The 111,593-nt window shown below is 63.8% G+C and carries 107 protein-coding genes, 2 tRNA genes, 1 other RNA gene and 1 pseudogene (2 of these 111 only partly in view); 45 read left to right on the top strand and 66 right to left on the bottom strand.

Going from position 1 to position 111,593, the window contains the following annotated elements; all coding sequences use genetic code 11:
• The 6 genes from AB2B41_RS01920 to AB2B41_RS01895 form a co-directional block, all read right to left on the bottom strand.
• Positions 1–592, bottom strand: partial view of a benzoate-CoA ligase family protein gene (locus AB2B41_RS01920; protein WP_367876046.1) — the 5' portion only. It extends 947 nt beyond the left edge of the window; only the first 592 of its 1,539 coding nucleotides appear in the window; its start codon is at positions 590–592; its stop codon lies off the left edge, out of view.
• 75 nt (positions 593–667) lie between these two features.
• A complete protein-coding gene (locus AB2B41_RS01915; protein ID WP_367876045.1) occupies positions 668–2,482 on the bottom strand; it encodes a feruloyl-CoA synthase in 1,815 nt (604 codons plus the stop codon).
• A gap of 10 nt (positions 2,483–2,492) precedes the next feature.
• A complete protein-coding gene (locus AB2B41_RS01910) occupies positions 2,493–3,812 on the bottom strand; it encodes a TRAP transporter large permease (protein WP_367876044.1) in 1,320 nt (439 codons plus the stop codon).
• Between the two features lies 1 nt (position 3,813).
• Positions 3,814–4,395, bottom strand: a complete 582-nt coding sequence (locus AB2B41_RS01905; protein ID WP_367876043.1) for a TRAP transporter small permease — start codon at positions 4,393–4,395, stop codon at positions 3,814–3,816.
• 74 nt (positions 4,396–4,469) lie between these two features.
• Complete coding sequence (locus tag AB2B41_RS01900; RefSeq protein WP_367876042.1) at positions 4,470–5,504, bottom strand: TRAP transporter substrate-binding protein; 1,035 nt, start codon at positions 5,502–5,504, stop codon at positions 4,470–4,472.
• 347 nt (positions 5,505–5,851) lie between these two features.
• A tRNA-Met gene (locus AB2B41_RS01895) sits at positions 5,852–5,928 on the bottom strand.
• A 607-nt stretch (positions 5,929–6,535) separates the two neighbouring features.
• Between AB2B41_RS01895 and AB2B41_RS01890 the strand changes: the two genes are divergently transcribed.
• Positions 6,536–6,775: a hypothetical protein gene (locus AB2B41_RS01890; RefSeq protein ID WP_367876041.1), complete on the top strand. Its 240-nt coding sequence runs from the start codon at positions 6,536–6,538 to the stop codon at positions 6,773–6,775.
• Between the two features lie 3 nt (positions 6,776–6,778).
• Here AB2B41_RS01890 and AB2B41_RS01885 read toward each other — a convergent pair whose 3' ends face one another.
• The 3 genes from AB2B41_RS01885 to clpS are packed head-to-tail and all read right to left on the bottom strand — an operon-like array spanning position 6,779 to position 8,950.
• Positions 6,779–7,579, bottom strand: coding sequence for an SDR family NAD(P)-dependent oxidoreductase (locus AB2B41_RS01885; protein ID WP_367876040.1), 801 nt, complete (start codon positions 7,577–7,579; stop codon positions 6,779–6,781).
• Positions 7,580–7,612: 33 nt separating this feature from the next.
• Complete coding sequence (locus tag AB2B41_RS01880; RefSeq protein ID WP_367876039.1) at positions 7,613–8,605, bottom strand: class I SAM-dependent methyltransferase; 993 nt, start codon at positions 8,603–8,605, stop codon at positions 7,613–7,615.
• Between the two features lie 3 nt (positions 8,606–8,608).
• Positions 8,609–8,950: an ATP-dependent Clp protease adapter ClpS gene (gene clpS / locus AB2B41_RS01875; RefSeq protein ID WP_367876038.1), complete on the bottom strand. Its 342-nt coding sequence runs from the start codon at positions 8,948–8,950 to the stop codon at positions 8,609–8,611.
• A gap of 89 nt (positions 8,951–9,039) precedes the next feature.
• On the opposite strand from clpS, the gene AB2B41_RS01870 reads away from it, so the two are divergent.
• Positions 9,040–9,756, top strand: a complete 717-nt coding sequence (locus AB2B41_RS01870) for an HAD family hydrolase (RefSeq protein ID WP_367876037.1) — start codon at positions 9,040–9,042, stop codon at positions 9,754–9,756.
• A 224-nt stretch (positions 9,757–9,980) separates the two neighbouring features.
• Positions 9,981–11,435 carry a serine hydrolase gene (locus AB2B41_RS01865; protein WP_367876036.1) on the top strand — a complete coding sequence of 485 codons (1,455 nt, stop codon included), beginning with the start codon at positions 9,981–9,983 and terminating at the stop codon, positions 11,433–11,435.
• On the opposite strand, the gene AB2B41_RS01860 is transcribed toward AB2B41_RS01865, so the two are convergent.
• Positions 11,416–12,333, bottom strand: a complete 918-nt coding sequence (locus tag AB2B41_RS01860) for a LysR family transcriptional regulator (RefSeq protein WP_367876035.1) — start codon at positions 12,331–12,333, stop codon at positions 11,416–11,418. The genes AB2B41_RS01865 and AB2B41_RS01860 overlap by 20 nt on opposite strands.
• A 99-nt stretch (positions 12,334–12,432) precedes the next feature.
• Here AB2B41_RS01860 and AB2B41_RS01855 point away from each other — a divergent pair, with 99 nt between their 5' ends.
• Positions 12,433–12,582, top strand: a complete 150-nt coding sequence (locus tag AB2B41_RS01855) for a hypothetical protein (RefSeq protein ID WP_367876034.1) — start codon at positions 12,433–12,435, stop codon at positions 12,580–12,582.
• 12 nt (positions 12,583–12,594) lie between these two features.
• Complete coding sequence (locus AB2B41_RS01850) at positions 12,595–12,852, top strand: DUF6552 family protein (RefSeq protein WP_367876033.1); 258 nt, start codon at positions 12,595–12,597, stop codon at positions 12,850–12,852.
• On the opposite strand, the gene AB2B41_RS01845 is transcribed toward AB2B41_RS01850, so the two are convergent.
• From AB2B41_RS01845 to AB2B41_RS01820, 6 genes are all read right to left on the bottom strand, one after another.
• Entirely contained in the window at positions 12,849–13,622 is a 774-nt protein-coding gene (locus tag AB2B41_RS01845; RefSeq protein WP_367876032.1) for a DUF2189 domain-containing protein, read from the bottom strand. The genes AB2B41_RS01850 and AB2B41_RS01845 overlap by 4 nt on opposite strands.
• Before the next feature lie 55 nt (positions 13,623–13,677).
• Positions 13,678–15,258: an ABC transporter ATP-binding protein gene (locus tag AB2B41_RS01840; RefSeq protein WP_367876031.1), complete on the bottom strand. Its 1,581-nt coding sequence runs from the start codon at positions 15,256–15,258 to the stop codon at positions 13,678–13,680.
• 76 nt (positions 15,259–15,334) lie between these two features.
• Positions 15,335–16,480, bottom strand: a complete 1,146-nt coding sequence (locus AB2B41_RS01835; protein WP_367876169.1) for an ABC transporter permease — start codon at positions 16,478–16,480, stop codon at positions 15,335–15,337.
• Positions 16,481–16,524: 44 nt separating this feature from the next.
• On the bottom strand, positions 16,525–17,616 hold the full coding sequence (locus AB2B41_RS01830) for a microcin C ABC transporter permease YejB (protein ID WP_367876030.1): 1,092 nt from the start codon (positions 17,614–17,616) through the stop codon (positions 16,525–16,527).
• Positions 17,617–17,625: 9 nt separating this feature from the next.
• The gene (locus AB2B41_RS01825) at positions 17,626–19,461 is read right to left on the bottom strand and encodes an extracellular solute-binding protein (protein WP_367876168.1); all 1,836 of its coding nucleotides are present in this window, start codon (positions 19,459–19,461) and stop codon (positions 17,626–17,628) included.
• Between the two features lie 248 nt (positions 19,462–19,709).
• Positions 19,710–20,207 carry a c-type cytochrome gene (locus AB2B41_RS01820; protein WP_367876029.1) on the bottom strand — a complete coding sequence of 166 codons (498 nt, stop codon included), beginning with the start codon at positions 20,205–20,207 and terminating at the stop codon, positions 19,710–19,712.
• Between the two features lie 128 nt (positions 20,208–20,335).
• On the opposite strand from AB2B41_RS01820, the gene AB2B41_RS01815 reads away from it, so the two are divergent.
• Positions 20,336–21,178: a prephenate dehydratase gene (locus AB2B41_RS01815; protein ID WP_367876028.1), complete on the top strand. Its 843-nt coding sequence runs from the start codon at positions 20,336–20,338 to the stop codon at positions 21,176–21,178.
• Positions 21,179–21,187: 9 nt separating this feature from the next.
• Here AB2B41_RS01815 and AB2B41_RS01810 read toward each other — a convergent pair whose 3' ends face one another.
• Both AB2B41_RS01810 and nudC read right to left on the bottom strand, forming a co-directional pair.
• On the bottom strand, positions 21,188–21,688 hold the full coding sequence (locus AB2B41_RS01810) for an SRPBCC family protein (protein WP_367876027.1): 501 nt from the start codon (positions 21,686–21,688) through the stop codon (positions 21,188–21,190).
• A gap of 62 nt (positions 21,689–21,750) precedes the next feature.
• Entirely contained in the window at positions 21,751–22,719 is a 969-nt protein-coding gene (gene nudC, locus AB2B41_RS01805; protein WP_367876026.1) for an NAD(+) diphosphatase, read from the bottom strand.
• Positions 22,720–22,937: 218 nt separating this feature from the next.
• Here nudC and AB2B41_RS01800 point away from each other — a divergent pair, with 218 nt between their 5' ends.
• Both AB2B41_RS01800 and ffs read left to right on the top strand, forming a co-directional pair.
• Positions 22,938–24,728, top strand: a complete 1,791-nt coding sequence (locus AB2B41_RS01800) for a 5'-nucleotidase C-terminal domain-containing protein (protein ID WP_367876025.1) — start codon at positions 22,938–22,940, stop codon at positions 24,726–24,728.
• Positions 24,729–24,765: 37 nt separating this feature from the next.
• Positions 24,766–24,863: signal recognition particle sRNA small type (gene ffs, locus AB2B41_RS01795), an RNA gene on the top strand.
• On the opposite strand, the gene AB2B41_RS01790 is transcribed toward ffs, so the two are convergent.
• A complete protein-coding gene (locus AB2B41_RS01790) occupies positions 24,850–25,743 on the bottom strand; it encodes an alpha/beta hydrolase family protein (protein WP_367876024.1) in 894 nt (297 codons plus the stop codon). The two genes, ffs and AB2B41_RS01790, sit on opposite strands and share 14 nt — an antisense overlap.
• A gap of 91 nt (positions 25,744–25,834) precedes the next feature.
• Here AB2B41_RS01790 and AB2B41_RS01785 point away from each other — a divergent pair, with 91 nt between their 5' ends.
• The gene (locus AB2B41_RS01785) at positions 25,835–26,404 is read left to right on the top strand and encodes a TetR/AcrR family transcriptional regulator (RefSeq protein WP_367876023.1); all 570 of its coding nucleotides are present in this window, start codon (positions 25,835–25,837) and stop codon (positions 26,402–26,404) included.
• On the opposite strand, the gene ypfJ is transcribed toward AB2B41_RS01785, so the two are convergent.
• Complete coding sequence (gene ypfJ / locus AB2B41_RS01780) at positions 26,391–27,224, bottom strand: KPN_02809 family neutral zinc metallopeptidase (protein ID WP_367876022.1); 834 nt, start codon at positions 27,222–27,224, stop codon at positions 26,391–26,393. The genes AB2B41_RS01785 and ypfJ overlap by 14 nt on opposite strands.
• A gap of 61 nt (positions 27,225–27,285) precedes the next feature.
• Here ypfJ and AB2B41_RS01775 point away from each other — a divergent pair, with 61 nt between their 5' ends.
• The 5 genes from AB2B41_RS01775 to recR all read left to right on the top strand — a co-directional run bounded on the left by AB2B41_RS01775 (position 27,286) and on the right by recR (position 30,907).
• Positions 27,286–27,648, top strand: coding sequence for a DUF202 domain-containing protein (locus tag AB2B41_RS01775; protein WP_367876021.1), 363 nt, complete (start codon positions 27,286–27,288; stop codon positions 27,646–27,648).
• 70 nt (positions 27,649–27,718) lie between these two features.
• Complete coding sequence (locus tag AB2B41_RS01770; RefSeq protein ID WP_367876020.1) at positions 27,719–29,464, top strand: DNA polymerase III subunit gamma/tau; 1,746 nt, start codon at positions 27,719–27,721, stop codon at positions 29,462–29,464.
• Positions 29,440–29,847: a hypothetical protein gene (locus tag AB2B41_RS01765; protein ID WP_367876019.1), complete on the top strand. Its 408-nt coding sequence runs from the start codon at positions 29,440–29,442 to the stop codon at positions 29,845–29,847. The genes AB2B41_RS01770 and AB2B41_RS01765 overlap by 25 nt, the downstream gene beginning before the upstream one ends.
• Positions 29,848–29,856: 9 nt before the next feature.
• Complete coding sequence (locus AB2B41_RS01760; RefSeq protein ID WP_367876018.1) at positions 29,857–30,201, top strand: YbaB/EbfC family nucleoid-associated protein; 345 nt, start codon at positions 29,857–29,859, stop codon at positions 30,199–30,201.
• A gap of 112 nt (positions 30,202–30,313) precedes the next feature.
• A complete protein-coding gene (recR, locus tag AB2B41_RS01755) occupies positions 30,314–30,907 on the top strand; it encodes a recombination mediator RecR (RefSeq protein WP_367876017.1) in 594 nt (197 codons plus the stop codon).
• Between the two features lie 331 nt (positions 30,908–31,238).
• On the opposite strand, the gene AB2B41_RS01750 is transcribed toward recR, so the two are convergent.
• Together AB2B41_RS01750 and AB2B41_RS01745 are read right to left on the bottom strand one after the other, a co-directional pair.
• Positions 31,239–32,342: an endonuclease/exonuclease/phosphatase family protein gene (locus tag AB2B41_RS01750; RefSeq protein ID WP_367876016.1), complete on the bottom strand. Its 1,104-nt coding sequence runs from the start codon at positions 32,340–32,342 to the stop codon at positions 31,239–31,241.
• A 127-nt stretch (positions 32,343–32,469) separates the two neighbouring features.
• Positions 32,470–33,234, bottom strand: coding sequence for a DUF1013 domain-containing protein (locus tag AB2B41_RS01745; RefSeq protein ID WP_367876015.1), 765 nt, complete (start codon positions 33,232–33,234; stop codon positions 32,470–32,472).
• Between the two features lie 127 nt (positions 33,235–33,361).
• On the opposite strand from AB2B41_RS01745, the gene AB2B41_RS01740 reads away from it, so the two are divergent.
• Positions 33,362–34,000, top strand: a complete 639-nt coding sequence (locus AB2B41_RS01740; protein WP_367876014.1) for a ribonuclease T2 family protein — start codon at positions 33,362–33,364, stop codon at positions 33,998–34,000.
• A gap of 302 nt (positions 34,001–34,302) precedes the next feature.
• On the opposite strand, the gene AB2B41_RS01735 is transcribed toward AB2B41_RS01740, so the two are convergent.
• From AB2B41_RS01735 to AB2B41_RS01720, 4 genes are all read right to left on the bottom strand, one after another.
• Complete coding sequence (locus AB2B41_RS01735) at positions 34,303–35,289, bottom strand: NAD(P)H-quinone oxidoreductase (RefSeq protein WP_367876013.1); 987 nt, start codon at positions 35,287–35,289, stop codon at positions 34,303–34,305.
• An 89-nt stretch (positions 35,290–35,378) separates the two neighbouring features.
• Positions 35,379–35,924 carry a biotin transporter BioY gene (locus AB2B41_RS01730; RefSeq protein ID WP_367876012.1) on the bottom strand — a complete coding sequence of 182 codons (546 nt, stop codon included), beginning with the start codon at positions 35,922–35,924 and terminating at the stop codon, positions 35,379–35,381.
• Positions 35,925–36,025: 101 nt separating this feature from the next.
• Positions 36,026–36,622, bottom strand: a complete 597-nt coding sequence (locus AB2B41_RS01725) for an energy-coupling factor transporter transmembrane component T family protein (RefSeq protein WP_367876011.1) — start codon at positions 36,620–36,622, stop codon at positions 36,026–36,028.
• A complete protein-coding gene (locus tag AB2B41_RS01720) occupies positions 36,597–37,331 on the bottom strand; it encodes an energy-coupling factor ABC transporter ATP-binding protein (RefSeq protein ID WP_367876010.1) in 735 nt (244 codons plus the stop codon). The genes AB2B41_RS01725 and AB2B41_RS01720 overlap by 26 nt, the downstream gene beginning before the upstream one ends.
• An 80-nt stretch (positions 37,332–37,411) precedes the next feature.
• On the opposite strand from AB2B41_RS01720, the gene AB2B41_RS01715 reads away from it, so the two are divergent.
• Positions 37,412–37,759 (top strand): hypothetical protein, encoded by a 348-nt coding sequence (locus tag AB2B41_RS01715; protein ID WP_367876009.1) that lies wholly within the window; start codon positions 37,412–37,414, stop codon positions 37,757–37,759.
• Here the strand turns inward: AB2B41_RS01715 and AB2B41_RS01710 are convergent.
• Entirely contained in the window at positions 37,756–38,442 is a 687-nt protein-coding gene (locus AB2B41_RS01710) for a COQ9 family protein (protein WP_367876008.1), read from the bottom strand. The two genes, AB2B41_RS01715 and AB2B41_RS01710, sit on opposite strands and share 4 nt — an antisense overlap.
• Before the next feature lie 112 nt (positions 38,443–38,554).
• Between AB2B41_RS01710 and rpsU the strand changes: the two genes are divergently transcribed.
• Positions 38,555–38,761 (top strand): 30S ribosomal protein S21, encoded by a 207-nt coding sequence (rpsU, locus tag AB2B41_RS01705; protein ID WP_008207378.1) that lies wholly within the window; start codon positions 38,555–38,557, stop codon positions 38,759–38,761.
• A gap of 212 nt (positions 38,762–38,973) precedes the next feature.
• On the opposite strand, the gene AB2B41_RS01700 is transcribed toward rpsU, so the two are convergent.
• The 4 genes from AB2B41_RS01700 to AB2B41_RS01685 all read right to left on the bottom strand — a co-directional run bounded on the left by AB2B41_RS01700 (position 38,974) and on the right by AB2B41_RS01685 (position 41,918).
• A complete protein-coding gene (locus AB2B41_RS01700; RefSeq protein WP_367876007.1) occupies positions 38,974–39,615 on the bottom strand; it encodes an NAD(P)-dependent oxidoreductase in 642 nt (213 codons plus the stop codon).
• Positions 39,612–39,791 (bottom strand): hypothetical protein, encoded by a 180-nt coding sequence (locus tag AB2B41_RS01695; protein WP_367876006.1) that lies wholly within the window; start codon positions 39,789–39,791, stop codon positions 39,612–39,614. Before AB2B41_RS01695 ends, AB2B41_RS01700 begins: the two co-directional genes overlap by 4 nt.
• An 88-nt stretch (positions 39,792–39,879) precedes the next feature.
• Positions 39,880–41,463, bottom strand: a complete 1,584-nt coding sequence (locus AB2B41_RS01690) for a GMC family oxidoreductase (protein WP_367876005.1) — start codon at positions 41,461–41,463, stop codon at positions 39,880–39,882.
• Complete coding sequence (locus tag AB2B41_RS01685) at positions 41,460–41,918, bottom strand: Lrp/AsnC family transcriptional regulator (protein WP_367876004.1); 459 nt, start codon at positions 41,916–41,918, stop codon at positions 41,460–41,462. Before AB2B41_RS01685 ends, AB2B41_RS01690 begins: the two co-directional genes overlap by 4 nt.
• A 137-nt stretch (positions 41,919–42,055) precedes the next feature.
• On the opposite strand from AB2B41_RS01685, the gene ald reads away from it, so the two are divergent.
• Positions 42,056–43,174 carry an alanine dehydrogenase gene (gene ald / locus AB2B41_RS01680; protein WP_367876003.1) on the top strand — a complete coding sequence of 373 codons (1,119 nt, stop codon included), beginning with the start codon at positions 42,056–42,058 and terminating at the stop codon, positions 43,172–43,174.
• A gap of 88 nt (positions 43,175–43,262) precedes the next feature.
• Here the strand turns inward: ald and mscL are convergent, their stop codons facing one another.
• A complete protein-coding gene (gene mscL / locus AB2B41_RS01675; protein ID WP_367876002.1) occupies positions 43,263–43,697 on the bottom strand; it encodes a large conductance mechanosensitive channel protein MscL in 435 nt (144 codons plus the stop codon).
• A 149-nt stretch (positions 43,698–43,846) separates the two neighbouring features.
• Between mscL and AB2B41_RS01670 the strand changes: the two genes are divergently transcribed.
• A complete protein-coding gene (locus AB2B41_RS01670) occupies positions 43,847–44,545 on the top strand; it encodes a glutathione S-transferase family protein (RefSeq protein WP_367876001.1) in 699 nt (232 codons plus the stop codon).
• Positions 44,546–44,577: 32 nt separating this feature from the next.
• Here AB2B41_RS01670 and AB2B41_RS01665 read toward each other — a convergent pair whose 3' ends face one another.
• The 4 genes from AB2B41_RS01665 to AB2B41_RS01650 form a co-directional block, all read right to left on the bottom strand.
• Positions 44,578–46,179, bottom strand: coding sequence for a GMC family oxidoreductase (locus AB2B41_RS01665; RefSeq protein ID WP_367876000.1), 1,602 nt, complete (start codon positions 46,177–46,179; stop codon positions 44,578–44,580).
• A gap of 25 nt (positions 46,180–46,204) precedes the next feature.
• Positions 46,205–46,846 (bottom strand): dimethylsulfonioproprionate lyase family protein, encoded by a 642-nt coding sequence (locus AB2B41_RS01660; protein ID WP_367875999.1) that lies wholly within the window; start codon positions 46,844–46,846, stop codon positions 46,205–46,207.
• A 124-nt stretch (positions 46,847–46,970) separates the two neighbouring features.
• Positions 46,971–47,432, bottom strand: a complete 462-nt coding sequence (locus AB2B41_RS01655) for a YtoQ family protein (RefSeq protein WP_367875998.1) — start codon at positions 47,430–47,432, stop codon at positions 46,971–46,973.
• A 38-nt stretch (positions 47,433–47,470) separates the two neighbouring features.
• On the bottom strand, positions 47,471–48,103 hold the full coding sequence (locus tag AB2B41_RS01650) for a class I SAM-dependent methyltransferase (RefSeq protein WP_367875997.1): 633 nt from the start codon (positions 48,101–48,103) through the stop codon (positions 47,471–47,473).
• An 84-nt stretch (positions 48,104–48,187) separates the two neighbouring features.
• Here AB2B41_RS01650 and AB2B41_RS01645 point away from each other — a divergent pair, with 84 nt between their 5' ends.
• Positions 48,188–49,066 (top strand): LysR family transcriptional regulator, encoded by an 879-nt coding sequence (locus AB2B41_RS01645; RefSeq protein WP_367875996.1) that lies wholly within the window; start codon positions 48,188–48,190, stop codon positions 49,064–49,066.
• 230 nt (positions 49,067–49,296) lie between these two features.
• A complete protein-coding gene (locus AB2B41_RS01640; protein WP_367875995.1) occupies positions 49,297–50,049 on the top strand; it encodes a caspase family protein in 753 nt (250 codons plus the stop codon).
• A 68-nt stretch (positions 50,050–50,117) separates the two neighbouring features.
• Here the strand turns inward: AB2B41_RS01640 and pheT are convergent, their stop codons facing one another.
• The 3 genes from pheT to pheS form a co-directional block, all read right to left on the bottom strand.
• Complete coding sequence (pheT, locus tag AB2B41_RS01635) at positions 50,118–52,517, bottom strand: phenylalanine--tRNA ligase subunit beta (protein WP_367875994.1); 2,400 nt, start codon at positions 52,515–52,517, stop codon at positions 50,118–50,120.
• A 127-nt stretch (positions 52,518–52,644) separates the two neighbouring features.
• Positions 52,645–53,442 carry a CE1 family esterase gene (locus tag AB2B41_RS01630; protein WP_367875993.1) on the bottom strand — a complete coding sequence of 266 codons (798 nt, stop codon included), beginning with the start codon at positions 53,440–53,442 and terminating at the stop codon, positions 52,645–52,647.
• 237 nt (positions 53,443–53,679) lie between these two features.
• Positions 53,680–54,753: a phenylalanine--tRNA ligase subunit alpha gene (gene pheS, locus AB2B41_RS01625; RefSeq protein ID WP_367875992.1), complete on the bottom strand. Its 1,074-nt coding sequence runs from the start codon at positions 54,751–54,753 to the stop codon at positions 53,680–53,682.
• A 227-nt stretch (positions 54,754–54,980) separates the two neighbouring features.
• Here pheS and AB2B41_RS01620 point away from each other — a divergent pair.
• A pseudogene (locus AB2B41_RS01620) lies at positions 54,981–55,301 on the top strand (GFA family protein); the annotation flags it as partial.
• Here AB2B41_RS01620 and AB2B41_RS01615 read toward each other — a convergent pair.
• From AB2B41_RS01615 to AB2B41_RS01600, 4 genes are all read right to left on the bottom strand, one after another.
• Positions 55,298–56,524, bottom strand: a complete 1,227-nt coding sequence (locus tag AB2B41_RS01615; protein ID WP_367875991.1) for an adenylate/guanylate cyclase domain-containing protein — start codon at positions 56,522–56,524, stop codon at positions 55,298–55,300. The pseudogene AB2B41_RS01620 and the gene AB2B41_RS01615 sit on opposite strands and share 4 nt — an antisense overlap.
• 105 nt (positions 56,525–56,629) lie before the next feature.
• Positions 56,630–56,995, bottom strand: a complete 366-nt coding sequence (gene rplT / locus AB2B41_RS01610) for a 50S ribosomal protein L20 (RefSeq protein ID WP_367875990.1) — start codon at positions 56,993–56,995, stop codon at positions 56,630–56,632.
• A 15-nt stretch (positions 56,996–57,010) separates the two neighbouring features.
• The gene (rpmI, locus tag AB2B41_RS01605; RefSeq protein ID WP_367875989.1) at positions 57,011–57,211 is read right to left on the bottom strand and encodes a 50S ribosomal protein L35; all 201 of its coding nucleotides are present in this window, start codon (positions 57,209–57,211) and stop codon (positions 57,011–57,013) included.
• Between the two features lie 123 nt (positions 57,212–57,334).
• Positions 57,335–58,924, bottom strand: a complete 1,590-nt coding sequence (locus AB2B41_RS01600; protein ID WP_367875988.1) for an EF-hand domain-containing protein — start codon at positions 58,922–58,924, stop codon at positions 57,335–57,337.
• A gap of 168 nt (positions 58,925–59,092) precedes the next feature.
• On the opposite strand from AB2B41_RS01600, the gene AB2B41_RS01595 reads away from it, so the two are divergent.
• Positions 59,093–59,473 carry a DUF4440 domain-containing protein gene (locus tag AB2B41_RS01595; RefSeq protein ID WP_367875987.1) on the top strand — a complete coding sequence of 127 codons (381 nt, stop codon included), beginning with the start codon at positions 59,093–59,095 and terminating at the stop codon, positions 59,471–59,473.
• A gap of 12 nt (positions 59,474–59,485) precedes the next feature.
• Here the strand turns inward: AB2B41_RS01595 and AB2B41_RS01590 are convergent, their stop codons facing one another.
• Together AB2B41_RS01590 and pyk are read right to left on the bottom strand one after the other, a co-directional pair.
• The gene (locus tag AB2B41_RS01590) at positions 59,486–59,710 is read right to left on the bottom strand and encodes a hypothetical protein (protein ID WP_367875986.1); all 225 of its coding nucleotides are present in this window, start codon (positions 59,708–59,710) and stop codon (positions 59,486–59,488) included.
• Between the two features lie 30 nt (positions 59,711–59,740).
• Positions 59,741–61,186, bottom strand: coding sequence for a pyruvate kinase (gene pyk / locus AB2B41_RS01585; RefSeq protein WP_367875985.1), 1,446 nt, complete (start codon positions 61,184–61,186; stop codon positions 59,741–59,743).
• Between the two features lie 196 nt (positions 61,187–61,382).
• Between pyk and AB2B41_RS01580 the strand changes: the two genes are divergently transcribed.
• Positions 61,383–61,694, top strand: coding sequence for a DUF1244 domain-containing protein (locus tag AB2B41_RS01580; RefSeq protein WP_367875984.1), 312 nt, complete (start codon positions 61,383–61,385; stop codon positions 61,692–61,694).
• 110 nt (positions 61,695–61,804) lie between these two features.
• On the top strand, positions 61,805–62,713 hold the full coding sequence (locus AB2B41_RS01575) for a calcium-binding protein (RefSeq protein ID WP_367875983.1): 909 nt from the start codon (positions 61,805–61,807) through the stop codon (positions 62,711–62,713).
• Between the two features lie 58 nt (positions 62,714–62,771).
• Here AB2B41_RS01575 and AB2B41_RS01570 read toward each other — a convergent pair whose 3' ends face one another.
• Positions 62,772–63,635, bottom strand: a complete 864-nt coding sequence (locus tag AB2B41_RS01570; protein WP_367875982.1) for a D-amino-acid transaminase — start codon at positions 63,633–63,635, stop codon at positions 62,772–62,774.
• A gap of 12 nt (positions 63,636–63,647) precedes the next feature.
• Positions 63,648–64,274, bottom strand: a complete 627-nt coding sequence (locus tag AB2B41_RS01565) for an exonuclease (protein ID WP_367875981.1) — start codon at positions 64,272–64,274, stop codon at positions 63,648–63,650.
• Between the two features lie 217 nt (positions 64,275–64,491).
• Between AB2B41_RS01565 and AB2B41_RS01560 the strand changes: the two genes are divergently transcribed.
• Complete coding sequence (locus AB2B41_RS01560; protein WP_367875980.1) at positions 64,492–65,295, top strand: alpha/beta fold hydrolase; 804 nt, start codon at positions 64,492–64,494, stop codon at positions 65,293–65,295.
• Here AB2B41_RS01560 and dgcA read toward each other — a convergent pair.
• Together dgcA and dgcN are read right to left on the bottom strand one after the other, a co-directional pair.
• Complete coding sequence (gene dgcA / locus AB2B41_RS01555; protein ID WP_367875979.1) at positions 65,284–66,249, bottom strand: N-acetyl-D-Glu racemase DgcA; 966 nt, start codon at positions 66,247–66,249, stop codon at positions 65,284–65,286. The two genes, AB2B41_RS01560 and dgcA, sit on opposite strands and share 12 nt — an antisense overlap.
• 98 nt (positions 66,250–66,347) lie before the next feature.
• Complete coding sequence (dgcN, locus tag AB2B41_RS01550; protein WP_367875978.1) at positions 66,348–67,349, bottom strand: N-acetyltransferase DgcN; 1,002 nt, start codon at positions 67,347–67,349, stop codon at positions 66,348–66,350.
• 251 nt (positions 67,350–67,600) lie between these two features.
• Between dgcN and AB2B41_RS01545 the strand changes: the two genes are divergently transcribed.
• Together AB2B41_RS01545 and AB2B41_RS01540 are read left to right on the top strand one after the other, a co-directional pair.
• Positions 67,601–68,557, top strand: coding sequence for an L-malyl-CoA/beta-methylmalyl-CoA lyase (locus tag AB2B41_RS01545; protein ID WP_367875977.1), 957 nt, complete (start codon positions 67,601–67,603; stop codon positions 68,555–68,557).
• Between the two features lie 243 nt (positions 68,558–68,800).
• Positions 68,801–69,763: an acetyl-CoA carboxylase carboxyltransferase subunit alpha gene (locus tag AB2B41_RS01540; RefSeq protein ID WP_367875976.1), complete on the top strand. Its 963-nt coding sequence runs from the start codon at positions 68,801–68,803 to the stop codon at positions 69,761–69,763.
• Here AB2B41_RS01540 and AB2B41_RS01535 read toward each other — a convergent pair.
• The 4 genes from AB2B41_RS01535 to AB2B41_RS01520 form a co-directional block, all read right to left on the bottom strand.
• The gene (locus AB2B41_RS01535) at positions 69,760–70,218 is read right to left on the bottom strand and encodes a GNAT family N-acetyltransferase (protein WP_367875975.1); all 459 of its coding nucleotides are present in this window, start codon (positions 70,216–70,218) and stop codon (positions 69,760–69,762) included. The two genes, AB2B41_RS01540 and AB2B41_RS01535, sit on opposite strands and share 4 nt — an antisense overlap.
• A 185-nt stretch (positions 70,219–70,403) precedes the next feature.
• Positions 70,404–71,054: a GntR family transcriptional regulator gene (locus tag AB2B41_RS01530; RefSeq protein WP_367875974.1), complete on the bottom strand. Its 651-nt coding sequence runs from the start codon at positions 71,052–71,054 to the stop codon at positions 70,404–70,406.
• A 36-nt stretch (positions 71,055–71,090) separates the two neighbouring features.
• The gene (locus tag AB2B41_RS01525; RefSeq protein WP_367875973.1) at positions 71,091–71,432 is read right to left on the bottom strand and encodes a DUF3140 domain-containing protein; all 342 of its coding nucleotides are present in this window, start codon (positions 71,430–71,432) and stop codon (positions 71,091–71,093) included.
• A 79-nt stretch (positions 71,433–71,511) separates the two neighbouring features.
• Positions 71,512–72,198 (bottom strand): M48 family metallopeptidase, encoded by a 687-nt coding sequence (locus tag AB2B41_RS01520; RefSeq protein ID WP_367875972.1) that lies wholly within the window; start codon positions 72,196–72,198, stop codon positions 71,512–71,514.
• 111 nt (positions 72,199–72,309) lie between these two features.
• Between AB2B41_RS01520 and AB2B41_RS01515 the strand changes: the two genes are divergently transcribed.
• The 4 genes from AB2B41_RS01515 to mnmH all read left to right on the top strand — a co-directional run bounded on the left by AB2B41_RS01515 (position 72,310) and on the right by mnmH (position 74,576).
• Positions 72,310–72,639, top strand: a complete 330-nt coding sequence (locus AB2B41_RS01515) for a TIGR02300 family protein (RefSeq protein WP_367875971.1) — start codon at positions 72,310–72,312, stop codon at positions 72,637–72,639.
• An 85-nt stretch (positions 72,640–72,724) separates the two neighbouring features.
• Positions 72,725–72,800: transfer RNA gene (locus tag AB2B41_RS01510), tRNA-Ala, on the top strand.
• A gap of 189 nt (positions 72,801–72,989) precedes the next feature.
• Complete coding sequence (locus AB2B41_RS01505) at positions 72,990–73,442, top strand: GFA family protein (protein WP_367875970.1); 453 nt, start codon at positions 72,990–72,992, stop codon at positions 73,440–73,442.
• A gap of 87 nt (positions 73,443–73,529) precedes the next feature.
• Positions 73,530–74,576, top strand: coding sequence for a tRNA 2-selenouridine(34) synthase MnmH (gene mnmH / locus AB2B41_RS01500; RefSeq protein WP_367875969.1), 1,047 nt, complete (start codon positions 73,530–73,532; stop codon positions 74,574–74,576).
• Here mnmH and selD read toward each other — a convergent pair.
• From selD to AB2B41_RS01475, 5 genes are all read right to left on the bottom strand, one after another.
• Positions 74,569–76,731 (bottom strand): selenide, water dikinase SelD, encoded by a 2,163-nt coding sequence (selD, locus tag AB2B41_RS01495; protein ID WP_367876167.1) that lies wholly within the window; start codon positions 76,729–76,731, stop codon positions 74,569–74,571. The genes mnmH and selD overlap by 8 nt on opposite strands.
• Positions 76,732–76,850: 119 nt before the next feature.
• Complete coding sequence (locus AB2B41_RS01490; protein ID WP_367875968.1) at positions 76,851–80,171, bottom strand: error-prone DNA polymerase; 3,321 nt, start codon at positions 80,169–80,171, stop codon at positions 76,851–76,853.
• A 417-nt stretch (positions 80,172–80,588) separates the two neighbouring features.
• Positions 80,589–82,133 (bottom strand): Y-family DNA polymerase, encoded by a 1,545-nt coding sequence (locus AB2B41_RS01485; protein ID WP_367875967.1) that lies wholly within the window; start codon positions 82,131–82,133, stop codon positions 80,589–80,591.
• Complete coding sequence (locus tag AB2B41_RS01480) at positions 82,024–82,746, bottom strand: ImuA family protein (protein ID WP_367875966.1); 723 nt, start codon at positions 82,744–82,746, stop codon at positions 82,024–82,026. The genes AB2B41_RS01485 and AB2B41_RS01480 overlap by 110 nt, the downstream gene beginning before the upstream one ends.
• A gap of 83 nt (positions 82,747–82,829) precedes the next feature.
• Positions 82,830–83,354 (bottom strand): MarR family winged helix-turn-helix transcriptional regulator, encoded by a 525-nt coding sequence (locus AB2B41_RS01475; RefSeq protein WP_367875965.1) that lies wholly within the window; start codon positions 83,352–83,354, stop codon positions 82,830–82,832.
• A 210-nt stretch (positions 83,355–83,564) separates the two neighbouring features.
• Between AB2B41_RS01475 and AB2B41_RS01470 the strand changes: the two genes are divergently transcribed.
• On the top strand, positions 83,565–85,682 hold the full coding sequence (locus AB2B41_RS01470; protein ID WP_367875964.1) for a DEAD/DEAH box helicase: 2,118 nt from the start codon (positions 83,565–83,567) through the stop codon (positions 85,680–85,682).
• Between the two features lie 223 nt (positions 85,683–85,905).
• Here the strand turns inward: AB2B41_RS01470 and AB2B41_RS01465 are convergent, their stop codons facing one another.
• From AB2B41_RS01465 to AB2B41_RS01445, 5 genes are all read right to left on the bottom strand, one after another.
• The gene (locus tag AB2B41_RS01465) at positions 85,906–87,171 is read right to left on the bottom strand and encodes an ABC transporter permease (protein WP_367876166.1); all 1,266 of its coding nucleotides are present in this window, start codon (positions 87,169–87,171) and stop codon (positions 85,906–85,908) included.
• Between the two features lie 5 nt (positions 87,172–87,176).
• A complete protein-coding gene (locus AB2B41_RS01460) occupies positions 87,177–87,983 on the bottom strand; it encodes a taurine ABC transporter ATP-binding protein (protein ID WP_367875963.1) in 807 nt (268 codons plus the stop codon).
• A 114-nt stretch (positions 87,984–88,097) separates the two neighbouring features.
• Positions 88,098–89,099, bottom strand: coding sequence for a taurine ABC transporter substrate-binding protein (locus AB2B41_RS01455; protein ID WP_367875962.1), 1,002 nt, complete (start codon positions 89,097–89,099; stop codon positions 88,098–88,100).
• Positions 89,100–89,446: 347 nt separating this feature from the next.
• On the bottom strand, positions 89,447–91,246 hold the full coding sequence (locus AB2B41_RS01450) for a DUF4214 domain-containing protein (protein ID WP_367875961.1): 1,800 nt from the start codon (positions 91,244–91,246) through the stop codon (positions 89,447–89,449).
• 148 nt (positions 91,247–91,394) lie between these two features.
• On the bottom strand, positions 91,395–93,572 hold the full coding sequence (locus AB2B41_RS01445; RefSeq protein ID WP_367875960.1) for a peptidoglycan-binding domain-containing protein: 2,178 nt from the start codon (positions 93,570–93,572) through the stop codon (positions 91,395–91,397).
• Between the two features lie 330 nt (positions 93,573–93,902).
• Here AB2B41_RS01445 and AB2B41_RS01440 point away from each other — a divergent pair, with 330 nt between their 5' ends.
• From AB2B41_RS01440 to AB2B41_RS01395, 10 genes are all read left to right on the top strand, one after another.
• Positions 93,903–95,312: an aminotransferase family protein gene (locus AB2B41_RS01440; protein ID WP_367875959.1), complete on the top strand. Its 1,410-nt coding sequence runs from the start codon at positions 93,903–93,905 to the stop codon at positions 95,310–95,312.
• Positions 95,313–95,474: 162 nt separating this feature from the next.
• Positions 95,475–95,738 (top strand): glycine zipper 2TM domain-containing protein, encoded by a 264-nt coding sequence (locus AB2B41_RS01435; RefSeq protein ID WP_367875958.1) that lies wholly within the window; start codon positions 95,475–95,477, stop codon positions 95,736–95,738.
• A gap of 140 nt (positions 95,739–95,878) precedes the next feature.
• Positions 95,879–96,916, top strand: coding sequence for a Hint domain-containing protein (locus tag AB2B41_RS01430; RefSeq protein ID WP_367875957.1), 1,038 nt, complete (start codon positions 95,879–95,881; stop codon positions 96,914–96,916).
• Positions 96,917–97,256: 340 nt separating this feature from the next.
• Positions 97,257–98,720: a MocR-like pyridoxine biosynthesis transcription factor PdxR gene (pdxR, locus tag AB2B41_RS01425; protein WP_367875956.1), complete on the top strand. Its 1,464-nt coding sequence runs from the start codon at positions 97,257–97,259 to the stop codon at positions 98,718–98,720.
• Positions 98,721–98,824: 104 nt separating this feature from the next.
• Positions 98,825–100,606 carry a sulfoacetaldehyde acetyltransferase gene (gene xsc, locus AB2B41_RS01420; RefSeq protein ID WP_367875955.1) on the top strand — a complete coding sequence of 594 codons (1,782 nt, stop codon included), beginning with the start codon at positions 98,825–98,827 and terminating at the stop codon, positions 100,604–100,606.
• Between the two features lie 38 nt (positions 100,607–100,644).
• Positions 100,645–101,652, top strand: a complete 1,008-nt coding sequence (gene pta, locus AB2B41_RS01415) for a phosphate acetyltransferase (protein WP_367875954.1) — start codon at positions 100,645–100,647, stop codon at positions 101,650–101,652.
• Positions 101,645–102,403, top strand: a complete 759-nt coding sequence (locus AB2B41_RS01410) for a TSUP family transporter (RefSeq protein ID WP_367875953.1) — start codon at positions 101,645–101,647, stop codon at positions 102,401–102,403. The genes pta and AB2B41_RS01410 overlap by 8 nt, the downstream gene beginning before the upstream one ends.
• Positions 102,404–102,423: 20 nt before the next feature.
• Positions 102,424–105,237, top strand: a complete 2,814-nt coding sequence (locus AB2B41_RS01405) for a molybdopterin oxidoreductase family protein (RefSeq protein WP_367875952.1) — start codon at positions 102,424–102,426, stop codon at positions 105,235–105,237.
• Positions 105,238–105,315: 78 nt separating this feature from the next.
• Positions 105,316–106,065: a 4Fe-4S dicluster domain-containing protein gene (locus tag AB2B41_RS01400; protein ID WP_367875951.1), complete on the top strand. Its 750-nt coding sequence runs from the start codon at positions 105,316–105,318 to the stop codon at positions 106,063–106,065.
• On the top strand, positions 106,065–106,940 hold the full coding sequence (locus AB2B41_RS01395; protein ID WP_367875950.1) for a dimethyl sulfoxide reductase anchor subunit family protein: 876 nt from the start codon (positions 106,065–106,067) through the stop codon (positions 106,938–106,940). The genes AB2B41_RS01400 and AB2B41_RS01395 overlap by 1 nt, the downstream gene beginning before the upstream one ends.
• Positions 106,941–106,998: 58 nt before the next feature.
• Here the strand turns inward: AB2B41_RS01395 and dapA are convergent, their stop codons facing one another.
• Positions 106,999–107,874 carry a 4-hydroxy-tetrahydrodipicolinate synthase gene (gene dapA / locus AB2B41_RS01390; protein WP_367875949.1) on the bottom strand — a complete coding sequence of 292 codons (876 nt, stop codon included), beginning with the start codon at positions 107,872–107,874 and terminating at the stop codon, positions 106,999–107,001.
• 126 nt (positions 107,875–108,000) lie between these two features.
• On the opposite strand from dapA, the gene AB2B41_RS01385 reads away from it, so the two are divergent.
• Positions 108,001–109,977 carry a lytic transglycosylase domain-containing protein gene (locus AB2B41_RS01385; RefSeq protein WP_367875948.1) on the top strand — a complete coding sequence of 659 codons (1,977 nt, stop codon included), beginning with the start codon at positions 108,001–108,003 and terminating at the stop codon, positions 109,975–109,977.
• Here the strand turns inward: AB2B41_RS01385 and AB2B41_RS01380 are convergent.
• Together AB2B41_RS01380 and mnmC2 are read right to left on the bottom strand one after the other, a co-directional pair.
• Entirely contained in the window at positions 109,933–110,811 is an 879-nt protein-coding gene (locus AB2B41_RS01380) for a DMT family transporter (RefSeq protein WP_367875947.1), read from the bottom strand. The two genes, AB2B41_RS01385 and AB2B41_RS01380, sit on opposite strands and share 45 nt — an antisense overlap.
• A complete protein-coding gene (gene mnmC2, locus AB2B41_RS01375) occupies positions 110,808–111,482 on the bottom strand; it encodes a tRNA (5-methylaminomethyl-2-thiouridine)(34)-methyltransferase MnmC2 (RefSeq protein WP_367875946.1) in 675 nt (224 codons plus the stop codon). Before mnmC2 ends, AB2B41_RS01380 begins: the two co-directional genes overlap by 4 nt.
• Before the next feature lie 53 nt (positions 111,483–111,535).
• Between mnmC2 and AB2B41_RS01370 the strand changes: the two genes are divergently transcribed.
• Positions 111,536–111,593, top strand: partial view of an NAD(P)/FAD-dependent oxidoreductase gene (locus tag AB2B41_RS01370; protein WP_367875945.1) — the 5' end (the start) only. Its footprint extends 980 nt past the window's final position; the window shows 58 of its 1,038 coding nt (coding positions 1–58); its start codon is at positions 111,536–111,538; its stop codon lies beyond the right edge, outside the window.

The raw sequence follows: 111,593 nt of genomic DNA, 5'->3' as shown, positions 1-111,593 counted from the left end.
CGTAGGTGTCGGCGGTCGCGCGCATCGCCGAATGGATATGGGCCACCCCCTTGGGCTGCCCGGTGGACCCCGAGGAATAGAGCCAGAAGGCAACCTCGTCGGGGCTGACAGGTGCGGTTTTTTCGGCGGGGGCATCGGCGATGAAATCCGCAAACGATGTTGTGCCTTCCGCGGTCTCGCCGATGACCACGACCTCGCGGATGTAGGGGCTGTCCTTGACCGCGGGCGCGACGGTTTCCCAGAGCGGCGCAGAGACGATGAGGATTGCCGCCCGGCTGTCACGAAGGATGCTGGAATAGACCGGCGTTGCCAGAAGTGTGTTCATCGGGATCGGCACGACCCCGGCTTTCATCGCCCCGAAGAAGATTTGCGGAAACTCGATCTGGTCCAGCACCAGCACCGCCGCGCGTTCCTCGGGGCGGATGCCCGCGCGCCTGAGCGCGCACGCGACCCGGGCGGAACCGTCGGCCATTTCCGCATAGCTCAGCGTGCGGCCACTTTCGGCCTCGGTGTAGGCGATCTTGTCTCCGCGCCCCTCCTCAAGGTGGCGGTCGACGAAATAATACGCCGCATTCGCGTCGGTCGATAACATTGTGGCTCCTCCTCGTTACGCAACATTGTGCAGCCCATGGCCAAACAGGCAAGATTCGAGACGCTCCCTTGCAGTTTAGTGCAAGATACCCAGCCGCCCCTTGCCATCGGGCTCATACAGACGGTCGACCAGCGCAGCGCGGCGCTGCAGCAAGCGGGGGAAGTTGATGTTGCCCTTCGCCGTCGCCTCGCCCTCGGCCATCGACGGCGGTTCGGACAGAACCAGCGCACAGGTCACGCGCGTGGCGCTGCCGGTGGCCTTTGCCGCAAGCCCCTCAAGCCTTTCGGTCAGCGCTTGAGCCAGTTGCGGACAGATGAGAACACCATCCTCGTCGGACAGCTCCCAGCCCTGAGCGGCAATCGCCCCCCGGTTGGGCAGAATCAGCGCGCCGACCTCGTCGCGGCCCGCGCCGGTGATCACAACGTCCTGCGCGAAGGGGGCAAGGGCGGCCAGCACGTCAAGCCGCAGGTTCGCCGCCTGTACCCAGGTGCCGGTGCCAAGCTTGAAATCCTCAGACATGCGTCCGTCGAACCGCAGGCCCGCCGAGGGGTCTTCGGGGTCGACAAAGCGCATGGCGTCGCCGGTGATGAAAAAAACCTCGTCGTCGAAGGCCTCTTCGGTCTTGCGCGGATCGTTCAGGTAACCCGGCGTGACGTTGTCGCCCTTCACCCGCGCATCGAAACGCCCCATGCCGTCCGGCACCAGCTTGACCGTGATCCCCGGCATCGGCACACCTACGATCCCGGCCCCCTTGACGGGTTCATGGCAGATCAACACCCCCGGCGCCGTTTCGGTCAGCCCCCATGAGGTGGTGATCAGCGGCAAGGGCTTGCCCGCCTCCTGCGCCAGCCGCTCCAGCGCCGCCCACGTTTCCTGCGGCAGCGAGGCACCCGCGTAGAAGATCATGTCCAGATCGGCGAAATAAGTCTCGCGCAGGGCCGCGTCACGCTCAAGCGCCGCGACAAGCTGGGCAAAGCCGACGGGCACGTTGAAGCTGAGCGTGCCCGAGACACGGGACAGATTGTCGAGCGTCCGGTCGAAAAACCCCGGCGCGGGTTTGCCCTCGTCGATGTAAAGCGCGCCGCCGTTGACCAGCATCAGGTTGAAGTTGTAGGAGCCGCCAAAGACATGGTTCCACGGCAGCCAGTCCACGATGCGCGGCGGGCGCTTGGCGACGAAGGGCAGGCAGGCGGCGACCTGCGCCTGGTTGGTGGTCATCATGCCCTGCGTCGTGAGCACCCCCTTGGGGTCCGAGGTCGAGCCGGAGGTCATCAGGATCTTGGCGAGCGTGTTGGGACCGACCGCCGCCGCCGCTTCGGTCATGTCAGCACCGCCCGGCTTCAGAAGGTCCGCGAAATCGGTGACACCATCCGTCGGCGTGGAACTGAGCGCCTCGATCCCGGCAAGCGCGTCGAGCGCCAAGGCACTGGCGTATTGCGCAGCGTCCGAGGCATAGACCAGCCCCGGCTTGACCAAGTTCACCGCGTGGATCAGGCGCGGATGTGCGGCGGGGATCAGGGAATATTGCTCGGCCAGCGGCACCGTCGGAATGCCCACGTATTGCGCCGCCAGCGTCAACAGCCCGTGATCGACAGAGTTGCCCGACAGTACGAGGATCGGCCTCTCCGGCCCCAGATCGCGTTCCAGAAGATGGCCGGCAATCCCATGCGCCGCACGTTGCGCCTCGGCATAGGTCACCTCACGCCAGCCCTCGCCCGCACGTTCGGCCAAGAACACCGCATCCGGCGTTCGTTCCGCCCAGTGATCCAACCAATCGCCGCTGCACCGCGCCACGGGCCCAACCTCATAGGCGGAACGCAGCAGAACGCTCCCGTCCGCCCGGTCCTCCCGGCGGACGCGGTGGGCTTTCAGGTTCAGACGGTCGGTCATGTCATTTGCCTCAGTCAGGCAGCAGGAAAAGCGTAATCGCCGGGAAGGCCACAAGAATGATCACCCGCACGATATCGGAACCGACGAAATACATCACCGCCCGGTAGGTCTGGGTGATCGGCGTCTCCCGATCCATCGAGTTGATGATGAAAAGGTTCATCCCCACGGGCGGCGTGATCAGCCCGACCTCGACCACGATCAGGACAAGGATACCGAACCAGATCGCCAGATGCTCGGGCGACATGCCGAAATCCATCGCGGTGATCACCGGGAAAAAGATCGGGACGGTCAGCAGGATCATCGACAGGCTGTCCATCAGGCAGCCGAAAATCAGGTAGAAGGTCAGGATCACGCAAAGCACGAAGATCGGGCTGAAGCCCTGATTAACCACCCATTCCGCCATGAACTGCGGCACACCCGAAAGTGCAAGAAAGCCGTTGTAAAACCCCGCCCCCAGCACGATGAAAAAGATCATCGCCGTCGTGCGCGCAGTACCCAGCAGGCTCTCGGCCAGCACTTTCCAATTCAGGCTGCCCGACAAGAGCGCCACAAGTCCCGTGCCCGCCGCCCCGATGGCCGCACCTTCGGTGGGCGTGAACCAGCCCGCATAGATACCGCCCACCACCACAAGGAAGATCGTCAGCACCGGCCAGCACTCTGCCAGCGCACGAAACCGCTCGCCCATGGGCACAGGTTCTCTGGTGCCCGCCGCATCCGGGTGCAGCCGCACATAGAGCGAGATGGTCAGCATGTAACCGATCGCGGCAAGGATGCCGGGGATGAACGCCGCAAGGAAAAGCTTGGCGATGTTCTGCTCGGTCAGGATCGCGTAGATCACCAGGATCACCGAAGGCGGGATCAGGATGCCCAGAGTTCCCCCCGCGGCGAGCGTCGCGGTGGAAAAACCGCCCGAATAGCCGTAGCGCTTCAGCTCAGGAAGCGCGACCTTGGACATCGTCGCTGCCGTGGCAAGCGACGATCCGCAGATCGCGCCAAACCCCGCGCAGGCACCGACCGCGGACATCGCGACCCCGCCACGCCGGTGCCCGAGGAAGCTCTCCGCCGCACGGAAAAGCGCCTGGCTCATCCCCGAAAGCGTCGCGAACTGCCCCATCAGCAGGAAGAGCGGAATGATCGTCAGCGAATAGTTGGAGAAGGTCGTGTAGGTCTCGGACCGCATCTTGGCCAGAAGCGGCGTGGGATTGCCTCCCATGGCGATGTACCATCCCGCGAAACCGCAGAGCATCATCGCAAGCCCGATGGGCGCGCGCAGAAAGACCATGAGCAACAGGACAGGAAAGGACCAGAAGCCAAGCTCGAGACTGCTCATCTCAATGCTCTCCGTGCTCGGAAGGCAGGATCGGGGTGTCGCACGTCGCTTCGATGATCCGTATGACAGCGCAATAGACTGCCGTGACCGAGGCCACCGCGCCCGCGGCAAAGCTGGCCGCATAGGACCACCAGATCGGGAACTGCAGGAACAGCGTTGTCTGCCCGTTGCGGATGTAGCGTTCCATCCCGCCATAGAGTTGGGCAACGATGAGTATGATCACGGCAGCCAGCACGACTTCCCAGAAGGCGGCGATCCAGCGGTTCGACCTGCGCCCCAGAAACGAGGTAAAGATGTCGACCGTCGCATGCGCCCCGTAGAACTGGCAGATCGGCAGGAACGAGAAGATGGCAAAGGCCACGCCCGCCTCGAGCAGCTCGTAGCTGCCGTTGATCTCGCCCACGCCGAGATCGAGCACCCATTGCGAAAGCCCCGTGAAGTTGCTGTCGAAGAATTCCGTATGAAAGAACTTGTTGATGGAGCGGCCCACGATCGAAGCGGTGGTCAGCACGATCAGCCCAAGGAGCACGACGCCCCCGAGCAGCGCGGTCAGGCGAACAAGAAACTGGATCAGCCGGTGCATGGGATCGTCTCGCGGGTCGAAAGAAAAACCTGCGGCGGCACAAAGGGCCGCCGCAGATCAACTTGTGAAAAGGATTACTTGTCGTAGGCTTCCATCAGCGCCCGGGCCTCGTCGATCAGCGCCTGGCCGTCGATTCCCTTGCTGTTCATGTCCGCGACCCATTCGTCGTAGATCGGCTGCGCCGCGTCGCGCCATGCCTGCACATCGTCGCCCGAGACGGTCACGATGTTGTTGCCGCGATCCACCGCCAGCTGACGTGCGGGACCATCGGAATCCGCCTGCGTGCCACCGGCAAAGATCGAGAACTCAAGACCCGAATTGTCGTCGATCACCTTTTTGAGGTCATCCGGCAGGCTTTCGTAACGGTCCTTGTTCATCGCCAGAACGAAGGTCAGCACATAAAGCGCATTGCCCTCGAACTCGGTATGGTTGCTGACCAGCTCCGGCACCTTCAGCGCCGCCGTCACTTCCCACGGAATGGTCGTGCCGTCGATCACGCCTTTGGACAGACCCTCGGGCACTGCCGGAACCGGCATGCCGACCGGGGTCGCGCCGACCTTTTCCAGAAGCGAGTTCACGAGGCGCGAACCACCGCGGATCTTGAGACCTTCCATATCTGAGGGCGTGCGCACTTCCTTGTTGGCGTGGATCATGCCGGGGCCATGCACCCAGGTGCCGAGGATATGCACGTCCTGAAACTCAGTGTCCTTCATGTGCTTTTCGAACATCTGCCAATAGGCCGAGGACATCGCGCGCGCGTTCGTCATCATGAAGGGCAGCTCGAAAACTTCTGTCCGGGGGTAGCGGCCCGGCGTGTAACCGACCACGGTCCACACGATATCGGCCACCCCCTCGATGGCCTGGTCCATCAGCTCCGGCGGCACGCCGCCCAGCTGCATGGACGGATAGCGCTCGACCTTGATACGGCCGCCGCTGTCCTCTTCGACACTGTCTGCCCAGACGTCCAGCACCAGCTTCGGCACGTTGGCCTGGGGCGGCAGGAACTGGTGCAGACGCAGCGTGACCTCCTGCGCCATGGCCGTCGACGCCATCAGCGTCGCGGCAACAGCCGCACCAGCCATGCCCATCAGTGTTCTGCGTGAAATCATCATCATCTCCCTTGTTAAGTCCTTGGCCGCGCTGACACGCGCGGTCTTGATTGTGTCCGCGACGGGCCGGGCACCGGTCGCCGCAGTCTTCTCTTGTGAGATTCGGTATTCTTCTCCCTATCGCGGCTTGGGCCGCTTGTATTTTGCTCACGCTAAGCGATGCATTGCATCTTGTCACGGCTGAATTGGCCGCGTCCGGAAATAGTCCCGCGACAGTTGAACGCGATATTATTCAGATGGTTATTATGGATATTCGTCCCGCAATACGTGCTGGCTGACATATCGGCAGGGCAGATCATGCAGTATCCTGCACACCTGTCGCAGCGCAATTGCCGGAAGAAGGGGAGTGGTGGCGTTAGGTGGACTTGAACCACCGACCTAACGATTATGAGTCGTTCGCTCTAACCAACTGAGCTATAACGCCATCGGCGGGTGAACTAAGATAGCACTGCGTCATCGTCAAGTCCAAAACAGGCTGTGACGTGCCCGCCGCGAAATTCCCCTATCGAACCGAAGATGCCTGACCGCACCGTAATGCCCAGCGTCCGCCCCATTGTCGCCCGAAACGCCGGGCATGCAGCGGGCAAAGGGGATGGTAATGCGAGAACGAACGATATCTGTCGACAACTCATGTCTGTCTCGATCGAGTCAGGTGGCCGCGTCGTCGGCGAGACCGGGCCTTACTCTGCTTAAGGTAGCAGGCGGGCGCCCTGCGCTCTCGCCAATTGAGACCCTTCCGACCTCGCGATATAGAAACGTCGCCAGCATTCCCGCATGCCGGGAAAGGGTGTCAGAATTGCGCCATCCACTACACGTTTTCGGCATCGCCTATTTGGCGATTGGCCTTCTCTATGCTAAAGCTTTGGGCGAGCCTCTGCTGCTGCTTAACTTGGAAATGCTGCCTTCCATCTTAACATCCAGCGGACACAGCTGGACCGTTGTTTCATTCGGTCTGGCCGTTTCTGTTGTTTTCTGTTGGGCGGCGTCAAATTGGGTACTTCGGCAGGCTTCTGCGGTCGAGGGGACCTGACATGGGAGCGGGACGCGCCAAAGCCACCAATTTGCGGATCCGGCATTCGTTTACCGGCCAGTCGATCTATCTGGGCGGCCAGACACGAGTCATTCTGGACGGCTTTCAACCCGATTGGATGCGGGTTGCAATACCCGCAAACGTTGTATCTTTCAAGGGTGCGGCACAGAAAGTCGTCAAGAACCGGGTGCTCAAGATACCGATGCCAGCAAACGATAACCTCGCACCGCTCGACCCATAACGGCTAGTGCGCAGGGGCACGCACAGCGTCAAGCAGGCTGCGGCCACCGTCGACCACCAGTACCTCACCGGTCATAAAGCCCGAACTGTCGGCGGCCAAGTATTGCACCGTCTCGCACAACTCCGTCGGCGCGGCGATCCTGCCAAGGGGCGTGTGATCGCGGATATCATCGCGCCATTCCCTGTTTTCGGCCACCGAGTCCCGCAAGGAGCCGCTCATCACCGAACCGAAGGAAATCGCATTCACCCTGATCCGGTGCGGCGCAAGCACCAATGCCATCGTACGGGTCATCTGCTGTACCGCCGCAGCCGCGATGGAATAGCCCATCAGCTCGGGCTGGATATGCGTCGCCGCGATCGAGCTGAGGTTTATGATGGACCCGACCTGCCCCTCCTCCTGATCCTCGGCCTGCTTGATCATACGCTTGGACACGTACTGCGTCAGGTGCAAGGCGGTCATCAGGTTCTGATCCAGAAGCGTCTGGACAGAATTGTCCTCCACGTCCATCGCATCGGTCAGCAGCAACTGGCGCGAGGCATTCACGAGGATATCCACCTGGTCGAACGCGTCGATGGTGGCCGAAACGAGGTTGGCAATGGTCAGCCGCTGGCGCAGATCGCCCGCGAAGGTCCGGATGTTGCCGTCCTCGTGCTCATCGCCCAATTCCTCGGCCAGTTTCTTTTCGTCCACGTCGGCGCACATCACGTTTGCGCCCTTGTCGGCCAGATGGCGCGCGATGGCCAACCCGATGCCGTTGGCGGCACCGGTCACAATGGCCGTCTTGCCCTGAACAGAGAATGACATGGCTCTCTTCCTTGTCCTTGCCCGCCGCCGGGCCTAGCGCCGCCGCCGCGCGGGCCGCGTCGCGTGAAACAGTTTGAACCGCGCATCGCCGCCGATTTCCTCAACCTGCGCGAAACGCTTTTTCAGCTCGGCCTCGTAAGGCAGATGGCGGTTGGCCACCATCCAGAGATCGCCGTGAGCAGACAGGATACGCGCCGCCGATGCAACAAAAGCCTGCCCGATCTGCGGCTCCGCAGCCCTTCCTGTGTGGAATGGCGGGTTCATCACGACCACGTCCATCTTGTGGGGCGGCTCCCAGTGGGCCACATCGGCCCAGTGAAACACAGCGCGCTTGTCGGTGACGTTGCGGCGCGCACATTCAAGCGCCATGTACCCCGCCTCCACCAGGTGGACCGAGGTCACGTCAGGTCGGGTCAGCACATGAGCCGCGAGAAATCCCCAACCGGCACCCAGATCGGCGACATTGCCGGTCAGCTTGTCGGGTAGCGCATCCACCAGCAGCGCGGAGGCGAGATCGACCTCATCGGCCGAGAAGACACCGGGGGCGGTCCAGAACCCGCCCTCTGTCTGTGAAGGTCCCTCCGCCCAGTCGGCAAAGAACTCCGCCGCCGAGGCGTCGATCCAGAACATCTTGCCGTGGGCCTTGGACACCGGGCCATGGACTGTCACCCGCGCCTTCATCTCTTTCAGGATCGAATCCACGCCGTCGGTCTTTTGCCCGTCGATCACGACCACCCCATCGCTCCGCGCGCAGGCATCCGCGATCAGCACACGGGCTTCGGCCTTGGCGCGGGGCAGGCAGACGATCGCTGCCGCATAGCGCTCCTGTGCCGTCTGCCGCACATCGTATCCCCGCCCCTCCCAGATGTCGTAGAAGGGCTTGTAGTCGTGGATGATGTCACATTGATCGGGGACCAGTTCCCTCAGGTCCGCCTCGATCGGCGGGCGGTACACCGCAATCCGCCCCTCTTCCGGCAGGTCCAGTCCCCCGCCGCTCAAGGCCACCTGCAATCGCGCGTCAATCACACGCTATTCTTCTTTTTCCATGGTGCACTGCAGCGGATGCTGATGCCGCCGCGAGAAATCCATCACCTGCGCGACCTTGGTCTCGGCGATCTCGTGGCTGAAGACACCGACCACCGCCAACCCCTTCTTGTGCACGGTCAGCATGATCTCGAAGGCCTGCGCATGGGACAGCCCGAAGAACCGCTCAAGCACATGAACGACGAATTCCATCGGCGTGAAATCGTCATTCAGCAGCAACACCTTGTATAGCGGCGGCCGCTTGGTCTTGGGCTTGGTTTTCGTCAGCAGGCCGGTTTCGCCGTCACCGTCTTTCCGGTCTGCCATCATCAGGTCATCAAGGCGCATTGCTGCTCCGAGGAATTTCATGTTCGATTGCGAGTCTTGAGAGGCGTTATATAACCCCGTGCGCCCGTTAGAAAAGAGGGATGCGGCAAATGAGCGTGACACTGACCACCATCGGCCTCGATGCCGACGACACCCTGTGGCACAACGAACGCTTTTTCGCCATGACGCAGGACCATTTCGCCGATCTTTTGCGCGATCATTCCCACAAGGATCACCTGATGGAGCGGCTGCTTGCCGCAGAGCGGCGCAACCTTCCCCATTATGGATTTGGAATCAAGGGCTTCACCCTTTCGATGATCGAAACCGCCATCGAGGTGACGGACGGAAAGGTCCCCGCCGGGGTGATCGCGGAAATCCTCGACGCGGGCCGGGACATGCTTTCGCACCCCATCGAGCTTTTGCCCTATGTCGAGGCGTGTATCGAGACCCTCAGAAAAAACTACAAATTGATCCTGATTACCAAGGGCGATCTGCTCGATCAGGAACGTAAGCTGGCGCAATCCGGCCTACGCGATCATTTTGACGCGATCGAGATCGTCTCGGACAAAACGGCTGCGGTCTACGCGGACATCTTCCACCGCCACGGTACTGGCGCCGACCAGGGGCTGATGGCAGGCAATTCCATTGCGTCGGATGTGCTGCCGATGATCGACGCGGGCGGTTGGGGTGTTCACATCCCGCATGACCTGACGTGGGCGCTTGAGCATGCCCAGAAACCGGAGGCATCGCATCGCTTTGCCGAACTGCCGCATCTTGGTGCCTTGCCCGATCACTTGCGCGAGTTGACCGGTCTTCTAGCCAAGTGAATCGCTGCACCGGTGCCCCAATCGCGCCACATTCCTGCCACATTGGCCCCTATGGTGTGGCACCCTGAGCCCGCCGCTACATGTTGAAGAAACGACGTATGAGTTTCGCCTATTTCCCTTGATTCAAAGGGTTTATCGAAAATCCAACCTGTGTTAGCCTTTGAGCCATAATAAAATGGCCAGTCGAAAAATCGGCGGCCCGAGGCAGAAAAAGGCAGGTTATCATGAAGGCGCGACGCGTATCGTCGGCCCGTTTCGGGGTATTTCTCATCACGGCAATCTGGCTGTTGGTCCTCGTGCCGCTGAGCGCGATGTCCGCCCCCTATGCCGCCTACGTGATGGACGCCCGCACTGGCAAGGTCCTGCACTCCTCCAACGCCGAGACCCGGCTGCACCCCGCCTCGCTGACCAAGATGATGACCCTCTACATCGCCTTCGAGGCGGTGAAGAACGGCGAGATATCCCTCGACAGCCTGGTGACCGTCTCTAGCAAGGCGGCCGCCGAACCACCCTCCAAACTGGGCCTGCGGGCCGGTCAGCGGATCAAGCTTCGCTACCTGATCCGGGCGGCGGCAGTGAAATCCGCCAACGACGCCGCCACCGCGATCGGCGAGGCGATCTCGGGCTCGGAGGCGCGCTTTGCCCGACGGATGAACCGTACTGCCAAGGCGATGGGGATGACCCGCACGACCTTCAAGAACATGCATGGCCTGACCGAGGCCGGACACCTGTCGACCGCCCGTGACATGACGATCCTGGGCCGTCACCTGATCTACGACTATCCGCAATACTATAACCTCTTCTCGCGCATGACGGCGGATGCAGGCGTGCGCCGTGTGAACCACACCAACCGCCGCTTCCTGAGCGACTACAAAGGGGCCGATGGCATCAAGACGGGCTACACCCGCGCGGCGGGCTTCAACCTGACCGCCTCGGCGGAGCGCGGAAGCGAGAGGGTCATCGTGACCGTCTTCGGTGGCAAATCCACTTCGTCGCGCAACGCCAAGGTGGCAGAACTGATGGACCTGGGCTTCCGCCGCGCGCCATCAAGCGCGCCGCTGCGCAAGCCGGACGCACCCGTCTATGCCGATGTCGAAACCGCGCCAAGCGTCGCTCCCGGCTCGACTGCAGGCGGCGCGGGCAAGACGATCAGGCTGGTCGGTGCGGTCAAGACCTCCAAGCGCCCCGTCCTGCGCCCGGGCACCGAGGCACCGGTACTTGTGGCCGCCGCGCCCGAGCTTCCTGTGACCAAGGCGGATATCACCGCAGCGCTTACCGAGGCCGTCACCACACCCGCCCCCGCACCCAAGCCAGAGACGACGTTGGTCGCCGCACGCACTTCCGTTCGGCCAGAGCCACGTCCAAAGGCGGCGCAGATCACCAAGCCGAAGCCCAAGCGCGTCGTCGAGCAGGAGATCGTTACACGCGTCTCTACCTCGGGCGGACGCCACTGGGGCGTGAACGTCGGCCGCTACCCAAGCCGCTACGCCGCCGAGAAGGTGCTTTTGCAAACCGCGCTTGCGGAAATGGCCACGCTTGACGGCACCCTGCGCAAGGTCGTGCATCGCCCCCAAGGGTACGACGCAAACTTCCTCGGCATGACCCGCGAAAGCGCCGATCTGGCCTGCCGCAGGCTGGCCGCGCGCAACATCTCCTGCTTCATGATCGGCCCCGGCTGAGCCCTTCGCCTTCCCGCAGTTTCTCCGCCTCGCGCGCCTGCCGCCGCAGCCAGGCGACAAAGGCCTTCACCGGTTTGCGCAAGACGCCCGGTCGCGTGACGATGTGATAGCCCGAGAGAGGCGTTTCCTCGGTATGCAGAACGCGGAGCCGTCCGGCGGCAATGTCGCGCGCCACGAATTCGCGCACCGTTACCGCTACGCCCTGACCGTCGCGCGCGCCGTCCAGCATCAGGTTGCCGGGCACCTGCATCATTCCCTTGGACATCCCCTCGACCCCGAAGCGCCGCAGCCAGCGCGTGCTTTCCGATGTCCCGAATTCCTCCAGCCAGGGGTATTTGCCCAGTTCGTTGAGATCCGAGATGGGTGCATCGCCCACCAGCGAAGGCGCCGCGACTACGACCATGGGCGACTGCAACAGCATCTCGGCCTCGACCCCTGGCCAGGGGCCTGTCCCGTACCGGATCGCGAGGTCGATCCCGTCGGCGTCGAGCGAGACAATATTGGCCGACGGGTCAATCATCAGGTCGACGTCCGGATAGGCGGCACGGAACGTCGACAGGCGCGGCATCAGCCATGACGCCGCAAAGGTCGGTGTCACAGAGACATGCAGCGGTCGCGTCTCCTGTAGGCCGGTGATTTCCTCGACCACCGCGATCATCCCGGCAAAGCCCGATTGCAGCGCCTTCCCCAGCCGCTCACCCTCCGGCGTCAGGACCATTTTGCGCCCCGAGCGATCCAGCAAGGCCACATCGAGGTGTTGCTCGAGTGTCCGTAATTGCTGGCTGATCGCCGCGTGGGAAACGCCAAGCGCCTCCCCCGCCGCAACGACGTTGCGCGTCTGCGCAAAGGCAGCAAAGGCCCGGAGGGCTGAGAGAGGCGGTAGGCTGCGCCAGTTCATATTAAATCCTGACTTACATTTCCTGAATTTCGATGACTCGCTACTTTTCGCCATTTTCTCAAAAATGATTGCATGAACCCAATCGTGAAGGAAATCGAAATGTTAGGAATATATGCAGACGTCTTTCGCACCGCGACCTTTACCAACAGCAGAGAGCTCTACGAGGTCCCGCCAGCCAAAACCGCGGGCAACCGCCGCCGCTGGCGCTTGGGCCGCCGCAAGGTGCTGGTCGACCTCGACAAGCTTTGAGAAACGCCCGCGATGATACAGCCCGAGGTCACAGACCGGCCCCAACTTGATCGGGACCGGATGGTATCCGCCGTCAAATGGATCGCCTCCGCCGCACAGATCATGGGTTATAGCGCGACAGCCCTCGGCCACAGTCCGCTCAACATCTACCTGTTCCTCTTTGGATTGGTCGGATGGTTCATGGTCGGCATCTTCTGGCGAGACCGGGCAATCATGCTGATCCATGTCGTGGCTCTTGGCGCGATGGTTGCGGGGCTGGCCAGCGGTTAGTGCCCGCCGCTGGTCACCCGCTTGTAGAGGTGCCATGTCGCGTGCCCCAGCACCGGCATGGCAACAAACAGCCCCAGAAAGGCAGGGACCATCGCCGCCAGCGTGATCACCGCAATGACAATCCCCCAGATGATGTAGGGTACGAAGGCTGCGGTCACCGCACCGATGGATTTCAGCATCGCGGTGATGAAATCCACGTCCCGGTCCAGCAGCATCGGCATCCCCAGCACGCTGATCGCGAAAACGAAAGTGGCAAAAACCGCCCCCACCGCACTGCCGAAGGCCAGCATCGAAAGCCCTTCGGTGGTCAGGAACACCTCGAGCGAGGACGAGACATTCGTCATCGGTGCGAGCCCGAGAAAGAGGGCAAAGATCATGTGGCCGAGAAAGAACCAGAACATGAAGGTTACAATGATGATTGCCGAGAGCCAGGGGAGCTGGCCACCCCGCTGCGACCAGACCTCCGAGAAAACCGCACCAAAGCCGGTCTCGCCGCCCTCGGTCTTGCGGCGGCTCAACTCGTAGAACCCCACGGCCCCCAGGGTACCCACCAGCGGAAAGCCCATGACGGCAAGGATCAGCCAGAAAGTGTGGCCGGTCGCATAGGTGATCCAGCTCATCACCAGCCCCGCGATCACAAAGAAGCTGGCAAAGATCAGGTCAGGCACCGGATTGGCGACAAAATTCCCCCATCCCTCGGACAGGGACGCTGTGAAATCGCTTTTCGTCGGGCGCCGGATGGCGGGCGCGCCATGGGGTCTTTCCTTCATGGAAACCATATTGCGCAAAAGCGCCGCGCGCCCAATTGATTTCGATCAACTCCGATCAGGTCGCCGCCTGCAGCAGCGTGCGGGTGTAGTCTGACTTCGGCCGCTCATAAAGTTCGTCGGCATCGCCGTATTCAATGATATCGCCGGCCTTCATCACCAGCACCTTGTGCGACATCGCCCGGACCACCTTGAGATCGTGGCTGATGAACAGATACGCCAGACCATATTTCTTTTGCAGGTCCCGCAGCAGGTCCACGATCTGTACCTGCACCGTCATATCGAGCGCGCTCGTGGGCTCGTCCAGCACCAGCAGCTTGGGCCGCAGCACCATGGCGCGCGCAATCGCGATGCGCTGACGCTGACCGCCCGAGAATTCATGCGGATAGCGGTCCATCGTCGCGGGGTCGAGGCCGACTTCGACCATCACCTCATGCACCAGCGCGCGCTGGTCCTGCCCCCGGTCGATGCCATGCACGCCCAGCCCTTCGGCGATGATCTGGAAACAGGTCATGCGCGGCGAGAGCGATCCGAACGGGTCCTGAAACACGATCTGCATTTCCGCGCGCAGGCGGCGGAGCTCGCGCGTGGACCATTTGCGCACGTTCTGATCCATGAAGGTGATCCCGCCCTCGGAGGCAATCAGCCGCATGATCCCCAGCGCCAGCGTGGTCTTGCCAGACCCCGATTCGCCGACGATCCCCAGCGTCTCACCGGAACGCACCGCAAGGGTCGCATCGTTCACCGCCTTAACGTAACCCACCGTGCGCCGCAGCAGCCCCTTCTGGATCGGGAACCAGACCTTGAGATGCTCGGTGCTGACAATCTCGCGCGCATCCGCCGGAATCGGATCGGGTTCGCCCTTGGGCTCCGCACTCAGCAATTTCTTGGTGTAAGCATGTTGGGGATTGTCGAAGATTTCCTTCGTCGGACCCTGCTCGACAATCTCGCCCCGCTGCATGACGCAAACGCGATCCGCGATGCGCCGCACGATGCCAAGGTCATGGGTGATGAACAGAAGCCCCATGCCTTCGCTGTCCTTCAGCTCTTTCAAAAGGTCGAGGATCTGCGCCTGTATCGTCACGTCCAGCGCCGTCGTCGGCTCATCCGCGATCAGCACGTCGGGCTTGTTCGCCAGCGCCATGGCGATCATCACGCGCTGCCGCTGCCCGCCCGACAACTGGTGCGGATAGGCACCCAGGCGGCTCTCCGCATCCTTGATGCCGACCTTGTCGAGCAACTCGAGGATACGCGCCCGCGCGGCCTCGCCCGCCAATCCCTGATGCAGGGCCAGACTCTCTGCCAACTGCTTCTCGATGGTGTGCAGCGGGTTGAGCGACGTCATCGGCTCCTGAAAGATAAAGCTGATGTCGTTGCCCCGCACCTTCCGCAGCATGTTCTCGTCCGCGCCGATCATCTGCTGCCCGTCGTAGGTGACGGACCCCGTGACCGTCGCGCTATCGCCCAGCAAGGACACGGTCGACAGTGCCAAGACCGACTTGCCCGAACCGGATTCACCCACCAGCGCGACCGTCTCGCCCCGCTCGACGGAGAAGCTCACGTTGCGCACCGCATGGGTGACCTTGCCGTCCTGCCGGAAGGATACCGACAGGTCTTTGACCTCCAATAATGCCGTCATTGAGACACCGCCCTGCCACCTGTGCCGATTTCTTCAAAGAAATCGGGCCGGAAATTTCGAAATTTCCGCGCGCTTCTCATGAGAACGTCTTTCTCGGATCAAACGCGTCGCGGATACCTTCGAAGATGAAGACCAGAAGCGACAGCATGATCGCGAAGGTGAAGAAGGCGGTGAACGCGAGCCACGGTGCCTGCAGGTTCTGCTTGGCCTGCAAGGTCAGCTCGCCCAGCGACGGCGCCGAGGACGGCAGGCCGAAACCCAGAAAGTCGAGGATCGCCAGCGTCGAGATCGTGCCGGTGATGATGAAGGGCAGCATCGTCAGCGTCGCCACCATGGCATTGGGCAGCATGTGGCGGAACATGATCGTCACGTTGCTGACGCCCAGCGCCCGCGCCGCGCGCACGTATTCAAGGTTCCGCGCCCGCAGAAATTCCGCGCGCACTACGCCCACGAGAGATGTCCAACTGAAGAGAACCAGCAGAATCACAAGCAGCCAGAAACTGCGCCCCAGGATCGCGAACATGATGATGATCACGTAAAGCGACGGGGTCGATGACCATATCTCGATGATCCGCTGGAATATCAGGTCGAGCCATCCCCCAAAGAACCCCTGCACCGCCCCCGCGATAATCCCGATCAGCGACGCCAGCCCCGTCACGATCAGCGTGAACAGGATCGACAGCCGGAAGCCATGGATCACCCGCGCCAGCACGTCCCGCTTGGTGCCGTCGGTCCCCAGCCAGTTCTGCTCGTTCGGTGGCAGGGGTGCGGCACCGGGGCGGTCCACGGCGGTGTTGTAGGAATACGGGATAATCGGCCAAACCGCCCAGCCCTTCTCGATCTCTTCGCCCTCGATCACACCGTCCTGGGCATCCTCGAGGTATCCTTCGGGATCGTCGAAACAGAGGTCCAGCCCACCCGTCGCAATCAGGCATTTCACTTCCGGGTCGCGATAAACGGCCTCGGTCTGGAAATCCCCGCCGAACTGCGTCTCGGGATAGAAGTTGAAGATCGGCATGTAATAGTCGCCGCGATACTGAACGAGGATCGGCTTGTCGTTCGCCACGAACTCGGCGAACAGCGAAATCCCGAACAGAACCGCGAAAATCCACAGCGACCAATAGGCCCGCTTGTTGCGCTTGAAGTTGCGCCAGCGGCGCTGGTTCAGCGGCGACAGCGCAAAGCGCCCGGGCCGCTCCGGCACCGGGGGCGGCGCATCCATACCGGGCGACTTCTGCGGCAGCGGATCGGTCTCGGCCACGCTGCTCATCCCTCCCTCCGCTCAAAGTCGATGCGCGGGTCGACCAGCACGTACATCAGGTCCGACAGGATTCCGACGACAAGGCCAATGAGGCCGAAGATAAACAGCGTGCCGAAGACAATCGGGTAGTCCCGCGCCACCGCAGCTTCGAAACCCAGCCGCCCCAGACCGTCGAGCGAAAAGATCGTCTCGATGATCAGCGAACCGCCAAAGAACACGCCGATGAACACCGCCGGAAAGCCCGCAATCACGATCAGCATCGCGTTGCGGAACACGTGGCCGTAAAGCACCTTGCGCTCCGACAGCCCCTTGGCGCGGGCGGTCATCACGTAGTGCTTCTTGATCTCGTCGAGAAAGCTGTTCTTGGTCAGCAGCGTCAGCGTGGCAAAGGCGCTGATGGTCGAGGCCAGCACCGGCAGCGTAATGTGCCAGAAGTAGTCGCCGATCTTGCCCAGCAGGCTCAGCTCTTCGAAATTGTCCGACGTGAGGCCGCGCAGCGGGAAAATCTGGTAGTACGACCCCCCCGCGAACAGCACCAGCAGCAGGATCGCGAACAGAAAGCCGGGGATCGCATAGGCCGCGATGATCGCGCCGGAGGTCCAGGTGTCAAAGCTGGAGCCATCCTTCACCGCCTTGCGGATGCCCAGCGGAATCGACACCGCGTAGGCGATCAGCGTCGACCAAAGCCCCAGCGTGATCGACACCGGCAGCTTTTCCTTGATCAGCTCGATCACCCCGATCGACCGGAAATAGCTCTCACCGAAGTCAAAGCGCATGTAGTTCCACATCATGTTGAGGAACCGCTCCACCGGCGGCTTGTCAAAGCCGAACTCGCGCTCCAGCTCTTCGATGAACTCCGGCGGCAGGCCGCGCGCGCCCACGTAGGTCTCGTTCCCGCCGGTGGTCACCTCGGTATCTGCCGCATCATTCCCGGTCCCGGCAAAACCGCCAAAGACGTCGCCGCCCCCCTGGATACGGGCAATCGCCTGTTCAACCGGGCCACCGGGCACGAATTGCACCAGCGCGAAGTTGATCAGCATGATCCCGAGCAATGTCGGAATGATCAGCAAAAGCCGTCGAAGGATGTAGGCGCCCATGGCTGGTTCTTACCTCAGAGCCCCGGCAGCCCGCAGTGCCTGCGCCTTTTCGTCGTTGTACCACCAGAAATCGAGGTAACCCAAAGCAAAGGGCGGGATCGTATCCGGGTGCTCGTACTGGTCGTAATAGGCAACCCAATGGCTGTCGTTGTACCAGACGGGTATCATGAAGAACTCATAGCGCAACGCCCGGTCCAGCGCCCGCAGCGTCGCCGTCTCCTGCTCCGAGGTCTCCGCGTTGAGCGAGGCGTCGATGATCGCATCGACCAGCGGGCTTGCCAGCCCTGCGGGGTTGAACAGCGAATACGCCGCATCCTCCGAGCCAAAGCGCTGAATCAGCCCCGTGCCGGTTCCAAGGAAAGACGCGTACTGGTCGAACACCAGATCGTAATCCCGATCCCGCTCCCGCAGCGTGTACTGGCTCGCATCCACCTTCTCCAGCACCGCTTCGATCCCCAGCGCGGTCAGGTTCGACATGAAGCTTTCGACGACAGCCGCCAGCGTCGCAGACCCGGCCGAGTTCAGCAGGAACGTCAGCTTCAGCGGCTCGCCAGCGGCATTGCGCCGCATGCCATCGTCGCCAACAGCCCAGCCCGCCTCGTCCAGCAGGCGCATCGCCTGCCGCGCATTGCGGCGGTCCAGCAGACGATCCGCGCTGGAGGTATGCGGCATCAGTGCTTCTTCGGTCAGAACCTCTGGCGGCACGAGGTCTCCCAGGGATTGCAGGAATTCAAGTTCCGCCCCTTCCGGCACGCCCACCGCCATCAGTTCGGTGTCCTGCGTAAAGGAGGCGCGCTGCTTGAACAGCCCATACTGCAGCGACTCGTTGGTCCATTCAAAGTTGAACGCCAGCGCCACCGCCTTCCGCACCCGCTTGTCTTTCAGCACGTCGCGGCCCAGGTTGAAAACGATCCCGTTGGGCGTCGGCGGTGCCCCGTCGGGCAGTTCCTTTTTCACGACGTAACCGTTCTCGACCTTGGGAAAGTCATAGGCCGTGGCCCACTGCTTGGAATTGCCCTCGTTGCGGAAGGTGTATTCCCCCGCCTTGAACGCCTCGAACGCCGAGTTTTCATCGCCGAAATACTCAATCCGGATGCGATCGAAATTGTTGCGCCCCTTGTTGAACGGCAGGTCATTGCCCCAGTAATCGGGGTTGCGCTTGTAGACGATGCGCCGGTTGACGTCGATTTCCTCGATCATGTAGGGGGCTGAACCCGGCGAAGTCTCGAGCCGGCTTTCGTCCAGCCGCGCACCGCTTTCCTCGTACCACTTCTTGGACCATGCAGGAACGCCACCCACCTGTTCGATCAGGCTGCGCCGCGACACGCCTTCGGCAAAGTAGAACTTGATGGTGTGATCGTCGATCACCTCGACTTTCGGGATCAGCCGCCGCACCGCCTGCGCGTAGGACTGCAGGCCCTGGTCCAGAAGCAGGTTGTGCGAAAACGCGATGTCATGTGCCGTCACCGGGTCGCCGGTCGAAAACCGCGCTTCGGGCCGCATGTAGAAGATCACCCATTCCTTGCCCGGCGGGTATTCCAGGCTCTCGCACAGCAGGCAGTAGTACTCCGCATAAACGTCAGCAGGCGCGGCTGCGTTCACGCCCTCGCCCAGCAGGCTTTCGAACATCACCGTCGACAGCGCCCCGCCGCGCCCCTTGCGGGTGTAGGGGTTCATTGAATCGAAGGTGCCCAGCGTCGACAGCGAAATCTCGCCCCCCTTCGGCGCGTCGGGGTTCACGTAGTCGAAATGGGGGTAGTCAGGCCCGTATGTCAAATCGCCATAGAAGGAGTACCCGTGGCTCTTGATCGTCTCTTCCTGCGCCCGCGCGGTCCCGGCCAGCATCACCGCCGCCGCCAGCACGATCAGCGCCAGCCAACTGGCCCAGGCTTTGACGGGAAGGGTTTCGCTTGCCGCACGCGGGGTGGCTTTTCTCATCGGGCACATCCTTTGCATCGCAAATCAGGTTTCGATTTCATGTAAGCTAAAGGCCCGCCCTGCCAAGATACAAGTTGCGAATATGTTATCTTGCGCGGACCACCCAACGAAAAAGGCCGCCAACGAGGGCGGCCTTTGTCCGTTATCCGTGCAGCTTACTGCGTGGTCTGCAAATAGGCGATCACATCCGCCTTGTCGCTTGCCTTGTTCAGACCGGCAAAACCCATGGATGTGCCAGGTGCCCAGCCCTTGGGGTTGTTCAGGAAACCCCAGAGGTTCTCAGGCGTCCAGTCACCCTCGATGCCGGACAGCGCGCCGGAATAGCCGAACCCGCCGACCGAAGCGATCTGGCGACCCACCACACCGTTCAGGTGAGGGCCAACGCCATCGGTACCATCGACCTTGTGGCAGGCAGAGCACTTGCGGAACACGCCTTCGCCCTTGCCGGGATCACCTGCGGCGACCAGCGCCAGCACGTCGACTTCCTCGGCGGGTGCCTCTTCTTCTGCCCCGGCCACTTCGATCACGTAGGACTGCTCACCGTGCATTTCGGCGTGGTAGATCTCTTCCGCTCCCCATTTGCCGAGCAAAAGGATCAGCCAGGCGCCAAACAGGCCGCCCGCGACTTTGGTGATGAACATGGTGTCGAACATTGATTGGGTCCGTCTGTAGTCTCTGAGGCTTTTTCAAGCGGGTATCTATTGCTTTCCCTTATTGCAAGCAAGGTGTAGTTACCGCGACCAAACGCCCGATGGGGACATTATTTCCAGGAAACGCAGCGATGTCCGACAAATCAACGCCCCGTATCGCCTTTCAGGGCGCGCTTGGGGCCTACAGCCACGAAGCCTGCCTTCAGGTCGATCCGGAGATGATTCCCGTCCCCTGCACCACCTTCGAAGGTACCATCCGTGCCGTGAAGGAAGGCCGTGCCGACCTGGCCATGCTCCCGGTCGAGAACACGACCTACGGCCGCGTCGCCGACATCCACCGCCTGCTGCCCGAAAGCGGGCTGCACATCATCGCCGAGGCTTTCGTGCGCGTGCGCATCGCGCTGATGGCGCGCCCCGGTGTGAAACTGGAAGACGTCAAGCACGTGCGCGCGCACATGGTGCTTCTGCCGCAGGCGCGCCGGTTCCTCGATGAACACGGCATCAGCTTCGAGGCCGCCGCCGACAGCGCCGGTGCCGCCGAGGAACTTGCATCCACCGAAGGTTCTGCCGAAGGCGTGCTGGCCAGCGAGGTCGCCGCCGACATCCACGGCCTGAACGTCCTTGCCCGCGATGTCGAGGATCTCGACCACAACACAACCCGCTTTCTGCTGATGGCGCCCGATCTCGACGACAGCCGCCGGGCGGAGAAGATGATCACCACCTTCGTATTCGAGGTCCGCAACATCCCCGCGGCGCTCTACAAGGCGATGGGCGGTTTCGCGACCAACGGCGTGAACATGACCAAGCTGGAAAGCTACATGGTCGGCGGCTCTTTCACCGCCACGCAGTTCTACGCCGATATTGAAGGCCACCCCGACGACCCGCCCGTCCGCCGCGCGCTGGAAGAGCTGCGCTATTTCACGCATGAGCTGGATATCCTTGGGGTCTACCCCGCGCATCCCGACCGGGGCTAAAACGCGCGCCTAGAAATCCGCGTTTTTCATCCGTCCCGCCGGACAAACCCGTCGGGCATGGCGCTCTTCCATGTTCCGCGCATGTTCCGCCACGCGCAGCTTGAACTTCTTCGTCAGCGAATTCTTCGCGAGTTTCAGCGACTGAACCAGCAGCCGCGCCGACAGGTTGAGCGGCTTGACCTCAAGCTCCACTCTGACCCGCGTGCGGTTGCGCGACAGCGCAATCAGCTCGAACCGCGTGGTGCCCAGCATCCCTGGCGAGGTGCTTTCGAGGACGATCTCGTTCGGACGGTCGAAGATGACCATCTCCAGCTCAAGCTGCCTTGGCTTGCCCCGCATTTCGAAAGCCGCGCGCCAGGTCATGCCAACGCCGGGCTCCGTCATCGCATCGACACGGCGGACGTCGGCCCCGCGCCGCATGGCAGAGCGTTCGAATGTCTCGAAATCGCAGAACATCTCGAACACCTTTTCTATCGGTGCCTCGATGTCCTCGTTTGTGGAAAACTTCATCCCCCCACCCGCCAGACCCGCACGTCCAATTGGCCGTTAACCTTTGTTAACGGATCCTCGCGTCAATCCAAAGTGTCTGCAAGCCAATTTTCTAGCAAAAAGTGTGCGATGGCCCCCTTACGTGCGGGCAACATGGAAGGGTGATTGCCCGCAAAGACCTCCATCATCTCTTCTCGGCTGACCCAGACCGCGTCCTCGATCTCCACCGGATCAATGTCGATGTCTTTGCTCAGCGCTTCACCCCGGCAGCCGAACATCAGGGATGCGGGGAAGGGCCAGGGCTGGCTGGCCAGGTAATCCACAGCCCCCACGCGCACCCCCGCTTCCTCAAAGACCTCGCGGCGCACGGCAGCCTCCAGCGTTTCCCCGGGCTCGATGAAACCGGCCAGCAGCGAATACATTCCCCGCGGCCACCCTGGCGACCGCCCCATCAGGACCGAATTGCCATGTGTGATCAGCATGATCACCACCGGGTCGGTGCGCGGGAAATGCCCTGCCTTGCAGGCCGGGCATTTGCGCTGCCAGCCCGCCTGCACGATTTCCGTCGGTGCCCCGCAGCAGGCACAAAAGCCGTGGCTCTGATGCCAGCCGAGGATCGCCTTCCCGGTCGCCGCCAGCTCCGCGTCCCGCGCGTTCAGCCATGTCATCACCCGCCGCAATTCGGCGAAGACCATCTCCCCGTCCAGCGCCGGATGCCGCTGCTCGCTTGGGTCGAGGAAGCCACCGAGCGTGCTGTCGTCGAGGTCATCCGGCGTCCAGCCCGAGATGTCGAAGGCAAAGCGCGCCGCACCGTCCTCGCGCCCTAAAAGGATGGGTTCTTCTCTGGCCTCGGCCAGAACGGGATGATCCATCGGCAAACGCACCAGCGACGCCGGGCGCTCCCGGTCGATCAGCGGTTTGCCGCGCCAGAACACGATGGCCCGGGTGTCCGCGGCCCGCCGCGCGAATTCCACGACCGAAGGGTTGTCCCGGATTTCCCCCACGCGGTCCAATGCGGAGCCGCCGAATGTCACCTTTTCTGCATGACGCATGAACCTGCCCCTCCGAAACTCTTCCCGGTCTCTGCATATGCCGCCCCGCCCCGTTGCACAATCCACCGCTATGGGCTAAGAGTACGATCAATGGTTGCAGATTTTAAAAAGTAAAACCTCTAAGGTTGCAGTCCCGATATGCGCGACACCTGGCAGACCCCGAAGGACTCCTCGGTGGCCCCGACCAGCCAGTCTAGGCCGTTCATGGGGCAGCGGCGATGGGCTTGCGGGTGCTCGCCACCACCGACATTCACATGCAGCTTCTGGGCTTCAACTACGTTCTCGACCGGCCCTCTGCCTCGCCCGGGCTCGCAGGTCTGGCGACACTGATCGGCAATGCACGGAAAGAGGCGGCAGCAGCCCAGATGGCCTGCATCCTGATCGACAACGGCGATTTGCTGCAGGGATCGGAGCTTGATACAGCCTTGACCGAACATCCGGTGAGCGCATCGCATCCCATCGTCGCCTGTCTTTCGCACCTCGGCTATGATACGATCGGCCTTGGGAACCACGATCTGGATCACGGTCTGGACTATCTGGGTGCCGTCGCGGCGACCCTGCCCATGCCTGTCGTTGCGACCAACCTCTCCATCAGGAACGGCGGCGCGATCCGCAGCCGCGCCCTTCTCGAAGTACCGCGCCTCGGGAGCGCGAAAGACACGGCCCGCGCACCGCGCATCGGCATCCTGTCTGTCCTGCCGGAAGCCACCGCGATCTGGAACCAGGAACACCTGCGTGGCAAGGCCACCGTTCTGCCCGCCAAGGAAAGCCTCGAAAGGGAGATCGCCGCCCTGCGCACAGATGGCGCCGATATCGTGGTGCTGCTGGCCCACATGGGCATCGAAGGGCCGGAAAGCGCCGAAAGCTACACGGACGATGCCCGCAGCCTTCTTTCCGTCCCCGGCATCGACGCGGTGATTTCGGGCCACACCCATCGGAGGCTGCCCGGCGACGATCACACCGGCTATCGCGATGTCGATACCGTGCGCGGCATGCTGGGGACACGCCCCGCCGTCATGCCCGGCTTCAACGCCTCCGATCTTGCGGTTATCGACCTCAGCCTGAGCTGGCAGCGGGACGGGGGCTGGCGGGTGACAGAGCACGAAACCGCCCTGCGCCGAAACTGGAACAATACCTTGCCCGACCCGGCGATCCTGCGGTTCTGCGAAACGGCGCACCTTCAGACCCGCGCGGCACTTGCGCAGCCCTGCGGCCACAATGGCCAGACGATCCACAACTTCTTTTCGCTCGCCGTGCCGACCACGACCTGCGCGCTGGTCGCCTGTGCCAAGCACCGGTTGATCTCGCGGGGCCTCGAGGGACGGCCGGAGGCGGCGTTGCCCCTGCTCGCCACTGCCGCCGCCCATACAGCAGGGGGGCGCGGCGGGCCCGGGCATTTCCTGCACCTGCCACCCGGTCCGATTTTTCGCAGGCATCTTGCCGCACTCAGCCCCTACGCCAACGTGATCTGCGCGCTGGCTGTCAGCGGCGCAGACTTGCGCCACTGGCTTGAGAACAGCGCAAGCGTTTTTCAGCAGCTCCAGCCAGGGGACAACGATCAGCCGCTGCTGCAGCCGCAAAGGCCCGCCTTTGACTTCGACACGATTTTTGGGATCGACTACACCATCGACCCGACACAGCGGCGCGGCCAGCGGATCGGTTCAATACGTTACAAGGGCGTCCCGGTTGCGGACCGCGACAAATTTATTCTGGCGACCAATGTCTTCCGGGCGGCGGGCGGCGGCGGCGGATGGCGGTATGCAGAAGGCGATGTTGTCTTGCGCAGCAACACGGGGCTCGAGACCGCGCTCACCGGACTGCTGGCCGGCAATGGCTTTCCATTTGCCCTCTCCGCAAAACCTTGGCGCTTTAGCTGCGCTCAAACGGTCAAGGCGGTGATCCGCAGCGCGCCCGACAGCCTCAAATACCTGCGCGAGATCAACCATCTCTCGCCGCAGCCGCTTGGCACGGATGCCGAAGGCTTCACCCGCATCCGCCTGACCCTCTGACGCTTGCGCTCGGCTGCTGGTCCGCCTATATGGACGGTGAGAGGTTGGTGCGGGCAGGCGCCTCGCCAACCCGGTCAGGTCCGGAAGGAAGCAGCCGTAACGAGTCCCGCTTGGGTCGTTATCAATCTCTCACCTTTACGCCGCAAAGTTGGCGTCTACCCTCACCCCAGCATCGTGTCCCAGATCGCCGGGCGAAGGCGCCGATATGTCCGATCCCTGCAAGCCCGAATTGTTCCGGGTCGATAACCTCGACCTCCTCGGCTGACTTCCCGAAGTTCGCCGCGTGGCGCTGGACACATTGCGGTGGAATGAGATCATCGTCGGCAAAGGCGATCATCCGCACATTCTCCCGCGTGCCGCGCCAGTCGACGGCGGGCAGGCTCTTGCCTGCCTCTCCGCCAAAGGTATCCCGCGAGGTGCACCACCGCCGCCACTGCCAGTAGACCGGCGCGGGCAGGTCGGACCCAAGCCCCAGCGCCCTGCCGGGCACATATCCAAGGACGGTGGCGGCCAGCGGACCGGCGCCGAACCAGAACATCAGCGCCAGCGCCCGGTAGGGCCAGGGATGATCCGCGTGATGCACATTCCCGGATGCCACCGTGATCACCCGCGCGATCTCCTCGGTCCCCGCCTGCAATGGCAGCGTCATGCCACCCAGCGAATGCCCCATCACCCAAAGCGGCAGGTCGGGAAACAGACCGCGCATCTTCGCCCGCGCGGCCTCCTGATCGGCGATGCCCCAGTCGCTCATCCTCGCCTGCGACCTGCGGACCGGCTCCATGGCGGAGCGTTCCATGTCGCGGTAATCGAACGTCAGCACCGCCAGGCCGTGCGCCTGCGCGGCGTGCTCGGCGAAATGCCTGTAATACTCCTGCGGCACCCCGGTCGCGCCATTCAGCACCATGGCGGCCCGTGCCTGCCCCCGCGGAAGATAGAGCTGCCCGACCAGCGTCGCGCCGTCTTGGGTCTTGAAGACCTCCGCCTTCTTCAACCGACAGGATCTGAGTTCTTTCATGGCCAACCCTTTCTCAGGCGATTCCTAGACCGATCAGTCTAGTCATCTTCATGACTGGACCAATCGGTCTATTCCTGTCAAGGTCTGTTTCATGAACAACCGCACCCTCTCGACCAAGGATCGGCTGATCCGCGCCGCCGCGAACCTCTTTCGCGTGCACGGCTACCACGGCGTCGGCCTCAACGACCTGCTGGCCGAGGCGAAGGCGCCGAAAGGGTCGCTCTACCATCACTTCCCCAAGGGAAAACCGGACCTTGCCCGCGCCGCGGCCATCTGGGCGTCGGACCGGATGCTCAACCTCATCGCCGAGAGTTTCGAGAACGCGACCACCTTCGAGGAAGGCGTGACGACCCTCTGCCACAAGCTTGCGAAACTATTCGATCTTTCCGGCAATTGGGACGGATGCCCCATTGCGGCAATCCTCTTCGAGGGACCGGAAAACGAAGAATTCCGCGCCGATGCCCAGCGGCTCTACGACGGCTGGATCACCGAAGGGGCGGAACAGGCCGAACGGCTCGGAGAGACGCCCGAGGTCGCGCGGGAAAAGTCGGAACGGATGTTCATCCTGATCCAGGGCGGCTGGACCCTCGCCCGTGCGCGCCGTTCCTCCGACGTGCTGCGCGAATTGCCCCTCTTGTTCGAGCCGGTCAAAGCCGGTTAGCGGCAAAGGTATCGCACTGCCCCACCGCGCCCGTCTCGAACCCTCGCGCGAACCAGCGTTCGCGTTGGTCCGATGTGCCGTGTGTAAAGGTATGCGGCTGCGGCACCCGGCCCGCCTGCCGCTGCAGGTAATCGTCGCCGATCTTGCGCGCCGCGTTCAGCGCCTCCTGCAGATCGCCCCGCTCCAGCAGGCCCTCGACGTTGCGCGCCCAGACACCCGACAGGCAGTCCGCCATCAGCTCAAGCCGCACGGTCAGCGCATTGGCTTCGACCTCGCTTGACTGCTGGCGCGCGGCGTTGACCTTGGGCAGGATGCCCAGTTCGTTCTGGACGTGATGCGCGACCTCGTGCGCGATCACGTAAGCAGCGGCGAAATCGCCCCCCGCGCCCATCCGCTCGTCCAGCAGGTTGAAGAAGGCGGTGTCGAGATAGGCCTTGCTGTCCGCCGGACAGTAGAACGGCCCTGTCGCCCCGGAGGCCCCGCCACAGGGGCTTTGCGTCACGCCCGAGAACACCACCAGCTTCGGCGGCACATACTCACGCCCCAACTGCTCACGGAACACATTCGTCCAGACATCCTCCGTCGTGGCCAGAACCTGTGCGGAGAATTGCGTCGCCCGGCTGTCCGCCTCGCTGACCGGCGCGCTTTGCTGGCTCTGGGACGCAGTCTGCTGCAACAGCGGGCTCACGTCGATCCCGGTGAAATAGCCCACCGCCAGCACCACGATCAGCCCGACGATCCCGATCCCCCCGGCCCGGCCGCCGCGCCCGCCCCGGCGCACTTCCACGTTCTTGCTGCGCCTGATCCCTCTGAGCCGCATGGTTGATCCCCCCTGTTGCCCCGCTACTTTCAATCGAAGCGGCAGCACAGACAAGGGCACAATGACCGACAGCAACAAATTGGCCGAAGACCGTACCGACTGGGCCGAAGACCGGACGATCATGGCTAACGAACGTACCTTCGCGGGCTGGATGCGTACCGGCATGGCCTCGGTCGCGCTTGCCGTCGGTCTGCGCGCTGTTTTCGGCGCGTTTGAGCCGACATGGGCTGCCAAGGCCATTGCCACCGTGTTCATCGTGCTGGCCGTCTACATCTTCTGGGCCGCGCAGGAAGCCGCCTGCAAGACGCTCGCCCGGCTCAACGACAACGAGGCCCATGCCCAACCTAGGAACCGCATGCGAATCCTTTCGGTGGCCTTCGCCGCCGGTGCCGTGGCGGTGGGCGCGATCCTCTGGGCGCTCTGAACCGGTTGCGGCACCCAGCCGCCCGTCCTACCCTGCGCATCTGATCCGAATCCCGCGCCAAGAGGCCCGCATGTCCGATACCCCCGCCTATCGCGTTCTGGCCCGCAAGTACCGGCCCGAAACCTTCGCCGATCTGGTGGGGCAGGACGCCATGGTGCGGACGCTGAAAAACGCCTTCGAGGCCGACCGCATCGCGCAGGCCTTCATCATGACGGGCATCCGGGGCACGGGTAAGACGACAACCGCGCGGATCATCGCCAAGGGCATGAACTGCATCGGCACCGACGGCACCGGCGGCCCCACGACCGAACCCTGCGGTGTCTGCGAACATTGCACCGCCATCATGGAGGGCCGTCACGTCGACGTGATGGAGATGGACGCGGCCTCCAACACCGGTGTGGCGAACATCCGCGAAATCATCGACTCTGTGCACTATCGCGCGGCCTCCGCCCGCTACAAGGTCTACATCATCGACGAGGTGCACATGCTCTCCACCGGGGCCTTCAACGCGCTCCTGAAGACGCTGGAAGAACCGCCCGAGCACGTCAAATTCATCTTCGCCACCACCGAAATCCGCAAGGTCCCGGTCACCGTCCTCTCCCGCTGCCAGCGCTTCGATCTGCGCCGGATCGAGCCGGAGGTGATGATCGCCCTGCTGCGCAAGATCGCCACCGCCGAGAACGCCCAGATCGCCGACGATGCCCTGGCGCTGATCACCCGCGCCGCCGAAGGCTCGGCCCGCGATGCTCTGTCGCTTCTGGATCAGGCCATCAGCCACGGCGCGGGCGAGACCACCGCCGACCAGGTCCGCGCCATGCTGGGCCTCGCCGACCGGGGCCGCGTGCTCGACCTCTTCGACATGATCCTCAAGGGCGATGCAGCGGGTGCGCTGACCGAGCTGTCCGCGCAATACGCCGAGGGCGCGGACCCCATGGCCGTCCTGCGGGACCTCGCCGAGATCACCCACTGGACTTCCGTGGTCAAGATCACGCCGGAGGCCGCCGAGGACCCGACCATCTCTCCCCAGGAACGCGACCGCGGCAAGGAAATGGCCGAGGCCTTGCCGATGCGCGTGCTCACCCGCCTGTGGCAGATGTTGCTGAAAGCGCTCGACGAGGTCGCGAGTGCTCCCAACGCCATGATGGCAGCCGAAATGGCGATCATCCGCCTCACTCACGTGGCCGACCTGCCCAGCCCCGAGGAACTGGTGCGCAAGCTGCAGAACAGCACACCGCCCCCCGCCCCCGGCCCATCGGGCGGCAACGGCGCGGGCCATTCAAGCGGCGCGCAGGCGGTGCATCAGGCCCAAACGCGCATGGCCGCGAACCCAACGGCATCGGGCCAGACCACCGCGCTCGCCCGCGATGTCGAGGAAGCGCTGGCGCATTATCCCAGCTTCGACCACGTGGTCGAACTGATCCGCGCCAACCGCGACGTGAAGCTTCTGGTCGAGGTCGAGACCACCCTGCGCCTCGCCGCCTACCGCCCCGGCCGCATCGAATTCGTCCCGACAGACAAGGCCCCCCGCGACCTTGCCCAGCGCCTCGGCCATCGGCTGCAGGGCTGGACCGGCAACCGCTGGGCCGTGACGGTCGTGAACGAAGGAGGTGGCAGAACCATCGCCGAGGTGCGCGACGCCAAGGAGCTTGCGCTCAAGGCAGAGGCCGAGGCGCATCCGCTGATGCAGGCGGTGCTTGCCAAGTTTCCGCAGGCGAAGATCACTGCGATCCGCACCCCCGAACAGATCGCCGCCGAGGCGGTCGAAGAAGCCCTTCCGGAAGTCGAGGACGAATGGGACCCCTTCGAGGAGGATTGATCGCCACGGCACTCTTGGCCCCCCTGCCCGCCTGGGCGGAGGTCTGCGACAGGATGCGCCCGCTCTGGACCCCTGGCACCCCCGCCACAGCCTGGGACGAACTGATCGCCCTGATGATCACCCCGCCCTCGCTGGTGCTGCTTCTCCTCTCCGTCCTTGTCCTGCGCTTCCGCCACCAATGGGGCGCGCTCGCGGTTGTCATGGCATGGTCGCTCTGGGTCTCCTTCGTGGCCCTCTCCACCCCGGACGCCGCCCGCCTTCACGCGATTTCCGAAGGCTGTATCGGCAGCCCGACCTTGTTCATCCTCGCGGTGGCTGCAATATGTGTCGCAATGATCCTCTATACCGTGCCGCATGGACGCAATGCGGACACCCCAGATTAGGAGAGAGCAATGCTCAAAGGACTAGGCGCGCTTGGCGATATGGCAGGCATGATGAAAAAGGCCCAGGAAATGCAGGGCAAGATGGCCCAGATGCAGGAAGACCTCGCCAACCTGATTGTCACAGGCGAAAGCGGCGCGGGCCTGGTCAAGGCCACCTGCACCGCCAAGGGCGAGCTGAAGGGCCTCGACATTGACCCGTCGATCTTCAACGGCGACGACAAGGAAGTGGTCGAGGATCTGATCCTCGCGGCCATCAAGGACGCCCAGACCAAGGCCAGCGAACGCGCGCAACAGGAAATGGCCAAGCTGACCGAAGACATGGGCCTGCCCGCCGACATGAAGCTGCCGTTCTGAACCTGCGCCGCACCCCCACCGAGGCATTGCGCGCCGGTGCCGGGGCGGCGCTGTCCCCTCGCTTCATCTTTCCAATACAACTCAACCCCACCCCATCAGCCAGAACCGCCTTTTGAGTTCCACCCGCGAAATCGACGCCCTCATCGAGATGATGGCCAAGCTGCCGGGCCTCGGCCCCCGGTCGGCCCGGCGCGCGGTGCTGCACCTCATCCGCAAGCGCGCGCTCCTACTGACCCCGCTTGCGGACCTCATGCAAACCGTCGCCGCCACCGCACGCGAATGCCTCAACTGCGGCAATATCGGCACCTCGGACATCTGCGACATCTGCAACTCCGAGAAACGCGCAAACGGCGAGCTTTGCGTGGTCGAGGATGTGGCCGACCTCTGGGCGATGGAGCGTGCCGGCGTCTTCAAGGGCCGCTACCACGTGCTGGGCGGTACCCTATCGGCCCTCGACGCCGTGGGTCCGCAGGAACTGCGGATCCCGCGGCTCATCGACCGGGTGGCGACCGAGAACATCTCCGAAGTGATCCTCGCCCTCAATGCCACCATAGACGGGCAGACCACGGCGCATTACATCGCCGACCAGCTTGAAGGGCAGGTACGCCTGACCTCGCTGGCCCAGGGCGTGCCCATCGGGGGCGAGCTCGACTACCTCGACGACGGCACCATCAGCGCCGCCATGCGGGCCCGCAAGTCGCTGTAGCCAATTTCCTTGCAAGGAAATTGCCAAAAGCATTGCAAGGCTTTTCAACCGCGAAAACCAAGCTCTCTTTCAAAACGGCCGTCTGCCCCTCCCAAAGCAGACGGCCTGCCCCACCGCGACGCGGGTCATTACGTGACCATCGCATCGAGCGGCGGAATTCAGTCCCGACCTCTACCAGTTCGCCGCTACGGGACAGCGAAAAAGAGTCGGAAAAAAATCGGCCCGGACGTCATACAATAATCTGGCCCTGCCGCAAGGGCATCATACGTTCCCCGACAGCGGGACCTCAAAGGGTGGCGATCCTCAGCCCCAGAGCACGCGCACGAGGCCCTCATTCGTCCTCCCAATCAGTTCCGATGGGTTTGCGGTCGCGGGCCTTTTCCTCCGCGATCATCTCCTTGGTCTCCTGTTTTTCCTGCCGGTCGCTTTCACCCGGCGACATCTCCTCCTTCTCGTTCTGCGCCAGCGCCAGCACGAACCACATCGGGAAATGATCCGACCCGATCTTCTCCAGACGCGCCATGCTCATCAGCCGAAACCGCGCATCGTGGAACAGATGATCGAGCGGCCAGCGCATCCAGGGCATCGTGGCGCTGAAGGTGTTGAAAAACCCCCGCCCCACCCGCGGGTCGAGCAGCCCCGACAGACGCTGGAAACGGCGTGTGGTCGTGGACCATGCCACGTCGTTCAGGTCTCCCGCGACAATCGCGGGCAGCACGTCCCGCGTAGCCTCGAGCCCCACCATCGCGATCTCGCTGTCCCGCCCCTTGGTATCGTGGTCGATCACCGGTGGCTCGGGGTGCACGACATAAAGGCGAAACGCTTCGCCATCGCGCAGCGTGACCCGGGTACGCACCGAGGGTACGTCGCGGGTGATCAGGTCGCGTACCTCTGTCTCGGACAGCGCAAGCCGCGACATCACGCAGAGCCCGTAGCCGTTGTCGTTGGGCACCTCGACCCAATCTTCGAAATGATCCGACAGCGCCTCTTTCAGCGCCCCAATCCATTCCGCATCGACCTCGATGGCCATGGCGATATCGGGCTGCCTGCGCCGGACAAGGTCGATGAGTGCCCCATAGTCCCGGTTTGACTTCTTCACGTTGGCCGCAAGCAGGCTCACCTGCCGGTCCGTCTGACCGCGCAACGCGTCGGACGCATCGACCGACTGCCGCCACCACAGAGGCGTGAATTTCAGGATGTAGAATAGCTGCACCGCCCCGATCAGGATCAGCAACGGACCGCCGAGACCGCCCAGCCAGCCGGGAACGAAGATGAAGACACAGACCGCCAAGAGGGCGGCCAGCAGAAAATACTGCTGGCGCGGGAAATCGAGGCCCCGGATCGCGCCACGCGCGACCTTGCTTATTGGCAGCATCGTGGCCGCCAGAAGAAAAGCGGTCAGCAACCAGAGCAGGATCGACCCGATAGTGCCCATGCCTCTCTCCCTCTCCGGCTGTCACAACGCCCCGGAAAAGCAAGAGGGGCGCAGATCTTATCGCCCGCGCCCCCCGCAATTTGCAACCGCATGTTCTCTTTACCGGCGACAGATCGCCCTGCAAGGATCAGGACTTGGCGTCCTCTTCCTCGTCGTCATCGCTGTCGCCCGGCAGCGAGAAGAAGCTATCGGCATCGGCGTAATCGCTGTCGCTCTTGTCGTCGTCGTCGGAATCGTCGCCGGAGAGCGTGAAGGTTTCCAACCCTTCGATGGCCGTGGGGATCTTCGGCTCGGCTTCCATTTCCAGGCTCTGCTCGGTGCTGACCAGCTTGCGTCGTTCGTCGTCGCTCATCACCTCGCCCTCGCGCGCCTTCTTGGCGGCGGCCTTTTGCACGGCGGCGTCTAGTTCGGATTGCTTGCACAGACCCAGCGCGACGGGATCGATGGGCTGAATGTTCGAGATGTTCCAATGCGTCCGGTCGCGGATCGCCTGGATGGTCGGTTTGGTCGTGCCCACGAGCTTGCCGATCTGCCCATCCGTCAGTTCGGGGTGAAACTTGACCAGCCACAGGATCGAGGCGGGACGGTCCTGCCGCTTGGACAGGGGCGTGTAACGCGGCCCGCGCCGCTTTTCCTCGCCCTGGGCCGCCGGATTGAACTTGAGCTTCAGCTTGTGCGACGGGTTCTTCTCGGCCGCGTCGATCTCCTCCTGCGTCAGCTGGTTGTTGGCGATCGGGTCGAACCCCTTGACGCCTGCGGCCACGTCGCCGTCCGCGATACCCTGCACCTCAAGCTCGTGCATGCCGACGAAATCGGCAATCTGCTTGAAGCTGATGGTCGTGTTGTCGACCAGCCAGACAGCGGTCGCCTTTGCCATGATCGGTTTCGACATGTTGTCTCTCCTTCGAAAACGCAACTTCCCCGTCGCCTCAAAGGGCTGTCCCGGTGGCCGGAACGGTTTCCATTGTCGGGGAACTTGCAGGCCTTATAGTCAGCCCGAACCGATAAGGAAAGACCCAATGCGCAGGCTCTTCGCCGGCCTTCTGGCCGCGCTCATCGCTACATCCGCCACCGCCGAAGGCGAAAGACCCGGTGATTTCGACTACTACGTGGCCGCCCTGAGCTGGTCTCCCAACTGGTGCCTGCGCGAAGGCGACGCGAGAGGCTCGCCGCAATGCGCCCGGGGCACCGGCCACGGCTGGATCCTGCATGGCCTCTGGCCGCAATACCATCGCGGCTACCCCTCTTTCTGCCAGACCGCCGAACGTCCGCCCTCACGACGCATGACCGCCGATATGGCCGATATCATGGGCACCCCCGGCCTCGCCTGGTACCAATGGAAGAAACACGGCTCCTGCACCGGTCTTTCCGCTCCTGACTATTACGCGCTGTCGCGTGAAGCCTACGGTCGCATCACCCGTCCCAATATCTTCCGAAAGTTGCAGCGCGAGGTACGTCTCCCGGCGTCCGTTGTCGAAGAGGCCTTTCTCAAGGCCAATCCGGCGCTCGAGCCCGACGGGGTGACGATCACCTGCAAGGAGGGTCAGATACAAGAGGCGCGCATCTGCCTGTCGAAATCGCTCGACCCGGTGCCCTGCGGACAGGACGTCGTGCGCGATTGCAGGATGAAGAACGCGGTCCTCGCTCCGCTACGCTGATACCCCGGCCGCCCGCTTGCAGCAGGCGTTCCGAAGCCTCCGGCGGGGACTTTATTGAGCCAGAAAGAGGGGAATGGTTTTCTCTACCACTCCCCCCTTGGAAAGAACGAAACGCTCTCTTCCTGGCGCGGTCATCGGAGTCCAAGCCTGTACCGCAGAGCCAGCATCTCAAAACAAGGTTAACGAAACCTTGCTCTTTCTGGCCTCATAAAGTCCCGGAGCGCGAGGCAGCGCCTCGCAAAACCGATTTGGCGGAGCCAAATCAATAGAATCGTGTCGCGGGCTTGCCCGCGTCCTTTGGCTCAACCGCTGACATCAAGCACGATCTTGCCGATATGTGCGCCGCCCTCCATCCGCGCATGGGCCTTGGCCGCCTCCTCCAAGGTAGAGGTGCTGTCCATGACCGGTGCCACCTGCCCGCTGTCCAGAAGCGGCCAGACATGGGTACGCAGCTCCTCGGCGATGCGGGCCTTGGCCAGATCGCTTTGGGGGCGCAGTGTCGAGCCGGTCATCGTCAGCCGCCGGGTCATCAGGGTGGCGAAGTTTACCTCGACCTTCGGCCCCTGCAGGAACGCGATCTGGACGAGCCGCCCGTCCTCCGCCAGCGCCGTCAGGTTGCGCGGGATGTAAGAGCCGCCCACCATGTCGAGGATCAGGTCCGCCCCGCCCTCGGCCTGCAGCACGTCAACGAAATCGGTGTCGCGGTAGTTGATCGCGGCCTCCGCGCCCAGATCGGCACAGACAGCGCATTTGGCGTCCGTCCCTGCGGTGGCGAAGACGCGGGCACCGAAGGCGCGGGCGAGCTGGATCGCCGTTGTGCCGATGCCCGAAGAGCCGCCGTGCACGAGGAAGCGTTCCCCCGCCTTCAGACCGCCGCGCATGAAGACGTTCGACCAGACGGTAAAGAAGGTCTCGGGCAGGCAGGCCCCTTCTTTGAGACCCATCCCCTCGGGGATGCGCAGGCAGTGGGCCGCGGGGGTGGCGACGTATTCGGCATAGCCGCCGCCGGGCAAGAGGGCGCAGACCTTGTCGCCGATCGCGACATCCGCCACGCCGGGGCCGACCTCGACCACTTCGCCTGCCGCTTCCAGCCCCGGCAGGTCGCTTGCCGTGGGCGGCGGCGCGTAAAGGCCCGCGCGCTGCAGCGCGTCGGGGCGGTTCACACCGGCGAAGGCCACCTTGATGATGACCTGCCCGTGTTTCGGTGTCGGCACGGGCCGTTCGGCCAGTTGCAGCACCTCCGGCCCGCCAGCCTTGGTGATTTCCATTGCGCGCATCGTCTGGGTCATCGGGGGCTCCTTTCGTCCGGGTTTGAAGGCTTTCTAATGCCTCCCGGCGGCAGGTGCACCCCGATTTCGCATGCGTTGCGCGCGACCGATCAGGCGCGGGACAGTACGCTTGCCGGACGCGCGCGGGCAAGGCCCGCGGTGATCAGCCCGGCCAGCACCGCCTTGATCAGATCGCCGGGGATGTACCAGACAAAGACCGGCAGCGCTTCCATCAGCCCCTTGTTCAGCACCATCATGAAGCCCGCAATGCCGAAGGCATAGAGCACCACGATCCCACCGATGGCAGCCGCGATGCCCGCGGCCACACCGACAGGCAGGTTACGCGTCTGCTCCATGATGAAACCCGTCGCGAAGGCGGCGATGGGGAAGCCCACGACAAAACCCATGGTCGGCCCTGCAAAGACACCAAGGCCACCGCGTCCGCCTGCAAGGAGCGGCAACCCGAGGGCCACCAGCGCCACGAACAGGAGTGCGGCCAGACCGCCCCGCTTGGCCCCCAGAACGGTACCGCAGAGCATGACGCCAAGGCTCTGCGCGGTGATCGGCACACCGCTGGCCAGCATCAGGTTGGGCATCAGGCCAAGGGCCGCGGTCAGGGCGGCAAAGATGGCGACGAGGGCAAGGGAGCGTTCCATGGGATATCCTTGTGGTTGTTCGCAGGTGCAGCGCTAGAACAAACCCGCGACGCCCGCAACCGCTGTTGCGCTGCGGTGCGGCAAAACCTTGGGGCACCCCGCTAGAGGCCGCCGCGCGCGCGCAATGCCTCGGCCACGTGTTCCGCGTCGTCAAGGGCCGTGACGGCGAAGGGAATGACGATCCGCCAGCCCGCGCGGCGCGGACTGCGCGCACGCCAGGCCAGCGTCAGGGTCGCGCCCTTTTGCGCCAGCACGGGGGTGAAGCGGATCACCAGCGCCATGGCCGGTTCCACCGCGCGGGTGGAGAGGCCAAAGGCGCGCAAGGGGGTTGCGAGCCAGCGCACCACGCCCATCATGTCGCTGAGCCGCGTGGTCATGGTGACGAGGTTTGCAAGGGCGACTGCGGTGATCATTCGCAGGATGATCAGAGTGCCGCCGGAGACGTCTCCGATCACGAGATGCCAGACCGCGATGAGGGCCACGAAGGGCCAGAGGACCCTGAGACGCGCCAGTCCCGCGCGCAGGAAACGCCGTCCCGGCAGGGCATAGAGCGCCAGTGTCGCCGCCAGGAACCCCGCATGCCAGAGCGGGTCGCGCACCCAGAAAAGCACCAGTGTCGCGGCACAGAGCGCGCCCAGCTTGGCGCCTGCGGGCCAGTCATGGGCGCGGGTCTCAACCGGCGAGGTGAGAGAGATCATCGCCGTCTCCTATCTGCGCCATGCGCTGGGTGAAGGCCGCCAGCACCGGTTGCGCCGCACCGTCGCGGAGGATCTTGCCCTCGTCGATCCAGAGCACGCGGTCATAGCCCTGCACCGCCTCGGGCGCGTGGGTGATCAGAACGAGCGTGACGTCAAGCCCCGCCAGCACCCGCTCCAACTGGCGCGTCGTGGGGATATCGAGGCCGGCGAAGGGTTCGTCGAGGATGATCAGTGTCGGTGCCATGGCGAGCACCGACATCAGGCAGACGAGCTGCCGCTGACCCTGCGACAGCTGGTGGATCGCAGCGCGCGCCCAATGCTCTTTTTCGAAACGCGCCAGCACGCGGGCAACGCCCTCTGCCGCTTCTTCTGCCGGTTGGCCCATCTGGGTGAGACCGAAGGCGATTTCTTCTTCGACGGTGGGAAAGATGATCTGGTGATCGGGGTTCTGGAACAGGATACCGACGCGCCGCAGCGCTGCCTTGCGATCCTTTGCCACGTCCGTGCCGTCGATCCTGACCTTCCCGCTGTCCGGCGCGATCAGCCCCGCCATGATCCGCGCGAGCGTCGTCTTGCCCGAGCCGTTGCGGCCCACCACCCCGATCCGCCGTTCGTCGGCGCGCAGGGTGATGCCTGACAACACCGCCTTGCCCTCAGGCGCATAGGTGACGTTCTGCAGGTCGATCAAAGGTGCGGGCGGTTGGGACACGCGGCTTGCCTCGCTCGGAAAAACGCTGCTGGCCTACAGGCGCGCTTGACCGGCCGCAAGGCGGGATTACCCTGCGAAGCATGACAATGCTCGTCCTGTCGCTTGTTGCCAATGTTCTGGTCACCTTCGCGGTGACCTTGGTCATCTGGCAGAACCGTTTCTCTGTTGACAACGTCTACGGGCCGGATATGCCCGCGCGGCGCATCCTAGCTTGCGTCTATCTCGCCATCGGGGCGGTCAGCCTTTATGCGCTGCTGCAACTCGGCGCAGGGCAGGAGAACATCACGCGCGGCGTTGCATTGACGCTGCTGCCATTGCAGATCGTGTATAAGCTGATGACGGCGGTAGCCCTGCCGGTGATGCACCCCGTCGTCCTTGCCAACCTCGGGATCGCCGCCCTGCACGCGGTCACGCTGCTGACGCTCTAGTCCCGAGGCGCGGTCCAGGACCCCGGAAAATCCTCGCGGCGGAACTGCGCCGGCGCTTTGATCTGACCCAGCACCCAGTTCGGCGCGGCGAAGAGACGGCTCAGTGTCGGGCTCTTGCGGACCTGCGCCTTGACCTTCTCGATCTGCATCACGTTGTCGATGCGCCGGTCGAGGAAATCCCATGTCGCCGCGTTGCCGTCGCTGTTGTCGCCCAGCCAGAACAGCACCGTCGCGGAATAGACCCCGCCCAGCGTCGCGCGCTTGGTGTACCAGTTGTAATCCTTGGACGTGTCGCCCAGCGCGTTCCAGATCTTGTCACAGGTCCCCCAGACCAGCTTGGCCCCGTCGGGTGCATAGATCGGCAGCGCAAAGAGCGTCGTGCCGCGCCGCACCGCCTCCTTGTTCTCGATCACTTCAAGCCGCAGGCGCACCACCCGCGCGATGCGGTCGCGGAACCGCAGATCGCTCAGGTCTTCCTTTGCCAGCGCCTGAAGCATCAGCGCATCGCCGCGATGGTGGTACGCAATGGCAAGGTCGACCGCCCCGCGGGGGCAGACGGCGCGGGCCACCACCGGCTCCATCTCGCTGTCCTTGATCGCGGCCTTGAACGTCGCAGGCGACCAGCCGTCAAAGGGCACATGCGGCAGGGCGGCATCGAGCAGTCTGTCCTTGGGATCGGTCATGAAATTCTCCATTCTCCGGGTGTCGAGAGACTCGACAAAAGCATTTCACCTTGATATAGGGCCATTTCCTGCAAATCCTTGCAACTCTATCTAGAAAGGTGGTGACAACCACATGCAGGTTAGTGTTCGCGACAACAATGTCGATCAGGCGCTTCGTGCCCTGAAGAAGAAGCTGCAACGCGAAGGCGTGTTCCGTGAAATGAAGCTCAAGCAGCATTTCGAGAAGCCGTCCGAGAAAAAAGCGCGCGAGAAAGCTGAAGCGATCCGCCGTGCCCGCAAGCTGGCACGCAAAAAAGCACAGCGCGAAGGGATGCTTTAAGCAAACCGCCGCGACTGGCACAGTTTTGGAACCCCCGCAGGGCTATCTCTGCGGGGGTTCTGTTTTTTGCGGTCCAATGGTTGCGGGTAAGCCTGTAATTGGCCTGTCCCCGTGGGGACATCGGGGTTTTGTTGAGTGAAACCAACGAGTCGCAGAGAAATTAACGCTTAATCAGCGAATGTTCTCAATTCGTTAAGAGATATGGTCGCGCTTCAGCGCGCCAGCACAACGTCCGCACGGATATCCGCGTCCTGCTCTACCGCGTCGATCAGGTAATGTGCGACGTCCGCGCGTGAGATAAGTCCATTGCGCCAGCTCGACGTGTCGCGCAGCACGCGGTATTTCCCGGTGCCCCTGTTGTTGGTCAGGATCACCGGCCGCGCGATTGTCCAGTCGAGATCGCTTTGCATCAGCATCTCTTCCTGCCGGTCCTTGTCCGCATAGGGCTTACCAAGGATGGCGCGGTGGCCGGTGCGTTCGACAAAGCTCATCGCCTGCTTGCTGCGGCCTGCGCCAAAGCCCGTGACGACGATCAGGCGTTTGACGTCTGCTTTGGGCATTTCCTGCAACAGCACCTCGGTCGAGCGGGAAAACAGCGTGACCTCCTTCCAGAGCATTGCCACGCTTTCCTCAATCCCCAGACAGTAGACCACCGCGTCGATACCCTGGAGCGCCTGCGCCACGTCTTCGGCCTTGAGCGCATCGCCCGCGCAGATTTCCAGCCCGTCGCGCGCATCGAGCTTATCCGCCGAGCGGGCGAAGGCGCGCACGGTATGGCCGCGCTTCAGCCCCTCTTCCATGGCCAGTTTGCCGATGCCCGATGTGGCACCAAAGACGACGATACGTTTGGTCAATTCATCAGGTCCTCGAACAGGGAATGGGACTTGCGGTGCTCGGAGATATCCCGGTCGAGGGCATAGGCCCCGCGCTGAGCCTCGGTCGCCCAGGGTGTGCGCTGCAAGAGGTTGCGCATCGCGGTCTCGCTCGGGCGGTCAAGATGCGCGGCGGTGCTGGCCGGTGTCGGGTTCATGGCAACGTCCTCTCTAAAAGCCTATCTCGGCAAAGAGGTAGAGGCGAAAGGCGCGCGGTAAAGCGTGCTGCGTCAATTCGGACCGATCTTACCGCCCGAGGATCATGTCGCTGGCCTTTTCCGCCATCATGATCGTGGGTGCATTAGTGTTGCCGCTGGTAATACTGGGCATGGCGCTTGCATCTACCACACGCAGGCCGCCGACGCCCCTGAGCCGCATCTGCGCATCGAGCGGCGCGTCCTCCCCGCCCATGCGCACGGTACAGGTGGGGTGAAAGATCGTCGTACCGATATCCCCCGCCGCACGGTCGAGCGATGCGTCATCCTCCGCCGTGACACCCGGCTTCATCTCCTGCGGCGCATAGCGCTGCATCGGGGCTTCGGCCATGATCGCCCGCGCCTGCCGGATCGCATCCCGCGCGACACGGCGGTCACCGGGGGTGGAAAGGTAATTGGGTGCGATGACGGGCGCGTCCTTGGGGTCGGGCGAGGCGATGCGCACGGTGCCCCGGCTTTCGGGGCGCAGGTTGCAGACGCTTGCGGTGATCGCCGGAAAATCATGGAGCGGTTGGCCGAAGGCCTCAAGCGATAGAGGTTGCACGTGGTATTCGAGGTCCGCCGTCGCGAGGTCGGGGCGCGACTTGCTGAACGCCCCCAACTGGCTGGGGGCCATCGACATGGGGCCTGAGCGTTTGAGCGCGTATTCCAGCCCGATCATCGCCTTGCCCCAGAGCGAATTGGCAAGGGTGTTCAGCGTTTTCGCGCCCTGAAGCCGCCAGGCGCAGCGCAGTTGCAGATGGTCCTGAAGGTTCTCACCCACCTGCGGGGCATCGTGGACCACCGCGATCCCGTGCTCCTGCAAGAGAGCCCCCGGCCCAATGCCCGACAGCTGCAATATCTGGGGCGAGTTCACCGCCCCTGCCGACAGGATCACCTCGGCCCCCGCGCGGGCCTGTTTGACCGTGCCGCCCTGTTCGTATTCCACGCCGACCGCGCGGCCATCCTCGATCAGCAGCCGCCGCGTATGCGCCTGCGTCTCGACCTTCAGCCCCTTGCCCGTCGCTGTCCGCAGGAAAGCCTTTGCCGTGTTCATCCGCCAGCCCGAACGCTGGTTGACGCGGAAATAGCCGACACCTTCGTTGTCGCCAGTGTTGAAGTCAGTGACCTTGGGCAGCCCCCAGGCGTGCGCCGCCTCCATCCAGTGATCGAGCACCTCCCAATGCAGGCGCTGGTTCTCCACCCGCCATTCGCCACCTGCCCCGTGCATGTCGGACGGGCCATCCACGTAGTCCTCGGAGCGCATGAAATAGGGCAGCACGTCGTCCCAGCCCCAGCCGGTCAGGCCCATCTGCCGCCAGCCATCGTAATCCGCTGCCTGACCCCGAAGGTACAGCATCCCGTTGATCGAGGAACATCCCCCCAGCACCTTGCCACGCGGGTAGAGCAGCGCGCGGCCGTTCAAGCCCTTTTCCTCGGCCGTGCGGTACATCCAGTCCGTGCGCGGATTGCCGATGCAATAGAGATACCCCATGGGGATATGCACCCAATGGTAGTTATCTTTGCCCCCCGCCTCCAGCACCAGCACCCGGTGCCCGGCGCCGCTCAGGCGGTTGGCCACCACGCAGCCCGCGCTGCCCGCACCAACGACGATGTAATCCCAGTCCCCGCTCATACCGGCAGCGCCGTGGTCCGAAACACTGTCCGCAGGGCAAAGCTCGACTGCATCCCCTGAACGCCGGGCAGCCGGGCGAGGTACTGCCGGTGGATCCGCGCGAAATCTTCGGTGTTCTCGGCCACGACCTTCAGCAGGTAATCCGCCGTCCCGGCCATCAGGTGACATTCCAGCACGTCCGGTATCCGCGCCACGGATTTCTCGAAAGCGTCCAGAATGTCATCCGCCTGCCCCCTGAGCGTGATCTCGACGAACACCGTTGTGGGCACCTTGAGCTTGCGCGCGTCCAGCAGGGCGACATAATCGCGGATATAGCCCTCTTTCTCCAGCCGCTGCACGCGGCGGTGGCAGGCGGAGGGCGACAGGTGCACGTCCTCGGACAGCTCCGCGTTCGACATACGTCCGTTGCGCTGAACCGCGCGCAGGATACGCCGATCAATCTCATCAAGGCTCATTCGCGCAATTCCTTCGCGTCCAATGTCGGTCCTACGCAAGACTATCCCGTTTACCTGCCGCCGGGGCAACCGAATTCGCACCGCTTTGCGGCAGGGATCGTCTAAGAACGGCGCAAATTCAATTCAGGGAGCGCACCATGAAAATCGGATGCCCGAAAGAAATCAAACCCCAGGAATTCCGCGTCGGCATGACGCCTTCCGCCGCTCTGGAAGCGGTGAACGCGGGCCATGAGGTCATCATCCAGAAAGGCGCTGGTGTCGGCGCAGGCTTTGACGACGCGCAGTATGTCGCGGCCGGGGCCAAGATCATCGACACGGCCGAGGAAATCTTTGCCACCGCCGACATGATCGTGAAGGTGAAAGAGCCGCAGGCGGTGGAGCGCAAGATGCTGCGCGAGGGTCAGGTGCTCTTCACCTACCTGCACCTTGCCCCCGATCCGGAGCAGACGAAGGACCTAATGGACTCGGGCGCGACCTGCATCGCCTATGAAACAGTGACCGACCGCATGGGCGGCCTGCCCCTGCTCGCGCCGATGTCCGAGGTTGCGGGCAAGCTGGCGCCGCAGGTCGGTGCCTGGACCCTGCAAAAGGCCAACGGCGGACGCGGCGTGCTGATGGGCGGCGTGCCCGGTGTGGGGCCTGCCAATGTCATGGTCATCGGTGGCGGTGTCGTGGGCACCCACGCCGCGCGCGTCGCGGCAGGCATGGGCGCGGATGTGACCGTGCTCGACCGCTCACTGCCCCGGATGCGCTATCTCGACGACGCGTTCAGCGGTCTTTTCAAGACGCGCTATGCCTCGGCCCAGAACACCATCGAACTGGCGCGCGAGGCCGACATGATCATCGGTGCCGTGCTGATCCCCGGTGCGGCGGCGCCCAAGCTAATTTCCAAAGCGCAGCTTTCCGAGCTGAAGCCCGGCGCGGCGCTGGTGGACGTGGCGATCGACCAGGGTGGCTGTTTTGAGACCTCGAAGGCAACGACCCACCAGGACCCGATCTACGAGGTCGACGGCGTCATGCACTACTGCGTGGCCAACATGCCTGGAGCAGTCGCACGCACCTCGACCATCGCGCTTGGCAACGCCACGATGCCCTTCATGCTGGATCTCGCGAACAAGGGCTGGCGTCAGGCCTGTGCGGATGACGAGCATCTGCTCAACGGTCTGAACGTGCACGCGGGCAAGCTGACCTATCACGCGGTCGGCAAGGCGCTTGGGATCGACGTGCTGTCGCCGAAGCTGGCGCTGAAGGAATAGTGGGGCGGGGACAACTCCCGTCCAAGACAAAAGGGCCGCCCTGTCGGGCGGCCCTTTTCATTTCGGCCCGCTTGCGGTAGCGAAGCGGTCAGCGCCCCTTGGACAACTGGTCGCGGATTTCGATCAGCACATCGAGCTCGGACGGCCCGGTCTCGACCTCGGGAGCGACCTCCTCGGGCTTTTGGGCTGCGGATTTGATCCGGTTCACGAACTTGACCAGCATGAAGACCACGAAAGCGATGATAAAGAAGTTGATGCAGGCGGTGATGAAAGCACCGTAGGCAAAGATCGCAGCACCCGTCTCGCGCGCCGCATCGAGGCCAACGCCCGATGGCACATCGCCCGACAGCACCAGATACATGCTGGTGAAGTCAACGCCGCCGAGGATCAAGCCGATGATCGGGTTGATCAGGTCGCCCACCAGCGACGTCACGATCGCGGTAAAAGCGGCACCGATGATGATACCCACGGCGAGGTCCATCACGTTGCCTTTGGCGATGAAGTCCTTGAATTCTTGAATCATATACTGTCCCTTTTCCAGTTTGCATGACCGCAAGGTAAACGTGTGCGGTTCGCTGACGCACAATCGTCAACACATCATTGCACATTGGCGAGCCTGTTCTCGCGGGGAATTTCGCCTATGTCTTGTCACACGTCAGACAGGAGCGACAAATGGCCGACCTTTCCGCATTTCCCATCACCCAGAAATGGCCCGCGCAGAACCCCGACGTGCTGCAGCTTTATTCCTTTCCGACGCCGAACGGCGTGAAAGTCTCCATCGCGCTGGAGGAAATGGGCCTGCCTTACGAGGCGCATAAGGTGACGCTGGCGGATGCGGATGTGAAAAGCCCCGAATTCCTGTCGCTCAACCCCAACAACAAGATCCCTGCGATCATCGATCCCGACGGGCCGGATGGCAAACCCGTCGGCCTGTTCGAAAGCGGCGCGATCCTGCTTTATCTGGCGGACAAGACCGGCAAGCTGATCGGCGAGACCGCGACAGACCGCGCGCAGGTCACCCAGTGGCTGATGTTCCAGATGGGTGGCCTCGGGCCGATGCTTGGACAACTTGGGTTCTTCTACAAGTTCGCCGGGTCCGAGTGGGGGGACAAGCGCCCCCAGCAGCGCTACATCGACGAGGCCAAGCGGCTGTTGAACGTGCTGAACCTCGAGCTGGCGGGCAAGGACTGGGTGGCCGGGGAGTATTCCATCGCCGATATCGCCATTGCGCCCTGGCTGAGGGCGCTGGATTTCTACGGTGCGAAAGAGGTCGTGGGCTGGGAGGATCACCGCAATCTGGTGGCGTATCTCGACCGGTTCCTTGAGCGGCCAGCCGTTCAGACAGGGCTGGTGACCCCGCCGCGCGACTGATGCACTCCTCAGGCCGGACGGAATGATCCGGCCTACCCCCGCATCCCGTCCGCGATCTTTTCCGCGATCATGATCGTCGGCGCATTGGTGTTCCCGCCCACGAGGCGCGGCATCAGCGACGCGTCCACCACGCGGAGCCCATCGACACCGTGCACGCGGCCTGCCGTGTCGACGACGGCCATGTCATCCACCCCCATCTTGCAGGTGCCCACCGGGTGATAGATCGTGTCAGCGCGCTTGCGGATATCGGCCTCCAGCGCGCTGTCGCTGCCGTCATGGGCATAGAGCTGCTTGCCCCGCCACGGGTCCAGCGGCAGCGCGGTCAGGATGCTTTCCATCTGCCGCGCGCCCTTCATCAAAAGCTCCAGATCACGCCTGTCCGACAGGTACCGCGGGTCGATGCGCGGCGGCGCGCCGGGCTTGGCCGAGGTCAGGCCCACGCTGCCGCGCGAATGGGGGCGCAACACGCAGACATGGCAGGAATAACCGTATTGCAGGTGTATCTTGCGCATGTGGTCGTCCACGATGCCCACGACGAAATGCAATTGCAGGTCGGGCCGGTCCTGTGACGGGTCCGATTTCAGGAACGCCCCGCCCTCGGCGAAGGGCGTGGCAAACATGCCGGTCCCGTCCCTGCGCCACTGCATCCCGGCCTTGAACAGTTTCCACAGCCCCGAGGGCACCAGCCCGATCACGTCCTGCCGCTTGGAGTGGTAGCTCATCACGTAATCGAGGTGATCTTGCAGGTTCTGCCCCACGCCCGGCAATTCGTGCTGCACGGCGATGCCGTGGGCCGAAAGTTCATCCCGCGGGCCGATCCCGCTAAGCAGCAGAAGTTGCGGCGAGCCAAAGGCGCCGGCGCTCAGGATCACCTCGCGCGCCGCTTCGATCACCTGCACCTGCCCGATGCGCCGCACCTCGACACCCGTCGCGCGGCCTTCCGTCATCACCACGCGCCGCGCCTGTGCCTTGGTGAGGATCGTCAGGTTCGGCCGGTGGCGCACATCGCGATTGAGGTAGGCCGCCGCCGCCGAGCACCGCTCGCCCTTGGCGGGGCCATCGTGGAACTGCGTGACCTGATAGTAGCCCGCGCCTTCCAGTTCGGCTCCGTTGAAATCGGGGTTGTGCCGCACCTGCTGTTCCCCGGCGGCGTCGATGAACGCCTTCGAGATCTCGCGCGGTTCCGACTGCTCTGACACTTTGAGGGGACCGTCAGCGCCATGCAGCTCATCGGCACCGCGCACATTCCCTTCGGCCTTTCTGAAGTAGGGCAGAACCGACTCCCAGTCCCAGCCCTCGCAGCCCAGATCCGCCCATTCGTCGTAATCCCCGCGATGCCCCCGCACATACAGCATCGCGTTGATCGCCGAGGACCCGCCCAGCGCCTTGCCGCGCGGCTGGAAGCCCTTGCGGCCGTTGAGTTCCGGTTGCGGCACCGTGTGGAACGCCCAGTTGTTGATCTTGGGGCGGCCCGAAATCATCGCCGCCACCAGCGCAGGCGCGCGGATGACAAGATCGCGCCCCTGCCCGCCCGCCTCGATCAGGCAAACGGAAACATTCGGGTCCTCGCTCAGCCGCGAGGCCATGACACTGCCCGCCGAACCGCCGCCGACGATGACGTAGTCGAATTCCATGGTGTTCTCCCCTTTTGGGAGAAGGCTACGCCTGCAGGGACGCTTTGCAAAGGGCGGTCGGCACATCCTTGGGTGTAAGAACCGGCGGGCTGTCGAACCCGTTGCGCCATACCACAAGCGCCATTACCGGATGATCGAAGGTCTGCATCGCGTGGGGCTGATTGCTGGCATGCGCGCTGGTCTGGCCGGGGCGCAGCACCTCTGGGGCCTCGCCATGCCGCAGGAAAAGCGCCTCGCCCGCGACGACGAGGTACATCTCTTCCGCCGGATGCTGGTGCCAGGGGTAGTAGAGATGCGGCGGCATGTAGACGAGCCAGGCCGCCATCGTGTCGCTGGCAAAGGCGCCGCCCTCGCCGATCAGACAGTAACACCCGAAACGGTCCATGAAATCCTGCCCGATGTCGGTTTCCTTGTAGGTCTCGCGCCACTGGGCGAGCGGAGCGCAGGACCGGAAGGCATCGCGCAGCGCCGCGAGGCTGTCGGTATAAAGCCCGGCTTCCGCCGCAAAAAGCGCCGCTGCCGCAACGTGGAAAGGTGTCACCGGCTGACGGCGGATATCCCCTGCGAAGGGAGAGAAGGCGGAAAGTGCCGCACTGGCCGCATAGGCCTCGCGCGTGGCCGTAAGCAGTCCGTCCCATAGAAGATCGTGGTCGGTGTGGTCCAGCATCCCGCGTTCCTCCGGAGCCCCTGACGATCAGAGGCTAGGGAGAAAGGCGGGGGATGTCCGCGCCGATTGCGACAGCGGCAAGGACGCGAAATGACCAGATTTGCGTGACTGATATTCGTCCGGCTTATCCCGGCAACTTCCCCGTCAGCACATATCGCAGGATCTGCACCACCTGCGAAGGCTCAGAAGCCACACCCAAAGCCGCCGCATCGACCTCTTTCAGCGCATGGGCATGGTCCGGCCCATGCAGGATGATCAGCGACTTGCCCAGTGCCGCCGCATAGCCTGCATCGAAAGCCGCGTTCCACTGCTTGTACTGATCACCGAACCGCACGACCACTACATCCGCATCGGCGATCCCCTTGCGCGTCCGGATCGCGTTCACCTGCGCGCCCTTGCGGTCGTGCCAGAACTTGTCCGCCTCCGCCCCGAGGATCGCCACGCCGCAATCGTCGCTGGCCGCGTGGTCGGTGACGGGGCTGGAAAAGGTCACGTCCAGCCCCTTGGCCCCCTCGATGATCTGCTCCCGCCAGTCGGTGTGGATTTCCCCGGACAGATAGACTTTCACGGCTTGGCCCTCCTTCATCTTGTCGGAGCCTTACATAGCGCATGAGGCCCCGGTGTCTACGGACGGCGGGCAACGATATAGCGGCTCATCGCGGGCTTGGAGCATGTCTCGATAATGCGGAAACCGGCCCATTGCATCGCTGCCTCAAGTTCCTGCACCGTGAGGTAGCGTACGAAGGGGGCCTTTCCCAAAAGCTGCATCACCGGCACCATCGCCCGGATCGCAAAGCGCTTGAGCCCCATGGACGGATCGCCGATGCAAGGGGTCTTGGTGATCAACATGCTGCCCGGTGCCATCTCGCGGTAGAGCGTGCTCAGCACCCGCTCCATGTCGTTGGTCAGATGCAGGATGTTGAAGCCCAGCACCACATCGAACTGCCCGGCCTTTTCGGCTGCCCCCTGTGCCGTCTTGACCTGGAAGGTGACGTTACGGGCTTTCTGGGCCAGTGCCTTGTCCGAGGCGATGCGCATCATTTCGCGGGAAATATCGGTGCCGGTGATCTCAGCAACATCAGCCGCCAGTTGCAGCGCGGTCGACCCGGTGCCTGCCCCGATCTCGAGCACCCGGTCGGTCGGCTGCAGATAGCTGCGCGTGCGCCCGAGGGTGTATTCATAGGACTCCGGGTCCTTGATGGGGCTTGCGGCATATTTCCCCGCCGCGTTGTCCCAGAATTCTCCTGCGTTTGTCATAATGTTCTCCTTTCTCCACCCTCCTACATCCGTATGGATCACCGGGGAATTGACGAATTCTGAAGGTTATATATACGTATTTGCATGGATCAGGACCAACCCGACTGGAACCTCTTGCGCGCCTTCGAGGCCACCGCGCAGGAAGGATCGCTCTCCGCCGCCGCCCGCCGCCTCGGGCTGACGCAGCCCACGCTCAGCCGCCAGATCGCGGCACTCGAGGACAGGTTGGCGCTGATGCTCTTCGAACGCAACGGCCGCTACCTGCACCTGACCGACGCGGGCCGCGAACTGCTGCCGCATGTGCAGGACATGGGCGATGCCGCAAACCGCCTGTCGCTTTCGGCCAGCGGGCAGCAGTCGGACCTTGCGGGGCTGGTGCGCATCACGGCAAGCGAGGTCGCCTCGGCCCATATGCTGCCGCCAATCCTGCAAAGCCTGCGCCTTCGCGCACCCCAGATCATCGCCGAGGTGGTCGCGGGCGACGACATCCGCAACCTGATGACCCGCGAGGCCGACATCGCCCTGCGCCACGTCCGCCCCGAACAGCCCAACCTGATCGCGCGGCTGATCGCCGAGCGGAAGGGGTATTTCTATGCCACCACCGGCTATCTCGACAAACGCGGGCGGCCCGAAACCCTTGCCGATCTGGCCGAACACGACTGGATCGGAATGGGCGATCTGAAACGCGTCCTAGAGTACATGTTCAGCCTGAACCTGCCGATCACCGAGGACAACTTCCGCGTCCGCACCGAAAGCGGGCTGGTGGCCTGGGAGATGTGCAAGACGGGCCTCGGGATCATCCCGATGGATGAGACCGTCGCAGCGGGCACGCCGGGGCTCGAGAAAATCCTGCCCGATGAGCTGGTCGTTACCTTCCCCCTCTGGCTGGTCGCGCACCGCGAAGTGCATACCAACCCGCGGATACGGTTGGTGTATGATCTGCTGGGGGAGGCGTTGGGATAACGAACGGACTTTGACCCGCGTTTTGCGCATGTCGGTTTAAGGAGGTGTCCGGGCAATTGTCACCGATGTGAAGACGGGCATCCTCTTTCCTGTAGACTTTGGCCATTTCGCCTTGTCTTAATGGTCTTTGCGATTGAAAGACCCCGCGGCAGGGGGCGACTACTGAGACATATGAAGAGGCCGGCCGGCCTCTCTCATCCAGATATTTGGTGAATAAATTGACGCGAATTTTGGCATTACTTTACGTTGTCATTGCCCTGCTCACCGGACCGGCAGCGGCGCATGAACGGTTCGCACTGGTAATCGGGAACGCGGCGTACACAAGCGTCCCCGCACTCGACAACCCCGTGAACGACGCGCGCCTGATGAGCGATGAACTGCGCGGCGCGGGCTTTTTCGTCACGACACTGACAGACGTGACCCGTGCCGAAATGATGGAGGGCGTCGAGACCTTTGCCAGCACAGTGCGCGCGGCGGGGTCCGAGGCGCTGGCGGTGTTCTATTTCGCAGGACACGGGGTGCGCAGCAACGATTTCAACTACCTTCTTCCGCTGGATGTAGACATCCGGTCCGAAGCCGACATTGCGGAACAGGCGGTTCCCGCGGAATGGATCCTGGATCGCTACCACACGCCCACGGCGGTCACCGTGATGATCCTTGACGCCTGCCGCGACAATCCCTTTGCCAGCCAATCGGACGGCGCGTTGGATTTGGGCGACGGGCTTGCGCGCATGACCGCGCGGACGAACGATCTGATCGCCTATGCCACGGGACCCGGCGAAGTGGCCCTCGATGGGACTGGCAGCAACAGCCCCTATACGGCGGCAATTGCCCGTGCGATCGGAACCCCTGGGCTGACCTTGCAGCAGGTGTTCGATCAGGTGCGTTCAGATGTGGTCAGCGAAACGGACGGGGCCCAGTCGCCCTGGGCCCGGTCTTCGCTGAACCTCAAGATAGGCATGAAGGACCTGACCAAGCGCTGAGGGCGCCTGGCAGAAACGGTAGGATGGGTGCTTGCACCCATCACCCGCGATGGGTGCAAGCACCCATCCTACCCCCGCAATACCCCACCCGTCGCCTTCGTCACCTTCTCCACGACCTTCGCCGCCACCGCCTCGATATCCGCGTCCTTCAGCGTCTTGTCCGTCGGCTGCAACCGCACCGTGATGGCGAGGGACTTCTTCCCCTCGCCCAGCGCGCCGCCGATGAATTCGTCGAACACGCGCACATCTTCGATCAGCGCCTTGTCGGCCCCCATCGCGGCGTTGACGACGTTCAGCGCCTCGACCTCGGCATCGACAACAAAAGCAAAATCCCGCTCCACCGCCTGCAAATCGCTGATCTGCAAAGCGGGCCGTGTCGCCCCCGACTTGCGCGGCAGCGGCACCTCTTCGGGCCAGAGGGTGAAGGCCATGGCGGGGCCCTTCACGTCCATGGCTTTCAGCACCTTCGGGTGCACCTCGCCGTAGATGCCCAGCACCTTCTTCGGCCCCAGACAGATCATGCCATGCCGCCCCGGATGCCACCACTCGGACGCACCGCGCAGGATCTGCACCTTGGCGGGCGCGCCCATGGCGGCAAGCACAGCCTCGGCATCCGCCTTGACGTCAAAGACATCGACCGCGCGGTCCGCCCCGTGCACGTCCTTCGACCCGGTGCGGCCCACGCGCAGGCCGGTGATCAGCGTGTGCTGCTCCTCCGGCTCGCCGCCGTGAAAGGCGGGGCCCGCCTCGAAGAGCGCCATGTCGGCGAACCCGCGCGCCTGGTTCCGCGCGGCGGCCTGCAAGAGTCCCGGCAGCAGCGCGGGGCGCATGTGGCTCATGTCGCTGCTGATCGGGTTTTCCAGCATCGTCGCGTCGTCGCCACCACCGAAAAGCTCCGCCGTGGCCTTGTCGATGAAACTGTAGGTAACGCATTCATGGTAGCCCAGCGCTGCCGCCGCCCGGCGGCCCGCGGTCAGCCGTTTTTGCATGGGCGACAGCACCGGGCGCGGCACGCCATCGGAGAGACGCGGGAGCGGCTTGCCCTCAAGCTTCGTCAGCGAGGCGATGCGCGCCACTTCCTCCACGAGGTCCGCCTCGCCCTGCACGTCGGGCCGCCAGCTTGGTACATGGGCCATGTCGCCTTCCAGCGTGAAGCCCAAAGCCTCCAGCGTCGCCCGCTGCGTTTCCGCCGAGATCGTCATGCCGACGAGCGACTGCACCCGGTCGGTATCGAGCCGATAGGCGCGGGACGTATCCGGAATGGCCCCCGCCACCACAACCTCCGACGCCTCGCCGCCCGCTTGATCGAGGATCATGCGCGTCGCATGTTCGATGCCGTGCGGGGTCCATTCGGGGTCGATCCCCCGCTCGAAGCGATAGCGGGCATCCGAATTGATCTTGAGCGCGCGGCCCGTATAGGCCGTGCGGATCGGGTCGAAATAGGCTGCCTCAATGAAGACATTGGTTGTCTCAGCGGTACAGCCCGTGGCCAGCCCGCCCATCACACCCGCGATGCTTTCCACGTTTTCCGCATCCGAGATCAGCGTCATCCCCGCATCAAAGGTGTATTCCTTCTCATCCAGCCCCACGAGCGTCTCGCCCCCCTTGGCGCGATGCACCCGCAGCCTGTTGCCCGCGACCTTGTCCGCGTCGAAGACATGCAAGGGACGGTTCCGGTCATAGGTGAAGAAGTTCGTCACATCGACAAGGAAGGAGATCGGCCGCAACCCGATGGCCCTGAGCGCGTCCTGCAACCACTGCGGCGACGGCCCGTTCTTCACGCCCCGGATGACACGCCCGTAGAACACCGGGCACTGCTCCAGCGTATCCGCGTCAATCGTCACGCTGATCGGGCAGGGAAACGCTCCCGGCACCGGATCGCAATCGCGCGCCTTCAGCCTGCCCAGCCCCCGCGCCGCGAGGTCCCGCGCGATGCCCCGCACGCCCAGTGCATCGGGACGGTTCGGCGTAATCGCGATCTCGATCACCGGATCGACCTTGGCCGGATCGTTCTCGGCCAGCCAATCCACGAAAGACTGCCCCACCTTGCCCGACGGCAGCTCGATGATGCCGTCATGTTCATCCGAGAGCTCCATCTCCCGCTCCGAGGCCATCATGCCAAAGCTCTCGATGCCCCGGATCTTGCCAACCCCGATGGTCGTGTCGATCCCTGGCACGTAGACCCCCGGCTTGGCCACGACCACGGTGATGCCCGCGCGCGCGTTGGGCGCGCCGCAGATGATCTGCTTCACACCTTCGTCCGTCTCAACCTGGCAGACGCGCAACCGGTCGGCATCGGGGTGCTGCTCCGCCGATCTCACATACCCGATTGTAAAATCCCGCAGCTTCGCGCCCCGATCCTCGACCCCCTCGACCTCAAGGCCAAGGTCGGTCAGCGTCTCGCAAATCTCCTCGACCGACGCCTCGGTCTCGAGATGGTCTTTTAGCCAGGAAAGCGTGAACTTCATCGGATCGTCCTCACAGGTCTTGTCGGTGGTGTCGGTACCGCCAATCCCGCCGGGTTTCAATCAGGCACAGGTCCCGCGCTTCATCTTTCCACTACAACTCAAATCCGACAGGGCCACAAGCGCACCCTCAGGGATAGCCCGGCGCGCGTCCCATCAGCTGATCCAGCTGCCAGCCGATCCAGCCGTGCGGGATGAAATGCCCGCCCGGATGCAGATCAAGCGTCACACGCCCCTCCGGGCAGTCCCAGCGGAGCCGCTCCAGCACCAGCCAATCGACGGCCTGCCAATCTCCCAACCGTTCCGCTGCCCCGCAGCGGTAGACCTCACGCCAGAGCGCCACGGGATGCGTCACGTCCCCCTCGGGGCCATAGGGAAACCGCATCACGTCATCTGCAAAGCCGTAAACCTGCCGCACCTCGCCCGGCGCTTCGGGACAATCGGCGTCCTGCGGCAACTTCCCCGAGATCGCCAAAAGCGCCACCACCCCCGCGCCCGCCTCGCAGGCAAAGCGCCAGGCCATCGCCGCCCCGTAGGAATAGCCCGAGACGTAAATGCGCTCCGGATCGACAGGAAACCGCGCCGCCACATCCTCCAGCACGGCACGGGCAAAAGTCACATCCCGCCCGCCCGCGCGCCAGAAATCCCAGGTCCGCCCAAGCCCGTTCGGCGCCACCAGCAGAACCCCCCGCCGCCGGGTATGCCCGGCGATCCGCCGATGCTTCACGATCAGGTCCCCCTGACGTCCCCAGCCATGGAAATGCAGCAGGACCGGGAGGGCTGTCTTGCCGTCCCAACCGTCGGGCAGCCGGACGTGGTAGGACCGATCTCCGAGGGGGCAAGGGATTTCCGCACCGCAGGCCTCTGCAAGGCCCGGTGTGGGCCGGATCAACAGGAGGAGGCAGATGAGAAGCGCGCGGACAGACATGGGTATGCCATGCAGGTGTGCCGCCCGGATGTCACCTCACAATCCTGCGAAGGAGGGTGGGCGAAACGCCCACCTTACGAACGATCCGAGCACGGTCCGCGATCACCCGGCGCATATCCTTGCCTAGGCCGCTACTTCATAAGAAGCGATTATCCCGACCACCTGGGCGCGAGAAACGCGAAAGGGCACACATCTCCGCTCATGTTAGGTGGACGCACAGTCCACCCTAATCGGCAATCACCCCGACAACCCACCATGCAAATTCGGCTGCTCCAGCGCCCCGAACCCGTAGTGCCGCAGCCAGCGCAGGTCTGAATCGAAGAACGCCCGCAGGTCCGGAATGCCGTATTTCAGCATCGCGATCCGGTCGATCCCCATGCCAAAGGCGAACCCCTGCCATTTCTCCGGATCGATCCCGCCGGCAGCCAGCACCTTGGGATGCACCATGCCCGAGCCCAGCACTTCCATCCAGCCGTCGCCCTCGCCGATGCGCAGCTGACCGTCGACCCAGGAACACTGGATATCTACCTCCGCCGACGGCTCGGTGAAGGGGAAGTGAGAGGCGCGGAAGCGGGTCTTGATCCCGTCGATCTCGAAGAAGGCGGCAAAGAATTCCTCCAACGTCCACTTGAGGTTCGCCATCGAGATATCGCGGTCGATCGCCAGCCCCTCGACCTGGTGGAACATCGGCGTATGGGTCTGGTCGTAATCGGCCCGGTACACTCCGCCGGGGCAGATGATGCGCAGCGGCGCGCCCGCCTTCTCCATCGTCCTGATCTGCACCGGCGACGTATGGGTGCGCAGCACGTGCGGCGGGCGGTTATCCCCCTCGGCGCGGTGCATGTAGAAAGTGTCCATCTCGGCCCGCGCGGGGTGGTGTCCGGGGATGTTCAAAGCGTCGAAATTGTACCAGTCGGTGTCGATCCGCGGTCCTTCCGCAACCGAAAACCCCATCTCGGCAAAGATTGCCGTCAGCTCTTCGGTAACTTGGGAAACCGGATGGATCGTCCCCCGCGGCCGCTCCCGCGCGGGCAGCGTCACGTCAAGCCACTCCGACCGCAGCCGTTCGTCCAGCGCCGCATCGGCCAGGGCCGCTTTCTTGGCCGCCAGCGCCGAGTTTATCTCGTCCTTCAGCGCATTCAACGCCGGGCCCGCGACCTGCCGCTCTTCCGGGGTCATCTTGCCCAGCTCACGCATCTTCAGCGCGACCTCGCCCTTCTTGCCCACGGCGGCCAGCCGGATATCCTCCAGCGCCGCCTCGTCCGCCGCGTCCGCGATCTGGCTCAGGTATTTTGTCTTGAGATCGTCCATCTCGGCCTCTGACCCTTGGTTTTGCGGCTCCCTGCTAGCCTGCCGCCCCTCCCGATGCAAGGGCGGGCGGCAGGTGAAACCCTGTGACCCATCAGTGAGACTGGGATAGGCTGACCACAATCAAACAGGGAGACAGAATGATGGGCACCACGGGAAGATGTTATTGCGGCGACATTCGCTACGAGGTCACGAGCGACCCGCTCTGGCAGGCGTAATGCCATTGCCGGGAATGTCAGTACATCTCGGGCGGCGGGCCGAACTACTTCATGATCGTTGCGGCGGATGATTTCGCCTTTACCCAAGGCACGCCGTCGCAGTTCACTCGCGACGACATCGAGAACCCCCGCACGCGCGACTTCTGCCCCACCTGCGGAACGCACCTGATCACGCGCCTGCCCGATGGGCAGCGGATCGTGCTCAAGGTCGGCACGCTCGACGACATGAGCGTCTACACCGGCCCGCAAATGGCGATCTACTGCTGTGACAAGCAGCCGTTCCACGTCATTGCCGAAGGGGTTCCGACGGTGGACAAGCTGCCACCGCGCTAACGCTTGCCCGTCAGCCAGAAGGTTTCGATCCTGCCGATCCCCTTGATCTCCACCGGCCCGCGCGGCGCGAATTCATAGCGATCCGCCAAGAGCGCCCGCGTCGCCGCTGTCACCTGTATCCGCCCCGGCTCCCCATGGCTTTCCATCCGGCTCGCCGTGTTTACCGTGTCGCCCCAGACGTCGTAGAACACCTTCGACGTGCCGATGACGCCCGCGATAGCAGGGCCGGAATGGATGCCGATGCGCAGATCGATGGGCTCTCCCAGTTCTTGCGACAGCCGCTTGACCTCCGCCTGCATGGCAAGCGCCATGTCAGCGATGATTTCCGCATGATCCTTGCGCGCTACGGGCAGCCCGGCGGCGACCATGTAGGCGTCACCAATAGTCTTAATTTTCTCCAGTCCCCGTTCTGCGGTCAGCACATCGAAGGCCGAGAAAATGCGATTGAGCCAACCGACCAAGGTCTCCGGCGACATCCGCGCGGACCGAGGCGTGAAATCCACGATATGGGCAAAAAGCAGCGTCACGGCGGGCAACCCGTCGGCAATCACCTCCCCGGGCCGGTCCTTGAGCCGCGTCGCAATTTCGTCCGGCAGCAGGTTTTGCAACAACGCCTCAGAACGGGCATGTTCGGCGGCAAGTGCCGCTTCGGCTTGGGCTACCTGTGCTGTCAGCGAAAAGAGGATAGCCGCAATCTGACTGGTCAGAACGATCAGAGTGACCACGTAAACCGTCCTGTTGAACCCCTCACCCACGTCAAGAAGCCCGGAAGGCTCCGGGAAGAGAAGCCGGGAGGCCGCCATCGCGACAATCACCACCAGTACCAAGACCGCAGACTCCTTCGGGCGCGTGACAGACTGCAGCAGGGCGACGGCCACGATGCCGTTAAACATGAAAAGGTACAGCCCCGAGGAGGCACCGGTCAGAAACGTTGCCACGACAAAGACAGAGATCAGGACCGATCCGCCGATCAAAAGAGCCAGGCTCTGGCCGACAAGCGGAATAAGCCGCGGCAGGAGGAAGTTGAGCATCAGGGGCGAGACCGTCACCGCAAGGAGGGGCGCACCCGCCAGGGCATATCCGATGACGAATGGAACGGTGAAAACCGCTCCCAGCAAGCAGGTCACGTTATAGGCGTAACGCCCCGAAACCTCGTTGTCGGGCAGACCCTCGAGACCGATCTGCGTCTGGCGCCTGAACCAGTCTATCAGATTGCCCAACATCGCCGCACACCCCCTCTAGCACTGTGCAACGAGCCCGAGTAACCAAGTCAACGAAAAAAGCCGCCCCCGTAGGGAGCGGCTGTTGGAATGGGTATGTGGCGGCGCTTACTTCGCCAGCGCGCCCTGCGCAGTTGCCACGATGGCACCGAAGGCCTCGGGCTCGTGCACGGCGAGATCGGCCAGCACCTTGCGGTCCACTTCGATCCCCGCAAGGTTCAGACCGTTGATAAAGCGGGAGTACGTCAGCGACTCGTCATGCGCACGTACGGCGGCGTTGATCCGCTGGATCCACAGCGCGCGGAAATTCCGCTTGCGGTTACGGCGGTCGCGGGTGGCGTACTGGTTGGCCTTGTCGACCGCCTGCGTGGCGACCTTGAAGACGTTCTTGCGACGACCGTAATAGCCCTTGGCGGCCTTGACGATCTTCTTGTGGCGGGCGTGGGTGACTGTTCCACCTTTAACTCGGGACATCTCGGCTCTCCTCTATCAGCGGTCGTAGGGCATGAAGCCCTTGATGATCTTTGCATCGGGCTCCGACAGGGTTGTCGTGCCGCGTGCGTCGCGGATGAATTTCTTCGTCCGCTTGATCATGCCGTGGCGCTTGCCGGCCTGACCCGCGATGACCTTTCCGGTCGCCGAGATCTTGAAGCGCTTCTTGGCGCTCGATTTCGTCTTCATCTTTGGCATTTCCGTCTCCGTCTCTTTGGTTCGGTTTACACGCGACTCGGCATGCCATACCGGCCGGCCGCGCGGGTGAAAGCTGGCGTATAGGAGGATGCGGGATGTTTGGCAAGGGGGTCCCGCGCCTTGTTACTTCAGCGATGGCAGGATATAGCAGGGAACACCTTGCACGCAGCCGTTATCCACCGCATCCCAGTAGTTGAACCACTTCAGATTGCCGCGCGACAGGTCAAGCTCCACACCCGGATCGACATAGAATACCTGGCCCATCCGGTTATTCGTGGATTTCCTCAGGCCGGACGGAAGTGCGTCGATCGGCCGGGTAATGACGAGACGGCTGAGGTCGTCACCGCGCAATTCGCCCCGGTCCATCATCTGCAATAGACCGGCCTCGGCGGGCAACAAAGCATAGCGTTCGGCATCCCCATCGGAAACCAGTGCCTCTGGGTCGATCCGAACGACGCCCAGCGGGTAGCTCTGGCTCAGCTTATACACAAGCTGCATGCGGGCGGCCTCATGTTTGGTGATCTCGGTCAGGCCTCCGTTTTCCTTGCGCCGATAATAGCTTTCCCGAATGACGACCGGTTCGTCGACACCGACAAGGTCGGCGCTGCCGATCTTGGTCTGCAATGAAGGAAACATGTGGCTGTCCATCCGCTCGCGCTGCTGGGGCTTCAGGCGGCTGTCTTCGAAGGCGACCTGCAGCACGTTGCCGAGAATTTCGCGTGCCCGCGGCTTTCCAAGGGCGGAAGGGCCGGGCGCGCAGATGCCAGACCGGGCAAAGTGAACGCGCTCTTTCGGAAGGCCGGTCACCGCATTGCTCCCGTGTGTCACCAGTCGTTCAACGCGATCCGTCGCGCCGGAGATTTGCCAGATCACCGGCACCTCTGCGCCGAGAATGATGTAGAGCGGCGCCTGGCCCTTTTCGATATGCAGCCGGGCGACCGTGGTCGACTGGTGCGTACCGGCAATCGCGACGTCGGACAGCCCGCCGCCCCGGACGGCGCCAAGGACCCGGAGCTCGGCTTTCGCCGATGTCGGCGGATACCGGCAAAGCTCGGGCAGGCCCGCTTCTTGCAGGGCAATTCTCTTGGTCTCGAGATGGGCGCTGCGCTGTGAGGCAGGGTCGGGGCGTTTCGTTGAAGGTTCGGGTGCCTCGCGCAAAATCGCTTCAATGGTCTCCACGATCTCGGATTCCGTGACCCTTCCGTCCCTGTCGAGATCGTACTGGAGCAGATGCTCCCCGCCTAATCTTCTGGATGTGTTCTTTTCCAGCCAAACCTGAACAACTGTTTCGATTTCCATTGAAGACAACGCGCCGTCCTTGTCTGCATCGGCCTCGAACCGCTTCGTCAGCAGGATGGCGCACTCGGATGCACTTGATGACGCAAGATGTCGCGTGAATTCATCGGCGCTGATCGCAGCGTCGCCATCGAGGTCGAACCGCAGATACTGCGCCATGAGGGACGCACGCTGATTTGCTACTTGCGCAGCATGCCGCTGCTGCAGACTGTCGCGGGTCAGCACCCCCTCGGGGGCATATTGCGCAAACTCGCGCAATGTCATCTGGAGAGTTTGTGCCGGGTTGCGGCGGATGTGTTGGATGACGTCCCGGGTCATCTCGGGCAAGGTGCGCCGGCCTTCCACGACCGGCGTGTCGCCTGCCCCCTGCTGTGCCAGGACCGGATCGACGAGCGCGATCAGGGCAAGAATGGACAAGAACTTTTGCATGATTCACCGTCGATAAATGCAATCTTTGGATGAATCGCTAACGGCCAAAACGGGCGAGATTGTGGCGAAGGATGGTAGAGCGGCAAGGGGATTGCCTTGCGCAGGTTATCGGAAGATCCTCGCGGTGCCCGATGGACAGCAAGGGAGGGCACGCCGATGTCCAACGCAGAGACCGACGCGCTGCTTGCCGCGCTCATCACCCAAGAACGCCGGGTCTGGCAGGCCCTTGTCGATGGCGATGCCACCGCAGATGCTGCACTGCTCAGCGCGGACTTTCTTGGGGTATATGCGGACGGTTTCGCGGGCAGAGCGGACCATACTGGACAGCTTGCCAGCGGACCCACCATCCTGCACTTCGACCTGTTCGAGCCGCGCGCGCGGCCTCTTGGGCGCGATCACGCACTCTTGAGCTATCGGGCTGCGTTCCGGCGCCCCGGCCGTTCGACAGAGAAGATGTACGTCAGTTCGATCTGGGAAAGACGAGACGGGACCTGGATCAATATCTTCAGCCAGGACACGCCTGCCGATGGCGCCTGAGATCTTGTCGCCCTAGGGCATGTATTGCCCCACCACCCTGGCGAAGACATCCGGCACCTGGTCAAGCGTATAGCCCCCCGGGCTTGTCTGCATCGCGTAGAGGATCAGTCCGCCGCCGATCAGGACCGTCAGTGCAGAGGCGCGCGGTGCGCGGCTGTCGGCTAGGGCGGAGAGGATCGACGGAATGGAAAATGCCGCGATCACGATGCCAAGCGTCAGGGCAAGGTCCGGGTCCATGAGCGTGCTCCTTGCGAAAGTCGCAAAAGCTTACTCCGGGTCGGAGGCAAAAATCAAACGCTCGTCGCAGGGAGCCACCCGCAGGATGTTGGTGCTGCCCGGTACATTGAAGGGCACACCCGCCGTCACGACGATAAGGTCGCTCTCTCCGGCGAACCCTTCACGGCGCGCCGCCTGCACCGCCGAAACGACTGCCATCTTGAACCGGTCGACGTTACCCGTGATCACGCAGTTCGTCCCCCAGCTGAGCGCCAGCCGACGCGCGGTGCGCACGAGGGGCGTCAACGCGATGATCGGCACGCGGGGCCGCTCCCGCGAGGTCAGCAGCGCGGTGGTGCCGCTTTGGGTAAAGCAGCAGATCGCCTTGATATTCGTTGTCTCGGCAATCTCGCGCGCTGCCGCCACGATTCCGTCGGCCACCGTCATACGGTCCGCAGTGCGCGAGGCCTCGATGATCTGGGTATAGGTCGGGTCCTGCTCTACCTCCGAGGCGACGTTGTCCATCGTCTGCACCGCTTCGACCGGATAATCCCCAGCCGCCGATTCCGCGCTGAGCATCACCGCGTCCGCCCCTTCGTAGATCGCGGTGGCCACGTCCGATACCTCGGCGCGCGTCGGCATGGGGCTTTCGATCATGCTTTCCAGCATCTGCGTTGCGACGATCACGGGCTTGGCCGCAGCACGACACTTGCGCACCAGCCGCTTCTGGATGGGCGGCACGTTCTGCACCGGCAACTCCACGCCCAGATCACCGCGCGCCACCATGATACCGTCGCTTACCGCGAGGATATCGTCGAACCGGTCCACCGCCGATGGCTTTTCGATCTTCGACAGGATCGCCGCACGGCCCTTGGCCAGAGCGCGCGCCTCGTCCACGTCTTCGGGCCGCTGCACGAAGCTGAGCGCGAGCCAGTCGACACCCAGCTCGCATGCGAACTCCAGATCGGCCCGGTCCTTTTCCGACAGCGCCGCCAGCGGCAGCACCACGTCGGGCACGTTCACGCCCTTGCGGTTCGAAATGACGCCGCCCGTAACCACCTCGCAATTGGCATGGTCCTCGGCGCAGTCGATCACCTTCAGCCTGATCTTGCCGTCATTCACCAGCAGCCGCGCGCCGGGCTTGAGTGCCGCGAAAATTTCGGGATGTGGCAGGCAAACGCGGCTTGCGTCGCCGTCCGTCTCGTCAAGGTCCAGCCGGAAATGCGCGCCTTCGCTCAACTGCTCGCTATCATTGGCAAAGACCCCAACCCGGAGCTTGGGGCCCTGCAGGTCGGCCAGGATGCCGATGGTGCTGCCGAGAGTCTGCTCGACCTCGCGGATGACCCGGTGCTTTTCGCGGATTTCCTCGTGGGTGCCATGGCTCATGTTCAGGCGGAACACATCCGCCCCTGCCTTGTGCAGCGCCTCGATCATCTCGTAGGTGTCCGAAGACGGACCCAGTGTCGCGACAATCTTCACGTTGCGCAGGCGTCTCATGTGTCGTTTCCCCTGATAATCTCAAAAAATCTGCGGCGAATGTTAGCGATAACGGGCTTCTTGCCAAGAACTACTAAGCCCCAAAGAGCCTGTCAAAGATTTCACATTTATGATGCCGCTGCCAGCACGGATTGACCGGCCCCGGCGCTTGACAGCATCCGCCGCGCAGCCCAGCTAGGAAGAAAAGGAGGACCCCATGCCCACCCAGACCGAGATAGAACTGCAAGCCGCCGCCTTTCGCCGCCTGCAAAAGCACCTGATGGAAGACCGCACCGACGTTCAGAACATCGACATGATGAACCTCGCCGGGTTCTGCCGCAACTGCCTTGCGCGCTGGTACCAGGAAGCCGCGAACGAGCGCGGCATCGAGATGGGCAAGGACGAGGCGCGCGAACTGTTCTACGGCATGACGATGGACGAATGGAAAGCCAACTATCAGACCGAGGCGAGCGCCGAAAAACAGCAAGCCTTCCAGAAATCATTCGCTGAAAACGTCGGGAAAGGCTGAACCGGTTCCCGAAACGCGGGAAAATCGCCGAATTGCCTCGTTTTGTTTCCAATCCCGCCACAATACCTGCGCATTAAGGTCCCGTTAACCACTTCACGGGTCTCGGGACCATGCTCGAATATCTTCTTATTCCCGCATTGCTGGGTTTCGGCCTTGGCATCGACTTCCTCACCTCTCTCGACGACGACGAGGAGGACGACGAAGACGCGATTGCCAACGGACCGGTCGACATCACGCTGGCTGACGATGTCTTTGGTTTCGAGGGCACAGGTGCCAAGGAACATGTGACCGGCAACGCCCTCGACAACCGGCTGTCTGGTGGCGAGGACAATGACAAACTCTCGGGCCTCGCCGGCAACGATACGCTTGACGCAGGCGACGGCAATGACCGCATCTTTGCCGGTGTGGGCAACGATATCGCCTCCGGCGGCGCGGGCGATGATCGCATCTTCCTGCAGGACGGCGATGACAGGTACATCCCGCAGGACGGCTCTGACGATGACGCGGGCGATGACCTCATTCGCGGCGGCGCGGGCAATGACCTTATCACCGATACGCAGGGCAGCAACCGCATCTTCGGCGATCCCGGCCATGACCGGATCATCACCGTGGACGGGCTCAACACCGACGGGACCGTCGATCCGGATGCCCCCTACACCCCCGACGAAGTCCACGCAGGCTACGGCAACGATACCATCGTCGCGGATGCGGGCGACACCCTGATCGGCGGCGAGGGCGAGGATACATTTGTCATCGCCACCCTCTCCGGCAGCGAGGGCAGCCCGGCCGTGATGCTCGACTTCGACCCGGGCGAGGACCTCTTCAGCGTGGTGTTCCTGGGCGACCCGCCCGAGGACACGACGGTCGAATTCGTGCATGACGCCGAAGCGGGCCAGCTTCGCGCGATTGTGTCGGGACAGGAGCTTGCCATCATCCGCGGGCTGACGGCAGAAGACATCCCGCTGATCCAGACCTATGTCACGTCCATGCCCGAGCTTCTGGCAACCGAGGCGCCGTAAGACTCCGCGCCTTCAACGAGTCCGGTCTCGCGCGGGGGGCGGAAAGTGTCGCCCCGGCTCAGACCGCCGCCTTGCGCATTTCCTCGATGTAGATCTCGCGCATCCGCTTGGCGACCTTTCCCGGCGTCCCGTCGCCCAGCGCCACCCCGTCGATCTCGACCACCGGCATCACGAAAGCGCTCGCCGACGTTGTGAACGCCTCGTCCGCCTCCTTGGCCTCCTCGATGGTGAAATTGCGCTCCTCCACCTGCATCTGCGCCTCCCGCGCCAGCCGCAGCACGGCGGCACGGGTGATCCCGTGCAGGATGTCGTTCGACAGCGCCCGCGTGATGATCTTGTTGCCCTTCACGATATAGGCGTTATTCGACGTGCCTTCGGTGACGAACCCGTCCTCGACCATCCAGGCATCGTCGCAACCCGCCTTCTTGGCCATCATCTTGCCCATGCTGGGATAGAGCAGCTGCACCGTCTTGATGTCCCGCCGCCCCCAGCGGATATCCTCGATCGAGATGACCTTGGCCCCCTTCCTGGCAGCCGGGCTGTCGGCCAGACCGGGCTTCGACTGGGTGAACATCACCACCGTCGGCTCAGTCGTCTCGGGATCGGGGAACACGAAATCCCGGTCCCCATCGGACCCCCGCGTGATCTGCAGGTACACCAGCCCCTCGTCGATCTCGTTCCGCTTCACCAGTTCCCGGTGGACCTCCAGCAACTCTTCCTTGCTCATCGGCTGCTTCATATCCAGCTCGCTCAGCGACCGCGCCAGCCGCACCGCATGCCCGTCAAAATCGATCAGCTTGGCGCCCAGCACCGATGTCACCTCATAGACACCATCCGCCATGAGAAACCCCCGGTCAAAGATCGACACACGGGCCTCGGTCTCGGGCAGGTAGTCTCCGTTCACGTATACGGTGCGGGTCATGCGCTCATCCTCTCAAGTTGGCGTGGGGGCCAGCCCCCGAATGTCTTTAGCGGTCAGGCGGCCCATTGCAAGCAAATGCGCAAGGACGCACGCCACGCCGGTCGCATCGGCACGGGCATCATGGGCGTCTCCGGGCGCCTCCAGCCCGAAATGATCGCAGATCGTATTGCTGCGCAGCTTCAGCACGGTTTCCTCCGGCTCCCCCGCCGTGACCAGCAAGGGCACGGCAGAGCGGAACCTGCGCGCCGGGATCGGGCTCAGCACCCCCTGCACATAAAGCGAGGTTGAGAGCGTCAGCACATCGTCGGTCCCCCAACTCATCAGCAGCCCGCCATCGGCGAAACGATCCAGCGCCTCAAGCGCCTCGACCAGCGGCACCGCCTCGCGGGCAAGCAGGGCATCGTCGATCCCGGTCAGCCGCGTCAGCAGCGGATCGACCGGTACGATCTTGCCGTCCCTGTCTCGCGGCTCGACAAACCAGCCCTGCGCCTCAGAGACGTCAAAGGGGGGCTTTAGCGACAGCCGCACCGCGCCGATCTGTACACACAGAGGGTCCGGATCACGCGGCCCGCACCAGAAGCGCATGGGCGCGCCCGGTGCCGTCAGGAACTCACAATCATAGACGACGACGTGATCCATCCTACCCCCAATCACACCCGATACGGCGAACGCATCCTGTTCTCGGCCAGCAGCCGCCGGTCCGGATCACCCGGCTTGACAACAGGACCCTTGAGCGGTGCCGGCCATTCAGGCACCCTTTGCTTGCACGTTGTTTGTTGTGCGGTTCCGCGGTTACGGTCAAGAGGACAGGCTGCGGAATAAGCCGTTTCATAGGTGCAAGCACAGGAGGTTGCCCATGCCCTCGCTCTACCTGCCCGACCGCGAGGCCTTTGTCCGCTGGGACGAGGTCGGGCGCGGCGACCACACCGCCATCTGGCTGCCGGGCCTCGGGTTTCCGGCCCTCGGCAATTTCCTCAGTGTCGTCACCGATCCAGCAATGCCGCCCCTGCGGTCTATCCTGATCGACCCACCGGGCGCGGGCCGCAGCACCTTCATCGAAGACCTCTCCGTGACCGATCATGCGGATATCGTCGCGGCGGTCATGGACCACCTCGCCACCGGCCCCTGCGCGGTGGTGGGCTATTCCATGGGCGGGGCCTTCGTAGCCGAACTCGCCCTCCGCCGCCCCGACCTCGTCGACCGCATGATCCTTGCGGAAGGCAACCTGCTGACCGGCGGCGGCCCCGGCACCCGCCACATGGCCGCCGTATCGGCGCAGGAGTTCGCCAATGAACGCCTGCCCGAGATCCTCGGCGACCTGCACGAAGGTGCCATTGCGGGGGACACGGTGGACGACTTCATCCTCGCCAGCTGGGGTCAGGTGGACCCGATTGCTCTTCACGGCATGGCCCGCGCGCTCGTTGCGCTTAGACCCGAGATGGAGGACGAGGTGCTGCGCCTTGCCCTGCGGCGCAGCTACATTTTCGGCGCATTGAACCTTGCCGACCCCGAAGAGCGCATTGCCAAGAACCTGCCCGATCCCGACCGCCTCAAGGCCGCCGGTTTCACCGTGCTGACCCAGGAGGGTGCAGGTCACGAGTTGATGCTCAAAGACCCTGCCACCTTCGCCGCGCTCATCGCACCACTGCTAGCCCCATAGCGCCCGCTCCGGCGGATGCACGCCCCGCACGTCGAAAAGCAAGGGATGCTCGCGGTCCTCTGCCAGCAGAAGCGGCCCGTCCAGATCCACCACCTTCGCCCCCTGCGCCACCAGCGTCGCAGGTGCCATGGCGAGGGACGAGCCGACCATGCAGCCCACCATCACCTCATATCCTTCGGCCAGCGCCGCCGCGCGCAGCCGCAGCGCCTCGGTCAGCCCCCCGGTCTTGTCGAGCTTGATGTTGACCACGTCGTACTTGCCCTTGAGCTTCGGCAGGCTCGCACAATCATGCGCACTCTCGTCCGCACAGACCGGCACCGGCCGCTCCATGCCAATGAGCGCCTCGTCCTCTCCCGCAGGCAAGGGCTGTTCCACCAAAGCCACCCCCAGCCGCACCAGGTGCGGCGCAAGATCGGCATAGACCTCCGCCGACCAACCCTCGTTCGCATCCACGATGATCGTTGACGCCGGTGCCCCCGCCCGCACCGCCTCGAGCCGGGGCATATCGTCCGGCGTGCCCAGCTTGATCTTCAACAGCGGCCGATGCGCATTTTTCGTCGCCTGCGCCCGCATCTCGTCGGGCGTAGCCAAAGATAGAGTATAGGCGGTGATCTCCGGCCCCGGCTCGGGCCGTCCCGCCAATTCCCAGACCCGCTTGCCCGACCGCTTCGCCTCCAGATCCCACAGCGCGCAGTCCACCGCGTTCCGCGCCGCCCCGGCGGGCAGCAAATCGTAAAGCCCTTCCCGGCTCACGCCCTCAGGCAACCCTTCAATCTGCGCCGTCACACTCTCCAGCGTCTCGTCATACCGCGCGTAAGGCACGCATTCGCCCCACCCCGTCACACCACCCTCACTGACCCGCACGGTCAGCACGCGCGCCTCGGTCCGCGAGCCGCGCGAGATGGTAAAGACCTGTGCAAGGCGAAAGGTATCGGGGGTGACGTCAATCTTCATCCAATGCTCCAACACGGGGAACCACATCGCCGCAGACGACCGGCCCCCGCTTCATCTTTCCAATACAACTCCGGCGCAACCCCGCCACGGGCACGCCGTCAGAGTTTCGCCAATGCCTCCGCCAGACGCCCCGCCCCGTGGCGGAAGGGATCGACCGTCGGCAACCCCATCTCCGCCTCGACCTTGGCGCAATAGTCCAGCGCTTCCTGTTCCCCCAGATGCTGGGTGTTGATCGAAATACCCGCCACTTCGCAGGCCGGGTTCGCCACCCGCGCCAGGGGCAGCGCGAGGTCGATGACCTGCTGGATCGTGGGCAGCTTGTACTCCGGCAGGCCGCGCATGGTCTTGCGCGTCGGCTCGTGGCAGACGATCAGCGCGTCGGGCTGGCCGCCGTGGATCAGCGCCAGCGTCACGCCGGAATAGGACACGTGATAAAGGCTCCCCTGACCCTCAATGATGTCCCAGTGATCCGCGTCATTGTCCGGGGTCAGGTATTCCACCGCACCGGCCATGAAATCCGCGATCACGGCGTCAAGCGGCACGCCCGCACCGGTGATCAGGATGCCGGTCTGTCCGGTGGCGCGGAAGGTGCTCTTCATACCCTTCTCCTGCATCGCACGGTCAAGCGCGAGTGCTGTGTACATCTTGCCGATGGAACAATCGGTGCCCACCGCCAGCACCCGCTTGCCCGTCCGCTTCTTGCCGTCGGCGATGGGGTACTGCACGTTCGGCACCCGCACATCATGCAGCGTCTGGCCGTGCACCTGAGAGGCCGCGACCAGATCGCCCTCGTTGGCTAATAGGTTGTGCAGACCCGAGGCTAGGTCATAGCCCATGCCCAGCGCCTCGATCAGCACGTCCTTCCACGCCTGGCTGATCACCCCGCCCCGGTTCGCCACGCCGATCACCAACGTGCGCGCACCAGCCGCCTTGCCTTCTTCGAGTGTCATGTCAGTGAGACCCACATCGGCCTTGCAGCCCGGCATGCGGAATTGCCCCACAGCGTTCTCGGGGCGCCAGTCCTTAATGCCCTGCGCCACCTTGGCGGCCAGCTGGTCGGGCGCATCGCCCAGGAAAAGGAGGTAAGGGGTCTCGATCATGGCACGGTCTCCGGCAGAAAGGTTTCGCAGCATCTTGGTCGAAATCCGCCGCAAGTCATTTGCAAATGGGCAGGCTCAGCGCCGGATGACGCAAAAACTTCGCCCATAGGAACAAAAATGTGCAAAATTCGTGCACGGCAACGAAACGTTACATGCTGCACCTGCGAAACAGCGCTTGCAGCAGCGGGCGCAATTTAATACCTGCTGGACCCGGATAATCCGCAACATTCTTTCGCCCGAGGACCACGCAAATGTCATTCCGCATCCAGCCCACGCCCCCCGCCCGCCCGAACCGCTGCCAGCTTTTCGGCCCGGGTTCGCGCCCCGCGATCTTCGAGAAAATGGCAGGCTCGGACGCGGATGTGATCAATCTCGATCTCGAGGATTCGGTCGCCCCCTCCGACAAGGACAGCGCGCGCCAGAACGTGATCGAGGCCATCGGCAGCGTCGACTGGGGCAACAAGACCCTCTCGGTGCGCATCAACGGGCTCGACAGCCCCTATTGGTACCGCGACGTGGTGGATCTGCTAGAAAACGCCTCCGAGCGGCTCGACCAGATCATGATTCCCAAGGTCGGCAACGCGGCGGACATCTATGCCGTGGACGCCCTCGTCACCTCCATCGAGGCCGCCAAGGGACGGAAGAAAAAGATCGCCTTCGAGGTCATCATCGAGAGCGCCGCAGGTATCGCCCACGTCGAGGAAATCGCCGCCGCCTCCCCCCGGCTTGAGGCGATGAGCCTCGGTGCCGCGGACTTCGCCGCCTCAATGGGCATGCAAACGACCGGAATCGGCGGAACGCAGGCCAACTACTACATGCACCACGAGGGCAAGAACTACTGGTCGGACCCCTGGCACTGGGCACAGGCCGCCATCGTCGCCGCCTGCCGCACCCACGGCGTGCTGCCGGTGGACGGACCCTATGGCGATTTCTCGGACGACGAGGGCTTCCGCGCGCAGGCCCGCCGCTCGGCCACGCTGGGCATGGTCGGCAAATGGGCGATCCACCCCAAGCAGGTGGCGCTGGCCAATGAGGTTTTCACCCCTTCTGAGGAAGCGGTGACCGAAGCGCGCGAGATCCTCGCGGCCATGGAAGAGGCCAAGGCCAAGGGCGAGGGGGCGACGGTCTACAAGGGGCGGCTGGTGGACATCGCCAGCATCAAGCAGGCCGAGGTGATCGTCCGTCAGGCGGAGATGATCGCGGGCTGAGCTTTCGGACTCGGCGCGTCCGACCCGCGCGGGGGCTGCGCCCCCGCGTTTCTGCGCTCCATGCCTGACGTCGCACGGGCCCTGAGGTTGCCGGGGCGCTGCCCCGTCGCGCAAGCGCGACTCCCCGGGACTTTATGGGGCCAGAAAGAGGGAGCGGGGTTTGCCTTGCCCCAGCCGCGCACGCGAGATTGCAAAGCGCGGGAGGCCACGTCATATAGGGCAGACCCAACGGCGGAGTGTGAGATGACCCAGTATCTCGATTTCGAAAAGCCCCTGGCCGAGATCGAAGGCAAGGCCGAAGAATTGCGCGCGCTGGCGCGGGCCAACGCGGAGATGGACATCACCGACGAGGCCAAGGCGCTTGACGCGAAGGCGGCCAAGCTTCTGGACGAGCTCTACGGATCGCTGACCCCTTGGCGCAAATGCCAGGTGGCCCGTCATCCGGAACGCCCCCATTGCACCGATTACATCGAGGCGCTTTTCACCGAGTACACGCCGCTGGCCGGGGATCGAAATTTTGCCGATGACCTTGCCGTCATGGGCGGGTTAGCCCGTTTCAATGACCGGCCCGTCATCGTGATCGGCCACGAGAAGGGCAACGACACCAAGTCCCGGATCGAGCGTAACTTCGGCATGGCGCGCCCCGAGGGTTACCGCAAGGCCGTGCGCCTGATGGAGCTTGCGGGCAAGTTCGGCCTGCCGGTGATCACGCTGGTGGATACCCCCGGTGCCTACCCCGGCAAGGGGGCTGAGGAACGGGGCCAGTCCGAGGCCATCGCGCGCTCGACCGAGAAATGCCTGCAGATCGGCGTGCCGCTGGTCTCGGTCATCATCGGCGAGGGCGGATCGGGCGGGGCCGTGGCCTTTGCCACCGCCAACCGCGTCGCGATGATGGAGCATTCGGTCTACTCGGTGATCACACCCGAGGGCTGCGCCTCGATCCTGTGGAAGGACGCCGAAAAGATGCGCGAGGCGGCCGAGGCCATGCGGCTGACTGCTGACGACCTGCGCAAGCTGGGGGTCACCGACCGTATCATTTCCGAACCCAAGGGCGGCGCGCACCGCCATCCAAAGGAAGCCATCGACGCCGTGGGCAAGGCCATTAGCGAAATGCTGAAAGAGCTTGATGGCAAGGATGCCAAGACGCTTGTTGCCGAGCGGCGGCGCAAGTTCCTCGACATGGGCGGCAAGGGTTTGGCCGCCTAGCCAGCGAGCTTCATCCGGAACCGTGGCCCCGGCGGCGGCAGGTCCTCGAACCCTGCCGCGCGGTAGACGGCGGCGGCTGCGGTGTTCTCCGGGTGGGTGCCCACGGTCATGTAGCGGCAGCCTTCGGCGCGGCATAGCGCGAGCGATGCGTCGATCAGCGCACGGCCGACGCCACTGCCGCGCGCCTGCTCGGCTACAAAAAGGTGGTGCATGTCCATCCCGCGCACCCCGAACTGCAGCTGCGCCAGCGGGCAGAGTGCGGCATAGCCCACAAGATCGCCGCGCCGTTCGGTGACCAGCACCCGCATCCAGGGCGGATCACCCAGGGCATCCCGCGCCAGCGTTTCAGGGGTCAGCGTGGCGATATCCTCGTGGTGGGCTGCAAGAGCGCGGACCATAAACAGGACGGCGGTCAGGTCGTCCGGCGTGATGGGTCTTACAATAAGATGGGTCATAGAAGTCCCCGCACCGCGCACCGCACGGAGATCGCCGCACGGGGGGCGGCGCATTTCTGATCGGGAACAGGAAGAAGAGCCGCGGTCAGGACGCGCGGCAATAGGTGACGATATGTTGATCGGCCATCATGGTCGCCACCATCGCCACAACACCCGGCAGGTCAAGCTTTTCGCGGCGCGGTGCCCTAGCCCGCCAGCATCCGTAGCCCCTGGGACACATCCGACCGCACCGCCAGCCGCAATCCGGGTTCATCCCCCGCCTTCAGCGCGGCGATGATCAGCCGGTGGAATTGCGGCGGCTCGGTTCGTCTGAGCCGTCCGTAAAGTGCGCGCATCGTCGGGCCCATTTGCAGCCAGACGGTCTCGGCCATGGCCAGCATCGCCGGGGCCTGGGCGCGCAGGTAGAGGGTGCGGTGAAACTCCAGGTTGGTGCGGATGTAGGCGACCGCATCGCCGCGCCCTACGGCTTCGGCGATGGCAGTGTTGATCGTCTGCATCCGGTCGATCAGCGCGAAATGCGCGCGCGGCAGGGCGCGGCTGGCCAGTTCCACCTCGATCAAGGCCCTGAGTGCCGCCAGTTCCTCGATCCGGTCGTTGCTGAGTTCGGGTGTCGAGATGCGGCCCGAGGCCGACATCGTCAGCGCCCCCTCTGCCACGAGGCGGCGCACCGATTCGCGCGCCGGGGTCATGGAGACGCCGTATTCCTTGCCCAGCCCCCTCAGCGTGAGCGCCTGTCCCGGTGGCAGGTCGCCGTGCATGATGCGGCTGCGCAAATGGCGATATAGCCGGTCATGGGCGTTGCTGCTGGCTTCGGTGGGACGGGCGGTGAGGGTCATGGAATGGTTGTGATCACAAAGACCGCACCCGTCAAGTCAGTCGTCCTTGAGCGGATCCAGTCCCCAATTCATCAAAGAATAGCGCCAGTTCGAATGGCCCACATCCTCGTCGGGGCCGCCCTGGGACAGGTGGCGCTTGATATAGCCCACAACGGTCGCCATGTGATCCCACTGGTCGTCGTTCAGGTCGTCCTTGTTGGTGCGCTTGATCTTGACGATACGGCGACCCGACTTGTGGCCGGTCGACTCGCCGCTATCGCTGTCGCCCACGGATTTCGATTCCTCCGATTGCAGCCAGTCTTCCAGCTCCTGCGGCGCCATGTTCACCAGGTCGCGCCATTCTTCCCAGATTTCGTCATGTGATTTCGACGATGCCATCGGTCTGCTCCTTGCATTGCGTTGCAGAAACAACCCGCCCAAACGCCAAAGGTTCATCGCGCGGCCGCGTCTGCGAGGGTCAGAACCGGAACCGGTGCAGCGCGTTGCCCTCGGTTCGCAGCCAATTGCGCGGCTCCTTGTAGGGCCCGTAGATTCGCTCGACCCCCGCCCAGAAGGCGGGCGAATGGTTCATCTCGGCCAGATGCGCGACCTCGTGCGCGGCGACATAATCCAGCACCTCCGGCGGTGTCATGATTAGCCGCCATGAGAACATCAGCGCTCCGTCGCTGGTGCAGGACCCCCAGCGCGAGCGGGTGTCGCGCATCGTGATGCGGGAATAGCTATGGCCCAGCCGGGCGGCATAATCGTCGCAAGCGCTGGCCAGCCGGTCCCGTGCCACTTCTCTCAGGTAAGCGCCGAGCCTCTTGCCCACGCGGTCCTCGGGCCCCGGCACGGCAATCTCGTCCCGGCCAAGCTGCACGCTCCGTCCCCGGCCCGGCACCACCTGCACGAGCCTACCGCCCAGCGGCAGTTCGGTGCCAAGACCGACCGTCACATCCGCGCCCCGCGCCTCCAGATGCTGGCGAATCCACGGCTCCTTTGACTGCGCAAAAGCCAAAGCCTCGCGCGCCGCCAGCCGTTTGGGCATGGTCAGCGTCACCCGCCCGTCAAGCTGGGAGATTCGCAGGCTGATCCGCTTGGCCCGCGCCGAACGGCGCAGTTTCAGCGGGATCGGCGGGTCTCCGGGCAGAAAGGTATCGCTCACGAATGTCGTCTCGTCCTCGGGGATCGGTCAAAGCCTTTGACAGTGCTTCCCTCATATGGCAGTTGCCCGGGATCATCTACACGCAAACGCTAATTCAAGAAGGGGTATTTCATGCCCAAGGAAGAATGGGGAACCAAGCGCGTCTGCCCCACGACAGGCAAGCGGTTCTATGACCTGAACAAAGATCCTATCGTCAGCCCCTATACCGGCGAAGTGCTGGAAGTGGATGCCGCCAAGTCTCGCATGATCGCGGCGGATGCAGAGGATGCCGCGTCGGCCAAGGCCAAGGAAGCCGATGTGGATGATGACGCCCTGCTCGATGATGATGATGACGACGTGGATATGGATCTCGACGACGATATCCTGGACGATGACGACGACGACGACGATACCGTCCCGCTTGACGATATAGCCGACGTCGGTTCCGACGACGACGAGTAAATTCGCCGTGGCGGGAGAGGATTTTTCCCTTGATCCCGCCCGGCAATCGGCCTAATCAGCCGCCTATCCGAGGTTTGATCCTCATGGGGCATTAGCTCAGCTGGGAGAGCGCCTGCATGGCATGCAGGAGGTCAGCGGTTCGATCCCGCTATGCTCCACCAACCATTCTCCCGCACCTTATCGATTGACGTCTTTCGCCAGACGCTCCCGCACGTGCGTCGAGACGCAGTGCCAGACCCTCCCTTACCAGGTTTCCCCGGACACAACCGACACGCACAGCCCGTGCGCGCTGCATGCATTGAATCAACATCGCTTGCCTAGCCGATATCGAAGAAAAGGAACGACACACCATGCGCCATCCCAATCCCCCCTATCATGGCACTTGCCTTTGCGGCGCCGTTGAAGTCCACGTCACCGCACCACCCCTCCTGACCACCGCCTGCCATTGCCGCGATTGTCAGAAACTCACCGCCAGCGCCTTCTCACTGACGACCTTGTTCCCTTCCGACAGCGTCTCCTGCACCGGCTCGCTGATCCGGGGCGGCCACCGGGCGGCCCCGCGAAACCATAGTTTCTGCGCCGCCTGCCTCACCTTCATCTATTCCCGCATCGAGGGCGCAGAGCACCGCATCAATTTGCGGACATCGATTCTGGACGATGCGCCCCTGTTCCCACCCTTCGTCGAGCTGATGACCGTGGACAAGATGCCATGGGCAGAGGTCCCCGCGACCCGCAGTTTCACCCACTTCCCTGAAACTTCCGAAGAACTGCAGGCGCTCATGGAGGCTTTTGCCCGCGGATAGACTGCCCATGGCCCCGGTCGCCGCCCTCCGCTTTGACCTTTGCCCCCAAACCGATACATATGCCGGGTCCGCACCACATGGCCCCAAATGACCCCCCTGACCCTGCAATCACTGACCGACCTCGCGCAGCTTGACGCCGACACCATCATCGACGTCCGCGCCCAGTCGGAGTTCGCCGAGGATCACCTGCCCGGTGCCATCAACCTGCCCGTGCTCAACGACGATGAACGCGCGCAGGTCGGCACGATCTACGCCCGCCAAAGCCCCTTTGACGCCCGCAAGATCGGCGGTGCGCTGGTCGCGCGCAACACCGCCCACCACCTGCAAACCGCACTCGCGGACAAGGAGGGCGGCTGGAAGCCCCTCGTCTACTGTTGGCGCGGCGGCCAGCGCTCGGGCGCCTTCGCCACGATCCTCGACCAGGTCGGCTGGCGCGTCCGGCGGCTCGAAGGCGGCTATCGGGCTTATCGCCGCCTCGTGGTCTCCATGCTCTACGACACCCCCCTGCCGCACCGCCTGATGCTGATCGACGGCGGCACCGGCACGGCCAAGACGGAACTGCTGCACCACCTCACCGAGGCAGGCGCACAAACGCTCGACCTCGAAGGCCTCGCCGCCCATCGCGGCTCCCTCTTCGGGGCTATCGCCACCGACCAGCCCGCGCAAAAGATGTTCGAAAGCCGCGTCGCCGCCGCACTCACCCGGCTCGACCCCAACCGTCTCACCTTTGTCGAGGCCGAAAGCAGCAAGATCGGCGAACGCCTCGTGCCGCCTTCCTTGTGGGAAAAGATGTGCACCGCCCCCCGCCTGCGCCTCTCCGCCCCGCTCGCCGCGCGCTGCCGCCTTCTCTGCCGCGCCTACGACGACCTGACCGAGAACGCGCAGCAACTCTCAGACCGCATCGACCAGTTGCGCCCCTACCACCCCGCCGACCGGATCGAGGCGTGGCACGCGCAGGCGCAATCGGGCGACTATGAGACCCTCGCAGCAGGCCTTATCGCCGATCACTACGATCCGCGTTACGCCAAATCCGCCGCCCGCAAGGAGGTCGCCATCACCGACATGGCCCTCCCCGATCTCGACCCCGCAACGCTGGAACAGACCGCCGCCCAAATCACCGCCCAGTTCACTTGAGCGTCACCTCCGGAGGCCCTTCCTCCAGCCGCCCGATCTCAAACCCTTCGCAACCCGCCTCCCTGAGCCGCGCCAGCACCCCCTCGGCCTCCAACGCAGGCACAGCCGCGAGCAGTCCCCCCGCCGTCTGCGGGTCATAGAGCAGCAGATCCTCGCCCCCCAGCGTACCCGCATCGGCCCGGTTTGTGGGCATCAGGCTCGACGACACCACGGCCTCCGACAATTCCCGCGCCCCCGCATAAACCGGCACCCGGTCGCGCCACAGCACCGCCCCCAGACCTGAGGCCACACAGATCGCCCGCAGATGCCCGGCCAACCCGAAACCCGTCACATCCGTCATCGCATGGGCCACCGCCCCCAGCACCTCCGCCTCGCGCGCCTGTGTCCGCGCCATCCGGGCCAGCAGTGCCGAGACATCGCGCCCGTCCGCCTGCCCCTCCATGTCGGCCGCCAGGATCACCCCCGACCCGATGGGCCGCGTCAGGATCAGCGCGTCACCGGGCCGCCCGCCCGCCACCGTCAGCGGCATCTCGTCCCGCGTGCCCGTCACCGTGAACCCGATGGTCAGCTCCGCCCCCATGGTCGTATGCCCGCCCACCAGCTGCGCGCCCGCCGCGCCCAGCACCGCGCGGATGCTTTCCATGATCTCGGCCAGCGTGCGCGCCTGCAATGCCGCCGACATCTGCGGCAGGATGACCTGCGCCAGCGCCACCTGCGGTTTCGCTCCCATAGCCCAGGCATCGCCCAGCGCATGCACCGACGCGATTCGCGCCATCGTCGCCGGGTCTTCCACGACGGCGCGCAGATGGTCCGTGCTGATCACCTGGAACGTCCCGTCCGGCTGGCGCAGCACCGCCGCGTCGTCCCCCGCCCCGGTCACGACCGGCCCCTCGGGTGCCGCGATGCCGCTCAACGCCCCCGACAGCACGCCACCGCCCACCTTCGCCCCGCAGCCTCCACACAAGGGCTTGGAAGCCAGCATCTCCCATACCCCCTCCGCTGCCTCCGCTGGCCGCGCCGGGCCCTGCATCTTCGGCAAGTTCGACAGCTTCTCCATGAAGGCCCGGTCAATCCGGTCCTTCCAGCGCCACATGTAGGGCCCCGAAAACGTCAGCCCGAATTTCTCCGCCAGCGCCGACTTATCGCCCAATGAGATCAGCTTCAGGTAATCCTTCTGTGGCCGCCAAGTCTTGCGGGCCCCACCGCTCAAAGCCGCCCGCAGGTTATGCTTTAGCACCGGTGCCGCCCGCACCGCGAAAACCCCCGCCTTGGGCCGTGGCGCATGGGGCATCACCGCGCAATCCCCCACGGCAAAAAGCGCCCTGTCCCCCGTCACCCCAAGGTCCGGCCCCACCTCGATGAATCCCTCCCGCTGCGGCAAATCCGTCCGCGCAATCCAGTTATGAGGAAAGGCCCCCGCCGCCCCCACGCATAGCGCCGCCGCCACCGGCTCCTGCCCTTCCAGCTTCACGCGGTCCGCACAGACCTCGGTCACGCGCGCGCCCGTCCGCACAGCGACCCCCAGTGCCGCCATCTCGGCCAGCATCACCCGCCGCGCCTTCTCCCCCACGCCGGATATCCGCGCGCCCCGCTCGATCACGGTCACCTGAGGGGTCGCCCCCTCTTGCCGCAACCGGAATGCCATCGCCATGGCGAGCTCGCAGCCCGCCACACCGCCCCCGATCACCGCGACCTCCGGTGCCACTTCCCCGGCCGCTACTTCCTCCAAGAACCGCCGCCAGCGCGCCGCGTAACGGTCCAAGGGCTTCGCCCCTATCCCATGCGCTGCAAACCCCGGTATCTCCATCCGCGCATGAATACCGACATCGATGGAAGCAACGTCATACCCCACCGGCCCCCGCCCCTCGAGGATCACCTGCCGCGCCGCCCGGTCGATCCCCACCGCCCGGTCCTCGATGAACCGCGCTCCTGCGTGCCGGCAGAGGCGCACCAGGTCGATCTCCAGATCGTCGCGCCCGTAATGCCCCGCCACATGCCCCGGCAGCATACCCGTATAGGGCGCCGTCGGCCCCGGGTTGATCACCGTCAGCCGCGCCCCCGGCAAGGGGTCCATCCCCCAGGCCTTGAGCACCAGCGCATGGGCATGCCCGCCACCGACCAACACGAGGTCCCGCGTCAAAGGCACGCCACTCAGCACCTCATGTTCCTCTTTCTGGCCATATAAAGTCCCGGGGTTTGGGGCAGAGCCCCAACAAATAATGTCGTGCCGGGCTTGCCCGGCTCCTTCGGATAACAGCTAACCCGATCATGCCGCTAATGAAAATCCCGCGACTTCGGGATCACCCGCACATCCCGCGGATGCCGCCGCCCCAGTCCCGCCCCCACCTGGCTCGGAATGGGCCGCGTCACCTCGTCCCCGCGCGCGTAGGTCGCCGGTACGCGCTCCGCCGACATGGTATCAAGCCGCGCCGTGCGGTCCTCCAACCGGTCGGCCACCACGTGAATGACCCGCCCGTCGCTCTGCACACGGCCATGCACGACCAAGAGGCGCGCGCCCATGATCACGGGTCGGAAATGCTCGAAGAGCTTCGGCCAGATCACCAGGTTCGCCACCCCGGCCTCGTCCTCCAGCGTGATGAAGCAAACCCCCTTCGCTGAACCCGGCTTCTGCCGGACCAGCACCAGCCCGGCGAGCGACACCCGCTGCCCGTGCGCCATTCCCGGCAGGGCATCGGTGCGCGCAAAGCCCTGTTTACGCAACGCAGCCCGGAAAAAGCTCATCGGATGCGCCTTCAGCGACAGCCGCAGCGTCTGGTAATCCGCCACCACATGCTCCGCCATCGGCATCGCGGGCAGGCTGACCTCCGGCTCCGCCCCCTCGTCCCTCGCCTCCGCCGCCTCGAAAATCGGCAAGCTGGGTGCATCCTTCAGCCCCTGCGCCTGCCAGAGTGCCGCCCGCCGGTCGATCCCCATGGACCGCATCGCATCCGCCGCCGCCAGCCTGCGCACCGTCCCGCGATCCAGCTTCGCCGCCTCCTTCAACCCCGCCACATCCTCGAACGGCACCTCCCGTGCTGCCACGATGCGCCGCCCCGCCTCCTCGCGCATCCCGTCGACCTGCCGGAAACCAAGGCGCAGCGCAAAGCCCTCCGCGCAAGGCTCCAGCGTGCAATCCCATTCCGACAGGTTCACATCCACCCCGCGCACCTCGACCCCGTGCTCCTTGGCGTCACGAACAATCTGCGCGGGCGCATAAAACCCCATCGGCTGGGAATTGAGCAAAGCACAGGCAAAGGCCGCCGGGTAATGGCACTTCATCCAGCTTGAAACATAGACCAGCTTGGCAAATGACGCCGCATGGCTCTCGGGAAACCCGTATTCCCCGAATCCCTTGATCTGATCGAAACACCGCTGCGCGAATTCCGCGTCATAACCGCGCTCGGTCATCCTCCCCACCATCTTCTGCTGCAAGGTCTCGATTGTCCCCCGCGACCGAAAGGTCGCCATGGCCTTCCTCAACTCGTTCGCCTCCGCGGGCGAGAACTTCGCCGCGTCAATGGCAATCTTCATCGCCTGTTCCTGGAAGATCGGCACCCCCAAGGTCCGCCCCAGAATGCGCAGCAATTCATCCTGCGGATGCTCCGGCCCCGGCGCGGGATATGACACCCCCTCGATCCCCTGCCGCCGCCGCAAAAACGGATGCACCATGTCCCCCTGAATGGGTCCCGGCCGCACGATGGCCACCTCGATCACCAGATCATAAAAGGTTCGTGGCCGCAGCTTGGGCAGCATCGCCATCTGCGCCCGGCTCTCCACCTGGAACACACCAAGCGAATCCCCAGCGCAGAGCATGTCATAGGTCGCCGGGTCCTCGTTCGGCACCGTGGCCAGCTCATAGTCCTCCTGGTAATGCGCCCTGAGCAAATCAAAGCACTTGGCGATACAGGTCAGCATCCCCAGCGCCAAAACGTCCACCTTGAAGATGCCCAAAGCGTCAATGTCATCCTTGTCCCACTCGATGAAGGACCGATCCGGCATCGCGCCATTGCCAATCGGCACCATCTCGGTCAACGGCCGCTCGGTCAGGATGAACCCGCCCACGTGCTGGCTCAGATGCCGCGGCATCCCCGTCATCTCCCGCGCCAGGTGCAGCACCTTGCGCAGGTACGGATCGTCAAGGTCGAGCCCCGCTTGGCTCACCCGCTCCTCCGGCATCTGCCCCTCGAAACTGCCCCAGACGGTCCCCGCCAGCTTCGAGGTCACATCCTCGCTGAGCCCCATCGCCTTGCCCACCTCGCGAATGGCCGAGCGCGGGCGGTAATGGATCACAGTTGCACACAGCCCCGCGCGGTCGCGCCCGTACTTGTCGTACATGTACTGGATCACCTCCTCGCGCCGCTCGTGCTCGAAATCCACGTCGATGTCCGGCGGCTCGTCCCGTTCCTCGCTCAAGAACCGCTCGAACAGCACGTCATGCTCTTCCGGATCGACGGAGGTGATCCCCAGACAGAAACAAACGGCGGAGTTGGCGGCAGACCCCCGCCCCTGGCAGAGGATCGGCGGCTCCGCCTGCTCGCGGGCAAAGCGGACGATGTCGTTGATGGTCAGGAAATACCGCGCGATCTTCTTCGTCCGGATGAGGTCAAACTCCTTCTCGATGATCCCCCTGATCCGGTCCGACACACCACCCGGATACCGCCGCGCCGCCCCTTCCCACGTCAGCCGCTCCAACTCTTCCTGCGCGGTGCGGCCATCGGGTTCGATCTCATGCGGATATTCGCACTGCAGATCGTCAAGAGAGAACGTGCAGGCATCCGCTACCTCTCGCGTGGCCCGAAGCGCGTGGGCCCAGTCGGCGAACAATCGGCACATCTCCTGCGGCGATTTCAGGTAGCGCTCCGCATTGGGCTCCAGCAGGAAACCGGCGCTATCAATCGTCACCCCCTCCCGAATGCAGGTCATCACGTCCTGCAAGGGCCGCCGGTGGGGCCGGTGATAAAGCACATCATTGGTCGCGAGGATGCAAAGCCCCGCCCCGCGCGCCATGCGGTCCAGCCGCGCGATCCGAGCCACGTCATCCCCGCGATAGAGATAGGCCGCGCCCACGTACCGCATCCCCGGCAAGGCTGCGGTCAGCCGCGCCAACCCCGCCTCGAAAACATCCAGCCCCTCGGGCGGCATCACGATCAGCTCCAGCCCCTCTGCATGTTCCGCCAGCATCTCCAGCGTCAGATGCGTCTCGCCCTTCTCCTGCCAGCCGCCGTCGATATCCGTCATCTTGCCCTTGCTCAGCAGCGTCGACAGCCGCGCATAGGCCTCCCGGTCGCGCGGATAGGCCAGCAGTTCCGCACCGCACATCAGCACCAGCCGCGCGCCAATGAGCGGGCGCACCTTGGCCTTCTTCGCCTCCGTATGGATACGCACCACCCCCGCCAGCGTATTGTGATCCGCAATCCCCATGGCGTCATAGCCCAGCAGGTTCGCCGTCGCCGTCAGGTCCACCGCATCCGAGGCCGCGCGCAGGAAGGAAAAACAACTCGCCAGCCCCAGCTCCACGAAGGGGCTGGGAGGATGCTGACGGAACGGGTCGTCCCCTTCCAGCGTGCGGCGTTTATGTCCTTCCTGCTGGGGCATGTCGTATCAACCATGCGCTAAGGGCAGCCCCCTCCCTGGAGGGGGTTTTGCAACGAGACCGCTTGGCAACCGGCTGAAATCCGCATGAACGTCCCGCTTGTCGAGACGCCGCAAAAGCCCCCTCCTTGGGGGAGGGAGGGGGCTGCCCGTGGTTCCCACGGGCGGAACGGTTGATAGGGCAGTAAGAAACACCAAGGTATCGTTCTCTTCAAACCGAACACGTAGGGTGCGCATTCACTGCGCACCGTCCAAATTCCAAACCCACACAAAGGTGCGCATGAATGCGCACCCTACAACCTTTGCACCAAACGGGACGACGGGGTTTGCACCGGTCCGCAAAGCGGCAATCGTGCCAGTGGCGCGATTGAGGTGCGAACGGGCGGAGCCCCAGTCGTGCGCAGACGCGCGCCGCCCCCGTCACGCGAAAATCCCCTGCACGAACCACCGCGGATCGCCCCCGCGCCCGTCCCCCAGTATCCCCTCGCGATAAAGCCAGAACCGCCGCCCGTCCCCCACCTCGACCTTGTAATAATCCCGCAACCGCGTCCCCGGCCGGTCTCGCCACCACTCCGGCGACACCCGCTCGGGTCCCTCGTACCGCGCCGTGAGATACGACACCCGCCGCCAGCGAAACCGCGCGGGCGGCCCCTCGGGCACGGCATAGAGAACCGCGATCTCCTCCGGCGGATCGAGCAACCGCAAGGGCCGCTCCCGCGTCACCTCCACCGCCACCTCCGGCGCGCCCGCCATGGCCTTGACCCGCCCCTCGACCCGCTCGGGCAAATGGCTCTGACACCACGCAGACCACGTCACCTTCTCCGGCCCCAGCTTCGCCGTCAGCCGGTCGAGCAAAGCCGCCACATCCTTCCCCGCATCCCGGCTCCCATCCAGATGATCCTGATGCAAAGCCAGCGGCTCCACCCGCAGCGCCTCCAGCGTCAGCAAATCAAACCCGAACCCCGGATCGATCCCCTCCAGCTTGCCCGCCATCAGCCGCGCCAGATGCGCCGCCTCCCGGCTGGCCTGCGCCAAAGCCACCTCCCGCGACCGCCACTCGCCATCGACGCGGTAGATCGTCAGCCGCAGCCGCCGCGCCCCCAGCTCCGCCTTGGCCATCTGCCGACACAGGTCGGCGGCCAGGGCATCCAGATGCGGCACCGGGTCGATCACCGGCTCGGCCAGCCGCACCCGCGCCAGCCAGCGCACCGCATCCTCGGGCGCGTTCAAAGGGTCCGCCGTCCGCCCCAGCGCCCGGTCCAGCAGCACCAGCGGATTGATCTCCTCCGCCACCCGGTCAAAGCGTCGCATCAGCGCCACGCGCGGCACCTCCATCAGCGCGCCCAAAGTCTTCAGCCCCAGCCGCTGCAACAGCCGCACCGTATCCGCGTCGATCCTCAACGCCGCCACCGGCAGGGGGGCAATCGCCACCGCCAGATCATCCGGCCCGCAGATCACGCCGCCCTGACCGTAGCGTGCCAGCATCTGCGCCGCCCCGCGCGTCGGTGCCACCGCCAGCCGCGCGCTCAACCCCTGCATCTTGAACCGCGCACCCATATCACGCAGCATCCGCACCTCGCCGCCAAAGAGATGCGCCGCCCCGCTGATGTCCATCGTGATCCCGCCCATACCATCCCGTACGGTCCACGGGCACCAGCGCCGCGCCCACATCGCCACGCGGTCGAGAAGCTTCCGATCCCCCTCCGCATCTGACCGCTCAACGTGCAAATCCGGATGGATCGCCTGCACATCGACCACCCGCGCGCCCTCCACGATCCCCCGCCGCCGCGCCTCGGCGCTCAGCGCATGGATCACCGGCCCGTGCGTGCCCTGTTCCGACAGCACCACCGGCACGTCATCCCCGGGCAAGCTCCGCTGCTGGCTCACGATCCGCCGCCAGCGGTCCATCGCCAGATCGGGAAAGAAGGCGGAGACGATCCTTGGCCCATCGGGCTGCGGGCTCATGGCGCGCGTCCCAGACCCCCGGCGCACGCCCGCGCGCGCGAAACAGGTCCGCCTCCCACAGGGGATGCCCCGGTGCCTGTGGGTTCCACGGATGCACCTCCGAGGGCAGCGAGGTGATGCGCCACCGCTCCCGCGCCGCACTCAGCGCCCCGTGATCCCCCGACCGGATCAGCCAGACCGGCACGCCCGACGCATCCGAGCGCAACGCCAGCCGCTTGGTCGCGGTAAAGCTCAGCACCTCCGGTGCCCCGTGAATTTCCCCCACAACCGCCGACAACCCGGCGCAGGCAGCACCCTCCTCCATCGCCCAGAGCACGTCGCGCGGATGGCTCACCTCCACCCGCAACAGATCGCCCCGGAACCCGAACTGCCGCAACGCAGGCCCGTAAACCCGCCCGTTCTCGCGCCGCGACATCCGGCAAGACACCCAGAGCACAGGTGCCTCCCCATCCGGCAGACAGGACAGCACGAAGCCCGTCACCGCCCCGTCGAAGGGACCGCCCGCCAGCACGTCGCGCAGCACCGCCCCGCCGCCATTCGGGGCAGGCACGTCCGTCACCAGACGCTTGGACGACAGGGAAATCACCTGCGCATGAGGAGAATCGGTTGGCATGCATCCCTCCATTGTTCATGTTTTGTTCTTTTTGTGAAGATAGCGCAGCCGCCCCTGAAATTCCAGTCGGAACTGCATCCGGATCAGCGGGCGATCTGCCGCCCCAGCCGCACCTCGAGCAGATCACGCGAATGGGCGATCAGCTTGTCGAGCGTGCTGCTGAAGGCCTCGACTTCCTCGCGGCTCAGCGGCGCCAGGATACGCTCGTTGCTGCGGAGCACTTCGGCCATCACCTCGCCATAAAGCTTCTCGCCCTTGGCCGTGGCCCGCAGCGCCACGGCCCGCCCGTCGTTGGGATCAGGCAGGTTCTGCACCAACCCTGCCTTCAGCAGGGCCTTGATCACCCGGCTCGCCTGGCTCTTGTCCATGAATAAGAGGTCGGCGATGTCGCTCGCCCTGCAGGGTCCGCGCGCCTTGACCAGCGCCAGTACCCGCCATTCGTTCAGGCTCAGCCCGAACATTTTCTCGCTCCATTGCTGCCCCGCACGTTCCCCGATCGACACAAGCACGTTCAGCCGGAAGGTGATCACATCCTCGATGCCGCCGACGGGAGGATGCTTGCCCACCGGCGCGGCTTTCTGGAAGCCTTCGGTCATTTCACGGTTCATGGCATTCCCCCCTTCCACCACCCTACACGAGCTAGTTGAAAAAATCCATCAAGTTGGCGCGTCTGTCGTCCCGACAGAAAACGGCCCCAGCGTGACGCGCGCACAAAGAGATGTACATTCGCCCCCGAACGGCATAGAGCCCGCGCATCGCCCGATGCACCGCGGCCCTTGCTGCCACCGGCCGCCGCTTTCCAGAACAGGACTTTCCGCTTGATCAAGACCATCGCAGATGCGCTTGCCGCACAGGGATACGACACCCTTACCCCCGTGCAGGAGGCCGTCACCGACCCGGCGCTGACCGGGGCCGATCTGCTGGTCTCTGCCCAGACCGGCTCGGGCAAGACCGTGGCCTTCGGCCTTGCCATCGCGCCCACGCTGCTCGGCGACGCCACGCACTTCGGCCCCGCCGCCGCACCGCTCGCCCTTGTCATCGCCCCCACCCGCGAGCTTGCCATGCAGGTCGCGCGCGAGCTCGGCTGGCTCTACGGCCCCGCCGGGGCCATCGTGACCACCTGCGTCGGCGGCATGGACCAGCGCAGCGAACGCCGCGCGCTCGAACGCGGCGCGCATGTGGTCGTCGCCACGCCGGGCCGCCTCTGCGATCACATCAAACGCGGCAACGTCGATCTTGGTGACCTGCGCACCGTGGTGCTGGACGAGGCGGACGAGATGCTCGACCTCGGCTTTCGCGAAGAGCTGGAATTCATCCTCTCCGAGGCCCCCGAGGACCGGCGCACGCTGATGTTCTCCGCCACCGTGCCTCCTGCCATCGCCAAGCTTGCGCAATCCTTCCAGCGCGACGCGCAGCGCATCACCACCACCGGCGAAGCGCGCCAGCATGCCGACATCGAATACCGTGCGCTCGACGTGCACCCCCGCGACACCGAGAACGCGATCATCAACGTGCTGCGCTTCTACGAGGCCAAGAACGCCATCGTCTTTTGCAACACCCGTGCCGCCGTCGCGCGGCTGACGGCGAAATTCACCAACCGTGGCTTTTCCGTCGTGGCGTTGTCTGGCGAACTCACCCAGTCCGAACGCAGCAACGCGCTTCAGGCGCTTCGCGACGGGCGCGCGCGGGTCTGTATCGCCACGGACGTCGCCGCGCGCGGCATCGACCTGCCCAACCTCGAACTGGTGATCCACGCCGACCTGCCCACCAACGCCGAAACCCTGCTTCACCGCTCGGGCCGCACCGGCCGCGCCGGGCGCAAGGGCGTCTCCGCCCTGATCGTCCCCCCGAAATCCCGCGCCAAGGCCAAGCGCCTTCTGGGCTGGGCCAAGCTTCAGGCCACCTGGGCCCCCGCCCCCTCCGCCGACGAGGTGATCGCAGCGGACGAGGCACGCCTGCTCGAAGACCCCGCCTTCACCGCCCCCGTCCCCGAAGACGCCGAGGCCTTCGTCGCCACGCTCACCGAGCGCTTCACCGCCGACCAGCTGGCCGCCGCCTTCGTCAACCTCTTCCGCGCCCGCGCCTCCGCGCCCGAAGACCTGACCGACCCCGGCGAAAAGGACGACCGCCCCCGCCCCGCCTTCGGCCCCTCCGTCTGGTTCTCGCTCTCGACGGGCCGAAACGACGGGGCCGAGCCGCGCAGGCTTCTTCCCATGCTCTGCCGCCGCAGCGACCTGACCAAGGACGATATCGGTGCCATCCGCATCCGCGACGATCACAGCCTCGTGGAAATCCTCGCGACTTCTGTCCCGAAACTCGAAGCCGCCCTCGGCTCCGACATGCAGGTCGAAGACGGCGTCACAGCCACCCGCCTCGACAGCGCACCGGAGTTTGCACGCGGCCCCAAGCCCCCGGCGAAACCCCTCCGCAGCGGACCGAAACCCCATCGCAAGAAACCCTACGATCCCGACGCAGCCCCCGCCCCGCGCAAGCGCCCATCCACGCCGCCCGCGGCCGCCGCGCCGGAGGTCCGCACCCAAGAGCCGCGCAAACCCAAGGGCGAACGCCCGCCGAAATCCCCCAAGACCGAGCGCAGCCCGATGAAACCGGGGGCCAAGCCAAAGCCCAAGTCAGACGGCAGCAGCAAGCCAAAGGCCAAGCCGGTCTGGAAAAAGGACGCACCCAAGGCCGACGCCCCGCGCGGCGGCAAAGACGGTCAGCCTAGGAAAGGGAAGGACGGCAAGCCGAAGGGCGGCAGACCCTTCAAACCGCGCGAGGACAAACCGGCATCCGGCAAGGCTTACAACCGCGCCGCCGACCCGTCGAAACGCTCCACCCCACCATGCAAGGCCGGTAAACCGGGCGGCAAACCCGCCCGCGCCAGGGGCGGCGATGCCGTTCCGAAACGCGGCAAGGGCAGCTCGCGCCCAAAGTAGAACCTCCCGGCCCCGCGCCCGGGAATTTTGCAAAACTCCGGCCAAATTTATTGCAAGAAATTTGGCCTTCCCGATCTCTACTCAAGACAAAAAAGCGCCGGGGGAATACCCCGGCGCTTTCCTTACTGCGATCCAAAGCTCCGCCTCGGATCAGCTCACCGGGGCTCCGCCCGCAAAGGCTACAAACGCTCCACTGGAGCGTTTGCCCGAGCGAAGCTCGGGACTAGCCTTTGCCCTTCCACGGCACCAGGAATCGCTCGGCCCAGCGCATCAGCATGTCGATCCCGAACCCGATCACCCCGATCAGGATGATCCCCATGATCACGATATCGGTGTTCTGGAACTTTGACGCGGTCATGATCATCATGCCCGCCCCCTGCTCCGCCGCGACCAGCTCTGCCGCGACCACCGTGCCCCAGCAGACACCCATTGCGACCCGCGCGCCGGTGAAGATCTCCGGCAGCGAGTTGGGGATGATCACATACCGCATGATCTGCCACTTCGAGGCCCCCAGCGAATAGGCCGCGTGCACCTTGGAGATCTTGACGCCGGACACACCGGCACGCGCCGCAATCGCCATGATCCACAAGGCTGCAAGGAACAGCAGGATGATCTTGCCCGCCTCCCCGATGCCCGCCCAGATGATCACCAGCGGGATCAGCGCCAATGGCGGCACGGGCCGCATGAATTCCACAATGGGGTCGAACCAGCCGCGGAACCAGTTGGACAGGCCCATGGCGTAGCCCAGCGGAATACCCACGATCGCCCCCAGCAAAAAGCCCACGACAACCCGGAACAGCGAGTAGCCCAGATGCTCGAGCAGCGTGAAATTGCGAAACCCTTCCGAGGCGATGGTAAGCGTCCGGTCCCAGACCTCTTCCGGCGCGGGCAGGTACAAGGGCTCCATCTGCCAGCCCTTCGTCGGCTCAAAATTCGGCGTGCCCTTGTCCGACAGCGTGACGGAGCCGTTCGCCGTCTGCACCGTCTGTCCCGGCGCGATTTTCTGACCGTCGATGGCAATCACCTCCGCTCCGTCGTTCTTGCCGATCTCGTCGTTGCCCTGCACGTTGATCAGCCCGGTGCGCCACTGCGCAATGGTGGCCACATCGTTCTTGGCAAAACCGTCGCCCGGATCGACCTCGGGTGCCGTGACATCTTCGCCTCGCGGATGCACGATGACGGTGACGGTGGCGTCATCTGGGGCCTGTCCCTCGACTTGCGCGGTATAAGTAAAGCTTGTTTCGCCCAAAAAGGGCCCCGGTGCATGCAGGAAGGACGGCAACAGGCTGGAGCCGGTGAAGACGCCCCACATCAGGAATATCGTGATGATCGAGATCACCCCCGCCGCCCGGTTCGGCCTCACGGCACTTTCATCGCCGAAGGTCACCGTCTTGAGAGAGGTGTAATCCCGGATACCCTTGGCCAGCACCTTGGTGACGACAAAGGCACTTCCGACAAAGATCGCCACATATATCAGAAGGAAGAAAATCCCGGTCATGCCGCGTTCTCCTTCGTGCCCATGATTTCCTCTTCCATATCCCAGATCATATTGAGGATTTCCTCGCGCCGCGGCCCGAACTCGGGGTGTTTCTTGACCTCGCGCAGGTCCGCGTTCACACCCAGCTCCGCGAAGGGCAGGCGGTATTCCTTGTGAATGCGCCCCGGACGCGGGGCCATCACGATCAGCCGCTCACCCAAGAGCAGCGCCTCCTCGACCGAATGCGTGATCAGGATGATCGTCTTGCCGGTCTCCTTCCACAGCTTCAGCACCAGCGACTGCATCTTCTCCCGCGTCAGCGCGTCGAGCGCGCCCAGCGGTTCGTCCATCAGGATCACGTCGGGATCATTGGCTAGGCAGCGGGCCAAAGCCACGCGCTGCTGCATGCCCCCGGACAATTCGTATACCGCCTTTTCCTTGAAATCCTGCAAGCCCACAACGTCCAGCAGGTGGTTCACCGTCTTGGCCTTGTCCGCCTTCGGCATCCCCTTCATCGACGGGCCAAAGCCCACGTTCTCCCGCACGCTCATCCACTCGAACAGCGCCCCCTGCTGGAACACCATCCCGCGTTCCGCATCCGGACCTTTGATCTCGTGCCCGTTCAGGATCATCTTGCCCTCGGTGGGTGCCAGAAAGCCCGCCACGATGTTCAGCAGCGTGGTCTTGCCGCAACCCGACGGGCCGAGCACGCTCAGCAACTCCCCGGCCTTGAGGTCGAGCGAGACGTTCTTGAGCGCCTGGACATGCCCGCCATCGGGCAAATCAAAGCGCATGGAAATATTGTCGATTACTAGTCCTGTCATTGTCCCTGGCTTTCCGGCTTCGGTTTCCGAAGCCCAAGGGCGGGTTTGGCCCGCCTCGGTTCGATCTCGGTCAAGAGGACGATGCGGCCCCGAAGGGCCGCACCGCGCGTCGCATTACATGTTGCTCGCGGCCTGAAGCGGTCCGGTGTTCACCGTGCCCTCGTAGCTGTCGAGCGCAGAGTCGATGGAGCCCGCCCCGACGAAGACGTCCGCCACGCCCTTCATGAACGGCGCCGCGTTGCCACCCAGCCAGGCACTGGACAGCTGCTGCTCGATGGTCGGGAACTCGAACGTGTCAAGCGAGCCCTTCGCGGCCTCGGGGTCCATACCGGATTCCTGGGCAATCACGGCCAGCATCTCGTCACTCGGGTTGGCTGCCCATGCGGCGTTGGCATCCGCCGTCACCTTGAGGAACTTTGCAACCGTATCACCGTTCTCGGCAACAAAGGCGGCGGGCGCCGAAGTCACGTCGAAGACGAGGATACCCAGTTCCTGCTTCTCCGCACCGGTCAGCAGCACGTTGCCGTACTCCTTCATCCGGCCAAGCGCGCCGCCCCAGCCGCAGGCGAAATCGACCGCGCCCTGGCTGAGGGCCGCGGCACCGTCAGGCGGTGCCATGTCCACGACCTGAAGCGAGGCCACGTCAACGCCGAAATGGTCCATCTGGCGGAGGAAGCCGTAATGCGCCGCGGTGCCCAGCGGCACGGCGACCTTCTTGCCGGCGAGTTCACCCGCGCTGTCCTTGTCGATCTCCAGATCGGCGCGCACCACGCAGTTGTCGTTCTCGGCATAGGACACGGCCACGTCGACGATCTGCAGGTCCTGTCCGCCGGATGTGGCAACCACGAAGGGCGGCACGCCCTGACTGACGGAAATCTGCACGTCGCCCGAGGCCATCGCCGCCGACATCGCCGTGCCGGTCTCGAAGGTGACCCAGTTGACCTTCATGCCCAGCGCCTCGTCATAGGCGCCCGAGGCCTTGGCCGCCAAGAACGGCATCGGCCATTCAAGGAAATAGCCAACGGTAATCTCGCCGTGGCCACCGGCCAAAGCGGCCTGACCGGTCATCGCCATGACGACACCCGCCACAAATCCTGTTGTTGTCTTCTTGATCATCAGTTTCTCCCTTGTTGATCATTTTTTCCGGACCTTGCTGCCCGGTATCGTTCCGCGCCGACGCTTGCGCAGCCATTTGCGCAGTCACGCCAGAACACTAGCCGCTGGAATGAAATCGAAAGTCTCGTTTCACGACGCTTCTCACTCCAACTCCGAAATCAGCATGTCCGTTCTTGCCCCCAAGGGCAACGGATTCGGCTTCCGACTCAAATCGTGACCCATCCCTTCCCCCTTCGCGACGCCGCCACACCAGACGGCGACACACTTCAGGAATGAAGGGCCACTTGGCACCGACCGATGAGTCCAGTTTTACAGATCCCGTCCGATCTGGACCGATTGCCGTGCCGTCACGCCATCGCTGCGAAGGGGTCGTCCAGCACGCCCACCAGCGGCATCAGGAACTCACCCCCTGTCGCCGCCTGAGCCGAGGCGAAATAACCGTCGATCGCCTGCACCACGCTGTTGATGCTGCCCGCAGACCCGTCAAAGCCGCCCATCGCCCCCCGCGCATTATCCACGTTCGACATGCCACGGATGACCGCGAAATAGGCACCGATATCCGTCTTGCTGCTCAGATAGGCACGGTCCGCCGCCTGCTGGTCGATGAAGTCCTGCGTCGCACCTTGCGGCGGTGCCGCCTTGGCCCCTTCCAGCACGTTGAGGATGAACTGGTCCCGGCCCACCGCCCCGCTGTCCAGAACGCCGACCCAGAAATCGAACCCCGCCTGGTCGGCCACCCTTCCCAGTACATTGGTATAAACCGCCGTCGCGAAAGCCGAGTTGCTGAGATCGGCGGCATAGGTCGCCCGCGTCTCGTCCTGGTCGATGAACAGCGTGGCCATCTGCTGCAGGCTCGTCCCGTTCGCAAAGGCCGTCCCCCAGAAGTTCAGCCCCACCGCATCCGGCGCGCGGTTGAAATAGGCGATGTACAGCTCGATAAAGCTTTTCATCTGCGCCTCGCTCAACCCGGCGGTCCCCGCGAAAACCGTCAGATCGAAAGGCGCGATCGTCGCATCCCCAAAGGTCAGCAACTCGATATCGGTCAGCGTATCAGTCCCGTCGGTCCCGCGCCGGTCGGCCAGTGTCATGCTCTGCGCACTCAGGGTCAGCGTATAGCTTTCCCGGTTTCCGGAGTAGACGCCCGTATCCCGCCCCGCGCCGCCGTTCAGGATGTCGTTCCCGCCGCTCCCGTCGATCACATCATCGCCACCGTTCCCGCTGAGCAGGTTATCCGCGCCATTCCCGGTGACACGGTCATTGCCCGCGCCGCCCAAGGCTTCCTCGATCACGACCCCATAGGCGATGGAATAGCCGCCATCGGCCACCGTTCCGTTCTGGCTCGCCACATAGGACAGATACCCGCCGCCGCCCGCCTCAAAGGCCAGCGTCGCCGCGCGCAGGTCAATTGCCGCCGCCTCGGTCGCAAAGGAAAAATCGATCCGGTCCGTTCCCCCATTGTCCCAGATGGTCACCAGATTGCGCGTGTCGCCGTAGACCGTGTCTCCCAAGCCGGTCTGCGTGTTCGCGCCGTAAAGCAATTGCAACGCCGCGATGTCGATCGCGCCAAAGGTATTGGCTTCTCCGTAGATGTTCAGACCCGGATGCAGCGGTGATTCACCCGGCACATAGGACATCCGCGTCGTGAACTCGGTATTGAGGTTCAGATCGCCCTTGTCGTCCTGGTTTCCCACCCCCGGCAAAACCGCGGGTCCGTCGTGAGGATGTGCCAGCCCAAGCGCATGGCCGATCTCGTGGATCATCGTCACATTGTCATCGTTGTCCGCCAGCGGCCCGGTGTATTGGCTGGCGATCACGGCTATGGACCGTCCGGCTTCGAAGAACGACACATAGCCGGTGGTGTTATCAGCGAAAGACCCCACCTCGTAGAAAGAGACTGTCGCATCGCTCGACGTCGTCTCCGCGAAACTCAGGTTCGCGACCGTCGAGATATAGGCGAACAGATCACGCACGTACTGCATCTCTGCTGCCGACCATTCGACCGATACCGCGTTTGTCGTCGCGGGATCGCCGTCGTCGATCTCCGATCCGCCGGGCATGAAGCGATAGGTGACGGCGCTTGTGTAGACCCTCTCATCTGCACTGTAAGACGCGAGGGCGGCAAGAAGCGGTGAATCTTCGGGGAACATGGCAGCGTCCTTGAAAGAGGGCCTGTCGGCAACGGATCAAGTAGGCGTGCCACACCCTGCGCGAGTCAACGCATTTCTCTCCTGCGCCCCACCCTCCGCGGGATCGGGGCGCATCACCCAACCGGTCGTCGATCAGCGTTGCCGCGTCCTAGCCAAGCTTTCTGACCGACTTGTTCCCCTTGAACCGATAAGACGTCGCCTTGCCCGTGAAATAGCCGCCTTTCGAGCTGGAGAACTCGTAGCTCGTGCCATTCACTACCGCGAAGCAGTGGTCCGACCACCAGCAGATGTACTCGCCAGCCTTCCCGTCGCCCTTGAAGAACTCCACGAACTTTTCATGCGTGACATCCTCCATGTCGATCTTCTTGGCGCCCAGTTTGGCCGCCAGCCCGTCGCCGCGCCCGTCCATGCCGGAGCTCTGCTTCTTCGCCGTTCCAACGAAGGTGATGCAATCGAAGCCACGCATCGCCGGATCACGCTCGTACTTGCCGCCGTACTTGAAGAAATTCCAACCGTTGATCTTTGTGTAGTTCAGCAACCGCCCCTTGCCGTTGCCGGTGTATTTCAGCGTCTTGTCTGCCCCGATCCCAGTGTAGGAGATCGTACCCTTGAAAGGGGTCACAGGCGTGCGCAGCGTGACGACATTCGACTTGGTCTTGTCGTCCGGTTTCCCGTTCGTCGTCTCCATGGCAAAGAAATTCACCTTCTGGCCCCACAGGCTCTTACTGTCGATCAGCTTGAACAGGTCGATCAGCTGCGCCTTGCCATAGCCCTTGGTGATGTCGATGTTGTTGTCCTTCTTGTTCAGGCACAGCAGCACCTTCGACTTGGGGTCAGGGCTCTTGCCCGCCACGCTGAACTTGAAACAGGCCGAACTGATCTTTTCTTCCTCCGCTCCGCGCAGGATCAACGGCACCTTGTCGCCTTCGCCGGATTCACCCTCGCGCTGGCGCCTCTCGGCCTCCTTGATCATGTCCGAGATGCGCGAACCGGCTTCCTTAGCGACATCGCTCGCCATCTTGCCGATATCCTGGCCGCCGCTCCCGGCGCTGCGCCCCATCAGCCAGTCCCACTGGTCCTCCGCGTAATCGCCGATCTCCGATACCATATCGGCGACCTGCTTGGTGTTCAGCTTGAGATCCTTGGCCTTTGACGTGATCTCCTTGACCAGGTTCTTCTTGACCCCGTCGCGCTTCTTTGCCGCCTCGTTGGCAATCGCCTGCATCCCGCTCTCGACCTCGCCCATCACCTTGCTGGCGAAATCGGTCACATCCTTCGGACTGACACCGTAAAGCTCTGTCTCGTTCTCGGTGAACTTGTCGAACTGCTCCTTGGCGATCTTCTCGTACTTGTTGTACATCATCTCGACTGATTGCAGCGGCAGTCCGGCCTTCTTGGCCTTATCCTCCGCCACCTTCTTGAGCTTCGCGAGCGCCGAATTGCGCTGCGAGGCGATCGTCTTGAGGATCATCTGCCTCACCTTCAGCGCATTTCCGATCGCTGTCCGGATCAGGTTCTCACCCTCTCTCAGCGCATGCTGGCCAAGGTCGGCCACGTCCTTCGGCGTCATGTCGAGCACGTCGTTGCGGGCATCGGCCAGCTTGTCGAACTTGTCCAGCACAGCCTTCTCGATGTCCTTGTAGATTTCCTCAGCGGCATCCACGGGCAACCCGCTGGTCCGCGCCTGCTTGACCGCGTTCTTCGCCACTGTCTCCAGAACCTTGCGGCGCTGGTCGGCGACCATCTCGCGCAACTTGTCCCGCTTGCGGATCATCTCGGTCAAAAGCGCCTTGGCCTGCGTCTCAAGCTGCTTGATGATCCCGTCGACCTGCTTCGTGATCCTGTCCAACTCCGCATCGGCGTAATCGCCCAACCCGGCCTTGAGGTGCACGAACATGTTCGTCAGGAACCCTTCGAGGCCCAACATGACCGCGCGGGCGATGTTATAGGGCAACCCCGCGCTTTTCACGGCCTTATCGACGAATTGCTGCAGCCTGTCGCGGGCGCGCTTGCGCTCGTTCTCAATGTGCTTCTCGACTTCGGCGATCTTCGCCTTGCGCTCCGCCTCCAGCTTGGCCGGACCAGCCATCAGCGTGGTGATCGTCTTGCCGCGCGGATCGACCCGGTAGTCGGGCCTCAGCCCGCAGGCCTCCTGCTGAAACGCGCCGATCGCCTTCTCAAGCGCCCCCGAGGACTGCCCGTCCACCTTCACCTTCGAGATTTTTACCTTGCCCGCAAATCCATTCAGCAGGCTTTGCACCGTTTTCACGTCGTCGGGCAGGTTCTTGCCCTTGCGTCCCACCGACGCCTTGATCTTGGCCGCCATATTAACTTCCTCAAATACCGGGACCTTTGGAAAAGGTCTCATCCAAATCAATTGAGCCCCACGCACCGCGCAGGCGTGCCGAAAATCCATGGCACGAACAAAGCCTATTGCGCGTTTTTCTTCTCTGGCAAGCATTTCCTTGCCCTCGACCGCAGCAGCCCAAATCCCCGACCCGGAGTTTTCCGGGTTAGACAGTCCCGAAATCTGGCGCTACCCTTACGCCCAGGCTGGCCCTACTTGATTCTGCGAAAATCCCGCAAAACGTAGACATCAAAGGGCCGCCAACGCCCCGATTTCGCGTGTTTCCACAAGTTCTGAAAGGTCTGACCCATGGACGGCAACTTCAACGAAAATGATATCTCCCGCGTTGTCGAGGCAGACCGCGCGCACATCTGGCACCACCTTAGCCAGCACAAGCAATACATGGACGCCGACGCCTCCAAGCAGGTCGATCCCCGCATCATCGTCGAGGGCAAGGGCATGCGCGTCTGGGACCAGAAGGGCAAGGAGCACATCGACGCCGTCTCCGGCGGTGTCTGGACCGTCAACGTCGGCTACGGGCGCGAGCGCATCGCCGACGCCATCCGCGACCAGCTTGTAAAACTGAACTATTTCGCAGGCTCCGCAGGCTCCATCCCCGGCTCCACCTTCGCCGAGATGCTGATCGACAAGATGCCCGGCATGTCCCGCGTCTACTATTGCAACTCCGGCTCCGAGGCCAACGAGAAGGGCTTCAAGATGGTCCGCCAGATCGCGCACAAGCGCTATGGCGGCAAGAAGCACAAGGTCCTTTACCGCGACCGCGATTACCACGGCACAACCATCTCCTGCCTGTCCGCCGGCGGACAGGACGAGCGCAACGCGCAGTACGGTCCCTTCACCGACGGCTTCGTCCGCGTGCCCCATTGCCTTGAATACCGCGCCTTCGAACAGGACGGCGCGCCATCAGAGAACTACGGCGTCTGGGCAGCCGACCAGATCGAAAAGGTCATCCTGCGCGAAGGCCCCGACACCGTGGGCGGTCTCTGCCTCGAACCCGTCACTGCAGGCGGCGGCGTCATCACGCCCCCCGACGGCTACTGGGAGCGCGTGCAGGAGATTTGCAAGAAGTACGACGTGCTGCTGCACATCGACGAGGTCGTCTGCGGCGTGGGCCGCACCGGCACATGGTTCGGCTACCAGCACTACGGCATTCAGCCCGACATGGTGACCATGGCCAAGGGCGTCGCCTCGGGCTACGCCGCCATCGCCTGCCTCGTGACCACCGAAGAAGTCTTCAACATGTTCAAGGACGACCACACCGATCCGATGAACTACTTCCGCGACATCTCGACCTTTGGCGGCTGCACCGCAGGGCCCACCGCGGGCATCGAAAACATGAAAATCATCGAGGAAGAGAACCTGCTCGAGAACACCACCAAGATGGGCCACTATATGCTGGACCAGCTGCACGCGCTGGCCGACAAGCACCGCATCATCGGCCAGGTGCGCGGCAAGGGCCTGTTCCTGGGCGCCGAATTGGTCGAAGACCACGACACCCGCGCACCGGTGGCCGAAAAGCTGGTGCAGGCCGTGGTTGCCGACTGCATGGCGCAGGGCGTGATCATCGGGGCCACCAACCGCTCGCTCCCGGGCAAGAACAACACGCTCTGCTTCTCGCCCGCGCTGATCGCGAAAAAGGACGACATCGACCAGATCGTCGCCGCCGTCGACGGCGCGCTGGGCCGCGTCTTCGGCTGATACCCCAGCGCAAGGGGAAATTCTGAACCGCCGGGTCCTCCTCGGCGGTTTTCTTCTTCTTTTGGGGCGGACGATCGGCCAAAGATCGCCGGTTTGACAAATGTCATGGAACCCGGTGCAGAAACACGATGTTATTCTGCCAATCGACAACTGGAGACTACCATGAAGAAGCTCTTGCTTTCCTTCCCCCTCATCGCGGCCATCGCGGCCTGCGCCCCTGCGGACCAGCAGACCAATACCCTCGCGGGTGCCGCGTTGGGCGCCGCTGCCGGGGCCGCTGTGTCCGGCGATGACGACAAGGTCGTCGGTGCCCTGATCGGAGGTGCTGCCGGTGCCGCTGCGGGCAGCTATCTCGGCCGTACCCAATCGGGTGCCTGCGTCTACCAGCGCCCGGACGGCAGCCGCTATACCGCCGCCTGCCCATAGGCGCGGCAAATCGACCAACAGGGGCCCCCGCAGTCGCGGGGGCCCTTTCCGTTTAGCCCAGAGAAAATGGTGCTGCATTTGCCACAAAATGGGCACCATTCTTACACCCGAAGTTCAAGTTCTCAGGTCATAGCGAAGGGATGGCAACTTTCGACTATCTCGGCTACGACGACGATCAGATCACCTGGCCGGGGGGCACCCCGACCAACGGTGACACGATCACATTCACCCAGCCGTCTGACCATACCATTTCCATCACCGACAATGATACGTTCCTGCAGGACGGCACCGACGACCGCGACGACGAGGATACCGACCAGACGGTCGTTGTCCTGGACGAGTTCGGCAATCCCGAAGCTTCCGGCCAGGTTCAGCCCCGCAGGGAGATTACGCTCGGCGACGGTACGAACACTTTCAAGATGACAGAAATCTTCATCGCGTCGAGCAACTCGTACTATTACATCTTCCAAGAGCCCGCCCCCGCCCTCAACACGGAATACACGGTCACTTCGGTAACCACGCCAAACAGCACGCAGTACAGTTCATTCTCGGCGCAGGGGGTTGCCTGTTTTGGCGCCGGAACGCTGATCCGTACTCCCGAAGGCGACAGGCCGGTCGACTCCCTGCGCATCGGCGATCTTGTCACCACGCTGGACCGAGGCGATCAGCCGATTCTCTGGATCGGTGGGCCGCACGTCAGCTGGATTGAAATGAATCGCCGCAAGGGTCTGCGCGCCTTTCGGGTGAGTGCGGGTACTTTCGGCCCGGGCGCGCCATTTGCCGACACCTGTTTCTCCCGTCAGCATCGCGTCTTTCTCGATCGCACAATGCTTGGCGGCCATGCTACGAACCTCGATGCCGCGCTTGCCCCGGTACATGCCTTCAGCGCTCTTGCCGGTGTCGAGGAGATCACTCCACCGACCGGCATGCGGTACTATCATATCCTCACACATGACCATAACATCCTGTACTCCAACGGGATGTTGTCCGAGACGCTCTTGCTCACACCCTACAGCCGGATGACCGCGGATGCCGGCATCGACGGGCTATTGCGTCGTTCAGAGAGCCTGATGGCACAGCCAATGCAACCGGCCCGACCTATCCTGCACAACGCGATCGCGCGGCAAATCGCGAAACGCTGGACGGTATCCGGCGCGGCATTCGATCTGGCTGGCTGACTTCCCTTCTTTCACATCTTTCCAGCAATCGAAGCGGTCCGATGCGGCGCAATGCGCGCGACGTCCATACCTTGATGATTCATGGGTTTTCCGGGCAATACGACAGACAATCCTGTAAATCTCTGAATTTGCTTCGAAAAGGGGTGCGCGGTTTGCCCTCGACTCGATGCGAGGGATAGCGTAGTATGTAAGCGCTTACATATTCTTAATGATACTTTCAGTCTCATTTTCATATTTACTTTTTGCCAGAAGAGTCGTACATTAATAATACAGGCACTTGAAATTGACGATCTGATCATGCCAGATTTTGGCTAATATAGGTCCAGTACATGCTCGCCTCATGACCCTACCCGTCGAAACCTTCTTCCTCCATCCGGAGGCACAGGGCACGCTCCAGCAGCAGATCCAGCAGATGATCGCGCGGGGCATCCTGTCAGGACGGTTCCAGAAGGGAGAGAAGCTGCCGTCGACGCGCAAGCTGGCGGCGCACCTCGGCGTCAGCCGCATCACCGTTACGATCGCCTACACTGAATTGCAGGCCAACGACTACCTCGTCTCGAAGGGGCGCTCGGGGTATTACGTTTCCGAGAACGCCCCCTCGCCCCCCACCTTCACGGCCACGCCGGAAGGTACCGACGCGGTGGACTGGCACCGCGCCATCGGCCAGAAGTTCAGCGGCGGCCGATCTCTGAGCAAGCCGCAGGACTGGGCCCGCTTCCGCTATCCCTTCATATACGGCCAGGCGGACCCCACGCTCTTTGACCACGCCAACTGGCGGCTTTGCGCCCTTCAGGCGCTTGGTCAACGGGACTTTAACGCGCTGACCACGGACTACTTTGACCAGGACGATCCGCAGCTGATCGAGTTTATCGCGCGCCACATTCTGCCGCGTCGCGGGATCACCGCGAATCCCGATCAAATCCTGATCACCCTCGGCGCTCAGAACGCGCTGTGGCTGACCACTCAGGTGCTTCTGACCCAGCGCCGCCGTGCCGTGCTGGAAGACCCCTGCTATCCCGCGCTGCGCGACATCCTCTCGCAGTCCCGCTGCCATGTGACGCCCGTTCGCGTGGATCAGGACGGCCTGCCGCCCTACGCGATCCCGCCCGATACGGACGTGATCTTTACCACCCCCAGCCACCAGTGTCCGACGAACGCGACGATGCCGATGGAGCGGCGGCGCGCTTTGCTGGAACGCGCGCAGGAGATCGAGGCGCTGATCGTCGAAGACGATTACGAGTTCGAGATGTCTTTCCTCAAGTCACCCTCGCCCGCGCTGAAATCGCTCGATTCAGACGGCCGTGTGATCTATGTCGGCAGCTTCTCGAAATCGCTCTTCCCCGGTCTGCGGCTGGGCTATCTCGTCGGCTCCCAGCCCTTCATTCGCGAGGCGCGCGCGCTTCGCGCCTCCGTGCTGCGCCACCCGCCTGGTCATATCCAGCGCACAACCGCCTATTTCCTGTCGCTTGGGCATTATGATGCGCTGATCCGCCGGATGGGCGCGGCACTTCAGGAACGGCGCAAAGCGATGGAAGCCGCGCTGGCGGACAACGGTCTGCAGATTTCGGGGCGGGGATATTTTGGTGGCTCGTCTTTCTGGATGCGCGCCCCGCGCGAAATCAACACCAGCGATCTTGCCCGCAGACTGCAGGCGCGAAGCGTCCTGATCGAACCGGGTCACGCCTTTTTCGCCGGAAGCCACCAGCCCTCGAACTATTTCCGCCTCGCCTATTCCTCGATCCCCAGCAACCGGATCCGGGAAGGCGTCAACCTGATCGCCGAGGAGATGGCCGTTGTTGCATGATCTGGACTGATCCGACCTTCGTCATTGGCCCTACCAGAAAAAACCTTTCACGGTAGTTTCGGGCCAAGATTCGCCACCACCCGTTCAATCAAGGATGTTCTGCCATGAAAATGACCACCGAAGAGGCTTTCGTCAAAGTCCTCCAGCGCCACGGTATCGACAACGCCTTCGGGATCATCGGCTCTGCCATGATGCCTATCTCCGATCTGTTCCCCACCGCAGGGATCAAGTTCTGGGACTGCGCCCATGAGGGCAGCGCCGGCATGATGTCGGACGGCTACACACGCGCCACCGGCAAGATGTCGATGATGATCGCGCAGAACGGCCCCGGAATCACCAACTTCGTCACCGCCGTGAAAACGGCATACTGGAACCATACGCCGCTTCTGCTGGTCACGCCGCAAGCCGCCAACAAGACCATCGGTCAGGGCGGTTTCCAGGAAGTCGAGCAGATGAAGCTGTTCGAGGACATGGTCGCCTACCAGGAAGAAGTGCGCGACCCGTCCCGCGTGGCCGAGGTGCTGACGCGCGTGATCAGCCAGGCCAAGCGCCTGTCCGGCCCTGCGCAGATCAACATTCCGCGCGATTTCTGGACGCAGGTCGTGGATATCGAGATCCCCGATCCCATCGAGTTCGAGCGGTCTCCGGGCGGCGAAAACTCGGTCGCCGCAGCTGCCAAGCTGCTGTCCGAGGCCAAGAACCCCGTGATCCTCAATGGCGCTGGCGTGGTGCTGTCCACCGGCGGCATCGAGGCTTCCAAGGCACTGGCCGAGCGTCTGGATGCGCCTGTCTGCGTGGGCTACCAGCACAATGACGCCTTCCCCGGCTCGCATCCGCTGTTCGCGGGCCCGCTGGGCTATAACGGGTCCAAGGCGGCGATGGAGCTGATCAAGGACGCGGACGTCGTTCTGTGCCTTGGCACCCGTCTGAACCCGTTTTCGACCCTGCCGGGTTACGGCATGGAGTACTGGCCCAAGGAGGCAAAAATCATCCAGGTCGACATTAACCCTGACCGCATCGGCCTGACCAAGAAGGTCACGGTTGGCATCGTCGGCGACGCGGCCAAGGTGGCCAATGGCATTCTGAACGGTCTGGCGGATGACGCGGGCGATGCAGGCCGCGCCGACCGCAAAGCCAAGATCGCCAAGGCCAAGTCGACCTGGGCGCAGCAGCTTTCCTCGATGGATCACGAGCAGGACGACCCCGGCACCACCTGGAACGAGCGCGCCCGCGCGGCCAAGCCCGACTGGATGTCCCCCCGCATGGCATGGCGCGCAATTCAGTCCGCGCTGCCGCGTGAAGCGATCATCTCTTCCGACATCGGCAACAACTGTGCCATCGGCAACGCCTATCCGGACTTTGACGAGGGCCGTAAGTACCTTGCGCCCGGTCTCTTTGGCCCCTGTGGCTATGGCCTGCCCGCCATCGTCGGCGCCAAGATCGGTTGCCCGGATGTGCCGGTTGTCGGTTTCGCCGGTGACGGTGCCTTCGGCATCGCGGTGAACGAACTGACAGCCATCGGTCGTGGCGACTGGCCGGCGGTGACGCAGATCGTCTTCCGCAACTACCAGTGGGGCGCGGAAAAGCGGAACTCGACGCTGTGGTTCGATGACAACTTCGTCGGCACCGAGCTGGACGAGGAGGTCTCCTACGCCGGGATCGCCAAGGCCTGCGGTCTGGAAGGCGTTGTTGCCCGCACCATGGACGAGCTAACCGCCGCGCTGAACAAGGCGATCGAGGACCAGATGAAGCATGGCAAGACCACGCTGATCGAAGCCATGATTAACCAGGAACTGGGCGAGCCCTTCCGCCGCGACGCGATGAAGAAGCCGGTTGCGGTGGCAGGCATCAGCAAGGACGACATGCGTCCGCAGCAGGTCGCCTGATCGGTGCCATCCGAACGGGCACATAAAAGGGGCAGGCCATGACGGTGCTGCAAGAGCTTCGCGCTCGCGCCGCGTCCAAGCCTGCCCATATCGTCATGAGCGAAGGCCACGATCCCCGGATCGTGGCCGGCGCGCTTGAAGCGACGATGGCCGGGATTGCGCGGATCACGCTGGTCGGGACACGCGCGACGGTCGAAGAACGCCTGCACCAGGCGGGCGTGACTGGCAGCGACGACATCACGATCCAGGACCCGGCAACATCGGATCTGACCGACGAAGTCGCCCGGAGTTTCTACGAGTTGCGAAAGCACAAGGGCATCCGCGAGGATTATGCCGCCGAACAGGCGCGCGACCCGCTTGTTTTTGCCGCGATGATGGTGCGCAATGGCCATGCAGATGGCACGGTGGGCGGTGCGATCCATACCACCTCAGACACGGTGCGCGCGGCGTTGCAGTGTATCGGCAAGGCCCCCGAGGCACCGCTGGTCTCCAGCTTTTTCCTGATGGCCCTGCCTGACGGGCATTCCTCGGGGCGCCGCGCCCTCACATTCGGCGATTGCGGCCTCGTGATCGACCCTGACACAGAGGAACTGGCCGCGATTGCCGCCGCCTCTGCCAATTCACACCGGCAGCTTCTGGGCGAAGAACCCAAGGTGGCGCTGCTGAGCTTTTCCACCATGGGCAGCGCAAAGCACCCCAGCGTGACCAAGGTTGCCGAGGCCGCACGGCTGTTGAAGGAAAGACATCCCAAGCTAGCGTCGGATGGTGAGATGCAGTTCGACGCGGCCTTCGTGCCGTCGGTCGGGGCGTCCAAGGCACCCGGATCGCCCGTGGCCGGTCATGCCAATGTGATGATCTTTCCCAACCTCGACGCGGGCAACATCGGTTACAAGATCGCGCAGCGGATCGGCGGGGCGCAGGCCATCGGGCCGATCCTGCAGGGGCTGAACAAGCCAGCGAACGACCTGTCGCGGGGCTGCAACATCACCGATGTGACCAACATGATCGCCGTGACAGTGCTGCAAGCGGCCGCGGACGATGGGTGAGCCATGGCTGTTTTTGCCCATCTCCCCCGCCGAAACGGCCCTGCTGACAGCAATCGTCCTTGTCGCCGGGCTGGTACGAGGGTTCGCGGGCTTTGCGCTTTCCGCGCTGGTGATGGCTTCGGCGGCAAGCTTTATCGCACCGATCCTGCTGATCCCGGTTCTCTGGTTTCAGGAAATGGCGGCCAGTATCCTGATGGCGCGCGGCGGCTGGCAGGACGCGGACCGGCCGCGCACGGCACTTCTGGTGGTCGGCAACTGGATCGGCTGGCCGCTGGGCCTGTGGATGACGGTCAGCCTGCCGGTGGACACATCAAGCCAGGTCGCCCTGGGGGTGATCCTCGCTCTTGCCGCTTTGCAATTGCTCAGGGTCAGCATACCGGCGCTCGCCAGCCACGCGGGCACGCTCATCGCCGGGACGATCGCGGGGATCGTCTCAGGTGTGGCGCATGTCGGCGGCCTTGTCGTCGCCCTCTACGTGCTGAGCCAGGGCAACACCGCGCGGTCGATGCGCGGCACGCTAGTGCTGTATCTTTTCATCGGCTCGCTGGGCGCGCTGGTCTATCTGCTTTATTTCGGTGTCATGACGCGTGCCGCGACGCTTGGCTCGCTGACACTGGTACCTGTCACCCTTCTTGGCGTATTCCTAGGTACCAAGCTCTTCAATCCCCGGTGGGAACCTTACTACAAGCACTTCTGCCTCTGGCTCCTTATCGGGCTGGCGGCGGCGTCGCTGCTGCGCAGCGTGATCTGACATGAAAAGGACCTGAACACATGAACCAGCCCAAGCTGAACCTGTCGCCCAAGGTCTCTGACGAGGTCCGCAAGACGACCTGCTACATGTGCGCCTGCCGCTGCGGGATCAACGTGCACATGAAGGACGGCAAGGTCGCCTATATCGAGGGCAACCGGGACCATCCGGTCAATCAGGGAGTTTTGTGCGCCAAGGGCTCGGCGGGAATAATGCAGCACAACGCCCCCTCGCGCCTGCGCGCCCCGATGAAGCGGGTGGGGCCGCGCGGGTCGGGCGAGTTCGAGGAGATTTCCTGGGACGAGGCCTATGATATCGCCTGTGGCTGGCTGAAGCCCATTCGTGAAACCAACCCCGAGAAGCTCGCGTTCTTCACCGGCCGCGACCAGTCGCAGTCTTTCACCTCCTTCTGGGCGCAGAATTTCGGCACGCCGAATTACGCGGCGCACGGCGGGTTCTGCTCGGTCAATATGGCGGCGGCGGGCATCTACACGATGGGCGGTGCCTTCTGGGAGTTCGGGCAGCCCGATTGGGATCACACCAAGCTTTTCATGTTGTTCGGTGTGGCCGAAGATCACGACAGCAACCCCATCAAGATCGGCATCGGCAAGATCAAGAAGCGCGGCGCACGGGTGATCGGGGTCAACCCCATTCGCACCGGGTATAACGCGGTGGCAGACGATTGGGTCGGGATCACGCCGGGGACCGACGGGCTCTTCATCCTGTCGATGATCCATTGCCTGATGAAGGCGGGCAAGATCGACCTGCATTATCTGGCGCAATACACCGACGCAGGCGTGCTGCTCAATGGCGATGAAAAGTCGCCCGAATACGGCCTCTACCTGCGCGACGAGAACGGCAAGCAGCTGGTGATCGACCGGGTGACGGGCAAGCTGACGCCTTACGACCAGAAGGGCGTCAAGCCCGACCTCGCCGCGACACATCGCGCCAAGGGCGTCACCCATGTCCCGGTCTTCCACAAGATGGCAGAGATGTATCTGTCGGACGACTACGCCCCCGCGGCTGTCGCCGAGCGCTGCGGCATCCCGGCCAAGCGCATCCGCGCGATCGCGGCGGAACTGGCGCGGGTGGCGTTCGAGGAAAGCTTTGAGCTAAACCACGAATGGACCGATTTCCGAGGCGAGACCCACAAGACAATGACGGGCCGCCCGGTCAGCTTTCACGCCATGCGCGGCATCTCCGCCCATGCCAACGGGTTCCAGACCTGCCGCGCTTTGCACACGCTGCAAATCCTGCTGGGCACGGTCGAGGTGCCGGGCGGCTTCCGCTTCAAACCGCCCTACCCCAAGCCTGCCACGGCGCACCCCAAGCCCCACGTCGGCCTGACACCCGGCGCGCCGCTCAACGGCCCGCACCTCGGGTTCGTCCATGGCCCCGACGATCTGGCGCTGAAGGCCGATGGCAGCCCCGCCCGCATCGACAAGGCCTATACCTGGGAAAACCCGATGTCCGCCCACGGGCTGATGCACATGGTGATCTCGAACGCGCATGCGGGTGACCCTTACAAGATCGACACGCTCTTCATGTACATGGCGAACATGTCGTGGAACTCGTCCATGAACACATCGGGCACGATGCAGATGCTCACAGACAAGGACGAGAACGGCGACTACGTGATCCCGCATATCATCTACTCGGACGCTTACAGTTCCGAGATGGTGGCCTATGCCGACCTGATCCTGCCCGATACCACCTACCTGGAACGCCACGACTGCATCTCGCTGCTGGACCGCCCGATCTGCGAGGCAGACGCGGCGGCGGATGCGATCCGCTGGCCCGTGGTGGAGCCGGACCGCAACGTGAAGGGTTTTCAGTCCGCCCTCTGCGATCTGGGCGCGCGTCTCGGGCTGCCGGGCTTCACCAACGCGGACGGCAGCCAGAAATACGCCGATTACGCTGACTACATCGTCAACCACGAACGCCGCCCCGGCATCGGCCCGCTGGCAGGCTGGCGCATGGGCGACAAGGGCCTGCAATCTGGGCGCGGCGGGGTGAACGCCGCGCAGATCGACAGCTACATCAAGAACGGCGGCTTCTTTGTCGAGCATATCCCCGATGCGGCAGCCTACTACAAGCCTTGGAACACCGCCTACCAGGACTGGGCCGTGAAGATGGGCCTCTACGACAGCCCGCAGCCCTATATCTTCTCGCTCTACGTGGAGCCCATGCGCAAGTTCCAGCTCGCCGCCGAAGGCCATGGCAAGCGCCAGCCCCCGGATCATCTGCGCCAGCGGATCAAGGACACGCTCTCGCCGCTGCCGATCTGGTATGAGACCGACCAGACGGGCAACGAGGGTTTCACCGTCAATGCGCTGACGCAACGGCCCATGGCGATGTACCATTCATGGGGCAGCCAGAACGCGTGGTTGCGTCAGCTTCACGGACACAACCCGCTCTTTGTCCCGACCAAGCTGATGCGCGAGCATGGGCTCAGCGACGGCGACTGGGCCCGCGTCTCCTCACCGCACGGCGAGATCACGGTGCCGGTGAGGGAGATGGCGGCGCTCAACGAGAACACTGTCTGGACGTGGAACGCGATCGGTAAGCGCAAGGGGGCCTGGGCGCTTGATCCCGATGCACCTGAGGCGACCAGGGGCTTCCTGCTGAACCACCTCATCCATGAGTTGTTGCCGCCCAAGGGTGACGGCATGCGCTGGGCCAATTCCGATCCCGTCACCGGGCAGGCGGCGTGGTTCGACCTCAAAGTGAGGATCGAAAAGGTGGAAGCCCCCAAGGAGTCCCGACCCGAATACCCGCCAATCAAATCCCCGGTCGGTCAGGGCCCGGAGAAACTCGCATGGAAGGTCGGCGAATGACCCTAGCTTCATCTTTCCACTACACCTCCGGGGTCTGGGGCAGAGCCCCAGTCCAGCAGTAGCAAGGAGCGCCAAAACATGACGTCTCTTCCCGCCAGCACCGAAAAGAAGCTCGGCCTCGTCATCGACCTCGACACCTGCGTCGGCTGTCATGCCTGCGTGATCTCCTGCAAGGGCTGGAACACCGAGAACTACGGCGCGCCGCTGTCCGATACGGACCCCTACGGCGCCGAGCCCTCCGGCACCTTCCTCAACCGCGTGCACAGCTACGAGGTGCAACCGGCCGAGGGCACGGCGAAGCTCGTGCATTTCCCCAAGTCCTGCCTGCATTGCGAGGATGCGCCCTGCGTGACCGTCTGCCCGACGGGGGCCAGCTACAAGCGGATCGAGGACGGGATCGTTCTGGTGAACGAGAGCGACTGCATCGGCTGCGGGCTTTGCGCCTGGGCCTGTCCTTATGGTGCGCGCGAGATGGATCAGCTGGAGGGGGTGATGAAGAAATGCACCCTCTGCGTCGACCGCATCTACAACGAGAACCTGCCGGAGGTGGACCGACAACCCGCCTGCGTGCGCACCTGCCCGGCTGGCGCGCGGCATTTCGGCGATCTCGGCGATCCCGAGAGTGACGTGAGCCAGCTGGTGGCGGAGCGCGGCGGCGTCGATCTGATGCCCGAGCAGGGCACGAAGCCCGTCAACAAGTACCTGCCGCCGCGTCCGCGCGATGCGATGCCCGAGTTCGACGTGTTGGCCCCCTTCCTCGAGCCGGTGACCCAGGCGGAGCCGAAAGGGTTCCTGGGCTGGCTCGACAAAGCGCTGGAGAAAATCTGATGCATCCCGCTCCTTCCGTTATCTTCTTTTCCACCTTCTCGGGGCTTGGCTTTGGGCTTCTGTTCTGGCTGGGCTTCGGGTTTCCCGCCGTGACGGGCTGGGTGGCTTTTGCCTTCTTCGCCATTGCCTACGTGCTTGCGGTGGGCGGGCTGATTTCCTCGACCTTCCACCTTGGCCACCCGGAACGGGCGCTCAAGGCCTTTACCCAGTGGCGCACAAGCTGGCTGAGCCGCGAGGGCTGGTGCGCGGTGGCGGCGCTCATCGTCATGGCGCTTTACGGGGCGGGGCTGGTGTTTCTGGGGGAGCGCTGGACGCTGCTCGGCATAGTCGGCGCGCTTTTGTCGCTCGGGACCGTCTTCACGACATCCATGATCTATGCGCAGCTCAAAACCATACCGCGCTGGAACCAGCTCCCGCTGACTCCTGCCTATTTCCTGTCGATCAGCCTTGCGGGCGGCGCGCTGATGGCGGGGCAGATCACCTGGGCGATCGTGCTCTTGCTGGTGGCGGGTGCGGTGCAGATCGCGACCTGGGTGATGGGGGACAAGGCCTTTGCCAGTTCCGGCACCGATCTGGCGAGTGCGACGCAGCTTGGGAACATGGGCAAGGTCCGCGCCTTCGAGCCGCCGCATACGGGCACCAACTACCTGCTGCGCGAGTTTGTGCATGTCATCGGGCGCAAGCATGCGCAGAAGCTGCGGATGATCGCTCTGGGGCTGATGATCGTGGCGCCGGTGGTGCTGCTTCTACTGCCGTTCAACCACTTCATCGCGCTCATTGCGGTGGTGGCGCATGTGGCGGGCGTGCTCGCTTCGCGCTGGCTGTTCTTTGCGGAGGCCGAGCATGTGGTCGGTCTGTATTACGGGAAGAGATAACCGAAAGGCGGGGTGAGCCCCGGCGTGCGTAAGGTGGGGCTTGGCCCCACCCTCCGTCTTAATTCAGAAGGCCCGCGTGGCGCAGGGCGTCGTCCACCAGCGCCTTCGTCTCATCCGACAGGCCCGTCAGCGGCAGGCGCACCTCGTCCGAGCAGAGGTCGAGCCGCGACATGGCGTATTTCACCCCAACCAGCCCCGGTTCAGTAAAGATCGCCCTGTGGAGCGGCATCAGCCGGTCCTGGATCTCAAGTGCCTTGGCATAGTCGCCCGCGGCACAGGCCGCCTGCATCTCGGCGAGCGGCTTGGGGGCCACGTTGGCGGTGACGGAGATACAGCCGACGCCACCCTGGGCATTGAACCCGTGCGCGGTCGCATCCTCACCCGAGAGCTGCACGAAGTCCTTGCCGCAGGTCATGCGCTGATAGCTGACCCGCGCCAGATCGCCGGTGGCGTCCTTGACCCCGATGATGCGCGGCAGTTTCGCCAGTTCGCCCATGGTCGCGGGCGTCATGTCGATCACCGAGCGGGGCGGGATGTTGTAGATCACGATGGGCAATTCGCAGGCATCGTGGATCGCGGTAAAGTGGGCGATCAGCCCACGCTGCGTGGGCTTGTTATAGTAGGGCGTGACAACGAGGATCGCGTCTGCACCCACGGACTCAGCATGGCGGGCAAGACGGATCGCCTCGACCGTGTTGTTCGACCCGGCACCGGCGATGACCGGGATGCGGCCATTGGCGGCCTTCACGACCTCTTCGACGACGATCTCGTGCTCGCGGTGCGACAGCGTGGGGGATTCGCCGGTGGTGCCCACCGGAACCAGACCGTTCGAGCCTTCGCCGATGTGCCACTCGACGAGTTTCTTCAGCGTCTCCAGATCCAGCTCGCCGTTGCGAAACGGCGTGACGAGGGCAGGCAGTGAGCCTTTGAACATGTGCACGCTCCTTTGTTGTGCTGGTCGGCGGAATGCCGAGCGGGGACAGTGAAAAGACGGCGATGTGATTTGATTGCGCCGCCCCATGCGATATGTTGCAAGCCTCTAGCCCCAAGGTCACAGGAAATGCAAGCGATCACACGGATTCTGGCCGTTTCGGCATTGCTTTTTGTTATGGCTTTCGCCGCCGTGGCCGAGCAGCGACCCCGCCCCCTGGGCTGGGCACTCGATGCCATGCGCGCGGGCAGTTGGGAGAACGCGGCGCGGATCGCGGCGAAGGACGGGGCGGTCGCGGCGGATGTGATCGAATGGCATCGGCTGCGTGCGGGACGCGGCACCTATGCCGAGGCGCGCGCGTTTCTGGACCGGCGCCGCGACTGGCCGGGGGAGGCCTATCTGCGCAAGCAGACCGAAGCGGCGGTGATCGGTGAGCCTGATGACGTCATTCTGTCGTTCTTTGCCCAGATGCCCGCGCAAACGCCGGACGGTGTGCTGGCCCACGCGGCAGCACTCAAGCGGGCGGGAAAGAGCGGGGACGCGCAGGCCAATCTTGTTCTGGCATGGCGCACGATGCCGATGGACGCGGAGGAGCAGGCGGCGTTCCTTGCAGCCCATGAGGCATTGCTGAAGCCGCATCACGCGGCACGGCTTGACGCGATGCTATGGGACCGGGCGCATGACAACGCGCGGCGGATGTTCGATCTGGTGAGCGAAGCGGAAAAGGCCGTTGCCGAGACGCGGATCGCCCTGCAGCGCCGTGCGGACGGGGTAAACGGGATGATCGCGGCGCTGAGCGCGGCGCAGCAGAAAGACCCCGGCTTGCAGCATGATCGGTTCGAATGGCGGATTCGCGCGGGGCTGGAGGACAGTGCCAAGGAATTGCTGCTTGAGGCCTCGGCCAGTGCGGAGGGTCTCGGTCAGCCTGCCGGATGGGCCAACCGCCGCAGGGCGCTTGCGCGGGACGAGATGCGCTCGGGCGATCCAAGCCGCGCCTATGCGATGGCGTCGCGACATTTCCTGACCGAAGGGTCACATTTCGCCGATCTGGAGTGGTTGTCCGGCTATATCGCGCTGCGTTTCCTGAACGATCCGGAGCGGGCGCTTGGGCATTTCGGCAATCACGGGGACGAGGTGGAATCGCCCATCTCCAAGGGCCGCGCGGGATACTGGCAGGGCCGCGCGCTTGAGGCTTTGGGCCGGGCGGACGAGGCAAAAGCCGCCTATGCGATGGGCGCGCAATACCAGACGTCTTTCTACGGGCTGTTGGCCGCCGAGCGGGCGGGGCTACCCTTCGATGCCACGCTGGCGGGGTCGGTGCCGGAGGTCGACTGGCGCAGCTCGCCACTTGCCCGCGATCCACTCTTCGAGGCGGGAATGCTGTTGCAGGCCTCGGGAGAGCTGGGATTGGCCGAGTGGTTCTGGACGCAGCTGGCGGATCAGCTTGTGCCGGACGATCTTGCCCTGCTGGGGCAGGCCGCGATCGACATTGGGCAGCCGCATCTGGCGGTGATGATCGGCAAGCGCGCGGCGCGGCGGGGGCTGACGATTGCGGCCCCTTACTATGCGCTGCATCCGCTGACCGGGCAAAATTTGCGCATGGCCCCCGAGATGACGCTGGCCATCGCCCGGCGGGAGAGCGAGTTCGACCCGGTGGTGCAAAGCCCGGTGGGCGCGCGGGGTCTGATGCAGCTGATGCCCGGTACGGCGCGCGACGTGGCACTGGACCTTGGCGTCAGCGATCTGCACACCACGGACCGGCTGACCGCCGACCCAGAATACAACGCGCGGCTGGGGGCGGAGTATCTGCGCCAGATGGCCGGGCGGTTCGACGGGAATGTCGTGATGGTCTCGGCCGCCTATAACGCGGGGCCCGCGCGGCCACCGCGCTGGATGGAGGACTATGGCGATCCGCGCAAGGGCGAGATTGACATCGTCGACTGGATCGAGATGGTCCCCTTCCGCGAGACCCGGAACTATATCATGCGGGTGGCAGAGAGCCTGCCGGTCTACCGCGCACGGCTGGGACTTGATCCGCTGCCGATGCCCTTTTCGAAGGAGCTAGTGGGAAGCACGCTTGACGCGTTCGCGCCAGAAGGTGAATAGCCCCGCCGCCACGATGATCGCGGCCCCGATGGCCACGTTCAGTTTGACCGTCTCACCAAAGAGCGTGATGCCGATGATCGCGGCAAAGACCAGTTGCAGGTAGGCGAAGGGCTGCACGGCACTGGCCTCGGCGACTTCGTAGCACTTGATCAGCAGCCAGTGGCCGGTGACGCCGGTGACGCAGAGACAGGCCATGAACACCCAATCGCGCCCGGTCATCGGCTCCCAGAACCAGAGGCCCACGAGCGTCATGGCGACGGCCCCCATGGTGCCGGTCCAGAAGAAGCTGGTGGCGGTGGTGTCCTTGCGCGAGACGTAGCGGGTGAGCAACCCGTAGACGGCGAACATCGTCGCGGCCAGCAGCGGGATGGCAGCGGCGGGGTCAAAGACGCTCATCCCCGGTTGCAGGATGATCAGCACGCCGATGAACCCCACGCCGATGGCGGACCAGCGCCGCCAGCCGACGCTTTCGCCAAGGACTGGACCCGAGAGGGCAGCAACCAGCAGCGGATAGCAGGTGAAGACCGCGTGGCTTTCCACCAGTCCCAGGATGGTGAAGGCCGCCACCATGACGCAGATTTCAGCCGCCAGCAGCAGGCCGCGCAGGCCCTGAAGGATCGGTTGCGTGGTGCGCGCGGCAGCGCGCAGGCCCCCGGCCTTGCGCCCGGCGATGGAGATGACGAAAGCCGCGAAGAACCAGTAGCGGATCATCACGACCATTAGCACGTTGTATTCCCCGGCAAGGTGCCGCGACAGACCGTCCTGCACCGCAAAGACGAAGGTGGTCAGCACCATCAGGCCGATGCCAAGGGGGATGTTGTTGCTTTGGCTCATGCGGGTTTGACTGCCTGGATCATGTGACGTTTGCGTCCGAAGCCGGGGATGCGGTCGACGGCGAAGCCCGCCTCGGTCAGTCCCCGGCGCACGAAACCTGCCGCGGTGTAGCTGGCCGCCGTGCCGCCCGGTACAGTGTGCGCGGCTACCTCGGCCATCAGCTCGGGCGACCAGAGTTCAGGGTTCTTGGCCGGGGCGAAACCGTCAAGAAACCATGCATCGGCCCTGCCCTCCCAGCGCGGCAGGGTCTCGCGTGCATCGCCGGTCACGATCTCGGCGGTGAGACCCGGCAGGTCAAGCATGCCACCGTTGCCATCCCACGCGGCGGTAAGCAGGTCGCGACGACCGCCGAAGGACGGGAAAGCCTCATGCGCGCGCGCCATGTCGGCTGGGTCCATCGGGAAGGCCTCGAAACTGGTAAAGCGCAGGGCACCCGCCTGCCCAGACCGCATCCATGCATCCCAGGCGATCAGCAGGTTCAGCCCCGTGCCGAAACCCAGTTCGGCGATGTGAAAGCCGTCGCGGAACCGCGCGGGCAGGTCGTTGCCTTGCAGGAACACATGGCGTGTCTCGGCCTCGCCATCCTCAAGACTGAAGAACGGGTCGTCGAAACGCACCGATACGGGCACACCGCCCTCGCGCCACAGGATCTGATCTGACTGGTTCTGCATGTCGGGGTCGCGTAAGGAGACTTCGGGCTCAGCAATGCGCGAAGGAGGAGGCCTTGGCAAGCGTCGATCTGGTGGTGCGCGGGGCGGGGATATTCGGCCTGTCGATCGCTT

It is taken from the genome of Sulfitobacter sediminis (assembly GCF_040811725.1).
Classification (GTDB): Bacteria; Pseudomonadota; Alphaproteobacteria; order Rhodobacterales; family Rhodobacteraceae; genus Sulfitobacter; species Sulfitobacter sediminis.
This window is presented reverse-complemented; position numbering and strand designations above follow the sequence as displayed.

What these genes read in the sequence shown, in the direction of transcription:
- AB2B41_RS01915 (WP_367876045.1), bottom strand. Translation starts at nt 2,482, where the DNA reads ATGACCGACCGTCTGAACCTGAAAGCCCACCGCGTCCGCCGGGAGGAC.
- AB2B41_RS01910 (WP_367876044.1), bottom strand. Translation starts at nt 3,812, where the DNA reads ATGAGCAGTCTCGAGCTTGGCTTCTGGTCCTTTCCTGTCCTGTTGCTC.
- AB2B41_RS01905 (WP_367876043.1), bottom strand. Translation starts at nt 4,395, where the DNA reads ATGCACCGGCTGATCCAGTTTCTTGTTCGCCTGACCGCGCTGCTCGGG.
- AB2B41_RS01900 (WP_367876042.1), bottom strand. Translation starts at nt 5,504, where the DNA reads ATGATTTCACGCAGAACACTGATGGGCATGGCTGGTGCGGCTGTTGCC.
- AB2B41_RS01890 (WP_367876041.1), top strand. Translation starts at nt 6,536, where the DNA reads ATGGGAGCGGGACGCGCCAAAGCCACCAATTTGCGGATCCGGCATTCG.
- AB2B41_RS01885 (WP_367876040.1), bottom strand. Translation starts at nt 7,579, where the DNA reads ATGTCATTCTCTGTTCAGGGCAAGACGGCCATTGTGACCGGTGCCGCC.
- clpS (WP_367876038.1), bottom strand. Translation starts at nt 8,950, where the DNA reads ATGCGCCTTGATGACCTGATGATGGCAGACCGGAAAGACGGTGACGGC.
- AB2B41_RS01870 (WP_367876037.1), top strand. Translation starts at nt 9,040, where the DNA reads ATGAGCGTGACACTGACCACCATCGGCCTCGATGCCGACGACACCCTG.
- AB2B41_RS01865 (WP_367876036.1), top strand. Translation starts at nt 9,981, where the DNA reads ATGAAGGCGCGACGCGTATCGTCGGCCCGTTTCGGGGTATTTCTCATC.
- AB2B41_RS01860 (WP_367876035.1), bottom strand. Translation starts at nt 12,333, where the DNA reads ATGAACTGGCGCAGCCTACCGCCTCTCTCAGCCCTCCGGGCCTTTGCT.
- AB2B41_RS01855 (WP_367876034.1), top strand. Translation starts at nt 12,433, where the DNA reads ATGTTAGGAATATATGCAGACGTCTTTCGCACCGCGACCTTTACCAAC.
- AB2B41_RS01850 (WP_367876033.1), top strand. Translation starts at nt 12,595, where the DNA reads ATGATACAGCCCGAGGTCACAGACCGGCCCCAACTTGATCGGGACCGG.
- AB2B41_RS01845 (WP_367876032.1), bottom strand. Translation starts at nt 13,622, where the DNA reads ATGAAGGAAAGACCCCATGGCGCGCCCGCCATCCGGCGCCCGACGAAA.
- AB2B41_RS01840 (WP_367876031.1), bottom strand. Translation starts at nt 15,258, where the DNA reads ATGACGGCATTATTGGAGGTCAAAGACCTGTCGGTATCCTTCCGGCAG.
- AB2B41_RS01835 (WP_367876169.1), bottom strand. Translation starts at nt 16,480, where the DNA reads ATGGATGCGCCGCCCCCGGTGCCGGAGCGGCCCGGGCGCTTTGCGCTG.
- AB2B41_RS01830 (WP_367876030.1), bottom strand. Translation starts at nt 17,616, where the DNA reads ATGGGCGCCTACATCCTTCGACGGCTTTTGCTGATCATTCCGACATTG.
- AB2B41_RS01825 (WP_367876168.1), bottom strand. Translation starts at nt 19,461, where the DNA reads ATGCTGGCCGGGACCGCGCGGGCGCAGGAAGAGACGATCAAGAGCCAC.
- AB2B41_RS01820 (WP_367876029.1), bottom strand. Translation starts at nt 20,207, where the DNA reads ATGTTCGACACCATGTTCATCACCAAAGTCGCGGGCGGCCTGTTTGGC.
- AB2B41_RS01815 (WP_367876028.1), top strand. Translation starts at nt 20,336, where the DNA reads ATGTCCGACAAATCAACGCCCCGTATCGCCTTTCAGGGCGCGCTTGGG.
- AB2B41_RS01810 (WP_367876027.1), bottom strand. Translation starts at nt 21,688, where the DNA reads ATGAAGTTTTCCACAAACGAGGACATCGAGGCACCGATAGAAAAGGTG.
- nudC (WP_367876026.1), bottom strand. Translation starts at nt 22,719, where the DNA reads ATGCGTCATGCAGAAAAGGTGACATTCGGCGGCTCCGCATTGGACCGC.
- AB2B41_RS01800 (WP_367876025.1), top strand. Translation starts at nt 22,938, where the DNA reads ATGGGCTTGCGGGTGCTCGCCACCACCGACATTCACATGCAGCTTCTG.
- AB2B41_RS01790 (WP_367876024.1), bottom strand. Translation starts at nt 25,743, where the DNA reads ATGAAAGAACTCAGATCCTGTCGGTTGAAGAAGGCGGAGGTCTTCAAG.
- AB2B41_RS01785 (WP_367876023.1), top strand. Translation starts at nt 25,835, where the DNA reads ATGAACAACCGCACCCTCTCGACCAAGGATCGGCTGATCCGCGCCGCC.
- ypfJ (WP_367876022.1), bottom strand. Translation starts at nt 27,224, where the DNA reads ATGCGGCTCAGAGGGATCAGGCGCAGCAAGAACGTGGAAGTGCGCCGG.
- AB2B41_RS01775 (WP_367876021.1), top strand. Translation starts at nt 27,286, where the DNA reads ATGACCGACAGCAACAAATTGGCCGAAGACCGTACCGACTGGGCCGAA.
- AB2B41_RS01770 (WP_367876020.1), top strand. Translation starts at nt 27,719, where the DNA reads ATGTCCGATACCCCCGCCTATCGCGTTCTGGCCCGCAAGTACCGGCCC.
- AB2B41_RS01765 (WP_367876019.1), top strand. Translation starts at nt 29,440, where the DNA reads ATGGGACCCCTTCGAGGAGGATTGATCGCCACGGCACTCTTGGCCCCC.
- AB2B41_RS01760 (WP_367876018.1), top strand. Translation starts at nt 29,857, where the DNA reads ATGCTCAAAGGACTAGGCGCGCTTGGCGATATGGCAGGCATGATGAAA.
- AB2B41_RS01750 (WP_367876016.1), bottom strand. Translation starts at nt 32,342, where the DNA reads ATGGGCACTATCGGGTCGATCCTGCTCTGGTTGCTGACCGCTTTTCTT.
- AB2B41_RS01745 (WP_367876015.1), bottom strand. Translation starts at nt 33,234, where the DNA reads ATGTCGAAACCGATCATGGCAAAGGCGACCGCTGTCTGGCTGGTCGAC.
- AB2B41_RS01740 (WP_367876014.1), top strand. Translation starts at nt 33,362, where the DNA reads ATGCGCAGGCTCTTCGCCGGCCTTCTGGCCGCGCTCATCGCTACATCC.
- AB2B41_RS01735 (WP_367876013.1), bottom strand. Translation starts at nt 35,289, where the DNA reads ATGACCCAGACGATGCGCGCAATGGAAATCACCAAGGCTGGCGGGCCG.
- AB2B41_RS01730 (WP_367876012.1), bottom strand. Translation starts at nt 35,924, where the DNA reads ATGGAACGCTCCCTTGCCCTCGTCGCCATCTTTGCCGCCCTGACCGCG.
- AB2B41_RS01725 (WP_367876011.1), bottom strand. Translation starts at nt 36,622, where the DNA reads ATGATCTCTCTCACCTCGCCGGTTGAGACCCGCGCCCATGACTGGCCC.
- AB2B41_RS01715 (WP_367876009.1), top strand. Translation starts at nt 37,412, where the DNA reads ATGACAATGCTCGTCCTGTCGCTTGTTGCCAATGTTCTGGTCACCTTC.
- AB2B41_RS01710 (WP_367876008.1), bottom strand. Translation starts at nt 38,442, where the DNA reads ATGACCGATCCCAAGGACAGACTGCTCGATGCCGCCCTGCCGCATGTG.
- rpsU (WP_008207378.1), top strand. Translation starts at nt 38,555, where the DNA reads ATGCAGGTTAGTGTTCGCGACAACAATGTCGATCAGGCGCTTCGTGCC.
- AB2B41_RS01695 (WP_367876006.1), bottom strand. Translation starts at nt 39,791, where the DNA reads ATGAACCCGACACCGGCCAGCACCGCCGCGCATCTTGACCGCCCGAGC.
- AB2B41_RS01690 (WP_367876005.1), bottom strand. Translation starts at nt 41,463, where the DNA reads ATGAGCGGGGACTGGGATTACATCGTCGTTGGTGCGGGCAGCGCGGGC.
- AB2B41_RS01685 (WP_367876004.1), bottom strand. Translation starts at nt 41,918, where the DNA reads ATGAGCCTTGATGAGATTGATCGGCGTATCCTGCGCGCGGTTCAGCGC.
- ald (WP_367876003.1), top strand. Translation starts at nt 42,056, where the DNA reads ATGAAAATCGGATGCCCGAAAGAAATCAAACCCCAGGAATTCCGCGTC.
- mscL (WP_367876002.1), bottom strand. Translation starts at nt 43,697, where the DNA reads ATGATTCAAGAATTCAAGGACTTCATCGCCAAAGGCAACGTGATGGAC.
- AB2B41_RS01670 (WP_367876001.1), top strand. Translation starts at nt 43,847, where the DNA reads ATGGCCGACCTTTCCGCATTTCCCATCACCCAGAAATGGCCCGCGCAG.
- AB2B41_RS01665 (WP_367876000.1), bottom strand. Translation starts at nt 46,179, where the DNA reads ATGGAATTCGACTACGTCATCGTCGGCGGCGGTTCGGCGGGCAGTGTC.
- AB2B41_RS01660 (WP_367875999.1), bottom strand. Translation starts at nt 46,846, where the DNA reads ATGCTGGACCACACCGACCACGATCTTCTATGGGACGGACTGCTTACG.
- AB2B41_RS01655 (WP_367875998.1), bottom strand. Translation starts at nt 47,432, where the DNA reads ATGAAGGAGGGCCAAGCCGTGAAAGTCTATCTGTCCGGGGAAATCCAC.
- AB2B41_RS01650 (WP_367875997.1), bottom strand. Translation starts at nt 48,103, where the DNA reads ATGACAAACGCAGGAGAATTCTGGGACAACGCGGCGGGGAAATATGCC.
- AB2B41_RS01645 (WP_367875996.1), top strand. Translation starts at nt 48,188, where the DNA reads ATGGATCAGGACCAACCCGACTGGAACCTCTTGCGCGCCTTCGAGGCC.
- pheT (WP_367875994.1), bottom strand. Translation starts at nt 52,517, where the DNA reads ATGAAGTTCACGCTTTCCTGGCTAAAAGACCATCTCGAGACCGAGGCG.
- AB2B41_RS01630 (WP_367875993.1), bottom strand. Translation starts at nt 53,442, where the DNA reads ATGTCTGTCCGCGCGCTTCTCATCTGCCTCCTCCTGTTGATCCGGCCC.
- pheS (WP_367875992.1), bottom strand. Translation starts at nt 54,753, where the DNA reads ATGGACGATCTCAAGACAAAATACCTGAGCCAGATCGCGGACGCGGCG.
- AB2B41_RS01615 (WP_367875991.1), bottom strand. Translation starts at nt 56,524, where the DNA reads ATGTTGGGCAATCTGATAGACTGGTTCAGGCGCCAGACGCAGATCGGT.
- rplT (WP_367875990.1), bottom strand. Translation starts at nt 56,995, where the DNA reads ATGTCCCGAGTTAAAGGTGGAACAGTCACCCACGCCCGCCACAAGAAG.
- rpmI (WP_367875989.1), bottom strand. Translation starts at nt 57,211, where the DNA reads ATGCCAAAGATGAAGACGAAATCGAGCGCCAAGAAGCGCTTCAAGATC.
- AB2B41_RS01595 (WP_367875987.1), top strand. Translation starts at nt 59,093, where the DNA reads ATGTCCAACGCAGAGACCGACGCGCTGCTTGCCGCGCTCATCACCCAA.
- AB2B41_RS01590 (WP_367875986.1), bottom strand. Translation starts at nt 59,710, where the DNA reads ATGGACCCGGACCTTGCCCTGACGCTTGGCATCGTGATCGCGGCATTT.
- pyk (WP_367875985.1), bottom strand. Translation starts at nt 61,186, where the DNA reads ATGAGACGCCTGCGCAACGTGAAGATTGTCGCGACACTGGGTCCGTCT.
- AB2B41_RS01580 (WP_367875984.1), top strand. Translation starts at nt 61,383, where the DNA reads ATGCCCACCCAGACCGAGATAGAACTGCAAGCCGCCGCCTTTCGCCGC.
- AB2B41_RS01575 (WP_367875983.1), top strand. Translation starts at nt 61,805, where the DNA reads ATGCTCGAATATCTTCTTATTCCCGCATTGCTGGGTTTCGGCCTTGGC.
- AB2B41_RS01570 (WP_367875982.1), bottom strand. Translation starts at nt 63,635, where the DNA reads ATGACCCGCACCGTATACGTGAACGGAGACTACCTGCCCGAGACCGAG.
- AB2B41_RS01565 (WP_367875981.1), bottom strand. Translation starts at nt 64,274, where the DNA reads ATGGATCACGTCGTCGTCTATGATTGTGAGTTCCTGACGGCACCGGGC.
- AB2B41_RS01560 (WP_367875980.1), top strand. Translation starts at nt 64,492, where the DNA reads ATGCCCTCGCTCTACCTGCCCGACCGCGAGGCCTTTGTCCGCTGGGAC.
- dgcA (WP_367875979.1), bottom strand. Translation starts at nt 66,249, where the DNA reads ATGAAGATTGACGTCACCCCCGATACCTTTCGCCTTGCACAGGTCTTT.
- dgcN (WP_367875978.1), bottom strand. Translation starts at nt 67,349, where the DNA reads ATGATCGAGACCCCTTACCTCCTTTTCCTGGGCGATGCGCCCGACCAG.
- AB2B41_RS01545 (WP_367875977.1), top strand. Translation starts at nt 67,601, where the DNA reads ATGTCATTCCGCATCCAGCCCACGCCCCCCGCCCGCCCGAACCGCTGC.
- AB2B41_RS01540 (WP_367875976.1), top strand. Translation starts at nt 68,801, where the DNA reads ATGACCCAGTATCTCGATTTCGAAAAGCCCCTGGCCGAGATCGAAGGC.
- AB2B41_RS01535 (WP_367875975.1), bottom strand. Translation starts at nt 70,218, where the DNA reads ATGACCCATCTTATTGTAAGACCCATCACGCCGGACGACCTGACCGCC.
- AB2B41_RS01530 (WP_367875974.1), bottom strand. Translation starts at nt 71,054, where the DNA reads ATGACCCTCACCGCCCGTCCCACCGAAGCCAGCAGCAACGCCCATGAC.
- AB2B41_RS01525 (WP_367875973.1), bottom strand. Translation starts at nt 71,432, where the DNA reads ATGGCATCGTCGAAATCACATGACGAAATCTGGGAAGAATGGCGCGAC.
- AB2B41_RS01515 (WP_367875971.1), top strand. Translation starts at nt 72,310, where the DNA reads ATGCCCAAGGAAGAATGGGGAACCAAGCGCGTCTGCCCCACGACAGGC.
- AB2B41_RS01505 (WP_367875970.1), top strand. Translation starts at nt 72,990, where the DNA reads ATGCGCCATCCCAATCCCCCCTATCATGGCACTTGCCTTTGCGGCGCC.
- mnmH (WP_367875969.1), top strand. Translation starts at nt 73,530, where the DNA reads ATGACCCCCCTGACCCTGCAATCACTGACCGACCTCGCGCAGCTTGAC.
- AB2B41_RS01490 (WP_367875968.1), bottom strand. Translation starts at nt 80,171, where the DNA reads ATGCCCCAGCAGGAAGGACATAAACGCCGCACGCTGGAAGGGGACGAC.
- AB2B41_RS01485 (WP_367875967.1), bottom strand. Translation starts at nt 82,133, where the DNA reads ATGAGCCCGCAGCCCGATGGGCCAAGGATCGTCTCCGCCTTCTTTCCC.
- AB2B41_RS01480 (WP_367875966.1), bottom strand. Translation starts at nt 82,746, where the DNA reads ATGCCAACCGATTCTCCTCATGCGCAGGTGATTTCCCTGTCGTCCAAG.
- AB2B41_RS01475 (WP_367875965.1), bottom strand. Translation starts at nt 83,354, where the DNA reads ATGAACCGTGAAATGACCGAAGGCTTCCAGAAAGCCGCGCCGGTGGGC.
- AB2B41_RS01460 (WP_367875963.1), bottom strand. Translation starts at nt 87,983, where the DNA reads ATGACAGGACTAGTAATCGACAATATTTCCATGCGCTTTGATTTGCCC.
- AB2B41_RS01455 (WP_367875962.1), bottom strand. Translation starts at nt 89,099, where the DNA reads ATGATCAAGAAGACAACAACAGGATTTGTGGCGGGTGTCGTCATGGCG.
- AB2B41_RS01450 (WP_367875961.1), bottom strand. Translation starts at nt 91,246, where the DNA reads ATGTTCCCCGAAGATTCACCGCTTCTTGCCGCCCTCGCGTCTTACAGT.
- AB2B41_RS01445 (WP_367875960.1), bottom strand. Translation starts at nt 93,572, where the DNA reads ATGGCGGCCAAGATCAAGGCGTCGGTGGGACGCAAGGGCAAGAACCTG.
- AB2B41_RS01440 (WP_367875959.1), top strand. Translation starts at nt 93,903, where the DNA reads ATGGACGGCAACTTCAACGAAAATGATATCTCCCGCGTTGTCGAGGCA.
- AB2B41_RS01435 (WP_367875958.1), top strand. Translation starts at nt 95,475, where the DNA reads ATGAAGAAGCTCTTGCTTTCCTTCCCCCTCATCGCGGCCATCGCGGCC.
- AB2B41_RS01430 (WP_367875957.1), top strand. Translation starts at nt 95,879, where the DNA reads ATGGCAACTTTCGACTATCTCGGCTACGACGACGATCAGATCACCTGG.
- pdxR (WP_367875956.1), top strand. Translation starts at nt 97,257, where the DNA reads ATGACCCTACCCGTCGAAACCTTCTTCCTCCATCCGGAGGCACAGGGC.
- xsc (WP_367875955.1), top strand. Translation starts at nt 98,825, where the DNA reads ATGAAAATGACCACCGAAGAGGCTTTCGTCAAAGTCCTCCAGCGCCAC.
- pta (WP_367875954.1), top strand. Translation starts at nt 100,645, where the DNA reads ATGACGGTGCTGCAAGAGCTTCGCGCTCGCGCCGCGTCCAAGCCTGCC.
- AB2B41_RS01410 (WP_367875953.1), top strand. Translation starts at nt 101,645, where the DNA reads ATGGGTGAGCCATGGCTGTTTTTGCCCATCTCCCCCGCCGAAACGGCC.
- AB2B41_RS01405 (WP_367875952.1), top strand. Translation starts at nt 102,424, where the DNA reads ATGAACCAGCCCAAGCTGAACCTGTCGCCCAAGGTCTCTGACGAGGTC.
- AB2B41_RS01400 (WP_367875951.1), top strand. Translation starts at nt 105,316, where the DNA reads ATGACGTCTCTTCCCGCCAGCACCGAAAAGAAGCTCGGCCTCGTCATC.
- AB2B41_RS01395 (WP_367875950.1), top strand. Translation starts at nt 106,065, where the DNA reads ATGCATCCCGCTCCTTCCGTTATCTTCTTTTCCACCTTCTCGGGGCTT.
- dapA (WP_367875949.1), bottom strand. Translation starts at nt 107,874, where the DNA reads ATGTTCAAAGGCTCACTGCCTGCCCTCGTCACGCCGTTTCGCAACGGC.
- AB2B41_RS01385 (WP_367875948.1), top strand. Translation starts at nt 108,001, where the DNA reads ATGCAAGCGATCACACGGATTCTGGCCGTTTCGGCATTGCTTTTTGTT.
- AB2B41_RS01380 (WP_367875947.1), bottom strand. Translation starts at nt 110,811, where the DNA reads ATGAGCCAAAGCAACAACATCCCCCTTGGCATCGGCCTGATGGTGCTG.
- mnmC2 (WP_367875946.1), bottom strand. Translation starts at nt 111,482, where the DNA reads ATGCAGAACCAGTCAGATCAGATCCTGTGGCGCGAGGGCGGTGTGCCC.